Origin of the sequence: Photobacterium carnosum (assembly GCF_002849605.1) — a bacterium.
Lineage (GTDB): Bacteria > Pseudomonadota > Gammaproteobacteria > Enterobacterales > Vibrionaceae > Photobacterium > Photobacterium carnosum.
In genome coordinates this window covers 1-88,049 of the sequence record NZ_NPIB01000019.1, presented here as the reverse complement: position 1 = coordinate 88,049, position 88,049 = coordinate 1, and the positions used below count along the sequence as shown (strand labels likewise).

The following is an 88,049-nucleotide window of genomic DNA, read 5'->3' as shown; positions in this document are numbered from 1 at the left end:
ACCCGTCCGCCGCTCGTCAGCAAAGAAAGCAAGCTTTCTTTCTGTTACCGCTCGACTTGCATGTGTTAGGCCTGCCGCCAGCGTTCAATCTGAGCCATGATCAAACTCTTCAATTAAAGTTTTGTTGTTTCTTTCGAAACGGCTCAATAAATACTGACTTTAATACCAACTCTTTATAAATAAAGAGTGTAATTTTAAAGCTTTTTATCATTTAAAAAATGATAATTAAATAACTGTGCCAAAATAATCTTCTCTATAAATAGATTGGGTCATTTTGTATTGGTCACTCAGTTTATTGATAAATCTTTCGACTTAACTATTCAGTGAGTGCCCACACAGATTGCATGGTCAAATTGTTAAAGAACATTTACTTTCAATACATTAGCGCTTCGCACTTCAGTACTAAAGTCAAAAAGAGATTTTATTTACTAAAACGTCTTGTTGACTTTCTTCTTGCTAAGAATATGCCAAAAGAAAAATATTTTATCTAAAGTTTGAACTCGATCAGTTGTTTAACCGTATTCTCTTTCGATGGAGCCGCATTATAGAGACTTTGATCACTCTGACAAGTCTTTTTAAAAAAAAAGAATGTAATTGCTGATTATTTCATCTAATGTGAACTATGTGTCTGTAAATAAGCTCATGCGAGTATATTTATACTCAATTATTATTAATTACAGACCATTAAAATTGGCATCATTATAGACTTGATGTTAAAACACCCATTAACGCATTCTTCTCTTTCCCTTTTGAGATGTACTTTAAATATGAAATCAAATAATCAAACCACAATAACAGTGATTGCCATCGCCATCATTGGCGCCTTAATCTTCAGTATGTTCAGCAGTACTCCACCAGCCATTAGTTTTGCGCTTGGTGCAATGCTAACAGGATTGGCGTTGCGATTTATGCAAGAAAACAAAAATCCCATCCTCGATGAATTAGATCCTTCTCAGAGTAGCAAAACCCTTTATGTTGGCAACCTTCCCTATCGTGCTAATGAGAGTGACGTAAAAAACCTTTTTGCAGAGCATGGTGATGTTTTTGCCGTGCGCCTAATGAAAGATAAACGCACAGGAAAACGCAGGGGCTTTGGTTTTGTTGTCATGAACAGTCAAGACGCAGAAAATGCAATTGATCAACTCAACAACCAAGAATATGGCCAACGTACATTAAAAGTCCGTGAAGCTAATGAACCTAAAAATGCGGATAGTTTAGATCTTGAATAATATCTAATTGCATTTCATTTAAGCTTTTATTCAGCGCCGCAGCATCATATGTTGCGGCGCTGCTGTATGTGACATTATGTATCGCATTAGGCGCCACGATAACATCATTCGATAATTCTAATAATGATACGACCCGTTTAGCAATTGCTTTACCTGAATCAACAATATTTACCTGATGCTTTAATGCCTGCTGAATTTCTTGCTTTATAAGTGGAAAATGTGTGCAGCCTAATACAATACTATCAACAACACCTTGCCATGGTTTTAGTATCTCAGTTAATTCCCCCATATCTACCGACTTACCGCGTAGCTTCTGCTCTGCCATTTCCACCAATCGAGTAGAACCAATCATTTTAACGTCACAACCATTCGCAAATTGCTGTACTAATTGATGAGTATAAGGACGGTTAACCGTTGCAGGCGTTGCCAGTAAACCAATCGATTTTGTTTGACTAGCCAGCGCTGCAGGTTTTATCGCTGGCACAACCCCGACCACAGGTATTGTTAACTGCTGACGTAACGAAGGTAAAACGATAGTACTGGCAGTATTACAGGCGATAACCACCAAATCAGCCTGATACTGATGAGCTAATAACGACACAATATGATTAGTACGCTTGATTAGCGTTGCATCATCCAATTCACCATAGGGAAAAGCGGCATTATCGAAAGCATAGATAAACTGCACTTGAGGTAACAAAGCGTAGATTTCTTGATATACAGATAAACCACCTACCCCTGAATCAAAAATGACAACTTTTTTCACTACCACTTACCTTATTACATTACGATATCGGGTCGTTATGATACTGCGATGAGTCAGTCTCTACCAGTGCATAGCGTTGATAGCAAAACCGTGAATCTGTTTCACACCCTAACCATATCAGGTTAAGTGGTTGCTGATAAAAAGGACCATCGACGACTAACGAATGAAATTCTCCATTCTCGCCACAGAGATCAATGGTCGGCGGTAATTCAGTTAATAATTCACGATCAAACCAACGCCCACAGAAACGCGTATCCAATTGAGTACTATCAACGGTAACCAATTTCGTTTTAATCCCGCATTCAATTATTTCATTGGCTAACTGATGGCTAGGCTGCCCAAGTAATGGAAAAACACACTCCCAACCTGCTGGCTTAATATACTGACGCCGATAATCAGCAATACCATTACAAAACAAATCACCAAAAGCGACAGCATCAAACGGTAACCCACAATTTTTTAGCCCATCAACAATCATCTGTTGATAAATATCATTGGCTGGAAATACTTCAGGTAATGCAATTAGCACTAATGGTAAACCAATTAACTGCGCTTGTTTTTTAACAACTGCAATAGGTGTTGCTTGAAAAGGGACATCGTTATCAACATGGGTTGTATAAAGCCCAACAACCTCATAGTTAGGATCATTCATTAACCGCCATAACGTTAAAGCTGAATCTTTACCTGATGACCAACTAATAATCACTTTTTGTTTCATATTTATCACCATCAAAAAAGCCGCACAATGGCGGCCTTGAACTATAAAAAATCACACCTTAGAACTGATAATTAATGCTGGTATAATAAGTTCGACCCGGCATCACATAGCCACCAGCCGTTTCGTAATCTTCATTTAGAAGGTTAGCTACTCGCCCTTTTAAAGCAAGTTTTGGCTGCAACCAATATGTTAATGCAATATCCCATGTATCATATGCAGGCAATTCAACATCTGAAATATCTGGACGCTTACCGTGATACTGGTAAGTCACTGCGGTATCAAGATCACCATAGCTTGCCGTACCCACCCATTTAAATGAGAACTTCTCACGACGTATAAGTCGTTGGCCTTCACTGTCACGAGGATCTTTAAAATCAAAGTTCAGCTGGTGAGTAATAATACCCGTATCAAAGTCAGCTTCGACTTCAACCCCTTTAATTTTACTTTCCCCGTTAACATTGTCATACGATGGCGTGCCACTAACATACTCAATTAAATCATCAATACGCATTTGGTAAGCGGTAACAGCAACGCTTGCAATATCGTAATCAGCATGGAGAGATACATCGATATTTTTTGATGTTTCAGGATTTAAATTAGGGTTACCCGTCGACCAAGCACTTTTAACGTAAAGTTGGTAAAGATTAGGGGCTTTAAATGCTGTGCCGTACGAACCACGAAGTTGAATGTTGTCAGTTAAAAACCAACCACCAGCAATATTGTACGTTGAATGAGTGCCATATTGCTGATTATCATCAAGACGAACACTGGTTTCGATGCTAACTGGAGAGTAATCCCATAAGCCAATCGCATAATAGCCAGTATTATCTCGTTCTTTATTGCCCGCAAAACCCGTTAAATCATTCCATTGCTCTTGGCGCCAATCAATACCACCACTCACTAATAATGTTGATAATAGTTGATATTGGTTATGCCATTGAACATTACGTTGGTGATATTGATCCTTGCGATTCACTGCATTAGTTTTATCGATCAAATCAAGATTGTCTTGTTTTTGATAATCAAGAATCAGTGATGACTTATAGCTATCCTGCGCATATTTTAAACCCGCAGAATAATCATTAAATTCAGTTTCCGATCTCACATACTGATGGCCAGAATACACACTAGAACCATCATATTGAGAGTGATTTTTATACCAACGAGTCGCAACAAAACCCGAGATTTCGTCACTAAACTGGTGATGGAGTGCTAACGATGCATTACGGCTATCAAAACCATGTTTATCACCATCATTCAATCCAGGTTGAGGATGAACGTTATAGCCTTTATCATTTTCATAACCAGCAGCAACTTGTAATACGCTGTTATCACCGATGTTATACGCACCAGAAACATTTGCTTCTTGATAATTATGACTACCAATACCCAAATCTAATTTCGTTTTTGATGGCGTATCTGTTCCTGTTAGGGTAATGATATTGATCACACCACCAATAGCTTCAGAGCCATAAATTGCCGCACGAGCACCACGAGTAAATTCAATCCGCTGCACTTGAGTTAATGGAATTTGATTAAAATCTACGTTACCCGCTACAGAGCGAGCCATACGAATACCATCAACCAAGACCAAAACTTGATCCGAGTTTGCACCTCGCACAAAAATACTAGAACTTTGTCCACGACCACCATTTTGAGTGATCTGTACTCCAGGTAATAAGCTCAACACTTCCGTTAGCGTTTTCGCTTGTACTTTATCGATGTCTTGACGAGTCACGACATTAAAAGGTGCCAGCACTGAGGTTACAGGTTGCTCAAAACGATTAGCAGTTACCACCATTACATCATCAGATGTTGTATCAGCCGCAAATGAAGCAAAAGAAGGGAGGCACAACGACGCTACCGTCGCGGCTAAAAGGGATTTTTTCATTACAATTTCCTAAGTCGCGTTTATAACAAAGCAATATTGCTTGTCTTGCTGGTTGGTATTCGGACTTAAGAGCATGACCATTAGGTCGCCTAGGCAACAACTTCCCATTGCCGCTATACTAAATAATGCAGTGATTATCAGTAGGGAACATCAACAGTGTTTGGATTACATCCATGTGCGTTCGTTCTCTATTACCGCTGCGCGTCAGTTACGGATTTACACCGTATTCCCGAGCCGTCTAAGGCTTAACCAGCACAGCGAGAATGCTAGTGTTGTATTGCTTTTATGTCTAGTTTTGTTTGGTATTAGTTATGAGTTTTTGGATACATAAATATTTTAATTTGGATCAACACTGGACATCAGTGTGCAATGCAATAAAATCTGCGGTCTTATTTTGAGCAGTCGAGGCACACACTATGACATCCACCGTCCTTAATATCGCTGATTACCAGCCCCAGTTGGATGAAAAAGCAGCGCGTATTCAAGATCTACTTAGCGATTTTGAAACGCCTGAATTGGAGGTGTTTGCCTCTCCTGCAGAGCATTACCGTATGCGTGCAGAATTTCGTGTTTGGCACGAAGGCGAAGAACTGTATTACATCATGTTCGATCAACACACTCGTGAAAAATACCGTGTTGATAAATTCCCAGCAGCAAGTCGTCTAATTAACGATGTAATGCCAATGCTACTTGAAGCAATTAAGCCAATAAAAACCCTGCGCCACAAACTGTTTCAGGTGGATTTTTTATCGACCCTAAGTGGTGAAATTCTGGTTTCTATGCTTTATCACCGTCAGCTTGATGATGAATGGACAGTAGCCGCAAAACAGCTAAAGCAACGTTTAAATGATGAAGGGTTTAAGTTAAATCTGATTGGTCGTGCACGTAAGATGAAAATCGTCTTAGACCAAGATTACGTTATTGAACAATTAAAGGTTCACGATAACGCACTGACTTACAAGCAAGTTGAAAATAGCTTTACCCAACCTAACGGTGAAGTCGCACAGAAAATGCTAGAATGGGCAGTTGATTGTACTCAAGACAGCGCAGGTGATTTACTGGAACTGTACTGTGGTAATGGTAATTTCTCATTAGCACTTGCGCCAAACTTTGAGCGTGTACTGGCAACAGAACTGGCAAAACCATCGGTTGATTCTGCACAATACAATATTGCGATAAACAATATTGAAAACGTACAAATTATTCGTATGTCTGCGGAAGATTTTACTGATGCAATGGCGGGTAAACGTGAATTCCGTCGTCTAAAAGACCAGAATGTTGATTTGCAAAGTTATAACTGCAACACCATTTTTGTCGATCCACCACGTTCAGGTATGGATGACGGTACTTGTCGCATGGTACAAGGCTACGACAACATCATGTATATCTCATGTAATCCTGAGACATTACGTGACAATTTAGCCATCTTAACTGAAACCCACAACATTACTCGATTTGCCTTATTTGACCAATTCCCTTACACCCATCATATGGAAGCGGGCATATTACTAGAGCGTAAATAAGCTGTAGTCCTCAAAGGTAAAAATAAAAAAGGCGCTATCAGCGCCTTTTTCAAATCACAGCGAATATAACTTACGCTGCTTTTTTATCCATGACACCCATTTTGTATGACACCCAAAATAGTAATACCAATGTAATTATTAGCGGAATGAAATTTGAGCCCATATCAGGGTATTCTGCGCGAAGTAATGCCGCATAACCAAATATACCAACGAAGAAACATGCACTCGCAACGGCAGTAATACCTTCCGCCATAGGTTTACGCATATATTCTTGATATAAACAATACACTGCCATGGCAAATGCCAAGACAGGAAAAATAGAGAATGTTACATAACTTGAAAACAATACTGCCAGAGTACCGTAACCACATACACCTGCGATTATAGATAAAACTAATGTTTTACGCTCTGCTTTAAGTTTTTGCTTTTCCATATATAATTCACCAAAATCAATATAAGATTATAGTTTCTGCCTGAGCTCTCGACGCTCACGCTCTTTGCGGTACCAATAAGCACCTTTTGCAATCATTCTAAGTTGCATAATCAATCTTTCAGCATGCTCAATACGAGCATGACAATCAAGATCCAACGCCTCAGCACCGGAACTAAAGACCAATGTCACTGACGCTTCAGCTTGCGTATAAGCTTCTTCATGGGTTACCCCCGTTTTAGCTTCAAGATACTCAGCCAGTTCAGCCACAAAATGTTGTATTTCTCGCACAACTGCAGCACGAAAAGCTGTTGATGTACCAGAACGCTCACGAAGCAGCAAGCGGAATACGTTAGGACTACTTTCAATAAATTCCATAAAAGTCTCTACTGAAATACGGATAACACTGCCTTCAGTAGCAATACGCTGTCGAGCTTGACGCATTAATTGACGAAGAATTAAACCGCCCTCATCAACCATGGTTAACCCCAATTCATCCATGTCTTTAAAATGACGGTAGAATGATGTTGGAGCAATACCCGCTTCACGCGCAACTTCACGTAAACTTAAATTAGAAAAACTTCGCTCGGCACTTAATTGGCTAAAAGCGGCATCAATCAACGAACGCCGAGTTTTTTCTTTTTGCTGAGCCCTAATTCCCATCAATTATCTGCTTCTCTGTGATTTTATTACAATGATGCTCTGCTTACACAGTAACATCTGCGTCATTGCAACGACGCTATACATCCATATAGTAAAGGTAGAGCGCGACCGACGCAAAGCCAGATTGATATCATTGTACATTTTACATCACAAAACGTGGCGCTGATTTAACAACCAATAACACACAATTAAAAACGAAGCCCATTAGGCTCCGTTACTGACTTTATTGCTTATTTTAGCTCTTTATTCCGCAACCATTAAGCGATCATCTGCCGTTAAAATCGATGTCCACGGTAGTTGTTCATCACCCAGCACAATAAAGTTTGGATTCTCTAAAGTCTGACGCTGGTTATAAGATAATGGCGTTATATGGGTATTAAAAATACGGCCACCCGCTTCTTCAACAATACATTGGGTAGCGGCAGTATCCCACTCACCTGTTGGCCCTAATCGTAGATAGCAATCAGCGCCCCCTTCTGCGACCAAACATGCTTTTAGAGAAGCAGAACCTAATGCAACGAGATCATAGTGATATTGGTTATCAAACCGTGCCTTGGTGGTATCAATATCCTGCCGACGGCTAATGGCGATGGTTAACCCACGTAATGGCAACTGATGTTTAGTCGTTGAGATCGTACTGGTTTCACCTGCTGCGGTTATTTTATATGCCCCTTGACCTTGTGCCGCATAATACGTCACGCCAGATACAGGTGCATACACCACTCCCATAACGGGCTTATTATTATCAATTAACGCAATCACTGTCGCAAAATCACCACTACCCGCAATAAACTCTTGAGTACCATCTAAAGGATCGATTAACCAATAACGTGGCCACTGACTACGTTCGGCTAATGATATTACGGTGTCTTCCTCTGACAATACTGGAATATCAGGGGTTAATTGTGACAACCGCTCAATCACTAATTTATTAGCCGCTAAATCAGCGCTGGTAACTGGCGTGTTATCTGATTTAATTTGCTGCTCAAACTGCCCTTGTTGATAAATATCTAAGATCAACCGACCTGATTCTTGGGCAATATCGATAACATCATTAATAAGATGATTTAATGTCATTGGTTATTCCTCGCAAGCTAAATACTTCAGCGCTAAAAATAACGCACTGATACTACGCGCTTCGGCGAAATCTAGATGATTAAGTAACTCTTCTGCTTGGGCTAGCGGCCACCGCACAATATCTAATGGCTCGGGCTCATCACCTTCTAAACGCTCGGGATATAAATCTTGCCCCACAAACAATGTCATTCGGCTAGAAAAATACGAGGGCGCTAAAATCACTTCTTTTAAGGGATGTAATCGCTGCGCACCAAAACCGATTTCTTCTTTTAATTCACGGTTTGCTGCTGCTAATGGACTTTCACCAGCATCAATTAATCCTTTAGGAAAACCTAACTCATAACGCTCAGTGCCAGCAGAATACTCACGAATTAATAATAAATCACCATCAGCCGTGACAGGTACGATTAATACCGCATGACGTCCGCTTGGCTGCATACGTTCATAAGTACGCTCTACACCATTAGAAAAACGTAAATCCAATGATTCAATTTTAAAAAGTCGTGATTGTGCTACAACCTCGGTTGCTAAGATTTGGGGTTTATCTTTGCTGAACGCCATTTATAAGGCCCTGTTTAATGAAAAGCATTACCAGAATAAGAAAAGCTTACTCGAATTAAAAGCAAATAATCATCAGAAATAAATAGGCAGCCGTAATCGACTGCCTATTGTGAATAAATTCATAATTGAAATGATAACGAGCGTTACAATTGTCCCGAATAATTAACCTTATACTGTCCCTTGGTATTAGGATCACCTAACCATTTTAATTGCGCGGCTAATTTATCAGGGAACGTTGCCCCAGGCTTAAACCCGCCATTAAGTTTATAGTGGCGGTTAGTGGCTAAATTAGCATGCCAGTCACTACTGACATCCGTTGAGGTTTGCTTGACTTTAGCGACAATCGCACCTTTTTCACAGCTAAGATCAGCAAAAACAGGCCCCAGTTTAATCGTCCCCATTGGCGTTTCTGCTGCACCTTGTACCCAAGCTAATGTCGCATTCAGCGTTTTACAATAAGGGGCAGCATAATGATAATTCCTAACCGTCAGTTCTAAATTACCATCAATAGAGACCGGAACAGGAAGCTGTGCTTGTGATACGGCTTGCGCCGCAGGCATCGATAACAACAGTTTTTCAGCAAATGGACCAGACAAGCTGTAACCCACTAAACCTTGCCCTTTTAGTTGCCATTCACTGCCTTTGCCAAAGCGGACATTAAACGCCAATTCACCTTTCAACAATCGCCCAAGTTGCATATCCCATTGCAGCTGACCAAAAGGTTGATTTTGCCAACGCACATTGGTCGCCGAGCCTTGCCATGGTGTACCTGAGATCCCTTCTAAAGCGAGACCTTGTATTTTAGGCGCATACTGCCACAACCAACTCGCTGGAATATGAGTGACTAAACTTGCTATAAATACCGCACCAAAACTGGCACCAACTGCTAATTTAAATTTCACGCTTATCCTCGCCCTAACTGCAAACGGTTTACTTCAACCATACCGTTTTTATCGGTTTTTGAGAGATCAATAAACTGCGTGTTAATGCCAAAACTCTGCTGCAAATACACTAACCAATTAACGAGCGTATCAAACGGTAATGGTTGCACCCACACTTGTAGCGCATCATTACGTGGCTGCATTCGAATCAAATCAATTTTAAATCGGGTCGTGGTTTCATTAATGACTTGATTAAGTCCTTCATCACTAACATTTACCGTTCCACCAGCACGTTTAAGTGCCGTAATTTGATTGGCTTTATGTTCAACCCAGGTTAATAGCTGTCGCTGTTGATTAATTTTATTTTGAGCATCTATTGCACGTTGATTCAACGGTTGCCACACTCCCCAGTAAAGAATGGCAATCACCAATGCACTGCTCGCGCCAAGTAGCAAATACTGTTCCCGTTGGCTGAGAGCTTTCCACCATGCCTTAATCTCTGCCATTAGGCTTTTCTCCTCAACACCACAGCACCACTGACTAAATTATCTTCTTTGGTTAACTGGCCCTGATCAACTACAAACTGAGTTGCTAATGCACTGCGTAATTGCTCGAAATCTTGAAAACCTGCCGCTGTTGCTTGCAAACGTAATTCGCCTCGAGTTTGATCATATTTAAGGTTTACAATCTTAATCGTTGGCACTTTAGTTAATGCTGGCTTTAATTCGCTTAACCACATTAGCATGCCATTTTGTTCACCATGACCACCTAAACTTTTCAACGCTGCATTCATTTGATTTTTCAAATAACTCTGCGAAGGAATACGTTTAAATTGAGGCAGAACTTGACGAAAAATACGATCACTTTCAGCTCGGTATACATTAGCTTGTTGTTCTAAACGCTGCGTAGTTAGTACTTGCTCACCGACAAGCGCAATTAATACTACCGCTGCGGTGATTGCTACTTTGCGCCATGGTTGTAAATGCTTACGCCATGCCGCTTGTGGCTTATAAGGCCCTGACAGTAAAGTTGCTTTAGAGTCAGCAGCGCCAATAGCTAACAACTGCATCACTAATTCCGGCGTTTGAGGTTGCCAATGGCCCGGCGTATTTACTGGTGCTGGCGTATAGTGATGAATTGTGACTTGCGCCAAACTCTCCGTCGCCGCAACAATCGATTCCACCTCTTCAGCTAACCGCTCAGCTTCAACCGCTGATGCAGTGTCATCACTGTCGGCGGCGGTGTCTGCTGGTGTTTCAATCACTATTGGGGCTTTTTGAGCCGTGATCCATGATCCTAACCAACTTGAATCGGCACATACACCCATTGCTTCTGATTGTCGTATAAGCCACTGCCCATCAATTTCAGCGGCACTATAGCCCTCACTAAACAGTGGCAAACATAAACAATCTGGAATCAGTTTTTTAAGCTCAATGCCACATTCGCTAAATGCAGCTAACCATGCCACTACTTTTTGGTGTTCAATAATTGCAACTGTCGCAATATCATTCTCACGTTTAAGTAATTGCACATGCAAACTATCGACATCTTGAGCCAGCTCTTCTTCAAGCAGATACGGTAATACCGCCGCTAATTGACGGCTACTGCCGATAGGGATCGCTACTTGCGTTAGCAGCATCTCACTGGTTGGTACTAAACCATAAACAGGACGAGTGACAGCATATTCAGTTAATTCACTTAGCTGGTTAATATCAGCCAATTGACCCGAGGCTATCACTTCATTTTGTAGTGGCGACCAGACTAGCCATTGCACCGGCATTCCCGGCCGGCTACTTAGCCTTATCGTCAGAAATTCGCTCACGGATTCCTCCATACTGGCGACGAACGACCGTCACCTTGTTCTTATCATCACGATTAAATAATGCCACGGCTCGCACTCGGGCACGGTCTACTTTTATTTCAGCATCTAACGAAAAATAATGACTGGTAACAGTTAAATATTTTTCCATTGTATTTGTCGTCTTATCTTTTCCTGAATCAGCATCTTGCGTTGGCGGTTGTGGTACTAACTTCATAAAATCAGCCACACTGTCCCACACGGTATGCTTCTTATCACGCTCAATAATGATTTTTTGCGCATCTTGTAATGATAACGATGGCGCAAATAAGGCTGATAACAACACCGCATTTTTTTCAGTAATGGTATTAACATTAATCAACATGTCATCGGTCGGTAACGCACAAATTAAACCTTTAACCTGCTGATAAATTTTATCGGACACCCCATTAATGGCTCTAAATTCACTGCCATCCGCCAACCAATCATTGGCCGTTACATAAGGGGGCTGAAAGCTTTCATAGGTACTATCTTCCGCACCGTACGCTGACTCCACGGTAGTGTTATCATCCACAAACTCCCAACTTGAATCAGCGATCACTTCCGCTTCATAGTCATCAACACCTGATTCTGTGAGAATGTTTTGTAAATAGGTCACTAAAAAAGGCTGCTTACTACTACCTGCGCCAGCTTTAATATTTTTAAAAGCATTCAAATTAAAACAAGTTTGTTTATCCGTTAAATTACCACTAATTACCGCATTACTGTCTAAAGGGTAACTTTGCTCACCCACAGCCCAGGCTTGGGTTAAGTTTACGGTTTTGCTGTCTTTAAGGCTTTGTTTTAATGCTTGTGATGCTAATGCTTCTATTCCTAAGCTGTACCAATAACTTTGTTGATGCTCAACTTGGTTTTGAACGCGATGAAAATTGAGTTGCAACCGCTCCGTCATTTGTACGGCTAATAAACTCATCAAGGCAACAAGCAATAACACCACGATCAGTGCGACCCCACGTTGCTTTATCATCCTTCTTGCTCCTGCTTATTACTCGTCAACGAAGAAGTGGGTAATAAATAAATACGTTCAATCTTACCCAATTTTTTTAAGGTCATGATCACTTTGATACCCGCAGGCAAGCTCTTGGCTTTATCCCATTTCTTGTGCCATTGCTTATCATAATAAAATTCAAACTTTAAATCGGTGACGCCCGTTAATAACACGCGCACCAACGGCTTAGCCCCCGTCACAGCATCAGGGTAACGAAACCATACCCGCTCTAAGTTATCGTCGATAATACGATAACCAACACGCGTAACATCACCACGAGGAAACATTGATTGCGGATTTTGCCAACCACCACGAACAAAAGTGATCCCTTCACTGCTTGAATCTAATAAATACTCACTCGCCTGTAGAATATTATCCGTTGGTTTTTCAGCATCAGATCTAAATTTACGCGCTACAATCTGCCGAAAATCATTATCCATCATGATCATGGTGCGTTGAATGGCTTGTAAGCGTTGATTGTGATCTTTAGATTGTGCATCACTGCGTAATACATTGGTTAACACTTGATTGGCAGATAAACTCAACATCGCAAATACTGCAATCGCCACCAGAACTTCCAATAACGTAAAACCTTGTTGGTGACGATGATTAATTGCTGACATAGGTCTTTACCGTAATAACTGAATGTTTACGCTGCGAATCGGTAGCCACCGATATTTCAATTTGGCGTAATAGTTTTTGTTGGGTTTTGGTGCTGGTGACCGTCCAATACCACTCTTGATCAGCTAAGCTTGATTTACCCCGTTTTACTGAACTTGGGTACTCACCACTTAAATGCAGCTGCGCTAATTCATTATCTGCCACCATCGACGCGAGAGTTTTCTGTTCTAAATAACCTAAGCTATTTAAGTTTTGACTGACTGCCCGCACCACACTTAATGCCGCGACAGCAAAAATAGCCAACGCCACTAACACTTCTAATAATGTGAACCCTTGTGAGCGTTTCATTACGATCGTTCCTGCGTTGATAACGCTTGTTCGGAGAGATATTGATCCAATGTTTGCCCTGGGGTTAATAACACTAAATTCCCCACTTCATCCGCAACAACTTGCCAAAACTGATGTTGTTTATCAACTTCAAAACTAACTGTAAATGGGGTGTATTCACCACTCGCCATCACCACAATTTGTGGCGGTAATTGTTTCTGTTCCTGATCAGACTTTTTAAATATGTCGTCATTTTTAAACATTGAATCAGATTTAAAAAGTCGGTCTTTATCTTTCCATGCTCCACCAATAGTCACCGTCGTCGTAATACCCGTCTCAAGTTTGACATTGGTAAAAAATTTAACGCCTTCTAACGGTTGCCAACCATTTTGAGTCAGCTTTAAAAAATGGTATTGGTGGGGTTCAATACGAATACCGTAATCAACCCCATTTAACATTGCATCTTCACCCAAAAGTTGGGCTAAATGATGAAAGCGTAGCGCCTGTTCTTTGACCTCATCACGTTTATTATTGGGTAACGTCGACACCACAGCAACAGCACTGGTGGCTAATAACACCAACACCAACATAATTTCAATTAGAGTAAAACCTGCATTACGTTTCATCATCATTTTTAACTTTATTTGTTGTAGTTCAACATATTCCAGTTGCCGATATCAGTATTAATACCGTCACCGCCTTCTTGACCATCAGCGCCAAGACTGAAGATATCAACCGCACCATGCTCACCCGGTGCTACATATTGATAATCGTAACCCCATGGGTCTTGTGGTAAACGTTTAATATAGCCACCATCACGGTAATTACGCGGTTCTGGTGAAGATGAAGGTTTGGTTACTAATGCTTCTAACCCTTGATCAGTGGTTGGGAACACACTGTTATCAAGCTTGTACATTTCCAATGATTGCTCTAACGAACTAATATCGGTTACGGCTTTTTGTTGATCCGCTTTTTCTTTATTACCTAATAGGTTTGGCACCACTAAACTTGCCAACACCCCTAGAATTACAATAACGACCATTACTTCTAACAGCGTAAAACCACGTTGTTTTTGTTGCATTATTTACCCTCCAAAAGAAAATCTACATTCCGACCATATTATTTAATTCAATAATCGGCATTAAGGTTGCGATCACGATAAACATTACCACTCCCGCCATAGCTACAATCAATAACGGTTCAAACACCCCTAACGCCATATTGACTAAAGACTCAAAATCGCGATCTTGGTTATCCGCTGCACGGGTGAGCATTTGTTCAAGCTCACCGCTGCGTTCACCACTGGCGATCATGTGTAGCATCATCGGTGGAAACAGCGCTGTTTTTTCTAAAGAAATACGTAAACTTGAGCCTTCACGCACTCTATCTGCGGCTTCAAGGATCTTCTTATTAACGTAAGTATTAGTCATGACATCAGACGCGACTTTCATACCATCTAACAGTGGTATTGCACTGGAAGTACAAATAGACAATGTCCGTGCAAAACGCGAGGTGTTTAACCCTCTTGCGACTTTACCTATTACAGGTAATCGTAAAATAGTTCGATCCCATTTCATTCGAAAGACGGGCTTTTTAAGGGCGCTTTTAATGAAAGCAATGAATGCCACAATAACAATCACTACCAGCAATCCCCAATGTTGAACAAAATTACTGGCAGCCAATAACACTTCAGTAATTGCTGGCAAACCTTGTTTCATTTGCACAAATTGATCGACAATTTTTGGTACAACCGTCGCCAACAAGAATGCCACCACCGATACCGCAACCAACGTTAGCATTAACGGATAAATCATCGCTTGCTGTAACTTACTGCGCATCTGCTGGCGGTTTTCACTGTAATCAGCCAAGCGATTTAAAATCGTATCTAAATGCCCTGATTTCTCACCCGCAGCGACCATGGCGCGAAACAATTGATCAAACACATGTGGGTATTCCGCCATACTGTCAGCCAAGGTATAGCCTTCAAGCACTCGTGAGCGCACCGCGAGTAAAATATTTTTCAAACGCGGCTTTTCATTTTGTTCCGCTACCGCCTTGATGCACTCTTCTAGAGGCATCGAAGCTTGCACCAAAGTGGCTAACTGACGGGTAATAAGCGCTAACTCATTGGTACTAATACCCCGTCGAAATGTGAATTTACTCGGTGCTGCCGCGGTTTTTTTACCTTGGCCTGAGGTTTGGTTAACCTCTATCGGCACTAACCCTTTTTCGCGCAACTGCTGTCGAACCTGACGCGAAGTGTCACCTTCTAGCACACCTTTTTTGTGGCGGCCTTTGGCATCTAACGCTTTATATTCAAATGCCGCCATTAGCTTTCCTTCGTCACGCGCATCACTTCTTCAAGGGTGGTGATCCCTTGGCGCACTTTATCTAAGCCGTCATCACGAATACTTGGTGTTGTTTGACGGACATATTTTTCAAGGGCTAGTTCACCCGCTTCCGCATGAATCAACTCTTGTATACGTTCATCTACCTGTAAAAGCTCGTGAATACCCGTACGACCACGATAGCCTTTAAAATTACATTTATCACACCCGCAAGGGCGATACAGAGTCAGGCTATCTGTTGCAGTTAACTTAAACAGTTTCTTCTGTTCGGTATCTGCATCATAAGGTTGGCGACATTCAGCACATAAGGTACGTACTAAACGTTGCGCCAACACACCCAGCAATGATGATGACACCAAGAAAGGTTCGATTCCCATATCTCGCAAACGGGTGATCGCACCAACAGCGGTATTAGTATGGAGGGTTGATAACACCATATGACCTGTTAATGACGCTTGAACTGCAATCGCTGCGGTTTCTAAATCACGGATCTCACCAATCATTACCACATCAGGATCTTGACGTAGAATGGCTCGCAAACCACGTGCAAAGGTCATATCAACTTTACTGTTTACTTGAGTTTGGCCGATACCATCGATATCAAATTCAATCGGATCTTCAACGGTTAAAATATTACGTTCAACACTATTTAGCTCTTGTAAGCCAGCATACAACGTGGTTGATTTACCTGAACCCGTAGGGCCCGTTACCAGAATAATCCCATGAGGACGATCAATGATCTTGCGGAATAACTGATGGTTAGTCGCTGTCATACCTAAACTGTGTAAATCGAGGCGAGTGGCATTTTTATCTAATAAACGCAGAACCACCCGTTCGCCATGTGATGATGGCATAGTTGAAACCCGCACATCTACCGCACGGCCACCGATACGTAATGAAATACGGCCATCTTGTGGGATCCGTTTTTCAGCAATATCCAACTTCGCCATTACTTTAATACGCGACACTAACAACGGCGCTAACTTACGGCTGGGTTGTAATACTTCACGCAACATACCGTCGACACGAAAACGAATCGATAATATTTTCTCAAAGGTTTCGATATGAATATCAGACGCCCCTTCTTTGATCGCTTCTGCAAGCATCGCATTGATCAATTTAATGATTGGCGCATCATCTTCCGACTCAAGCAAATCTTCCGTTTCAGGCAGATCTTCCGCTAACGAGAAAAAGTCATCGCTGTCAGAACCTAAGTCTTCCATTAACTGGCGCGCTTCTGACGAATCACGTTGATAAGCATCAGTCAGCTTTTGCTCAAATTGCGACTCTGATAGCGCAACTGGGTAAAAGCCCTCACCAACAACCCGCCGTACTTCTGCTAACACGATTGCTGATAATTGACCGCAATAATATAACTGCCATCCTTGTTGATTGGCTTCAATCACCACATGATGGCGCTTAGCAAAAGAAAACGGCAATCGGAATAAGACTGCGGTTTCTAACGCCAAAGACGCATCTGCCATTAGTGTTTCTCCAACTGCGATACAAATGCACGTACTTCTGCTGGTAGCGCCATATCATCACCATATTTTGGAATAACAGGCATTTCAACATCCATTAAACGCATGCCTTTATCTGCTTGGTACAACTGTTGAGCACGAATATAGTTATATTTACGCTGCGTCATACCATCGGCACTCATTCCATCACGTAAAATCGTTGGACGAATGAAGATCATCAAGTTCGTTTTTTCAGTTTGGTTATTGGTCGAACGGAATAGCGCTCCCAATACTGGAATATCACCTAAGATCGGCACTTTTTGCTCAGACTCAAGCGTTTTCTCTTGCATCAAACCACCAAGTGCAATCATGTTACCGTCTTTAACTATCACTGACGTCGTTAGCTCTCGCTTATCAAACCGAATATCAACCGCGCCATTAGCATCAGCAACTTGCGAGACGACTTGCTCGATTTTCATTTGTACTGAGTCACCTTCGTTAATTTGTGGCGTGACTTTTAGTTGAATACCGACATCTTTACGTTCAACGGTAGTAAACGGGTTATCGTTATTTGAACCCGTTTGCGAGCCAGTAGTAACAGGGACTTCTTGACCAACAGACAAGTTAGCTTCTTGATTATCAAGCACGGTAATGTTCGGAGTTGAAAGCACGTTAACATTACGGTTCGATTGCACCGCCGTCACCAATGCCGTCCAATCCCCTAACGCAATTGCAGCCGCTGCGCCTTTAACACCACCAAGGAAGGTAGCCATTGGTGCTAAATCACCACTTTCAGTCGTTTGATACGTATAAGGTTTGCCGTCAGAATCGTAACGCGTTTCCGTTGTGGTGGTATCTTTACCTGCTTCTTGTGCAGATAATAATCCACCAATCGGTGCACTACTGTTACCAAACTGAACCACACCGCCATCTTCAGAGCCCCACTGAACACCAAAGTCGACCCCTTCGCCTTCTTGAACTTCAACAATCATCGCTTCAATGTGAACTTGCGCACGACGAATATCGAGCTGAGCAATAATCGATTCTAAGCGTTTCATTACATCAGCAGGTGCTGAGATAATTAATGAGTTTGTTGGTGCATGCGCGGAGATCATGACATCGTCTTTAGTTGCGCTCTGACCTTGACCTGAATTGCCTTTGGTCGAGGCTTGAACATTTTCAGAGACCCCTTTTAGGACATCGACTAAATCTTCTGCTTTGGCATATTTAAGATAAAATACACGGCTATTACCACTAACAGCCATCTCTTTATCCAAACGATGAATCAGGTTTTTTAAGCGCTCACGGACTTTAGGATCGCCAGAAATTAATACAGCGTTAGTGCGTTCATCGGCAACCGCTTTAGGAATAAGAAAGCCTGGGGTTGATGATGCTTCAGCACTTTTATTCAATGAATCAATAATACGTACCATTTCTGATGCCGACGCATTATTAAGCGACACCACGGTCACATCTTTATTTCCTGCGCGGTCAACACGTTCAATGATTTCTGCTAATCGGTTTACTACCGCAGCACGGCCGGTGATCATAATGATATTGGCGGGATCATAATGAACAACATTACCTGCACCTGCGTTATCATTAAGCTGGCGTAATAAGGGTGATAACTCACGCACTGAAACATTTTTAACAGCAATGACGCGAGTAACAACCGCATCACCAGGAATGTTTTTGTCATTAGCATCAACTACAGGAATCGCCGCTGTTTTGGCATCTTTGTCACGAATAACTTTCATGATGCCATCTTCCATCGTCACAACAGCATAACCATAGACATCAAGCACATTCAGGAAGAAACGGTAATATTGCTCTTCGTTCAATAAATCATAACTACGCACATTCACTTGCCCGCGCACAGCAGGATCGATAATGATCGTTTTATGTAGCGTGCGACCGACAATATTAATGAACTCTTGAATATCAGTCCCTTTAAAGTTGGCACTTAATTCATCAGCCATTGCTTGACTACAGAACAAGCTACTGGCTAACAATAGGGCACTTTTACCCATCCATTTTTTCACAAAAAACTCCTGCTTTATTGCATATTCATTTCAAGCTAAGCACTAAGGTGTTATTGCAGCTCAATGTGGATATCATGTAACTGACCGTTACGCTCAACCGTCAGTGTAAAATCAGTGGCTGAAGACAACTCACCCCAAAGTTTGGCCATAATTGCAGGATTGGTAAGGCTATTACCATTAATACTCACTGCAAGATCATTGGCTTTAAGACCAACCTGATCAAATAAAATTCTATTTTTACCCGGATTGACACGATAGCCTTCAATTTGGCCATCTTTTTTTACCTGAGATAAACGGATATAGCTAAATAAGGTTTGTGGCTCTGATAAAATTTCTTGTTTAATTTTGGCAAGTTCAGCCGTATTACTATTAGTTTGAACAGTATTACGTTGAGATTCAGCCGCCGTTACTGATGGTTTAGTAAATTTTAAGCCTTCAAGCATTAAGGTTTCATCACGACCATTATTACGAATAATAACCCGATCGTTATACACCGCGATTAAGGTGGCGCGGGTATTATCAATAACTTCGTTAATACCGTAAGTATTTTGTTTACCGTTATTAGTCACCACAGCTAATGCTTTTGATGGCGTTGAATTAGCCACCACACCCACTAACGTTAATCGTAATTGAGTTTGCGGTGCGTCTTGTTTAACGGGCTTAGTCAAAATAGGGGCAGAATTTTCCTGATAACGACCAAATAAATTCAGGCTTAATAATTCATTAACGGGTAATTGTTGCTGAGAGGTATTCACGGTTACTGCAAGAGGTTGCCAGCGAGCAACAGCAGGGGTGGGTTCAACAATAGACCACACTAAACGTCCCACAACCCAAGCTAATATCACCACAAAAAAACAAGTCAAAATACGTGTAACTGATTGTAATGATAACGGACATTTGGTTGCTGCAATAGCAAACCACTTTGAAGCAAGCATAGTGAAATCCATTGTTAAAATACCAAGAACCATTAAACAAATAAGTGCACTGCAATCGTACATAGAAATTAAACTGACTATGATCGCCTGTTCATCACTGAAATACTATTTAATAATCCACACAAAACACCATAGTATCTAAGAATTTAATGATTTTTTGTAATAAATTATGACACTGTGATTGAAATCCTCGGCTAATATCACCATTTATAATAAATAGTCACATTACTGATGTTATTCGTAAAATGTGATAATTTATCGTTTCAGCAAATAAAGGCACCGTGATGGGTCAAAACACCTCGAATATTAAACAGGTTCGTCTTGATAAATGGTTATGGGCTGCCCGCTTTTACAAAACACGTTCAATTGCTCGCGCGATGATTGACGGCGGTAAAGTGCAGTACAATGGTCAACGGTCAAAACCAAGTAAAATTATTGAGCTTGGCGCAACGGTTAAATTACGGCAGAGTAACGATGAGAAAATAATCATCATTGAACAAGTTTCTGACTGCCGCCGTGGCGCACCAGAAGCACAACTGCTCTATCGAGAAACGGCTGAAAGTATTACAGCCCGCGAACAGACAGCAAAAATGCGCAAACTCAATGCTTATGACAATCCAAGTCCAGAAAAACGACCGGATAAAAAGCAACGCCGCGACATTATGCGATTCAAAAATATTAACGCATCTGAATAAATAACTCAGTGCTAACCTAGTAAATTATAATTTCAACAGTGAGTGCTTTATTGCAACGGTTTAACCCGCCTTGGTTGCGGCGTTGACCATAAAGTAATTACAGTCCATTTTATCCCTTTACTGGGTTGGCTCTATAGCTGGAGAATACATACTCATGACAAACGATAGTTTAAACCGTTACCTTTTTGACGGCGCAGCAGTTCGCGGTGAATTAGTACAGGTAGGTCAAACTTACCAACAAATTATTGCGGATAAAAACTACCCAGCACCAGTAGTAACATTACTAGGTGAATTATTAGTAGCAACCAGCCTATTAACTGCAACCTTAAAATTTGAAGGTTCTATTACTGTTCAAGTCCAAGGTGATGGTCCGGTAAGCTTAGCGGTTATCAATGGCGATCATAACCAACAATTACGTGGCGTTGCACGTTGGAACGGTGATATCGAAGCCGGTAGCATTCATGACTTAATGGGCAAAGGTCACATGGTGATCACCATTACGCCAATCAAAGGTGAGCGCTACCAAGGTGTTGTTGGTCTTGATGGCGATACATTGGCTGAATGTCTTGAAAGTTATTTTAAAAATTCAGAGCAATTAAAAACCCGCATCTGGTTACGTACTGGTGAAATTGACGGCCAAGTAAAAGCTGCGGGAATGTTATTACAAATCATGCCTGATGGTACAGGTACGGAAGGCGATTTTGAGCATTTAGAAGCGCTAACTGAAACCGTTAAAGATGAAGAGCTATTTACGCTAGAAGCACAAGATGTGCTGTATCGTCTTTACCACCAAGAACAAGTACAGTTATTTGAAGCACAACCTGTTAGTTTTGAATGTGGTTGTTCTCGTGAGCGTAGTGCAGCTGCCATCATGAGTGTTCAACCTCAAGAAATTGATAATATGATTGCTGAAGATGGCAAAGTATCACTGCATTGTGATTACTGTGGTACTAGTTACGATTTTGATAGTATTGACGTTGCAGCGCTACGTGACAATAATGCGAATCCTGCTGATAGCGATCAAATTCACTAACATCTATTCCACTCTTTTTAAAACCGGCAAATTAATGTCGGTTTTTTTTTGCTTAATTTTCACGTTTTATATCATTCACCATCGCCACAACGTATATGCGTTTATATTTCAACTTTAATTGTGTGTTTTTTGCAACCTTGCCGAGTAAATATCGACCACTATCACAACAAATAAAAATTAACATTTACGCAAAATAAAACCACTCGCGATTTCGATATTTTTACCTAAAATTAACATACTGATGGTTGGTTTTTTGATGACCGTCCCTGATTTAGCAATTTAGGGTTGTTAGCATGATTGGTAGTTATACAACATCTTACCCTAGGAGCACCAATGATCACTACACGTGTCGATAATAAGGTTGCAAACAACATGGATTTATCCCTATACGGTATTACCAATGTTACAGATGTTATTCGTAACCCATCTTACGAAGTTCTTTTTAATGAAGAAACTAAACCAGAACTTGAGGGTTACGAGCGCGGTATAGTTACTGAGCTAGGTGCCGTATCTGTTGATACCGGTATTTTTACGGGTCGTTCACCACAAGATAAATTTATTGTGCGTGACAACACTACCAAAGATACGTTGTGGTGGTCAGATCAAGGTAAGAATGACAATAAAGCCCTAACACAAACAGCATGGTTAGAGCTTAAAGAATTAGTCACTAACCAGCTATCAAACAAACGTCTTTTTATTGTTGATGGTTATTGTGGTGCTAACCCTGATACACGTCTTTGTATTCGTGTCATCACTGAAGTTGCATGGCAAGCGCATTTTGTGAAAAACATGTTCATTCGCCCAACAGAAGCAGAGCTTGAAAATTTTGAACCTGATTTTGTGATCATGAATGGTTCAAAGTGCACTAACCCTAAGTGGCAAGAGCACGGCATGAATTCTGAAAACTTCACTGTTTTCAATCTTAGCGAAAAAATGCAACTCATTGGTGGTACATGGTACGGCGGTGAAATGAAGAAAGGTATGTTCGCAATGATGAACTACTTCTTACCACTGCAAGGCATTGCATCAATGCACTGTTCAGCCAATATGAGTAAAGACGGAGATGTTGCAGTATTCTTTGGCCTTTCTGGTACAGGTAAAACAACTTTATCAACAGATCCTAAGCGCGCATTAATTGGTGATGATGAGCACGGTTGGGATGACAATGGCGTGTTTAACTTTGAAGGTGGTTGCTATGCAAAAACCATCAACCTATCAAAAGAAGCTGAACCTGATATCTACAATGCTATTCGTCGTGATGCACTATTAGAAAACGTGACAGTACGCAATAATGGTGCCATTGATTTTGATGATAATTCAAAAACTGAAAACACCCGTGTTTCTTACCCTATTTATCATATCGAAAACATTGTTAAGCCAGTATCAAAAGGCGGCCATGCCAATAAAGTGATCTTCTTATCAGCAGATGCTTTTGGCGTATTACCGCCAGTTTCAAAATTAACCCCAGAGCAAACAAAGTACCATTTCCTTTCTGGCTTTACGGCTAAGTTAGCCGGTACTGAGCGTGGTATTACTGAACCGACACCAACGTTCTCAGCCTGTTTTGGTAATGCATTCTTAACCTTACACCCAACTCAATATGCAGAAGTGTTAGTTAAGCGTATGGAAGCCGCAGGCGCTGAAGCTTACTTGGTAAACACAGGTTGGAACGGCACAGGTAAGCGTATTTCAATTCAAGATACACGTGCAATCATTGATGCAATCCTTGATGGCTCAATTGATAAAGCAAATACCAAACAAATTCCAATCTTTAATCTAACGGTTCCAACATCATTAGCTGGTGTTGATCCAACAATTCTTGATCCACGTGACACTTACACTGATCCACTACAGTGGCAAAGCAAGGCTGAAGATTTGGCTCATCGCTTTATTACTAACTTTGATAAGTACACTGATACTCAAGAAGGCCAACAGTTAGTCACTGCAGGTCCACAACTCGGTTAATTTAACGCCTCATTGAATTATCCGTTAACAGCCTCTTTAATTAGGGGCTGTTTTTATTTTATATCAAGATTCCCCAATTAACGCACTAACCAAAAACCTTGCTAAAAATATGTTTTTATCTCACCCTCAATAAGCCATTATATTGATATTACGCTTTCAGCTTACGAGGAAATATTATGCGATTCTTTAGCAAGTCACTGCTCATTCTTGCCTTAATCGTCGTGATTAGCCTGGCAACGCTGATAGGGTTATTACATACACGTTATAATGAGCCTGTAATTAATTTTATTCTCGCCCAAGTATCGCCTTACCAAGTGTTTGCGAAAAAAATTGATTACGATATTCGAACACCTTATCAAATCAAATTCGAACATGCTGAAATCACACAACACCAACAAGTAATCGTTCGCGCTGACAGCATTCAATTATGGTTATCAAAGCCAAGCTTAACCACCCGAAAACTCATCTTTGACGGCGTTCAAATTAATAATATTACGCCCACTAAGATGCCATTATTTAGCCAATTACCATCCTTAACTATTAAGCGATTAGTACTCAATAATACCAATATTCATACGTCACAACTTGTGATTAAACACGGCATAATCCAAATGGATAATTGGCAAACACCAACAGACAATACACCATGGTGGCAAAGTTTTAATGGTAGCTTACAAATGAGTGCCACCAGCATTAAATGGCATCAACTACAATTACAACAACTGCTGATCAATGCTGATAAGCAAGCTCAACAATGGCAATTTAGTGGTATTTCTGCCAACTGGCACCACGCAACAATCACCGCCCAAGCACAGCTTAATAATAACAATTTAACTATCGATCAACTCACCGTCAGTCAATTTCAATTACAAGATCAACAGCTATTCAATATCTGGCGGCAGCAATTTACACAACGTATCGCCCCTTTAAAATCCATTATATTAAAACGCTTAGATGTGGTTAATAGCAGTATTGAATTACCACAATGGAGTGCTGATGGTATTAATTTATCATTAGAGAATTGGCAGTGGCCGCAAAACTATTGGCAGCAACAAAACAGTCACTTATCTTTCAGTGCCAGCCACGCAAAATGGCATCAAATCAATCTAGAACAACCTCAAGCAGAACTACAATTTATACCTCAACAAATTATTAATCATGGTATGTCTGCACATATTATGGATGGAATTGTTCGCGTTGATGGTTGGATGGATCCACAACAATTATTTATCAATGATTTAAAAGCCAGCGGTATTAAATTATTTTTAAATAAACATTGGCAACAAACGTGGCAACAATGGCAACAGCAATACGCCGATGTGGTAGTCAAAAAACTCAATATTAATAACAGCCAAATCACAGCATCAACCTCAGCAGTACCGTTTCAACTGACAGGGATTGATATTGATGCGCAAGATGCTGTACTTAAACAAAATAATCAATGGGGATTATGGCAAGGTAATATTGAAGCCAATTTGGGTTTTGGCAGTATCAATCAAATTGTGATGAACCAAGCCATCGCGACCATGCACAGTAATGCTGGCCAATGGCAACTGGATAAGTTAGTCCTGCCATTTAAGGATGGTATGTTAAAAGCACGCGCGCGGATTTCACTTGAGAATCCACAACGACCATGGCAATTAACCATCATGGGTGACACTATACCAACACAAATACTATACCGCTGGTTAGCATTGCCACTTCCCCTTACGGGAGCAATGGACACCCAAATAAAACTCAACGGTCATGCCAGCAATTGGGCAGATTTTAATACTCACTTAACAGGCAGTGCTAATATTGCATTCCGCCAATTAGCCTTAACAAACATCACTCCCCAGCAATTATTAATGCAATGGCAACAACCGCATTTTTCAGCAACACCCCTACCCGCCACATTAGAGACAACAGCATCATTACCACTAACGACCTCCCCGCTGACACTAACAGCACAAGATGGCATTATTCAATTACCACCATCGACCATCACTGGCAATAATTTTGGTCTAAACATAGACGGTCAATGGAATCTCGCTGATTCTAACCAACAACAATGTAAACTTACGCTCACAACTGACTGTCAAAATCTAACCCGTCAATGGTCTCAAGGCGTCTCAGTAACAACGGTTGACTCATCATGTACGGGTAACACTAAATAGGTCCCCGTAAACGTTGATGAAACCGTTTTACCGCATTGAACATTAACATCAACAGTGATCATCCCTTTTCGCTGTTGAGTAATACGATCAAAATCGCCCCGTAAATTTTCAAGAGTGGTGACGGCTATTGGGCGTTCAGTAACAGGGGCAGAATAACGAATGTGGCTATCAACTAAAATAATATTACCTTGTAAGCCGCGTTCTTTAAGTAACAGCCAAATAAAGCCCCAACCCGCCAAAGTTGCCATGGTAAAAATACTACCAGCAAACATAAATTCATTCGGATTAAGGTTAGCATTAAACAACGCACTGACTTCAAATCGATAGCCTGTGTATTGATTAATCTTGATCCCCATTTTATCACTGATCGGAATTTGGCTTTGCCATAACGTTTGTAATTCCTGACACCATTGCGGCTGACGAGCAACATCAGTTAACGGCGGTAATTGTTTAACCATTTGTTGATGCCGCATTGGACCATGCTCATCGCTTAGCTCACCTCGGCTCTCAAAATCATTTTTAATATAAAATGGAATCGCCGCTTCACGGGCATTACAAACTAAACGTTTCGCACCGTCATAACGAGCTAATGACTCAAGTGCCATTAAAATCATGCCACCTAAACCATGATGCTGCACCGCAGCATCAACCGCCATATAACGCACTTGACCTTCATTATCAGGGGTCACATACAAACGCCCAATTGCCACTACGTTATCATGGCTATCGACTAACATTCGATGGGCACTGACATCATCATAAGCATCTCGCTCTGATCCCAGCGGCATTTGCCATGGTTGACGTAGCATTCGCCACCGAAAATGATAATAACGTGCAAACTGCTGTTCTGTCTGCGGAGTGACTAATCGAAACATGCATTCCCTCTCTTCTCTTAATCGTCTATAGCTATTACATACTCAAGGCAACAATCCCAATTAGACCTGCAACCAAAATGTCACCGGACCATCATTAACCAATGCGACCTTCATGTCGGCACCAAACACGCCAGTTTCGGTTGTGATCGGCTGTGCCTTACATTGTTCGACAAAATATTGGTACAAGCGTTCAGCTTCAATCGGCGCCGCCCCAGTTGAAAATCCCGGACGCATGCCTTTTTTAGTATCCGCAGCCAACGTAAATTGTGATACCACCAGTACACTACCTTGTACCTGTTGAACATTCAGATTCATTTTGTCGTCAGTATCACTGAATATTCGATAGCCCAATACTTTATCTCGTAGCTTTCGTGCTTTAGCTTCATCATCGCCTTTTTCAACCCCTAATAATACCAACAAGCCATTGCCAATTGCCCCAGTTACTTTACCGTCGACGGTAACACTTGCTTCACTTACTCGCTGAATTAGCGCAATCATTGCTGTTCCTTATTCGTCATTAAATCATGGTCACGGTTCGTCACCATTGTTGTTATTTGTGATCGATATTGATTCACGTCCCAAAAACCACGCTCTCCTAAACTGGCGGTGATTTCAGCTCCCAGCAATACGATACACCAACATAAATACACCCATACAAACAAAATAGGGATCACTGACAATGCACCATAAATCATTTGATAGGAATGGAAATGGGCTAAGTAAATCACAAAGCCTTTTTTGCTCAATTCAAATAATATACTGCTACATAAAGCACCCAAAAGCGCATGTTTAAACAGTACCTTGCAATTAGGGACCACAGCATAGAGTAATAAAAAGGCCAAACCAGACATCATTGAAGGTAACCATTGCAATGATTGTTGAACTACACCGTGTAATATTTGATGTTCAAATAATACCAATGAGCCTAGATATGAACTCAATGCAAGACTTGAACCCAAAAGGATAGGGCCTAAAGTAAGAATCATCCAATACACAGCTAATGAAATTATCCAACGCCGTTTTTGCTTTACTCGCCAAATATAATTTAATGATTTATCAATTGAAGAAATAAGCATCATAGCAACCACAAATAATGCACCAATACCGACCACCGTCATTTTGCCAGCATTAGCAACAAACTCATTTAAGTACGTGGTTACCACCGCTCCAGCTGCTGGCACAAAATGTGTAATAACAAATTGTTGAACTTGAGTGCCAACTCCCGCAAAAGCAGGTACTACCGACAACGCAGAAACAATAACCGCTAATAACGGTACTAATGATAATAAAGTCACATAGGCCATTGAGCCTGCGGTTACGGTTAGGCGGTCATGGTTTATACGCTGGATTAAATAACCAAAATATTCCATTATTCGCAGTAACCGTAGCCACAATACAAATTTCACAGGTTGTTCTTTGTCGGCCATAATAGTGTGTTCTACCTATCTGTTATGGAATATAGCCATACTACCGTTACGTGTTGCCATTGATCTTTCTCTATCAATATCGTTACTTTAACCCGCAACAGCAATATCATTATTTGTTATTTTGCATGTCTCACCAAGGAGCAAAACATGCCGTATTTTATTGCACTTTTTCTAAGTGTTAGTTTACTTTCAGGTTGTCAAACCGCCTACTATTCAGCCATGGAAAAAGTAGGGGTCTATAAGCGCGATATTATGGTTGATCGGGTTGAAGACGCCAATCAAGCCCAACAAGATGCCCAAAAACAATTTACTAGCGCCCTTGAAGGATTAAAAGCACTCAATCAATTTAATGGCGGGAAGCTTGAATCAGCTTATCAGGACATTGACAGCCAATATCAAAACAGCGAAGCCGCAGTCAAAAATGTAAATGATCGTATTGCAGCAATTGAAGATGTCGCGAATGCAATGTTTGATGAATGGCAACAAGAACTGTCATTGTATAAAAGTGCCACTCTTAAGCGGGACAGCCAACGTAAATTACAAACTACAAAAGCATCGTACAATAAGATGCTAACAGCCATGAAACGCGCAGAGAAGAAGATGGAGCCTGTTTTAGATACTTTACGTGATAACACCCTTTATCTGAAGCATAACCTTAATGCCGCTGCTATTGGCTCACTTCAGGGGCAATTTAATTCATTACAAACTGAAATCTCTGGTGCTATTCGAGATATGAACCATGCGATTGCTGAATCAAATCGCTTTATTGGTCATTTGAAAAAGTAATCAGCGCTTATTTGGTATATATAAAAAAAGAGCTAACAGTGTTAGCTCTTTTTTTGTCTCAGGAATATTTTCACACTCCAGATACAACAATCCCCCGCTTGTTGCCAAACGAGGGATTGTATTAGTAAGCGTCAGCTAGGGGTAATTACTTACCGCCACGACCTGAACGTTTACGATCGTTTTCAGTAAGAAGTTTCTTACGGATACGAATGCTTTCTGGAGTTACTTCTACTAGCTCATCATCATCGATGAATTCTAGAGCTTGCTCAAGCGTGTACTTAACCGCAGGAGAAAGTGTTTGTGCTTCATCAGTACCAGATGCACGAACGTTTGTTAGCTGCTTACCACGTAGACAGTTGATAGTTAGATCGTTTGCACGGTTGTGCATACCAATGATCTGACCTTCATATACTTCATCACCGTGCTCTGCGAACAGACGGCCACGCTCTTGTAGGTTAAATAGTGAGTAAGTTACTGCTTTACCCATACCATTAGAGATCAATACGCCGTTAGCACGTTGACCGATAATACCGCCCTTGTGAGGACCGTAGTGATCAAACGTATGGTAGATAAGACCAGAACCAGACGTCATTGTTAGGAATTCTGTTTGGAAACCGATAAGACCACGAGAAGGCATCATAAAGTCCATACGAACACGGCCCTTACCATCTGGTGCCATATCTTTTAGCTCACCCTTACGGATACCGATTTTTTCCATCACACTACCTTGATGCTCTTCAACCACATCGATAGTTACGATTTCAAACGGTTCCATTAGCTTACCATCTTCTTCTTTGATGATAACTTCTGGACGAGATACTGCTAGCTCGAAACCTTCACGACGCATGTTTTCGATCAGGATAGATAGGTGAAGTTCACCACGGCCTGAAACACGGAAACGGTCTGGACTTTCAGTTTCTTCAACGCGCAATGCTACGTTGTGTACTAATTCTTTCTGTAGACGCTCAAGGATGTTACGTGAAGTAACAAACTTACCTTCTTTACCAGCAAACGGAGAAGTGTTTACTTGGAAAGTCATGGTTACAGTTGGTTCATCAACAGACAATGGAACCAATGCTTCAACAGTGTTTACGTCACAAATCGTATCAGAAATCTTCAGCTCGCCAAGACCTGTGATTGCAACGATATCGCCAGCTTTACCTTCACTAATTTCGTGACGTTCAAGACCTAGGTAACCAAGAACTGTACCTACTTTAGCGTTACGCTTAACACCGTTAGCACCAATGATAGTAACTTGTTGGTTTGGAGTAACAGTACCACGAGTGATACGAGCAACACCGATAACACCAACGTAAGAGCTGTAATCTAACTGAGAGATTTGCATCTGTAGTGGGCCATCAACGTCAACAAATGGTGCAGCAACGTTATCAACAACAGCTTGGAACAATGGTTCCATGTTCTCGCCAACTTCGCCTTCAGTCATTGTTGCCCAACCATTTAACGCTGATGCGTAAACAGTTGTGAAATCTAGTTGTTCGTCAGTTGCGCCAAGGTTGTCGAATAGGTCAAAGATTTGATCCATAACCCACTCAGGACGTGCACCTGGACGGTCAATCTTGTTGATTACAACGATTGGCTTAAGACCGTATGCAAACGCTTTTTGCGTTACGAAACGAGTTTGAGGCATTGGGCCGTCAACTGCGTCAACGATAAGCAATACGGAGTCAACCATAGACATGATACGTTCAACTTCACCACCGAAGTCTGCGTGTCCAGGGGTGTCTACGATATTGATGCGGTAGTCATTCCAGTTAATTGCTGTGTTCTTAGCAAGAATGGTAATGCCACGCTCTTTTTCGATATCATTAGAATCCATAACACGTTCTTCGGCTTCGCCGCGACCCTCTAACGTGCCAGATTGCTGTAGGAGTTTATCAACCAGGGTAGTTTTACCGTGGTCAACGTGAGCAATAATTGCGATATTTCTTAAGTTATCGATCGATTGATTAGACATTAGTTTCAGATTCACTCAGAACATGCAGCGTCTTAATAGAGGCTACTTGATTAAAAAAACGGCTCATAATTTAACAGATTTTACGCTAAAACCCACGAAATATGTGATTTATATCACCAGCTTTTTTATGATTCCTCTCTAGAGCCGCATTTTTACTCACTTTTTTGGCTATTTTTATTTTTTTTATACGCTTTATTCGTACGATAAATAAGTAATAATTCACCCAAAAGCATAATCAATGTCCTTTTTTACAACGTTTAGACAGCGCTCAATTAACAATAAAACCCAAAATTATCTACCTCACAGATTGACAATATTTAGCCTCATCACCATAGTAGTACGACTATTGAATGGATGAATGAATAAAGAGATATTGCACCTCTTTCAATACATTCTACCGCTGCACTAAATTGGTGCAGCGCTTCACCATAATAGTGCAAATAAGGATAGGGAAAAGTTCTCTAAATGCTATAAACACGCATTTTTAGGGGCTTTTAAAAGTTGGCATGGTTTTCGCTTTAATACTTTTAGATTTGCTCACCACAGTATGAGCACAAAGTTTGCGGCCATCGCCCAAAAAACACCGGAGGTTACTCAAGATGTCAGTTGAAAACGTACTAGCGCTGATCCAGGAAAATGAAGTTAAGTTTATTGACCTACGTTTTACCGATACCAAAGGTAAAGAGCAGCACATTTCTATTCCATCTCACCAAATCGATGCTGATTTTTTTGAAGACGGTAAAATGTTTGATGGCTCTTCTGTAGCTGGCTGGAAAGGCATTAATGAATCAGACATGGTGATGATGCCTGATGCTGCAAGTGCGGTACTTGACCCGTTTACTGAAGACGCAACTCTAAATATTCGTTGTGATATTCTTGAGCCTGCAACAATGCAAGGCTACGATCGTGACCCGCGCTCAATCGCTAAACGCGCAGAAGAATTTATGCGTTCAGCAGGTTTTGCTGACAATGTTTTAGTCGGTCCAGAGCCAGAATTCTTCCTCTTTGATGACGTTCGATTCAATACCGATATGTCGGGGTCATTCTTTAAGATTGATGACATTGAAGCAGCATGGAACAGCGGCACCAAAATTGAAGGTGGTAACAAAGGTCACCGTCCAGGCGTTAAAGGCGGTTACTTCCCGGTTGCCCCTGTTGATTCATCACAAGACATTCGCTCTGCAATGTGTTTGATCATGGAAGAAATGGGGCTGGTTGTTGAAGCTCACCACCATGAAGTCGCGACCGCAGGTCAAAATGAAATCGCAACCCGTTTCAACACCTTAACCAATAAAGCTGATGAAATTCAGATTTATAAGTATGTGGTTCATAACGTTGCGCACGCATTTGGTAAAACAGCAACCTTTATGCCTAAACCACTGGTTGGTGATAATGGCTCAGGTATGCACGTTCACATGTCACTGGCTAAAGACGGTGTTAACCTATTTGCTGGTGATAAGTACGGCGGCCTATCAGAAATGGCATTGTTCTACATCGGCGGTATCATTAAGCACGCACGTGCAATCAACGCCTTTGCTAACCCTGCCACGAACTCGTACAAGCGTCTAGTCCCTGGCTACGAAGCACCTGTTATGTTGGCTTACTCAGCGCGTAACCGTTCTGCATCAATCCGTATTCCAGTCGTACCAAGTCCAAAAGCACGTCGTATCGAAGTACGCTTTGGTGATCCAGCAGCAAACCCATACCTAGCCTTTGCAGCAATGCTAATGGCTGGCCTTGATGGTATCGCTAACAAGATCCACCCAGGCGAAGCAATGGATAAAGATCTGTACGACCTACCAGCAGAAGAAGCTGCAGAAATTCCAAAAGTTGCGGAGTCACTACAAATTGCTCTACAAGCGCTTGACGATGATCGTGAATTCTTAACTTCTGGTGGCGTATTCTCTAATGACTTTATTGATTCTTACATCACGCTAAAAGAGCAAGATGTAGAGAAAATCAATATGGCAGTACACCCATTAGAGTTTGAACTTTACTACTCAGTTTAAGTAATAGATTCATGACTTAACAACTAAGATTTAGGCCTGCCTCACACGCAGGTCTTTTTGATCTTGCTACCACAATAAAAGCAGTAACAATACAGGCCTTATTGACCATGAAGGTCTTGCTGGAGAGTTAACGGATGAAACTCATTAATCTAGTATCAATGCTGTTATTGACAACAGCAGCGAGCGCCGCAGTAGCAACAACAACGATCTACTCTTGGACTGATGATAATGGTGTGGTCCATTTTAGTGATACTCCGGGTACCCAACAAGCTAACACGGTTGAACTTTCCGTTACTGAAGTGCAGCAAAATATCCAAACAACCGTAATCGATAGCTATCAAGCTGACAATATCGAACTTATATCAATCACTACCGATACTGAACCCCCTCTTCCTGCTGCCACCGTTAGTCTACTCGCACCAGTGCACCAGCAAACCATTCGCAGTAATGATGGTGATATCAAAGTGCGTGCCGTCAGTAACCGTAAACTCAATAAAAAGCTTCAAGCGCAATTAGTCATCGATGGCAAAATTAACGGCACGCCTCAAACCGATCTAACGTGGCAACTGACTAATATCGATCGTGGTAGTCACCAAATTCAAATCCAATTACTTAACAATGGCAAGATCCTTGCTTCATCTGAAAGTATTACGGTTTATTTACACCGCGTATCACAGGCTCGCCCTAAAAATAGTCCCATTCAACCCCGTTAACACCTATTTACAATAAACCCTGCCTGTTCGCTATTAAACCGAGTACACTTTAATGCACCAATTTGGTGCGTTACTTAGCAGCGAAAGGTGAATGCCAATATCAATCGTCTTTTGCTTAGTTACCGATAAGGATGATGATTGTGAATGCTAGCTTTACGCCCATAATTCTCGACAATTTAGTCACTGCCATTGTATTACTCGATGAAGCCTTAGTGATCCGCTACGTCAATCCAGCCGCAGAGCAATTATTATCATCAAGTAAACGTCGTTTACTCGGTAGCCAACTGCCACAATTATTACAACACAGCTCACTCGACTTTAACCATGTCAAAGCAACACTCCACAGCGGTCAAGGTTTAGCCGACAGCGATGTAACATTTGTAATTGATGGTCAACAACATTTACTTGGTGTAAGTGCCAGCCCCATTTCATGGCAAAAACAATTACTGATCTTATTAGAATTAAAGCCTATCGATCATCAGCGCCGTATTAGCCAAGAACTGAATCAACATGCACAACAACAAGCGGCCAAAGAATTAGTGCGTGGTTTAGCCCATGAAATAAAAAACCCACTCGGTGGTTTACGTGGTGCCGCACAATTATTAGAAAAAGTATTACCCGATAAAAGCTACCACGAATATACCCAAATGATCATTGAACAAGCTGACCGATTACGTAATTTAGTCGATCGATTATTAGGCCCACAACGACCAGGGGTTCGTAAAACAGATAATATTCATTTGGTGTTAGAAAAAGTGCGTCAGTTAGTCAACATTGAAACAGACGACACGATTAACATTGAACGCGATTACGATCCGAGTTTACCCGATATAAATATGGATGCTGAACAACTGGAACAGGCATTATTAAATATTGTCAGTAACGCGGCATTAGCATTGAAAGGTCAAGGGGGGGGCACAATTAAATTAAAAACCCGTACCGCCCACCAAAGCTTAATTCAAGGGGTACGACACCGTGTTACCGCTACCATCGAAATCATCGATGATGGTCCTGGCATTCCCTCAGATATTCAAGATACATTGTTCTACCCAATGGTCACTGGTCGTGAAGGTGGCACTGGATTAGGGCTATCAATTGCGCGTAATTTAATCGATCAGCATCAAGGGAAAATTGAAGTCTTTAGTTGGCCTGGGCACACTAATTTCACCATTCATTTACCGATTAAGTCATAACACTGACAACCATAGGAATTTTATTATGAGCAAAGGATTAATCTGGGTTGTTGATGATGACAACTCGATTCGCTGGGTATTAGAACGAACACTCGTTAATGCAGGAATGAAATGCAAAACGTTTGCTGACGCGGATAGTGTACTGGCTGCATTAGAACGCAGTGTACCTGATGTGCTCGTATCTGATATCAAAATGCCCGGGACTGATGGTTTTACGCTGCTCAAGGCACTACAACAAGATTATGCAACGTTACCCGTTATCATAATGACAGCTCACTCTGATCTTGATTCAGCGGTTAACGCTTATCAACGAGGGGCGTTTGAGTATCTTCCCAAGCCATTTGATATCGATGAAGCCGTCACCTTAGTTGAACGTGCGCTTAGCCATAGCCAAGAACAAAAACGTCAACAACAGCCCGCTATCGAGCCTAAACACGCACCAGAGATCATTGGTGAAGCACCAGCAATGCAAGAAGTGTTTCGCGCTATTGGACGCCTATCACGGTCGTCAATTTCAGTACTCATCAATGGTGAATCAGGTACGGGTAAAGAGTTAGTCGCCCATGCACTACATCGCCATAGTCCGCGTAGCAGTAACGCTTTTATTGCACTTAATATGGCGGCGATTCCCAAAGATTTAATCGAATCAGAACTATTTGGCCATGAGAAAGGCGCCTTTACTGGTGCCAATAGTGTTCGCCAAGGGCGGTTTGAACAAGCCAATGGAGGCACTTTATTTCTCGATGAAATTGGTGATATGCCATTAGATATTCAAACCCGATTATTACGAGTATTAGCTGATGGGCAATTTTACCGCGTTGGTGGTCATGCTCCCGTCAATGTTGATGTACGAATTATTGCCGCTACTCACCAACACCTTGAACGTCTGGTTACTGCGGGGGATTTTCGTGAAGACTTATTCCATCGCCTTAATGTAATTCGCGTTCATTTGCCATCACTCAAAGATCGTCGCCAAGATATTCCTCAACTCGCGCACCACTTTTTACAACGTGCCGCAGATGAACTCAGTGTCGATGTTAAATCACTCCATCCACAAACAGCAGAGAAACTGACACAATTGCCGTGGCCGGGTAATGTGCGCCAATTAGAAAACATTTGTCGCTGGTTAACCGTAATGGCGAGCGGTAATGAAATATTACCATCAGATTTACCGCCAGAAATTACCGATACAGTCACACCCCATACGACTCGCGAATCTCAACACTGGCATCAAGGCTTACAACAATGGGCACAACAAGCACTACAACAAGGTGAAACTGAATTGTTGGCTGAAGCATTACCCCAGTTTGAAAAAATTCTCCTTGAAACTGCATTACAGCATACGCATGGCCATAAACAAGAAGCGGCGAAATTACTCGGCTGGGGAAGAAACACCCTCACTCGTAAGCTCAAAGAATTACATATTCATGATTAATGTCCATGATTAAAGCTTAATCGTAATATGGTTACAGACTTGCACCAGTGCACATTTATCTGCAACAGTAATGAATGTCATTTAGTGATTGCGTATACTGAGTCTATATTTAACTTCGGGAAGCATAATAATCATGATAAACAAAGATCTTCCACTAACGGATATTCACCGCCATCTTGATGGTAATATTCGTCCACAAACGATCTTAGAATTAGGTCAGCAATTTAATATTGCCTTACCAGCAACAGAAATTGAAGCATTGCGTCCACACGTACAAATTGTTGAAGCCGAACCAAGTCTCGTCGCTTTCCTGAATAAATTGGATTGGGGTGTAGCAGTACTCGGTGATTTAGATGCGTGTCGTCGCGTTGCTTATGAAAACGTTGAAGATGCCCTTAATGCTCAAATTGATTATGCTGAGCTGCGTTTTTCACCATACTACATGGCGATGAAACACAATCTTCCCGTAGCCGATGTCGTTGCAGCGGTTGCTGATGGTGTAGCAGCAGGTTGTCGTGATTTTGGTATTAAAGCGAACCTGATTGGTATTATGAGCCGTACGTTTGGTACCCAAGCATGTCAACAAGAGCTGGATGCACTGCTAAGCCATAAAGACCAATTAGTCGCAATTGATCTTGCTGGTGATGAACTTGGTCAACCTGGCACCCAGTTTATCTCACACTTTAAACAAGTCCGTGATGCTGGCTTACAGATCACCGTTCATGCGGGTGAAGCTGCGGGACCAGAGAGTATGTGGCAAGCAATTAATGAACTTGGTGCAGTCCGTATTGGTCACGGTGTAAAAGCGGTTAACGATCCTAAACTAATGGATTACTTAGCTGAGCACCGCATTGGTATTGAATCTTGTATTACTTCAAATATTCAAACCAGTACTGTCGCAGATATTACTAAACACCCAGTAAAAACCTTTCTTGAACACGGTATTCTTGCTTGTTTAAATACTGATGATCCAGCAGTTGAAGGAATTGAGCTACCTTACGAATATGAAGTTGCCGCACCAAAAGTAGGTTTAAGCATCGCTCAAATTCGTCAAGCACAAATCAATGGGCTTGAGTTGGCGTTCTTGTCAGCGGCAGAAAAGCAGGCATTACGTGATATTGCCAGCAAACGTGGTTAATCACAACAAGTCATAATAACGTCGCGCTAACGACCAATAATGCACATAACAAAACGCCTCGGTTTCACGTGAAACCGAGGCGTTTTTTATAACAATATTACTAAGAATTAACTAAGGGTTAGATAACCCGTGAGAACTGCTGCTGGCGAGCACGATTACGTAAATATTTATCAAAACACATACAAATATTACGAATCAATAACCGACCTTTCAGTTCTACATAGATAATATTTTCACCCACAGTCACTAACTCATCGTTAATAAATGTCTGTAATAACTGTAAGTCTTCACTAAAGTAACTATCAAAATCAATATTAAACTCAGCTTCAATCGCACGCTTATCTAATTGAAAATTACAAATTAGTGCCTTGATCACTTCACGGCGTAACAAATCATCAGCGTCTAAGGTCACCCCTTTCCACAATGCCGTTTGTTGCTCAGCCATCTGACCGTAGTATAGTTTTAGCTCTTTTTGATTTTGTGCATAACAGTCGCCAATCATCGAGATCGCCGAAACCCCCATACCTAACAAGTCACAATCACCTTGAGTGGTATAACCTTGGAAATTACGGTGCAAAATACCATCGCGTTGGGCTACTGCTAATTCATCATCCGGTAACGCAAAGTGATCCATACCAATAAACTGATAACCGGCCCCAGTTAACGTCGCAATCGTATCTTGTAAAATCGCTAATTTTTCTTGAGCACTCGGCAGTTGATCTTCATGAATTTTACGCTGAGCAGCAAACAAGGTTGGCATATGAGCATAGTTAAATACTGATAATCTGCCCGGCTTCATAGTCAATACTTGCTGTAATGTTTCAGCAAACAGTGCCTTAGTTTGTAATGGCAACCCATAAATTAAATCAAGATTAGTTGAGCGATAACCTAACTCACGAGCACGTTCCACCATCGCAAAAATAAAATCTTCATCTTGCTCACGGTTAACTAATTTCTGCACGTCTTTATTAAAATCTTGTACCCCAATACTTAAGCGGTTAAAGCCTTCACTGCGTAAATGGTCAAGAATATCCAATTCAATTTTACGAGGATCAACTTCAATACTAATTTCAGCATCCGCGTCAAAATTAAACGCACCCCGTAACGCGGTCATTAAACGACTAATTTGTGCCGCCGTTAAAAACGTTGGTGTACCACCGCCCCAATGCAATTGGCTGACTTGACGATCTCCCAATAACGTTGCACGTTGCTTAATTTCTTGTTCAAGTACATCTAAATATTGATCTGCTTTATCTTGATGGCGAGTAATAATTTTATTACAGCCACAGTAGTAACAAAGCTTGTGACAGAATGGGATATGGATATAAAGCGATAACTTACGATCAGGGTATTGCTGACATGCCATCTCAAATTCAGCAGAAGTAAATGCTTGATTAAATTCTAGTGCGGTCGGGTAAGAAGTATAACGCGGGCCTGAATAATTATATTTTTCAATTAAGGCCTGATCCCAAATAATCTGCTCATTTGACATGACATTGTTCCAACTTGGTAAATATATAATACATAGAGTGTGTCACCATTTTACAAAAAGTAAAACCTATCCCTGTTGTTCAATTTACACTCTGTACAAAAACAAACACCGCCAATAAATGGCGGTGTTAATAATAACGATGACGAGTTAAACCTTAGTTGACAGGATTGCATCCAATTCAAGTTTAATCTCAGCTTGTAGACGAGACTCAGCTTTCATACGTTCAAGATCAAATCGCATACGGCTTTGTTTTTCTATTAGCTGGCGAGCATCGCCTCGCGGCATATCTTTAACGACTTGATATAAGTCAGTTAATGCCGGATACGTTGCTGCAAAATCAACTTGTTTATCTGCTTGCAACACTTCCATTAATTTATATAACCGAATCGCGGCTTCTGACATATCACATTGATCTTGCTTACATGCCATTGCAATAATAAAGACGCTTTCTAATATATTGTCATTTCTAGTTTTAATTGCTTCAACTTGTTGCTTTGCAGCTCGAGCTAAAAATAGCTTATGCCGCTGTTGTTGCTTATAAAGCTTAGCCAATAACAATCCAGCGTATAATGCTAATCCAACCACAATTACGCTACCAATAACAAACAGAAGTGTTATTCCCTGCAACGGTTACTCCTTATCGAAATTATCAAAATCCATATTTTCAAATTGCGCTAATAAATCATCATCTGAACGAGGCTTTGACTTAGCTTTAGCGCTTTCTTTCACTGGCGCAGCAACTTCTTCAACAACATCTAATAAACCAAGTTGTTTCATTAAGCGCTCAATACGGTCTAACTTCAGGTCAACTTGTTTTTGTAAACCAGCACCCAGTTTTTCACCAGCATCAATACGATCTAATAGCACCATTAATTGCGCATCATTTTCAAGCATTGCAAGTTCTTGCTCTGCTGATAAACGGCGTTGTTGCTTATTTTGTGGCTTTTTAGGCTCAATAATTAGTGGTACTAATTTTTTGCTACCTAAACGTGGATCTTTTTTCTGGCCACCATTACGCTGCTTATTTTCTTCAACAGCAGAATGACGACTACCTGATTTTAAACCTTTACGCTTCTTCGCTTTTTGGCGTTCACGTGTCTCAACATCAACTTTAGTATTTGTTTTTTCGCGGTATACAGCAGGACCTTCTGATCCTACAGCACGAGCTCTTTTCTTACGGGTCATTACTGGGGTTTCCTCAGCAAAATCACATCATTTCCAACAAACTCAACTTCAAGGCCATCTCGTTGTGCTAAAAAACAAAACGTATTACGGCTAAAAAAGCTGACATGGGTTGGGTCGTTCTTATAGTACCAATGCCCAAAGGCATCAGTGTCAGTTACTAGTTTGGTCATAATCCCAAGCCAACCGCCGGGTTTGACTAAACGTAGCAACAGCCCCCATTCCTTCGCAGGCTGATAAAAATGCTCGATTGCTTCTGTGCAAGTAACAAAATCATACTGCCCATTCAATACTGCAGATTGTACTGCAAAATAAGGGTCATAGATTGTCATAGTATACCCCATTTCAGCCAACATCACTGACAAGGTCGGCCCAGGGCCGCTACCAAAATCCAATCCAAATAATGGAGGTGATGGTAATCGTGTCACAAGTGGAGTTGCTAATCGTCCTAAAAATTGTCGATAACAATCATCATCAGGATTATTCTGATGTTGATCATAAACATATTTTTCTTGGAACGACGTTAAATGAGTTGTCGGATCGGCATAAATTAATGCACATTGTAAACAACGAAAATAATCACGTTTAGTGTCTGCCACCAACCATTGATTATCTTTACTCTTACAAAGTGGACATCTATCCATTATCTTCTCCACAACGACTGAATGTTTACGAACAGCAGCAGCGGTGTAAAATCGAGCGGGCTATTCTATACCCAATTGCAGTTAAGATGTAGTTCTGCTGACAAATTGTTCAATTTATTCAGCTATTATATCGGGATGAGAAGTAAAATATCACATGTAAATCATGAAAATAACCTTCACTCACACCAAAATTTAGACGAAAAAAAAAGCAATAGGTCTGCACCTATCGCTCTATGGGGTAAGCTATGAGCTTATAATTCTGTCTAGTCTTTCCGTAACCAGCAAGCAACATCCCGGTTTAACAAATATCCATTTATTATAATTGCGATCCATGCCAATATCGTTCGTCACTATCCTAGTGAATTTTCGCGTCCATTTTCACCCATCCATGGCGTCACAACTCATCCTAAGTTGGCGATCCCTATCGCAATGTTACGCTCCAATAACTATACCACCATCCTTATGCGATACATCGTCCTGATGTATCTGAGCCATATTGCTATAGCTACTCTCTTTCCATGAGTGTCAACCCTGACAATCCTTATGCATCCCGCGTCTACCCTAGTCTCCTGACCAGACTTCCTGTGGTTCCTTTAAGCGTCACTGCTTAAGCTATCCTAGCGCTTCCTATCCTGTGTCGCACTCCTTGTCGACAGGGAATAATTTACCTGAAGCTATATCTAAAACAATGTATCAAGATCACACTTTTGAATACGTAAATATCAGCAATAAACAAGTCTTTGTTCTATAAAACAAAAAATAATCGACTACACCTAAAATTACCATAATAACAGTTATTAATAGTCAATCTCTTACAACACGACAGGCGAATCCACCGTTACTAAAATATTAAAAAAGAGTAATTCTAAGCAACAAGGTTAATTATGCTGATAATTCCAGTCTTAATGTAACCCTCCAATATAAGCAGAGAGTGCACTAATTTCATCATTACTGAGCTTAGCTGCCGCCGAGCGCATCATGGCATTAAGATCGTTATTACGAGTTCCTGCACGGAATGCCTGTAGTTGTAATTGAATATATTCCGCATTCTGTCCTGAAATTTTAGGAAAACCCGATAAGCTGGTACCATTACCTCGTGGACCATGACAGGCAATACAAGCCGCAATGCCCCGCTCGGAATCACCAAAACGGTATAATGGCTCCGCAATCGCAATCACATTTTCAGGGGTGGTATTGCCAGAAATAGGCAGAGAGGAAAAATACGCACCAAGATCGGCCATATCGGTGGCTGATAATGCCGCAGCCATACCCGCCATAATCGCATTACTACGACCTAGAGCACCGCTACTGGTCACGGCTAATTTATAATCAGCAAGTTGTTTTGCTAAATAATCAGCATGTTGGCCTGCTAACTTAGGATATTGTCCTATTATTGCATTACCATCACTGCCATGACATGCAACACAAGTAGTGGCCTTTAATTTACCCGCATCGATATCACCTTGAGCAGCAACCGAATAACTTGCCATCAGAGTAAATATTAAAACTAATTTTTTCATGACATTCCATTTATAATTATAGAGCTTCCGTACCACAAGTAATGCTCAGTGACATGGTATACAATACGACCATAAACCAAACACGGTTTAATATATCTTAGACAATTTCACAAAAAAGCGCTTTTTTTACAACATCAGCGCTTGACGGAGTTAACAGTGAATCAACCTCTCAACTATAGAAATACCAGTTTTATCACAAGTGCACCGGACATTCGTCACTTGCCACAAGATGCCGGCGTTGAGATCGCATTTGCTGGTCGCTCCAATGCGGGTAAATCAAGTGCACTAAATCGCCTAACCGATCAGAAAGGTTTGGCTCGTACTTCTAAAACCCCTGGCCGTACGCAATTAATCAACATGTTTGAAATCATTAATGGTTGTAACTTAATTGACTTACCTGGCTATGGTTTTGCTCAAGTACCGCTTGAACTCAAACTAAAATGGCAAAAAGCATTAGGTGAATACCTACAACGCCGTGAATGTTTGCAAGGTTTAGTAGTACTGATGGATATTCGCCATCCAATGAAAGACCTTGATCAGCAAATGATTAATTGGGCAATTGAAAGTAGCTTGCCAGTATTAGTCCTATTGACTAAAGCAGACAAATTAAAAAGCGGTGCGCGTAAAGCACAAGTATTAAAAATCCGTGAAATGTCGAAAGAATTTGGCGGTAACGTTCAGGTTGAAGCTTTCTCTGCATTGAAAGGGATTGGCGTAGATCAAGTGCGTAGTAAACTTGATGAGTGGTATGCACCAGAATTAGAACGTCAACGTGTACTAGCCGCTGACGATAGTGAAGTTTTTAATCTGCCATCTGCAGAATAAAACCATCACGCAATGCAATAAATAACATCTAAAGCCCCATCATTATTGGTGGGGTTATTAATGACTAAAATCCCCATCCCCGATACTAAGGATCACCGCTTGCGGTGCATCATCTCAGAACACACCAGTCTTAATACTACTGCCGCTTCCCGATTAAATTCGGCTAACCCAATTGATGTCGATACATTATTTTAATCAAAAAACAAGTCAGCTAATTATTAATAATTTATGACTTTTATGAAATTAAATTACATCATAGCTTATTTAAAAAAACCAAAAAAAAAGCCATTCTCAATGCCGAGAATGGCTATTTCATGTCTTTATTTGCCCGCTAATCATTATGAACTAACCAACAAAATCAAATATGAACAAGAAGCTACAGCTATTATAGCCTGCCAATTTTAAATTTAAAGTATTTGCTCTAAAAAATACGGCAGCAAATAAAAACCAGCCACAAAAACAGCTCATAAAGCCAAAAACAAGTGACAACCATCATAAAAAAACAGCAACACAGCCACTTTTGTGTAAAAAACAAACACAAAAAAGCCAAGATCGGAATAAAATATAGAAAAGATAAAACAAAGAAATAATATTAGAGAGTTAGTATAACGCAGATAAATTTGATATTGGCGCCATAAAAAACGCCCCAGTCCAATAAATAGACTGGGGCAGCTGAATCAGCCAAATCCAATAACGTGAAACAAAAGGTCTGAAAGATAGAACATCTTACCTCTGTACCCTACGTCATCAACTGTATATCAATCGCTCAGTTTTTGGAAGTCTTTGTTGTAGTTTTTTTTCATAACATTGTAAGTAGTTTTTACATAATTGTTCTTATTTTTAACAAAAAAATAGCTAATCTTTCGATCAGCTATCATTTTATTATCAATACACAACAGTATTAATTAGTGGGCTTGATCCCAGTTATCACCACAACCAGTATCGGCAATTAATGGCACGGCTAACGTTGCCGCTTGCTCCATTAACTCTCGTACTTTAGCGGTAACACTGTCTAATACTGATGCTTCTACTTCAAACACCAATTCATCGTGTACTTGCATTAACAAACTAACTTGCCCTTGTGGTTGCTGTTGTACCCATTCATCAACGGCAATCATGGCAAATTTAATAATATCAGCAGCAGTACCTTGCATTGGAGCATTGATTGCTGCTCGTTCAGCCGCTTTGCGACGTAAACCATTACGCGCTTTAATATCAGGAAGATACAAACGACGACCAAATAAGGTTTCAACATAACCGAGTTCGGCAGCACTATTACGAGTACTTTCCATGTATTCTAAAACGCCAGGGTAACGTTCAAAATACACATTCATATAGTCTTGTGCTTCATTACGACCCATATCAAGTTGCTTGGCTAAACCAAATGCACTCATGCCGTAAATTAAACCAAAGTTAATGGCTTTCGCGCGTCGACGTTGTTCAGTACTCACTTCATCAATCGCTAACCCTAAAATTTCAGCGGCAGTTGCGGCGTGAATATCTTTACCCTCTCGGAATGCATCCAGCAGCGCTTGGTCACCCGAAAGGTGCGCCATAATACGCAATTCAATTTGAGAATAATCGACTGCCAGAATTTTATACCCAGCTTTAGCAACAAATGCTTGACGAATACGACGCCCTTCTTGATTACGAACTGGAATATTTTGTAGGTTAGGCTCACTTGATGATAGACGCCCAGTCACTGTTCCAGATTGATGATAAGAAGTATGAACACGGCCGGTTACTGCATTAACCATTCTAGGTAACTTATCAGTATAAGTGGATTTTAATTTCGCTAAGCCACGGTATTCTAATAATAATTTCGGTAATGGATAATCTAATGCCAGCTCTTGCAGTACTTCTTCATTCGTTGACGGTGTGCCTGAAGGGGTTTTTTTAAGAACCGGTAATCCCATTTTTTCAAATAGAATCGCTTGTAATTGCTTCGGTGAACTTAAATTGAATTCTTCACCCGCTAATTCATAAGCCAGTTTTTCTATTTCATCTAATCGCTGTGCTAATTCGATCGATTGCGCCCCTAACAAGGCAGAATCAATGTAAACACCGGTACGTTCCATACGAGATAAAACTGGCACTAACGGCATTTCAATCGTTTCAAATACTTTATTCAGCTTTTCATCAGCGGTAACTTTTGGATATAACGCATTATGGAGGCGCAGAGTAATATCAGCATCTTCAGCAGCATATGGCCCTGCCTGCTCAAGATCGATTTGATTAAAGGTTAATTGTTTCTTACCTTTACCCGCAATATCTTCAAAACTGATATTTTTATGCTCAAGATAACGTAATGCAAGGCTATCCATATCATGGCGACCTACCACACTGTTATAGATATAAGATTCAAGCATGGTATCAAATTTAATACCCAGCATATCAATGCCATAACGCGCAACAATACTGGTATCAAATTTTAAATTTTGACCCACTTTAGCTAAATTTTTATCTTCTAATAATGGTTTTAATTGTGATAAAACCCAATCACGATCAAGTTGTACTGGCGCATCAAGATAATCATGAGCAACAGGTACATAGGCAGCTTTGCCTTCTTCAACCGCAAATGAAACCCCAATTAAATTAGCGGTCATGTAATCAAGACCATCGGTCTCAGTATCAAACGCAAATACATCGGCATTTTTTAACTGAGTTAACCAATTGTTAAAACTTACTTCATCAAGGACGGTTTCATAGCCACTACGATCAATGGTTGGCGCAATGATTTTAGGTTCAGTTGGCGCAGTTGCTGCACTTTCATCAGCAACAATGCGGCCATCACTGCCATCTAACATTTCGGTTAGCCAGCGACGGAACTGTAATTTACCAAACAATTCAGTTAGTGCGTCAGTATCAGGTACACCTTTGCATAATTGTTCAGGGGCAAGTTCTAATTCAACATCAAGCTTGATCGTCGCTAGCTTATAAGACATATAAGCCACTTCTTTATTATCAATCAGCTTTTTAGCCATGGTTTTTGAGCCACGAAAGCCTAGCGCTGCAATATCATCAAGATTGGCATACAAAGTATCTAAGCCACCAAGACCTTGCAATAACGCTGTCGCCGTTTTTTCACCGACACCAGGAACGCCAGGAATATTATCAGCCTGATCCCCCATTAACGCTAAGTAATCGATAATCAACTCAGGACCAACACCAAACTTATCCACAACCCCTGCAGAATCCATGACTACATCTGTCATGGTATTGATCAAAGTAACATGTTGATCAACTAGTTGAGCCATATCTTTATCGCCAGTACTGATCAATACAGGCATCCCCTGCAGTGAAGCTTGAGTGGCTAGCGTACCGATCACATCATCCGCTTCAACCCCAGAGATCGCGATCAACGGTAATCCCATTGCCTTGATCACTGCATGTAATGGTTCAATCTGTCCGCGAAGATCCTCCGGCATCGGTGGACGGTTTGCTTTATATTCAGAGTATATGTCATTACGGAATGTCTTACCTTTAGCATCAAAGATAACCGCAATACGATCCGTCGAAAACTGACGTAACATACTGCGTAACATGTTAACCACACCATAAATTGCACCCGTTGGTTCACCATCAGAATTAGTGAAGTTAGGTGCGGCATGGTAAGCGCGATAAAGATAAGAGGATCCATCGATAAGGATCAATGGATTTTCAGGAATCGTAGCCATAAGGTTATTCTTATATCCGAGCGAAAGTAGTTCAGGTTAGGTCTATTATCGACCAAATTTACCCCTACACCACAGGAAAAATGCAATATTGACTAGAATGCCATGCCAAACCGCAACTGTTAACTGATGTTTTGTGTTATTCATCCATTTTCTGTGGATAACTTTGTTAGTATTTAATTTACGCCAGTTGATCATTTTTTATATAAAAATAAAATTTACTCATGATTGTATTTACTTTCATATACTTAATAATAAACTTCAATTTAGATCCTCGATCCCATATTGATCATTGATTGTGGACAACCTTAACTAGATAATCTTAATCAAGCCAATAATCACAACAATATAACTATATTTGATTAGTTAGGATGCCATTATGAAGAAAATTGCAGTAATTTTAAGCGGTTCAGGTGTATTTGATGGAACCGAAATCCATGAAGCAGTATTAGCGTTATTAGCCATAGAACAACAAGGGGCAAGTTGGTACTGTTTTGCTCCCAACATCGATCAATATCAGGTCATTAATCACCTCAATGGTGAAGTCAGTCATGAAATCCGTAATGTTTTAGTCGAATCAGCACGAATTGCACGCGGCAATATTTTTGATGTCGCCACCTTGAATATTAATGACTATGACGCCTTGTTAGTTCCCGGTGGATTTGGTGCCGCCAACAATTTATCTGATTTTGCACTCCATGGCAGTGCATGCCAGATCAACGAAGACGTTAAACAAGCCTGCCAAGCGTTTGCTCAAGCCAATAAACCTGCGGGTTATTTATGTATTGCACCAACCTTGATCCCGCAGATCTATGGTCCCGGCGCAAAAGCCACGATCGGTAATGATCCTGACACTGCTGCTGCATTTAATGCCATGGGAGGTGAGCATATTCAGTGCCCTGTTGATGATTTTGTGTTGGATCAGAAACGACGTCTATTAACCACACCAGCTTATATGTTGGCAACCAACATCAGTGAAGCAGCAACAGGGATCAATAAACTGGTACGAGAATTAATAAAATTAGCATAAGCGGCATAATAAAAATTAAACGCTTAAAAAAGAAAAAGCGACGCACTGTGTGATGCGTCGCTCAGCAGAAGTAGTAATCAGTTTTTAGCCCTACACTAAACACCATTACCAAGCTGAAGTACACTGGAAGCAATGTGAGCAATGTCGTGCCTCAAGCATCAGAAGAAGGGGGTTCTCTGTTGATTGAAAGCCTGTTAATAATAACTATTCTCAACTAGAATGCAATATCTAATTGAGATTAATTCCCACTTAGAGCCATTTTATAACCTACCTCAACAAAAAAGCATCATCTCTTATTTAATCACGCTTGCCGTGTCAGAAAGTGATGATTGTTTTAATGTGGTTAGCTTATTAATTAAATAGTTAAGTAACACCCCATACAAAGGTACAAACAAACCCAAACTAATAATTAATTTAAAGCTGTAATCCACCAGCGCTATTTCAGTCCAATTTTGTGCCATAAAAACGTCAGGGCTGTGATAAAACGCAATACTAAAAAAAGCAGTAGTATCAAGTGCATTACCAATAATGGTCGATGCTATTGGCGCAATCCACCATTGCCTCATTTGGCGTAGGCGATTAAACACCGACACATCCAATATTTGTCCCAATAGGTACGCCATAAAACTCGCGATCGCAATACGGGCAACAAAAAGATTGAATTGAGCCAAATGAGCAAAGCCTTGATATTGTCCTTGAAAGAATAGGACTGACAATACGTACGATACAATAAGAGCCGGAGCCATTACTCGCCAAATAATTTTGCGAGCCATTCCTGCACCAAAAATACGTACCGTCAGATCTGTTGCTAGAAAAATAAACGGAAAGGTAAATGCCCCCCAAGTGGTGTGATAACCAAAAATAGTAAACGGGAGTTGGACTAGATAATTACTTGAGGCGATCACTAATAAATGAAACGCGACCAAATATGATAAAGCCTTGTGCTGTTGAGCTGCCGAAAAAACAGTCGTTGTTACACTAGATGTTGTTGCGTTGGATTTGAATAAAGCAGTCATGAAAGACCTTTTTGTCATTGGGGGGAGGGAACCCAAACATTTTCATTGCCAGCTATAACCGCCAGCAACACCAGGGCGGCGATTATACAGCACAGCATTTATTTGCCTAGTAGTGAGACAATAACTGTTGAATAAAAATTAAAGACTCAATGTCATTTAAGGTCAATAACTCAAGCCACATCGATGCGGTGTAATATTCAGCTTTAAGTAATAACTGACAGCCTTCAAAATCAATTAGCCACTGTTGAAGGTCGGCACTTGGCTCTTGATCAATCAATGTCGCATCTAAACGCTGTAACAATACCTTAGCGACCACCGTAAAATTATCAAACTCAAACAAAGGTGGGGTGACCACTAATGTGCCTTGCTCAATATTTATTTCCGTTTGACTAAAATCATAATCCATTATTAGCTTCCATTAGTTATGTTCATCGACCGCCATTAAATGCTCCCCAATCAATTGCAGGAAGACCACTCCAAATTTTTCTAACTTGCGCTGCCCAACCCCATTTATCGCTAAAAATTCACCTTTTGAGCTTGGTAAGCGCTCTGCCATTTCCATTAAACTGGCATCATTAAAAACCACATACGGTGGAATATTTTCTTCATCGGCAATGGCTTTGCGTAGTTTACGTAACTTAGCAAATAATTTTTTGTCATACTGGCGATTAGCCATTCGATCCACTTTACTGCTGCGAGCAGCAGTATCAAGCCGAGGAACCGCTAATGATAACGCCATTTCCGCACGTAATAATGGGCGAGCTTGCTCAGTGAGTTGTAACACTGAATTACGGCTAATATTTTGGGTTAAGAATCCACGATGAATCAATTGGCGTAAAATACTGACCCAATATTCATGGCTATATTCACGCCCAATACCATAGGTGGTTAATTTATCATGGCCGTATTCACGAATACGTTGATTCTGCATTCCACGTAAAACATCAATAACATAAGTAAGACCAAAATTCTGATTCACGCGATATACACAGGATAAGGCTTTTTGAGCGGCTTCAACGGCATCAAATTGTTGCGGGGGATCAAGGCACACATCGCAGTTCCCACAAGGTTGACGTTGATCTTCACCAAAATAATGTAATAACACTTGGCGACGACAACTTTGAGCTTGAGCAAATGCGCCCATAGCATGCAGTTTATGCAATTCAACATCACGCTGTGCATCATGAGGTTTTTCATCAACACAACGGCGTAACCACGCTAAATCAGCTGGGTCATAAAGTAATAACGCTTCTGCGGGTAAACCATCTCGTCCAGCACGTCCGGTTTCTTGATAATAGGATTCAATATTACGTGGAATATCAAAATGAACCACAAACCGCACATTGGGTTTATTGATCCCCATTCCAAATGCCACCGTCGCGACGACCACATGAATATCATCCCGCTGAAAAGCCTCTTGAACAGCGCTGCGTTGTTGATACTCCATGCCAGCATGATACGCCGCCGCTCGAATACCACTTTCACACAATTTTTCGCTGATCTGTTCCACTTTCTTGCGGCTATTACAATAAATAATGCCGCACTGACCGCGCACCGTCGCCAAATAGCGGCTTAATTGCGTTAACGGTTTATGTTTTTCCCATAGGGTGTAGCGAATATTAGGTCGATCAAAACTGCCTAAATAACAATGAGGATCGGTTAATCCCAACCGACTAATAATGTCTTGTCGTGTTGCGTCATCAGCCGTCGCCGTTAACGCCATCACGGGCAACGGTGAAAATTGCTGTTTCAGTAGCCCTAATGCCGCATATTCTGGTCGAAAATCATGTCCCCATTGAGAAACACAGTGAGCCTCATCGACAGCAACCATCGCTAAATCAAGTTGCTGCAACCGTTCAATAAAATCACGCATTAGCACCCGTTCAGGCGAAGCATAAACTAACCGTAACTCGCCAGTTTGCATCGCATCAAACGTCGCTTGAATCTCTTCACGTGACATCGCTGAATGAATACAGCCAGCACTAACACCATTGGCATTTAATTGGTCGACTTGATCTTTCATTAGCGAAATTAACGGTGAGATAACCAATGTTAATCCTGACTGCATTAACGCTGGGATTTGATAACACAAAGATTTACCACCACCGGTTGGCATAATAACCAGACAATCTTTACCCGCCGTAATCGCATCAATCACGGCTTGTTGACCTTGCCTAAATTCTTGATAGCCAAATACATCCTGCAAAATTTCTTGGCTGGATAATAATGATGGCAACACGGACAAAGGAGCAACAGCTGACATGGTAAGACTCTTCGCTAAACAGGGCTGCCATTCTATACCTAAATCACCATTAGATGCGAATAAGCCCCCTATTGAACACCATATTCATTTGCTTTTTAAAAAAAGATAACTGCAATGATCATCATCGTTGTAACAACCTCGATTTCATTACACTAACCGTTATCAATCACCATTTCGGCATAAATCTCTATTTATTGTTTAATTTATCTTATTAAACTCAATATTTTTTATAAAAAAAACCACTGTTAGTTATTTACTATAATTTAACCAACTAATTAATAAGATAATAAAATTATTACTTATCAATAAACTTCATAATTCACTCTGGTTAGTTATTCAACAATCATTAAATTAACATTCATATTTAGCCGCAAAATACCGATGCAATTTGTGTTATTTATTAACTTAATATCATTGAAGCTACTCTAATTAATAAAAGTCACTATATAGCGCGAAAATCACAACCAATAATGCTTAAAAATAATGGGATATATGCCATTTTTCTGCCATCATTAATTACACTTAAGACAAACATACTATTCCCCACTGTTGTGTTATTGATAACAAGGATCTGTCATGCTAAAAATCACACCATCATGGTTACGTTTACTCACGATTGGTTGCTGTTCAGTCCCCTCTTTTACCGCAATCGCACAACAAATCAGTGATGCTATTGCACCTGAGACCAGTGTTTCTCACCAGCAATCTCAGTTAGTGAGCGGACAACAATGGATGATTGCTAGTGCCAATCATTATGCTAGTGAAGCGGGTGCGGCAATGTTACGTCAGGGAGGGAATGCTATTGATGCTATGGTCGCCACCCAATTAGTTTTAGGCTTGGTTGAACCGCAATCATCCGGCATTGGTGGCGGTGGCTTTTTAGTGTATTGGGATAGCGATAATCACCAAATGACGACCTTTGATGGGCGCGAAACAGCACCGTTTGCGGTAACACCACGCCTATTTCAGGATAAAAATGGGCAACCTTTAGCATTTTATGATGCCGTTGTCGGCGGCCGCTCTGTTGGTACACCCGGTACGATTAAATTATTGTGGAATAGCCACCAGCAATACGGGCAATTAGACTGGAAAAAACTGTTTCAACCTGCCATCAGACTGGCTAAAAATGGCTTTATTGTGAGCCCTCGTTTAGCCGCATTAGTCGCGAAAGATGCCACTCATTTACAACGCTGGCCTGTCACTAAAAATTATTTTTTTGATGCCCAAGGTCAGCCAATTCAAGCCGGCCAAAAATTAATTAATCAACCTTATGCCGATACCCTACGTAAAATTGCCGATTATGGTCAAAAAGCATTTTATCAAGGGGATATTGCACGAGAGATAGTTAATACCGTTCAAAATGCTATCGGTAATCCAGGGGTACTCAGCAGCATTGATTTAGCCAGTTATAAGGTTAAACAACGGGCTCCAATATGCGCCCCTTATCACCAATATCAAATTTGTGGCATGGGACCACCCAGCTCAGGCGCATTAACCCTCGGCCAAATTATGGGCATGCTTAGCCATTATCCTTTAGCGACAATGGGCGCTAATAATATTAATAGCTGGCGTTTAATTGGTGATGCATCTCGATTAGCGTTTGCTGATCGCGGCCGTTATATGGCAGACAGTGACTATGTACCGATGCCAACAAAAGGCCTACTTGATCCGGCTTACATTCATCAGCGGGCGCAATTATTAGCCACCAATAAAAAATTAATCAGCGTCGAAGCAGGATCGCCACCATGGGATTATGCCAATCTTCAAACGACTGATGAAGCCATCGAATTACCGTCTACTACCCATTTTGCGATTGTTGATCGCCAAGGTAACGTGGTCTCTATGACCTCAACCATTGAAAACAGTTTTGGTTCACGGTTAATGGTCGGTGGCTTCTTACTTAATAATGAATTAACCGATTTTTCATTTCGCAGCCACATTGATGGCAAACCCATTGCAAATCGAATTGAACCAGGAAAAAGACCGCGTTCATCAATGGCACCGACGATTGTCATGTACAATAATCAGCCCGTATTAGCGATTGGATCGCCTGGTGGCAGTCAAATTATTGGTTATATTGCCAAAACCTTAGTGGCTTACCTTGATTGGGGGATGGATTTACAGCAAGCCATTAACTTACCTAACATCAATAATCGCTTTGGTCCCTTTGAACTTGAGCAAAATACTTCAGCTACAGCGTGGGCACCTAAGTTTGAGCAATTAGGTTATAAAACCGCAGTCAAAGATCTTAACTCGGGTATTCAAGCGATCAGTATTGCGCCAAAGCAGTTAATTGGAGCAGCCGATCCGCGCCGCGAAGGTAAAGTCATCGCTCAATAAACACATAAAAAAGCCCGCCAATGATTAACCATAAAAGTCATCACTGGCGGGCTTATTTATTCAAAGGATATTATAGGGCGGTTAACTTAGCGTATTGGGTCACTAACCACTTAATACCCTCACCATTAAAGGCCACTTGCACACGGCTTTGCGCGCCACTGCCTTCAAAGTTAATGATCGTCCCTTCACCAAATTTAGGATGCTGTACTCGCTGCCCTAAACTAAAACCGGTTTCATTGAAGTTATTATTCACTTGGGTTTGGCTAAAACGGCCACTGCTCACAGGACGTGACACTTGTGCCTTCATTCGTACTTCCTCAACATATTGCTCAGGAATTTCACGAATAAAACGCGATGGCTTATGGAAATTATCTTTGCCATATAAACGTCGCATTTCTGCATAAGTGATATATAGCTTCTTCATTGCCCGTGTCATACCGACATAACACAAGCGACGCTCTTCTTCTAACCGATCGGCTTCTTCAAGAGTCCGTGAACTTGGGAACATTCCCTCTTCAACGCCAACCATAAACACCACGGGGAATTCTAAGCCTTTGGCACTGTGCATTGTCATTAATTGCACCGCATCTTCAAAGGCATCCGCTTGACCATCACCGGCTTCTAACGCCGCATGGGCTAAAAAGGCTGATAACGGGCTCATTTCTGCCGCTTCTTCTGGAATTTCAAACTGACGGGTTGCGGTCACTAATTCTTCTAAGTTTTCGATTCGCGCTTGGGCTTTTTCGCCTTTTTCTTGTTCATACATTGCCCGTAAACCAGAGTGACGAATAACATCATCCGTCTGTTGGTACATTGGCAATTCAGCGGTGTCATCTTCTAACGCATTAATCAATTCAATAAAACGCTGTAATGCATTTGCCGCACGTCCCGCCAGTACTTTCTCATCTAATAACATTAGACTTGATTGCCACATGGTTAAGCCACGATCGCGCGCAGTTAAGCGAATCGTTTCTAAGGTACGCTCACCTAAACCACGTGTTGGCGTATTGACGACGCGTTCAAATGAAGCATCATCATTACGATTACCCATAAGACGCAAATAAGCCAACGCATCTTTAATTTCTTGGCGCTCGAAGAAACGCATACCGCCATAAATACGATACGGCATTCCTGCCTGAATCAATGCTTCTTCTAATACTCGCGATTGGGCATTACTGCGGTATAAGAAGGCAGTATCACTAAGGCTTCCACCTTGTTCACGCCACTCTTTGATTTTACCTACAGCGAACCGTGCTTCATCGAGTTCATTAAAGGCAGAATACAAAGAAATCAGCTCGCCATCGCCATCTTCAGTCCACAAATTTTTACCCATACGGGCAGTATTATTAGCAATTAATTCATTAGCAGCATTAAGAATATTGGCCGTCGAACGGTAATTCTGCTCTAAAAATATCGATGATGCATTGCTGAAATCATTTAGAAAACGTTGAATATTTTCAACTTGTGCGCCACGCCAACCATAAATAGATTGGTCATCATCACCGACAATCATCACATGACAATCAGGACCCGCCATTAACCGTAGCCACGCAAATTGAATATTGTTGGTATCTTGAAACTCATCCACCAAAATATGTTTAAAACGCGCTTGGTAATGTTCACGAATATGTTTGTTATCACGTAATAACTCAAACGAACGCAATAATAATTCTGCAAAATCAACCAGACCCGCACGATCACACGCTTCTTGATAAGCGGTATAAATGCGTAACCATGTTTTTTCAACCGGATCGTTATAGGTTTCAACGTGCTGTGGACGTAAGCCTTCATCTTTCTTGGCATTGATATACCAAGCACCTTGACGGGCAGGCCAATGTTTTTCATCTAAATTCTGCGCTTTAATCAAACGGCGTAATAACCGCATCTGATCATCAGAATCTAAAATGTTAAAATCGTCAGGCAGACGTGCATCTAAATAATGCGCGCGAAGCATACGGTGACATAAGCCGTGGAAAGTACCATTCCACATGCCGGCACTTGAACCATGCATTAATTCATTAATACGCCCCCGCATTTCTGCCGCCGCTTTATTGGTAAACGTTACCGACATAATCGAGTATGGGGAAGCTTGTTCAACTGCCAACAACCAAGCAATACGATGCACGAGCACACGGGTTTTACCGCTGCCTGCTCCCGCCAATACTAAGTGATTACCCAACGGCGCAGCCACCGCCTCGCGTTGTTTATCATTGAGTCCATCTAATAGAAGTGAAACGTCCATCGCTATCTACTGGTTATTTATACAATGCTGGTGATTATACCAGCCCCAATAAAGATTGCTTCGGTATCTTTATTGCGATTTTCGCAAAATTCAGAAACACAAAAGCAACATATCAATTAAAATAATTAACATCTCAGTGTAATAAATTATGCAGTTGTCCTGTCTATTATTCTGAGAGCGTATTAACGCTATTAAAAAAACACCACATCACAGCAAACCAACACTTAATCATAATCAAGGAATTATCATGAAAAAGACCAATATTGCCTTAGCCTCAGTAATGACTGGATTAATTGCATTAGCGGGAACACTCGCGTCAACAGCAGCCGTTGCTGACGGAATGGACAAAAAAATGGCCAAAGAAAAATGTTATGGCGTTAGTAAAGCTGGCAAAAATGATTGCGCCACTAAAACCAGTTCTTGCGCAGGTTCAGCCAAAGAAGATGCTCAAAAAGATGCGTTTGTAGTTGTACCCAAAGGACTCTGTGATCGCCTCCATGGTGGTTCAACTAAGGAGGCGTAACTTAGTGAATTTTTCATCTCAGCAATCTATTGGGGTGGGCTTACGCTCGCCTCATATTATTGAAATAATCACTCAACGGCCACAACTTGGGTGGTTAGAAATTCATAGCGAAAATTATTTCAACCCCCATTCCTTAGCACGCCAACAACTACGTCAATTACAATCAAATTACCCCATTAGCTGTCATGGCATTGGGCTGTCATTAGGCTCGGACGATCCGCTTAATATTCAACATTTACAACAGCTCAAACAATTAATCACCGAAACAGAGCCATTTTTAATTTCAGATCACCTCAGTTGGAGTTCGGTTAATGGTCACTATTTTAATGACTTATTACCGCTGCCCTACACCGAAGAAGCCTTGAATAATTTTTGCGATAAAGTGATTCAAGTTCAAGACGTACTCCAACGGCAAATGTTAATTGAAAACCCATCGAGTTATTTGCAGTTTCAACACTCAACCATTCCTGAGTGGGAATTTTTAATGGCGGTACAACAACGAACGGACTGCGGGTTGTTATTAGATTTAAACAATATTCATGTCAGTAGTTTTAACCATGGTTTTGATTGCCAAACGTATTTAGCCGCGATCAATCCAGCTGTAGTACAAGAAATACACCTTGCTGGCTTTATTCGTAAACAGCTACCTCACGGTGAGATCTGGATTGATACGCATAGCCAACCTGTCAGTGATGAAGTATGGCAATTGTATCAACAGTGGATCCGTAATCATGGTAGCGAGACGCCAACCTTAATTGAATGGGATGCTGATATTCCCCCACTGGCAATCTTATTGGCTGAAGCAAATAAGGCTCAAGCAATTATCGAGAAGGAGTACGCCAATGCCACCATCAGCAACCACGCTTAATTTGCAGCAATTACAACATCAATTTGCGGCGGCATTGCATTATCAACCACATGATTTAGCCACTACCGTCGTCAATGATCATTTTAGTGCAGAGCAACGGCTACAACTGTACTGTAATAATTTTATTATTGGCTTAACCGACATTCTGGCAAGTGTCTATTCCACTGTGAGCGCCATGATTGGTGACGATTGTTTCAACCTCCTCGCGCGACAGCACATTCTTAATCATCCGCTACCACAAGGGGATGTCACCGTTTATGGCGCTCACTTTAACGATACCATCGCCGCTCAACCGACATTGGTTTCCACTCTGCCTTATTTGGTCGACTTGGCTCGGCTAGAATGGCAACGTGATTGTGTCAGCCGCTTAGCTTGTCACGCTGGCAACCTACCGTTAGCGAAATTACGTCAACTCGAACATCAAGCTAGTCACATTACTCCGCAGCAATATTATTTTCATATTCCAATCTCAACTGACACCTTTAGCAGCCAATATGCGGTGGTGTCACTGTGGGAAATCGTTAATCAAACCAATGATGACCACCAACAACAGCAATTAGCGACATTAAATATTAATCAACCGCAAACAGCCCTGATGCAACATTACCAATGGCAAATTTGGCAGCAACATGTCACGCCAGAATTAGTCACTTTAGTAACGGACTGTCAGCAGCAATGCCCAATTGCAGCCTTAACACCGACGCAATTAAATCTGCTACCACAGTTATTACACCACCACTTAATTGACGATATTCGTAAGGTGAATAATGATGCTTAAATTTATTCGCACCATCGACGTTTTTTTTCAGCAGCTCGTACAACCGCTACAACCACTATTATTACTTTTTTGCCGAGTATGGGTTGCCAGTGCGTTCTTTAAATCCGGACTGATTAAATATGGCAGTTGGGATAGCACGCTCTATTTGTTTGAGTACGAATATCAGGTACCAATCTTACCTTGGCAATGGGCCGCCTATACTGGAACCGCGACTGAATTAATCGTGCCGATTTTTTTAGTGCTCGGGCTATTTACACGGCCGATGGCAATATTATTATTTGGCTTTAATGTTATTGCAGTAGTGTCATACCCCGCGTTATGGGCGCAAGGATTTTATGATCACCAATTATGGGGAATGATGTTATTAGTTACCGTATTTTGGGGCGCAGGAAAACTCTCAGTCGATCACTGGATAAATCAGCATTATCGTAATAGCAATATAATACCGTAAACGGCTGAGCACCCAACAAGGCTAATCGCGATGGGTGCTAAATCGTGGACATTTACTCTGCGGTTAAGCCGACCAATGGTAATAATTCAGCAAGCGCACTAATTTCAATATCAGGTAAACAATTACCCGTTGTCGACGTTAATACTCGCTGCTGATCGTTATACCAACAAGCTTGTAAACCATGTAGTTTGGCGCCAAAAACATCCGTATGCAGATGATCACCCACGTGCAAAATTTGTTCAGCCGGAATATTTAAATGATCAATGGCACAGGTAAATAAATCCGCTTTCGGCTTGGCTAATCCATCACGTCCGGCTTGGTAAATGGCACTAAAATAATCGGCCAAACCAATCTTTTGCGGATCGACATTACCATTAGTGATCCCCACCAAGGGTAATTTCGCGCTCAGTAACGCTAACACGCGATGTGTTTCAGCGGGAACATCAACTTTATTGCGCTCAACCAATACTAACTCTAGCCCTTGGCGCGCAGCTAATTCAGCGTCTTTAAGTCGCCATCCTAACTGCATAAAGTTAATTTTTAACGCTTCATACCGCCATGCACTAACATCATGGATCAAACTAGAATCAACCGCGGCAAGTTGCTGCTTTAATCGCTGCCAATCATCACGCCTGATCACCATTGAAGCGGGTAATAGCTGAGCTAACCAGTCAAACATCGCTTGTTCTGCACGTACAATCACCGGATGGTTATCATATAGCGTGTCATCAAGATCAAACGTAAGGGCATTAATCTGGCCTAATTGACGATAAAATTGCATGGTTGTTCCTAAACGTGATAAAGCATTAACGGCGTTTGGCGCGAGGATGAGCAGCATCGTAAACTTTCGCTAAATGCTGAAAATCAAGATGGGTATAAATTTGAGTGGTGGTTAAATTCGCATGGCCCAATAATTCTTGTACTGCACGTAAATCACCACTGGATTCCAACATATGTGTCGCAAAACTATGGCGTAATTTATGCGGATTAATATGGCTTGATACGGCCTGCTTCTGGCCCCATTCAGCCATTCTTTTTTGAACATTGCGGTTTGAAATGCGATGTCCAAGTTTAGACACAAACAATCCTGTTTCATCGGCATGAGCAATATTGCCACGTAATTTAAGCCAATTAGCAACCCATTCACGAGCTAAACCTGCAAATGGCACAATCCGTTCTTTATCACCTTTACCAATGACCCGTAAATCGCCTTTGGTTAAACTAATATCACGCACATTCAAATTAACTAATTCAGATAGACGTAAGCCAGCGCCATACATCAATTCCATTATCGCCCGATCACGAATGGCTAATGGATCGTCATCCTTAACATCAAGTAATTGATTCATTTCATCAACATCAAGATTTTTAGGTAATGGTCGCGCTTTACGTGGTGCAGATACCCCTTTGGCGGGATTGGCGGGCAATATTTGTTGACGCACTAAATAATCAAAAAAACTACGTAATGCAGATAACCGCATCGCCAAACTACTGGCTTTAAGACCACTACGCATCCCTTTACTGGCAATTTGCCGTACCCAACCTGCATCGACTTGTTGCCAGTTTTCAACCCCAAGTTCTAACAATTGTTCGGCTATACAGGTTAATTGGCGTTTATAATTTTGCTGAGTATGAATGCTAAATTCACGCTCACTACGCAGATATTCATAAAAAAGCGCTAAAGGTTGTTCAAAACTTGGGGGAAGCGTAGTCACAGAAACCTCGGTCATTCGTGGCATTAATAATAATAACCACGATTAAATACTACTATTGAATAAATTGACCATCAAACACATGGGCAACAGGACCTGTCATAAATAACGGTTTGCCTTCACCCGCCCAGCGAATATATAAATTACCACCCGGTAAGCAGACTTTAACATTTTCATCGAGTAAGCCTTGGCTCTGACCAATCGCAACCGCTGCACAAGCACCACTACCACAAGCTTGAGTTTCACCTGCACCGCGCTCATACACCCGTAATTTAACCGTACCGCGATCAATCACTTCCATGAAACCAGCATTAACACGATCAGGAAAACGTTCGTGTGACTCAAGTAATGGTCCTAATGTTTCAACAGCCGCAGTGTCAACATCATCAACAATAGTGACACAATGTGGATTGCCCATACTAACCGCACCACAAAATAGTGTTTGCTCACCCACACGTAACAAATACGTTTTTTCTGCCTGCTTCGCTCGCATCGGAATTTTAGCAGGTTCAAAATTGGGCACACCCATATTGACCGTAACTTGGCCATCACTTTCGAGCTTTAACACCATTTTCCCCGCTTTAGTACTCACGGAAATATGATATTTATTAGTTAGTCCTTTCATTGAGACAAAGCGCGCAAAACAACGTGCACCATTACCGCATTGTTCAACTTCACTACCATCTGCATTAAAAATACGGTAGTGAAAATCCGTTTCAGGATCATACGGCGGCTCAACCACCAATAATTGGTCAAAACCAATACCACGATGACGATCGGCTAAACGGCGAATCGCATCGGGAGAAAAAAATACATTTTGCGTAACACAATCTACAACAACAAAATCATTGCCGAGCCCATGCATTTTGGAAAAGTTAATCTGCATGATGTTCCTTAATTATTAAGCTTCAGTTGCGACGACAATCATTCAACAAGATATTCATGCTGCCAAAGTTGCTCTAACGTTTCACGCGCACGCACTAAATGTACTTGTCGACCATCAACCATTACTTCAGCAACACGAGGACGAGAATTATAATTAGAGGCCATTACGAAACCATAAGCACCCGCAGACCTTACAGCAAGTAAGTCATTCGGTGCTAAACATAAATGGCGATCTTTACCAATAAAGTCACCTGTTTCACAAATAGGCCCCACTAAATCATAACACTGATGTTCACCCTGACGAGGGATCACAGGCACAATATCTTGCCATGCTGAATACAATGTCGGTCGAATCAAATCATTCATCGCCGCATCAATAATGGCAAAATTTTTATATTGAGTATGCTTTAAAAATTCAACTTTGGTCAGCAATACTCCAGCATTAGCAGCAATCGCACGCCCAGGCTCAAAAATTAATTCCAGCTCTGGATAAATGGCTAAACGAGACAATAAAGCGGTCGCATACTCAGCAGGTAATGGCGGTTGCTCATCGTTATACGTCACCCCTAAGCCACCACCGAGATCTAAATGTTTAATCTCAATCCCAACCGATTTCAATTCATCAACTAATGCTAACAAACGTTCAGTTGCATCAATAAAAGGTTTTACTTCCGTCAACTGTGAACCAATATGGCAATCCATTCCAACCACGTTAAGGTGCGGTAATTGCTGTGCTAATTGATATACTTCAAGCGCACGTTCACGCGCAATACCAAATTTATTATCGCGTAGCCCCGTTGAAATATAAGGGTGAGTATTGGCATCAACATCAGGGTTAATACGTAGTGAAATTGGGGCAATTTTCCCTAATTGACCCGCAACATAATTCAAGCGTTCTAATTCAGGCTCAGATTCAACATTAAAACATTTAATTCCCAGCTCAAGTGCGCGTTCCATTTCTGCTATTGTTTTACCTACACCAGAAAAAACCACTTTAGCCGGATCGCCACCAGCAGCTAATACGCGCTCTAACTCGCCCAAAGACACAATATCAAACCCTGAACCTAAACGTGCGAGGATATTCAACACCCCAAGGTTAGAGTTCGCTTTTACCGCATAACAAATCAAATGCGGGTGAGTGGCGACCGCTTGATCAAAAGCATGCCAATGACGTTCTAACGTTGCACGAGAGTAAACATAAAGCGGTGTGCCATATTGTGTCGCTAACTCGGCCAATGCGACGTCTTCCGCCCATAGTTGTCCATCTTGCTGGTAATTAAAGTAATCCAATGCTTTCATTCCCTGTCTTGTTGACTATTGAACTGCGACTAAATCATCATCGCAACAATATTATTGTGGTTGATGTTGTTGTGGTGCATCTTTTGGCATGTACAGTGGGCCACTTTGACCACAGCCAGTTAAAATTAACGATCCTAAGACCAAAATTGCTAATAAACCTTTGTGCATAATTCAAAGCCAGTGATAATCATTTCAATGACCTCTATAATCGCACCAAGAATAAGAAATGCAATAGGACGTAATAGTATGAATGATACTGAATTTCACCAACTGGCTGATCTGGCACTGATGCAAATCGAAGAAGGCATTGATGAATCAGGTGTAGATATTGAACCTGAAACTACAGGTAACGTACTAACATTAGAATTTGCCAACCGTAGCCAAATTGTCATTAATCGCCAAGAACCATTACATGAACTATGGTTAGCTTCAAAATCAGGTGGTTACCATTTTAAATACACCGGTAATGAGTGGCGTTGTACCCGTAGCGATAAAGAATTATTTGCGCTACTTAAACAAGAGTGCAGCATACATGCAGGTGAGACTGTCGCTTGGTAATGCGTTTTTCTCTAATAACTGCCATAAAAAAAGCCTTCAATAATAATGAAGGCTTTTTTTAAAATACATCATTATCAATATCGTTAATTTAAGCGAATACCATTATTTGTTGATTCACTATTATCTTGACGACGAGGAACTTGACCACTCTTAAACGGCAATACTTGTAACTCACCTTTATCATTATGAGCAATATTGTAAAACTGCGGCAAATTAAAATTGATAAAATTAGCACTGTAACTAAAACGATCTTGTGATGAAGTATAGAAACGATTCACACCATGGACCATTTCATCTTTATTACCATTACACTGACGATACACTTCCATTTGATTGGTTTCATCTAGAATATAGATATTGAAACCTTGGTCACAATCTTCAAAAAAGAATTGAATCAAACCTTCACTGGCATAAGCATCAACAATTTCAGGCGGATGTGGTTCATCGGTTTTACCCATCACTACTTTCGGAATATCACTGACTTTATTTGATGAAATACAGCTATAAAAATCGACTGAATTTTCAAGTCGCTGCACTGAAACGCCACGACGTTCAAAGAATAAACCATACGTTTCATCAGCCATATGTACGGCTTTAAAACGACGGCGCTTTTCCTCTTCAACGGGTTTTAAGCGCATTTCAATACACTCAGCCACCAATTGATAAACCACATTACGAATTAAACCACGCATATGTTTGCTATAACAGAACACATCAATCGCTTCTGGAGGAATAGCATCGTGGTGCATTTTACCTAACATGGTTTTTAAAGCATCCAACATCGCATTTTTGCCACTGAAGTTTAGCGTTCGTACTTCATTCCACGAATTACGGTAAACCAAATCCACACTACCCACTAAGCATTTTTGCTCAGGGCCATAACTGAATATATCGGTGGTTTTAAAATCAAACCGTACTGAGCGATTTTTAAGCTCTGTGGTTGGATCGTTTTCTAAATTAACAAACAAACCTAATTGGCGAATCTCACACGGGCTTGATAATGCTTGTAGACCAGGGTGTGGACGACGAATTGGAAAGGTATTACGAATATCACTGACCAACTGATATAACTTATCCAAATCCATATCAGCATTACGTGCCACCGTATGCAAATGGGTCGATTCTGTTAGCAAACCATTAAAATAACTCCACGCAACTAATTTAGATAAGTAGCGGTTATGCTCTAATGATGGTTGACCTAAAATATATTTCGCCTCTATCGGCTGCTTATATAAATACCAACCTGCAGTATTAGTTCGCCCCTCAGGTACCTGAATAAAGCTTAAATCAGGTTCATGTAAATCTGGCGATATTTGCGGATTTAATAACGTTACCTTACCTGGCAATACCTCAAACGCAGCATATAATTTACGCGCAAGAATACTGATATCTTCAGGACTAATAGCTGAAGTAATATCATTACGACGAGCAAAGCGAATAAGATTTCGATAACTAAGCATCAACGCATCAAGCAGCTCATTATGGGCCTGCTTAACCAGAGAGACCTTCCAATTACGGCGATTATCAAGTGCTGCGACAACATCCGTTGACCATTGCCATTGCTCAGTTAAATGTTGCAACGCCTGTCGACGCCACACTACCGAACCAGATGCGGGCTTGCGAGTTAATTTCTCATGGGTTTTAAGATAAAAACAACGACGCACCAAATCGAGACGACGATGATCATCAATGCGTTCTAAATAACGGGTTACTTTTTCAAGCATTAAATAGTAAGCATCCATACAGTATTCACTGCGATCTTCAGCAAAGAAACGACGCTTACCATCAAGGCTTAATAATTGTGTATGCGGGTATTCCCATGAATAAGCTTCAAGCAAAATAGCTTTTAATACCGATTTATACGGAGAATCGATACTTTTATATAACTGCCACAAACTGGAACCAAAATATTCTTCGGCAGGAATACGCATCAAGCCACCAAAATCAATCCATTGGTCGCGCTGAATATGCCCTTTCGCAACCAGATCATCGATATATTGGTCATAGCACTCTTCCATCTCTGGCGGCACCATAAACCATAATAGCGGTAATCCAGCCAAACACACGGCTGAACGATAAAATTCATCTAACAATAATAAATGCTGACTTGAGCCACAGTTTTCACCGGTCATGGCTTCAGAAAAATTTTCACGGAAACGGTTTTCGTCGATCAAAAAGAAGTTAGCTTCAACCCCTTGTTCCATCGCCCATTGAGAAACCAAGCTACATTTATTATCGAGAATTTCTCGGCTTTGACAGTTTAATGAAGTGGGGATGCACACCCAAATATCGAGATCGCTGGTGAGACTTTGTCCCATAGAAGAAGTACTACCCATGGCGTAAAGGCCAGTAATTGGGCAGTCGGTATCAGCAACCAAGATCGGGTCAATCGGCATTTTTGCTGTACGCGCACAATTATTAACAAATTGCTGTTGCACGTCAGTCACGACAAAATGCGCAATTCCCTGCGGCACTTGTTGATCAAGATACCCGGGCAAGGCTGGGTGGTTATAATGTAATAAGACAGGTAACAGATCAAAAATCTGTACCGACAGCTCACTCATTGCTAAACGCGCTCGTTCAATACGAAGCTCAGTCAATGAATCCAGTCTACCTTTTAGCGTCTTGATATAATTTTGCAAATTACTCTTCCAAGAGCTAGCAGTATTAGTGCGGCCCGCAGTTTTGCCATTAATAGCGTAAATTTTATTCGAAATGAGAAAAAAACGTGATCAATGTATCATTTTTAATGCCGACGGTAAAGATAATGCCAAGCATGCCCAATAACAACTGCCTATGATTCATCCATAATCGTCAGACCCTACATCGTCGTAATAACTAACAATCAACAATATTGTTGTAATAAGAAATCAATCAACGGCTTATTGCGATAAATATCACATTTTTTAGGAATATTAGCTACACAATAACGCTTGGAATCAGGAACCGCAATACACGAATTATCATCCATGCTTAGGTAGTGGTACGATACTAAGCAGAAAAAATAATAACCTAGGTTAACGGACCCTATTTACTATGATAACAACTCAACCGATTCGCATTGCTACACGCAAAAGCCCATTAGCTATGTGGCAAGCAGAATTTGTCAAAGCTGAACTTGAACAAGCTCATCCAGGTCTCGTTGTTGAGCTCTTACCTATGGTAACAAAAGGCGATATTATTTTAGATACGCCTTTAGCAAAAGTGGGCGGAAAAGGCCTCTTTGTTAAAGAACTCGAAATCGCAATGCTTGAAGGTCGCGCAGATATTGCGGTGCACTCAATGAAAGACGTGCCCGTTGAATTTCCTGAAGGACTTGGCTTAGTCACAATTTGTGAACGTGACGATCCACGCGATGCGTTTGTTTCTAATAAGTACGACTCAATCGATGATTTGCCTCAAGGTGCAATTGTCGGCACATCAAGCTTACGTCGTCAGTGCCAATTACGATCTCAACGTCCCGATCTGATCGTTAATGACCTTCGAGGCAATGTGAATACCCGTCTACGTAAGCTCGATGAAGGCCAATATGATGCCATCATTTTAGCAGCGGCGGGCCTAAAACGCCTTAAAATGAATGACCGTATTCGCTGTGAAATTGCCCCAGAAACTAGCCTACCCGCAGTGGGTCAAGGTGCTGTTGGCATTGAATGTCGTTTGGATGATCAACACGTACGTCAATTGCTAACACCGCTTAATCACCAACCAACAGCGACGCGTGTTCTGTGTGAGCGTGCGATGAATAATCGCCTTCAAGGTGGTTGCCAAGTGCCGATTGGTAGCTATTCAGAACTGCAGGGCGATATGATTTGGTTACGTGCGTTAGTGGGTGAACCTGATGGCAGTATCATTGTTCGCGCTGAAATTAGTGGCCCAATTGCGAATGCTGAACAGTTAGGTGAAACCTTAGCGGATGAATTATTAGCCAAGGGCGCTAAAGAGATCCTTGACCGTTTATACGGTAACGCCTAATGACCGTGCTGATCACCCGTCCTGCACCAGAATGCGATCAATTAGTCGCACGACTTAATCAAGTGGCGATCAGCGCTATTGCTCAACCTTTACTCGAGGTGAAGCAAGGCAAATATATAAATAAATTAATAGAACAAATTCAACAACTGCAACAGGGTGATTATGTCATTGCAGTTAGTTATCATGCAGTACGTTTTGCAGCTGATTACTTGATTTCACAAGGTGCAGAATGGCCAAAAAACATGCATTATATAGCCGTTGGCGATAAGACAGCAGCTGCTTTAGCACATGCCTGTCAACAACCAGTGAGTTTACCTAAAGGTAGTCATGATAGCGAAGCACTATTAGCCCTACCTGAACTGGCTAATATTCACCAACGTAGAGTATTAATCTTACGAGGTAATGGTGGACGCGAATTAATCTATCAAGCATTAACCGCTCGCCAAGCTCAAGTCAGCTATTGTGAAACTTATCAACGATGCTGGCTTGCTCTCGATGCAACACGATTAGTCCAACAATGGCAACAACAGCAAATTCACGCTCTAGTTGTCACAAGCAATGAACAATTAATATACTTAACGGGATTGATCCCAATTGAGGATTTGACTTGGCTTTATAATTGCCATCTTTTCGTACCAAGTCAACGAATCGCAGACCAAGCATCGACACTTGGCTACAGACATATTTCCACCGTGGGAAGCGCCGCTAATCAGGCCTTATTCACGTTCCTAAAAAGCAACGTAAGCTAACGGAATAATTAGGATGACAGACAAAACAACCAACACAAACTCAACTGCAGCGCCATCATCGAAAGAAAAGCCTGCTGTTAGTGCCTCAAAAAATAGTACTTCAAACACAACCAAAACAGCACCTGCTGCTAAACAAAAAAAAGCAGGTAGCAAAACCGGTTGGGTTGCGATTGCGCTGGTATTAGCACTGGGTGGTGGCCTTTACTATCACGGTCATCAGCAAGGTCTACAGCAACAACAGCAAGTTGCCGCTTTACAGCAACAAATTGTGACCATGAAAGCCGCCATGCAAGCTGACCAACAGCAAACTATTTCAATGATGAATGACGAACTTAGCACTGCCCAGCAGAAAGTTGAGCAAGGCATTAGCCAACAGCAAAAATCCATTGATTCAATTCAAACGGCGATTGCTGATTTAAAAGGCCAAGAGCCTAACGATTGGTTATTAGCAGAAGCTGATTACTTGGTTAAAATGGCTGGCCGTAAACTATGGTTAGAACATGACGTTACCAGTGCAACGTTATTATTAGAAGCGGCAGATCATCGTATTGCAGAGCTTAACGACCCAAGCCTTAAAGGTCTTCGTCAAGCAATGAGCAATGACATTACGGCATTAAAATCAGTCACAGTGGTTGATCGTGATGGTATCGTATTGCGTCTTAATAGCCTAGAAAACAGTATTGATAGCTTACCATTAGCCAATGCGATTTTAGCTAAAGCTGAGCCACAACAAAATCCAACCGTTAGCCAATCGGTTAATGATTGGAAAAATAATTTAATGACGTCACTTAAAAACTTTGGTGAAAATTTCATTACTTACCGCAAGCGTGATGGCAGTGTTGTACCGTTACTATCACCGCAGCAAGATTTCTATCTTCAGCAAAATATCACCAACAAACTTGAGACAGCTATCGCCGCTGTATACCGCGATCAAGGTCAAGTCTACCGTGATTCAATCGCCACAGCGATCAAGTGGTCACAACAATACTACGACTTATCATCACCAAAAACTCAAAGCTTTATTGCTGGCCTACAACAACTAGAACAACAAAATGTTGCGGTTGATTATCCCGCTAAGTTGCAATCACAAGCATTGATCACTCAACTAGTGAATCAAGTGTTACGTAATAAAATGACTACTCTTAGCGAACCGGTTGCAGTGAAAGCAACCCAACCTGCACCTAAAAATGCAGAGCCTGCAGTAAAAAAAATAGTTAAAAAACACATCAAACAAGCAACAATTGCAGAAAACACACCAGCCGATAATAAAGCAGTCGTGACTTACACCACTAAAGAGGAAACCAAATAATGATTAAATTGTTGTTATTGGTCATCGCTCTGATTGCCGGTATCATTGTCAGCCCTGATCTTGCTGGCCATCAAGGCTATGTATTGATCTCGTTTGCCAATCAAACCATTGAAATGAGTTTAACCACACTTATTATTGTGGCGATAGCTATCGTCGCGATCTTCTTCGTGCTTGAATTTATTTTACGTCGCTTGTTTTCTTTTGGTAGCTCAACCCGTGGTTGGTTTAGTGGCCGTCAAGTTCGCAATGCGCGCCGTAATACCGCTGAAGGACTATTGAAGGTTGCTGAAGGTGATTGGAAAATAGCTGAAAAAATGCTGTTTAAATCGGCTAAATATAGTGATGCACCGATTCTAAATTACTTAGCTGCCGCAGAAGCCGCGCAAGGACTGGGTAAAACCCAACAACGCGATCAATATTTGCAACTAGCAGCAGAGCAAGACACGGAAAGCCTTGCAGTAGCATTGACTCGCGCTAAGCTTCAAATTCGTCAACAACAATTTGAACAAGCACTCGCGACCTTACAAGATGTGCAGCCAACCAGCCCGCATAACCCAATGATACTGAGCCTATTAAAGCAGTGTTACTTACAATTAGAAGATTGGAAAGCACTGCAAGTATTGCTACCCCAATTAACCAAAGCGGATGTAATCACTGCCGCAGAAGCCACCCAACTGCATCTTCAAGCACAATGTGGTCAACTGCACCATCTTAGCCAACAAAACGGCAGTGATGGATTAATGGGTTACTGGAACAGTCTCAATCGTAAAGATAAACATAATCCAGCTCTCGTAGCGTGTTTTGTTAAAGAGATGATAGTTCGCCATGCTGATTCCGATGCATTTCCTATCTTGCGCGATACCGTTAAGAAAAACCCTGAGCCAGCGTTAATTAGCTTAATGCCACAATTAACGCTGCCAGATCGTCATCCGGCCATTGTGAGCCTACAAGATTTATTAGCCAACAACGGTAATAATCCAGCCTTACAAAGTGCATTAGGGCAGATGTTAATGGCAGATCAACAATGGCAACCTGCTAAAGAGCACCTAGAAAAAGCGATCGCATTACGTCCTGACGTTACCGATTATGCTCACCTTGTTGCAACGCTTGAACAACTTGGCGACACACAAGCCGCAGCTGAAGTTTCTCGTCAAGCGCTACAATTAGCAAAACCCGATCAAGCTTAAATTTCAAGCCTGAAAAAGCGCCTTAATGGCGCTTTTTTTTCGTCTAAATAACAACTTTAACATTTACTTGTTTCTATATGTAAACAGCCATTACAAGGTATATCCACCCCATTGCTCTTAACCAACAAACACTATTCAATAGCAGCTTACCCCTTTTTATTTAACATTTGGATAACTGTTATGGATATGCTTCCTTGGATCATTGTTTCAGGTATTGTAGTATCTGTGATTGTTGGCGTAATGATGGCTGTATTAATTAAACACGCTGATTAATAAACAAACACTAATAAAAAAGCCTCCCAGTGGGAGGCTTTTTTACACATAACCATTAAAACATTCATTCTAAATCATGATATTAATTCGAGCGTTTGTTTCGTCTTACGTAATTGCTTATCAAATTTCTTTACTACTTTAGCCGCTTTTTTTAAGAGCTTATTTTTTTTCTTAGCTAACTTTTTCAGTTTATCTGTCTGCTCTAACAACCTCTCTGACTGTTCAAGCTCATCTGTCTGCTCAGCAATTATTACTCTTTCAATTCGACGTTGCTCAACCGCGGTTGGCATTGGTAAGTAGTGAACATTAATCATATCAGGAGCAGGGGCTGCTGAAGCTACCAACGTCACTATAGATGGTACTATTGGTGTTAATGTCGCGGCCGTTGATGACGCAGTATTAGTTAAGCGGCTTGGTTTACACAAGTAGTCTTTATCACTTGCAACCCGCGTACAGGTTGCACAAATAAATTTAGGCTCACTGACAATCTTAATGATCGTCGCAAATTGATCTGCAATTTCAGCACGACGATATTTACACAACGACTTTACCATCAATATACCCTCACTACAGCTCACCAAAACCACGACATTAAACGATAATGATTCGTAATTCCAGCGATGTATGCTATACCGATTTCAATGGGGGCATTATTATTTTAGATCGTCATTATTTTTCATGCCGGCTTTAACATAAATATCAAACCGATTTTTCTTAGTCTCAATCGCCATCGAAGGCTTCGCATTTGCTAAAAATTCAGCATAATCCGGACGCTTAACCACAATTCGTTTAGTGGCCAATGCATACGCTGGCGCAAACAATTCATCGGCATCTAAATCAGCACCAACCAGTGTTTGGAATACGCGCATTTCTTTTTTCACTAATGCCGATTTCTTTTTATGTGGATACATCGGATCTAAATAAATCACTTCAGGAGCAACAAAATCTTTATCAGCGGCTAACTGCAATAAAGCATCTTGGCTAGATGCATGTAATAACTGCATCCGCTCACTGACCCAATGACCAATTTCAGGATCAGCTTTAGCGCGAGCTAAACCATCATCAAGTAACGCTGCCACCACCGGATGACGCTCAACCAATTGTACCTTACAGCCCAATGATGCTAATACAAACGCATCGCGGCCTAAACCGGCGGTTGCATCTAATACCGTTGGGGTTAACCCATTTTTTAGCCCTACCGCTTTAGCAATCGCTTGACCACGACCACCACCAAATTTACGACGGTGTGCCACTGCACCGCTGGCTAAATCAACAAATACAGCACCAAGTTTAGGCTCATCTAACTTACGCAGCTCTAATTGGTTAGCGGTTAACACTAACGCAAAGCAGCTGTGTTCATCATGCGTCAATCCCCAGCGGGCGGCAAGTTGATCTAATTCAGGCTGACGTTGAGGAACTTCACAAAGTAAGGCTAGTTGCACTGCATTCTCCGATATCAAACAATATCTATCTCACTCATTATTGGAGATAGAAGCTATAGGCGGCGAATTATAGCACTACAAATCAAGCTTGGCTCTGGTATCACAACCTAACATAAGGATAAGATAGACCATGCTATTAGCCAGTGAATAACTTACCTCGCTAGAAAGGAATTGTGATGAATATAGCTGTTCGCATCGATGATTTAGATCGCGACATTCTTAATGCGTTAATGACAGATGCACGAGTGCCCTACGCTGAAATGGCGAAACGCTTCAATGTCAGCCCAGCCACGGTGCATGTTCGTGTTGAAAAAATGCGAGCCTCTCAAATTATTACTGGCACCGAAGTAATCGTTAACCCGAAATTATTAGGCTATGACGTGTGCTGTTTTATTGGCATCAACCTTTATGCTGCACGTGATTACCACTCTGCGCTTGAAAAGCTTAATCAACTCGATGAAGTTGTCGAAGCATATTACACCACGGGAGCTTACAATATTTTCGTTAAATTAATGTGCCATTCCATCGAAGAATTACAGCACGTACTGATTAATAAACTGCAAGTGATTGAAGAAGTACAATCAACTGAAACCTTAATTTCACTGCAAAACCCGATCAATCGAAACGTGAAACCGTAGCGATAATTTTCCATAAAAAAAGCGAGCCAAAGCTCGCTTCTTATTACTCTAAAAATAAAGACTATTTTTTCAAGTTTAATCCACGCTCAGCGCCTTCTGCCGCCAACCACTCTGCCACTGTTTTCGCAAAATAGGTCAACACACCATCAGCTCCAGCACGCTTAAAGCACATTAATGATTCCATCACGGTTTCACGCTCTTTAAGCCAACCATTTTGAAAAGCCGCCATATGCATCGCATATTCACCAGACACTTGGTAAGCATAGGTAGGTACTTGTAGCTCAGATTTTACACGACGTACCACATCTAAATATGGCATCCCCGGCTTCACCATCACCATATCAGCACCTTCGCTGATATCCATTGCCACTTCATGCAACGCTTCATCACTATTGGCCGGATCCATCTGGTAAGTTTTTTTATCACCACCTTTAAGATTAGCCGTAGAACCAACTGCATCACGAAACGGGCCATAGTAATTCGACGCATATTTAGCTGAGTAAGCCATAATTTGCGTATTAATATGACCCGCTTGCTCTAGTGCTTCACGGATTGCGCCAATGCGACCATCCATCATGTCAGAAGGAGCAATAACATCAGCACCCGCATCAGCATGAGATAACGCTTGTTTGATCAAAATATCCGTGGTGATGTCATTAAGTACATAACCTTCATCATCAATAATACCGTCTTGACCATGAACCGTGAACGGATCTAAAGCCACATCGGTGATCACACCTAACTCAGGCACATGCGCTTTTAAAGCACGTACTGCAGTTTGCACTAAACCATCAACGTTATACGCTTCTTCTGCTAATTCAGATTTAAACGGCTGTGATACAACGGGAAATAACGCAATTGCAGGCACACCAAGACTGGCGATATACGCGGCTTCTTCTAACAATAAATCAATTGATAAACGCTCAATACCCGGCATTGAAGCCACACTTTCGCGACGATTAGTGCCTTCAAGGACAAACATCGGATAAATAAGATCATTAACTGATAACTGGTTTTCCGCCATCAAACGACGACTAAAATCATGCTTACGAACTCGACGCATACGACGTCCAGGAAACGCACCTTGAATAGATACTGACACGGTAAACTCCTTACAGATTAATGAATATTGATAGTATCACTCACACCACAAAGGTGGGATCAAATTACAAAAAAAGCTTGGCTAACTTGGTAAGAATTATTAACAACGTCGGCTGTTGATTCACCACGACACTCAGCAATGACGGCTGCAATATGCGGTAAATACAAGGGTTCATTACGACTTGATTTTGGCTTGGGGCGATAATCACGTGGTAATAAATAAGGACCATCGGTTTCAATCATTAACCGTTGGCTTGGAATATCTCTCACTATTTGACGCAACTCAGTACCACGGCGCTCATCACAGATCCAACCAGTAATGCCAATATGTAAATCAAGTGCCAAACAATCATGTAACTCTTGTTGTGAGCCAGTAAAACAGTGCACAACCGCAGCTGGTAATTTATCACGCCATGGTTTTAGAATGGCTAAAAAGCGTTCATGCGCATCACGGCAATGCATAAATACTGGCATGTTTAACTCTGCAGCTAACGCCAATTGGGCTTCAAACACCGCTTCTTGTTGCGAACGCGGTGAAAAATCCCGATTAAAATCCAACCCACACTCACCAATGGCAACTACTTGTGGCAATTGCGCTAAAGCACGAATTTGTGGCAAGGCGAAATCTGTCACCGATGTTGCATCATGTGGGTGAACACCAGCAGTGCTATAACAATAATTAGGCCATTGTTGTGCCAGTTGCTGAGCGGCAATACTTTCTTCGATACTGGTGCCGGTAATGACCAGTCCTGTCACCCCAACCGTTTTGGCGCGAGCAATAACATCGGCGCGATCTTTATCAAAGCGACTATTGGTAAGGTTAATGCCAATATCTATCATTTCTTTTCTATCCTTTGATGAACACGTATTCACTGCAGTATATCGAGCTCGGTATTGACTGACTATGCGATAATTACACCAATATGCAGACACAAAAAAACCGACACTAAGGTCGGTTTTGTTCATCATCACAGGGTATAAACCCTATTCTTTGCTGATGCTCTTTACGTCTTGCTGTTCATCTTCATCGTCATATTCGTCTTCATCATCTTTACGAATGTAAAAACGTGAGAAGAATAAACCGACTTCAAAGAGCAAGCACATCGGAATAGCTAACAAAGTCTGAGATAAAATATCAGGCGGTGTTAACAACATACCGACCACAAACGCGGCCACGACAATGTATGGGCGTTTACTGCGTAACGTTTCAGGATCGGTAGCACCGGTCCAACACAACAGAATAATCGCTACAGGGATCTCAAATGCAATACCGAACGCCATAAATAACGACAATACGAAATCGAGATAACTAGAAATATCTGTTGCAACTTCAACCCCTTGCGGAGCGACGCTGGTAAAGAACTTAAACACCAATGGAAACACAACAAAATAAGCAAACGCAACACCGGCATAGAACAGCAATGAGCTGGAAACCAGTAATGGCATAATAAGCTTACGTTCATGCTTGTATAAACCTGGCGCTACAAAAGCCCACAGTTGATACAAAATCATTGGTACAGCAATAAAAACAGCGGTAACTAAAGTGAGTTTTATCGGTGTAAAGAACGGTGACGCAACATCCGTTGCAATCATAGTCGCACCAATTGGCATACGTTCAACCAAAGGTGCAGCTACAAACGCGTAAATGTCTTTCGAAAACCAAACAATACAGACAAAAACCACCAGCACGCTGATGAGAGAGCGCAGAATCCGTGTACGCAGCTCAAGTAAATGGCTGAATAACGGCTGCGAATCTTCGACAGTCGACATAGTGATGTAATTTATTCCTGCTTATTAGAAGTCGTTGCTGAGGGTTGCTCGCTTTTATCAGCATAGGGACGTTGCACATCAGAAGCGACTTTTTTAAGTTCATCAACCGACTCTTGCAATTCAGGCGCAATGTCCTTCATTCCCATTTGCTCAGCTTTTTTTAAATTGGCTTGCAGTTCCTGAATTTTCAGTTCCTGAGTCAATTCATCTTTGACTGAGTTTGCCATATTACGGGCAGCACCTATCCACTGCGATACAGTACGTATCGCAACGGGTAGACGTTCCGGCCCCAGTACTACTAATCCCACCACGGAGATCAGCACTAACTCCCAGAACCCGATATCAAACACGTCTTAAACCTGCTCTTTGTCTTTTTGACTCGTTTTGGTCTGATCAGCGGCTTGCTGCTCATCCGTAATTTTCTTTTGCTCAAAATCTGCATCAGTGGTTTCTTTTTTAGCTGCTGATGCTGAATCTTCATCACCAATCGCTTTTTTGAAACCCTTAACAGCAGAACCTAAGTCGCCACCCAATGTGCGTAACTTCTTAGTGCCGAACAACAGAACAATGATCAGTGCAATAATTAACAATTGCCAGATACTGATACCACCCATGCTTACTTTACCTCAGCTTTATGTGGTTAATAACGGAGTGCGTTGTTACACGCAACTATAAGTATAGGCGAAACCTGCGGCAACTATTGTCGACAGGCTCGCCATCCCAGTAACCAAAATACCGTGCCTGATCCCGCTGCAATAGCAGGATAGGTGGTAACATGATCACCGAAAAGTATGGCAGCACACACCATCATGGTGGCACCAATACCAAAATAAAATCTTGCCTTACCTTGGTTACGCCGACTATCCATGAAATTATCATAGAGTGTATCGAGTCGTTGATTCATAACCTTGCCTTGGCGCAAACTGTCGTAAAGTAATTCAGGTAACTCTGGTAACTTTTCAGCCCAAAATGGCGCTTTATTCTTTACTGCATCAATAATGGCTTGTGGGCCAACTTGACGAGACATCCAGTCTTCTAAAAACGGTTTAGCTGTCGCCCATAAATCAAGTTGTGGGTACAACTGTCTACCAAGACCTTCGACATAAAGTAAGGTCTTTTGTAATAGCATTAACTGCGGTTGTACTTCCATATTAAATCGCCGAGCAGTATTGAATAAATTCAACAACACATGGCCAAATGATATTTCACACAACGGCTTTTGAAAAATAGGGTCGCACACCGAACGAATCGCCACTTCGAATGCATCAACATTGGTATCTGCGGGCACCCAACCTGAATCAACATGTAATTCGGCAACTTTACGGTAATCTCGATTAAAGAAAGCCAATAAGTTTTCAGCCAAATAACGCTTGTCATCACGATTAAGTGTACCGACGATACCACAATCCAACGCTATCCATTGTGGATCATGTGGGTGCTCATAGGAAACAAAAATATTCCCTGGGTGCATATCTGCGTGAAAGAAACTATCACGGAACACCTGAGTAAAAAATATATTTACTGCATTTTCTGATAATAATTTTAAATTAGTACCATTGGCTTTTAATGCTTCTAGGTTAGAAACCTGAATCCCGTAGATCCGTTCCATTACTAACAAATTAACACTGCTGTAATCAGTGAAAACTTCCGGTACATAGAGGCTATCATCACCTTCAAAATTACGTCGAAGTTGGATCCCATTCGCCGCTTCTCGCATTAAATCCAATTCATCGAGTAAGGTTTTTTCATATTCCCTTACCACTTCAACCGGACGTAATCGACGCGCTTCTGGTTGCAGTCGAGAAACTATCTCGGCCATCCTGTACATCAACTTAATATCGGCTTCAATAATCGGACGAATATCAGGACGAATGACTTTAAAGACAATTTCACGTCCATTTTCTTTCATCGTCGCGGTATGCACTTGTGCAATCGAAGCTGATGCTAACGCGACTTCATCAAAATCATCAAACCATTGCTCTACCGGACCACCCAATGATGCTTCAATAGTACGTTTTGCCAACTGACCATCAAACGGGGCCACCTGATCTTGCAGTAATGCCAGTTGATCTGCAATATGTGGAGGAAACAAGTCACGCCGAGTCGACATCATTTGACCAAACTTGATCCATACTGGCCCAAGTTCTTGTAATGCTAACCGTAGTCGCTCCCCTAAAGGTTTATCTGGATACTGGTTTTTAATCCAAAATAACGACTTTCGTAATTTTTTTGGTAATTCTGAACGTGGATCTTGTGGAATAAAATCATCCAAACCATAACGTAATTGTACTTCAATGATACGGTAAAGACGTTTGAATTCACGAATAGTCATCATGGCTATTATCGCTCAAGTAACTGATTTAATCGGGCCTCAAAACAGGCCACATCTGATCTCAAGTCATCAACTTGATCAGCAAAGTAAGCTATTTCTAATGGTTGTGGAAATAACTTCCACTCTTCCGTTAGTGTTTGAGCTAAATTTCGCTGGCGCTTAAGTAACCGCTGCTGAATAAACTGACCACTCGATTTCACTCCACTAACAACAGTATGAGCAATAACATCACCACTATAGTGCGACAATTTTTCTTCAATATCGGGTTTTAAGCCGCTCAACAAACTCGAAAAATGTTGCGCTAATTGTAGATCACCTTCAAGGGATAACTTATCGGCTTTAATTAGCTGGGTCACATTAGCTTGTTGACGTAATTCAGGTAATGCCGTTAAATTTAGCGCCAATTGACAATCAACATCCCCTTCATAAACCGCTAGTACATCAATTTGCTGACTAAAAATAAAATATAACGTTTTGCCAAATTCATTCAGAATCACGCTAATCACTTTGCCGCGTAAGCGTGATAAACGACGCTGACTATCAACATCATCTTTTACTAACTGATTAAGCGCCGTTTCTACTGCGCCAGTAACAAATGCATCTATTGGCATAGGGAACCTCAGAACTTATAACCACGGTGCAAAGCAACAATACCGCCAGTTAAATTGTAATAAGTAGTCTGATCAAACCCAGCGTCGTCCATCATACCTTTCAACGTTTCTTGATCAGGGTGCATACGAATAGATTCAGCTAAATAGCGATAACTTTCGCTATCATGTGCAATGATTTCACCGATTTTAGGCAATAAATGAAATGAGTAAGCATCATATATTTTTGATAAAGGCTCTAAAATTGGCTTAGAAAACTCGAGTACTAACAATCGACCACCGGGTTTTAATACGCGGTACATCGAACGTAAAGCTTGTTCTTTATCCGTAACATTACGTAAGCAGAAACTGATCGTAATACAATCAAAATAATTATCAGGAAAAGGTAACTCTTCTGCATTTGCTTGCACGTAACCAACATTACCCACAATGCCACTATCACGCAGTTTACTACGCCCAACCTTTAACATTGAATTGTTAATATCCGCTAGAATCACCTGACCACTATCACCGACCATACGCGAAAATTTAGCGGTTAAATCACCGGTACCACCGCCTAAATCAAGTACTCGTTGGCCACGGCGCACACCACTACAGTCAATCGTAAAACGCTTCCAAACGCGATGAATACCCATCGACATTAAATCATTCATAATGTCGTACTTTGCCGCTACTGAATGGAATACTTCAGCAACCATGGTTGCTTTTTCCTCTTTGGCTACGGTACGAAAGCCAAAGTGGGTGGTGTCTTGTGTGGTGTCCGTCATGCTCAATCCATTATGTGTCCTCGCGCTCATTCTATTATCACAATAAAATAGCTACTGAGGATTAAATTCATTTATTCAACTGGCTTAGTGTACTTGATGGTTGTCGTTTGCTCAAAGTGGTTTACTCTTTAAGCACTACAAATCAGATTCCGTTGTTGAGGTTATATGTGAAAATCCTCTCGCATCATGCAGTTGTGACTGTGATTTTTCAACTAATTGCGGGCTAATATCACGCTTCACTTCTACCCCTAATAACTTGAAGCTTTCAGCTTGGCGAATAATATTCCCCCGTCCACTAACTAACTTATTCATGGCGCTATGATAACTTTGGCTAGCTTTATCTAATGACGAACCTAATCCTTCCATATCAGTCACAAACAAGCGTAATTTGTCGTATAACTTACTCGCTCGATCAGCAATTTCTTTAGCGTTTTGATTTTGATTTTCGTTACGCCATAAATTATTAATGGTTCTCAGTGCCACCAACAAAGTAGTTGGACTGACTAGCATAATATTGAGATCCATCGCATCACGAATCAACTTAGGATCAGCAGCAATCCCAGCTTGAAAAGCAGGTTCAACCGGAATAAACATCAATACATAATCGAGACTTTGGACGCCATGCAGCTGATGATAATCTTTGCGGCTTAAACCTCGCATGTGCGCTCGCATTGAAGCAATATGCTCACTCATTGCCAGTTCCCGCTCTACCACGGTGTCAGCATTAAAGAACCGTTCATAAGCAACCAATGACATTTTAGCATCCACTACGACATCTTTTTGCTGAGGTAAATGCACCACTACATCAGGCTGATAACGTTTGCCATCTTCATTTTCAAGGCTCACTTGGGTTTGATATTCATGCCCTTCACGTAAACCCGATTCGGTTAATACCCGCGCTAATACCACTTCACCCCAATTACCTTGCGCTTTGTTATCACCTTTAAGGGCTTGAGTCAGATTAACCGCTTCCTGCGCCATCTGTTCATTAAGCTGTTTAAGATGATTAATTTGATGCACTAGAGTATGACGTTCGCGGGATTCTTGAGTGAAATTATCGTTAACTTGTTTTTTAAAACTTTCTAATTGCTCTTTCAATGGCATTAATAAGCTTTGAAGGCTGATTTTATTCTGCTCATCGACGCTACGAGTTTTATGTTCAAACAATTTATTAGCAAGGCTTTCAAATTGCACCCGTAATCGTTCTTCGGCATTTTCTAGTAGCTGAATTTTTTCTTCGGCTGATTTTTGTTCTTCAAAATGACGCGCATCTTGCTCGCGTAAATCGGCTTCAAGACGAGCATTAATGACACGAGCATTATCTAACTGTGTAGATAAATACTGTTTTTCATTTTGAAGGGCTTCAAAATGGCGCATTTTTTCAACCGCAGCCGATAAATTACCATGCAGTTGTCGAATTTCATGGGTCAAGCGATCACGTTCATCATCCATCTGTTCGAGTTCTTGATTACGTTCGTTTAACTGCTGTTGTAATTGCTGCTCACGTAATTGCAATAACCGTATATCAGCCTCTGCTTGCTGTTGGTGCAATTGCAATGTTTGTTCAAAACGTCCTTTTAACCATAGCATGGTAATAACACTAGCAACTGTCGCGCCAGAGATTGCCGCCAATAGGGAAATCACACCGCCACTCAACCATTCCGTCATATCAAATACTCTACAAAAACCACAAATCCATTTCTGTGGTAAGGCTAAGTCGATACTGGATAAATGTCCAGTTCAGCGGTTTTCATTGGTGATACTAACCTAGCGTTCTTTCTAATTGTTACATTCAAACCTAACTTTAATTGCCATCACCACATAAAAATAAAGCCTGTCAGTTTATCACTAACAGGCTCAATAACTGTTGATTCTCTATCTCAAAACAGCAATAACGTTATTCGTTAGTCACTGGAGCTTGATACCAGCTTTTCCCCCATTTTGACCATAAAACAAATAGCCCAGGGATCAATAACCACATTTGTAATGTCATCAACATTGGTGTCGCGAGATCAAGACGTTGAGTCAAACTCACCATCACTCCAGCACCACTCATCTGAAATAAACCTAATAGTGCTGCCGCAGTACCGGCACGATCACCAAACGGTGCTAATGCTTTACCTGCAGATGATCCCAATACAAACGCAAATCCAAATGAACAGATAAAAATAGGCACCATAAAGGCCCATGCCTGATTAATCGAGCTTAGTACCAACATTAATCCACCAGCAACCGCTAAAATAATCAGTCCAGCTTGTAATGTGCCACGAGTGCCAAAACGATCCATAAATTTCGGAGCCACCATACAAGCAATGATATTCAACGCCGCATTAATGCCAAACCATAGTGTAAATTGGTTCATATCGGCCCCAAGATGACTCATCAACCATACAGGTGCGGAAGTCACATACGCTAAAATGACTGCCATCGCTAACATACATAAACTCGCATGGTATAAAAATGTCGGCTCACGCAAAACTGACCAATAACGACTTAAACTCAACGTTGAACCACTAACATGGGTATTCGCCGGACGAGTCTCTTTAAACATCGTCATAATGAACAGCCCTGCCACTAATGCAAATCCCGCCATAAAACTAAAGTTCGAACGCCAACCAAACTCGTGGGTTAACCAAGTACCTAATAAGGGTGCTAAAGCGGGAATAAAACAGATTGCACCATTTAAATAACTGATCATACGACCACTTTTTTCTGCACCAAAGCTATCACGCACCCCAGAAAAAGCGGCTACCGACGTTGCACAAGCACCAAAACCTTGTAATAAACGCGCCGTTAATAGCATATCTAAGCTGGTCGCTAAATACGCCATTAAAGCACTAAAGCCATAAATCACAATACCAGCTAATGCAATCGGTCTACGTCCAAAGCGATCCGCTAATGGTCCGGCTAATAATTGCCCTAAACCAAGGCTAAACATAAACAATGTCACTGTATCTTGGACACGTACAGCACTCACCCCAAAACTATCAGCAATAGCAGGAAAAGCAGGTAAATAAATATCAATAGCCAACGGGCTAAATAACACCAAAACCACCATTAAAGTGACTAATTTGGTATCTGTAGAAGGGGTTGTTAACGAAGTCATATGACGTTCCTAAAAGATGATCGCGCCAAGTTTACGATTTTAGAGATATGAATAGAAATGGTATATATTCAATAGCACTTTTCCTTTTTGGAATATCAGTAATGATCGCTATTTAACCCAAATAACGCGATCACTTCAAAAATATAATAAATCCTAACCAATTGACCGTTAGCTAATTGATGCCAATCAACAAACACGCTAACGTAACCGCATCGACTTCATAACTAAATGCCTTCAATGAGCGTTTGTTATTTAAGTTCACAATTTACGCCATCGTTCAGATGACGATCTAATTAAAGGACGAAAACATGCAAGCAGCTATTTCTCAACGTATTGAACAAATCCGCCACTGGCTCGCTGAAAATCAATTAGATGCATTATTGATCCCTCACGAAGATGAATTTCTAGGTGAATACATTCCCGATCATAATGAGCGTCTACATTGGTTAACCGGATTTACTGGCTCTGCAGGCGCTGCCATTATTACCCGTGATAATGCTGCTGTTTTTGTCGATGGTCGTTATGTGGTGCAAGTGCGTAAACAAGTCCCTGCCGATGTATTTCAATACTGCCATCTAATTGAACAACCACCTATACAATGGGCACTTGAAAATTTAGCCGCTGGTAGCAAGGTAGCTATTGATGCTCGTCTTCATAGCGCGGCATGGTTAAACAATGCCATCACTGCAATCGATGGCGAATTAGCCTTGGTGTGTGTTGATGAAAATCCGATTGATCAACTATGGTTAGATCGCCCAGCACCTGTATTGTCTGACGCTCAATTAATGGGACTCGAATTTGTTGGTCAAGCAAGTGCTGATAAACGCCAACAAATTGCGGCATTACTAACAACACAAAAAGCCAGTGCGGCCTTTTTAAGTCAGCTCGATAGCATCGCATGGTTACTCAATATTCGTGGGGATGATGTTCATTGTCTGCCAGTATTATTATCAGCTGCCGTTATTCATGATGATGCTTCGGTTGATTTTTATATTGATCACCACCGCTTACCAGCAGACTTTGCCGCCCATGTCGGCGATGGCGTAACTATCTGTGAACCTGAGCAACTGGCTACAGGTTTAGCTTCTTTAGCGGGTAAGCGAGTACTGTTTGATTCAACAAATAGCAACGCATGGGCAGCGCAACAATTAAAAGATACCGGTGCACTATTAATTGAAGCAGCAAACCCAACCTTACTGCCAAAATCAACTAAAAATGCTACCGAAATGGCGGGCATGAAAGCGTGTCATATTCGAGATGGCGTCGCGATCAGTAAATTCTTAGCCTGGATTGATGCGCAAGTTGCGGCAGGTCATTTACTGGATGAAGCCCAATTATCAGATCAACTATGGCAATTCCGTCAGTTAGATCCAAGTTGCAGTGATGTGAGCTTTGATACCATTTCAGCGGCAGCAGGCAATGCGGCAATGTGCCACTACAATCACCTTAACCAACCGCAGCCAAGTAAACTGCAAATGGATACGGTGTACTTAGTCGATTCAGGCGGTCAATACCCAGATGGTACTACCGATATTACTCGTACCATTGCCATTGGTCAGCCGGGTGAAGAGGTTAAGCAAGCCTTTACTTTAGTCTTAAAAGGTCATATTGCTTTGGCATCTGCACGCTTCCCTAAAGGAACAACAGGTAGCCAACTTGATACGTTAGCGCGTCAACATTTATGGGCGTATGGATTTGATTATGATCATGGCACAGGTCACGGTGTTGGTCACTTTCTAAGTGTTCATGAAGGGCCACAACGGATATCTAAAGCTTATAATCCAGTCGCATTACAGCCCGGAATGGTGCTGTCGAATGAACCTGGATACTACCGCGCTGATGCATTTGGTATTCGCATTGAAAACCTTGAAGCAGTAGTAGAAATGGCAACCCAAGGCGATATGTCGGTAATGGGGTTTGAATCGCTAACTCGCGCACCGATTGATAAGCGTTTAATTGATTTAAGCTTATTAACAGATATCGAACTTACATGGCTTAACCATTACCATCACACCGTGTTTGAGGTTATTAGCCCAGCATTAAGCGGTGATGATTTAGCATGGTTAACTCAAGCAACAGCGCCATTACAACGCTAATTATAACGGCGTATTAATAACAATAAAAAAAGCCAGTGCACCTTCTGCACTGGCTTTTTATTAACCAGAATAAACCGCGTCCCAGTCTTTCCACACCACATCAACAAAATTCATTCTCGATCTTTAGCCTTCACTACCAATAAAGCTGTTAATGGACTGGATACTTGAGCATAACTCGTCTTACCTACCGACCCACTTCATACGCTATACGACCACTGATCACCGTCAGTCTAAACGTTTATCCCATCGCAACAGGATCAGTTGCTGTTGCCCTAATTCTGCAATATCAGCCACTCATTCGGCCATATTTTAAAAATTGGGAACCACTATATTGCGCAATTCAGTTATCGCTATTGCAGGATCGACGGCTTGGGTAATCGCGCTCACAACAGCCACGCCAGTAACCCCTGTACGCCTCACTTTTGCTGCACGCTCAATAGTGATCCCCCCTATCGCCACCGTTGGTACACGATCACCAATCAGTTTTTGATAAAGTGCTAATCGACTCACTCCTTGAGGTAATGACGACATGGCGTTAGTTGATGTCGTAAAGATATGACCCAAAGTGATATAACTGGGTTGGTATTCAAGCGCACGTAAAATCTCATAATAACCATGGGTAGAGATTCCAAGCCGCAATCCCGCTTGCTGAATCGCAGCTAAATGAGCACTATCAAGATCGTCTTGGCCAAGATGGACCCCATAAGCATGGTATTTAATTGCCAGCGACCAATAGTCATTAATGAATACTTGTGCTGAGGCTGATTCTCCAGCAGCAACGGCAGATTGAATTTGATTTTCAAGATCAGATACTTGTGGGTTATTGATTCGTAATTGAGCCGAGTTAACACCAAATTGTAAAACTCTCTCAATCCAATCACTGCTATCAACTAGTGCATATAAATCAAGCTGACTCGCATCTAAAGCGGCAAAGGGTGCCACCGCCTGACTATCTGTTAACCAGCCAATTTGTTTTATTTGAGGATGATTTACCGTTAAAGCACGAGGAAATACCTTAGCCTTTGAGGGCCAAATCAGTTCGCCCTGAGCATGCTGATTATGATCTTGATAACTCCGAGCATGGGCACGTGCCAATACCAACGCGTCCTCTAATGGATAATCAAGCGCAAGAGCCACCAATAACATGGCTCGTTGTGCCTCACTCGCGCCACTATGATGACAAGACACTGCTCGAGCCTGTCCTTGATGGTGCCAAATATCAATACAACCATCACTCGCAGGGAATCCACATAGCACCAAGCTAGGATCTGCGGCGACTTTTTGTTGCAACTCGGCTAATTCAGAAAAAGGGGCGAGCCACTGATCCCAGATTTGATAAGTTGGGGATGCACAATGTTCATCTGCAGCGACAAAATTAAACGCTAATGAACATTCCTTAGTCATTGTCTTAATATGAATTAACGGCTCACTGTTATTAACCGTTACTGTCACCGTTTCACCTAGTTGATATAACTCAGCAGGTATTAATAATGGCTCGATATGCATCAATAATGGCATTAAATGAAGGGGTAGCGATAAAGTGCTAATTGGTTAATCCTCTTTTAGCAGGGTGATAAAACTCACTGCCACGAGCACGAAATTTAACCGATTTTTGTTCCATGCCTACACGAGGATTATCACTAACCGTAATATCTACCGATGATAGCGTTTTCGTATAATCTCGAACTTCTTGAGAGATTTTCATTGAGCAAAATTGGGGTCTACACATTAAACAAAAATGGGTCACTTTCCCAGATTCCTGCGGTAAGGTTTGATCGTGATAGTCTCGAACAGCTTGTGGGTCAAAGCCTAAATTGATCTTCCCAAAGAAACCCAAACCGACCTTTTAGTACGAACTTGTGATCCTTGGTGGCCTTTTACTAAGTCTGCCGCATACGTGCACTGCTTGTACGTGATCAAACCGACTTTTACATCATCTTTATTTGATAATACGTCAAACACCACTTTGCCATAATTGAACCACCATGAGAAATAATCCCAAGTCGTCATTTGGTACATAACGTAATAAAGTCGCATCATTAATGGTAAAAGAATCACACTCAGTAATAGATGATAAAAAGCCGTGTAATTACACGGCTTTTTATGGCAGATAATCACAACACGGATTATTGCGAGATAAGCACATCACATTTGAGATTTTTTGCCAATGTCTCACTAACATCACCAAAAATATGAATACTAGACTTGTGATAACCAGTGATGACTAAATTAGCTTCAACTTTTTCAGCAAGCTCTTCTAAATGTTTCGCAATATCACCATTAGCAATATGTAATCCTGCGACAGGGTAAGATGAAACAGCGGCTAGATCTGATAATTGTGTCATCCGTTGTTTTGCAATCGCATCGTGCTCTTCTTGCAATTCAATTTCAACATCAATAAAACTAACATTTCCAACACCAGGTTCAACATAAGCAATATGTAATTCAGCATTATTTTGCTCAGCAATAACTCCGGCCTTCACCATTAATTTATGAGCATATTTATCTTCAGGGTTAACAGCAAGTAAGATTGTTTGATATAGCGACATAGCTTATCTCCGTGAGCCAATGCTCAATAGTGAATTTCTTAGTTATGATTATGATGCTATAAATGTAGCTATACAACCAACTATATGCCGACATTTTAATATAAGCTTAAATCAATGATTGCAGTTATCGAGAGTATTAACCAACTCAACAAGCGATTATTATGACGGTTTTTAATCATTACCTTTAACTGAAACGAGATACCAATGAGCCAATATTTATTACTAGGATTCATCGCAATCGGTGGTGCATTCGGCGCCTGCTCACGATACTTAATTTCTGAGTTTTGCGTTATTTTATTTGGCCGTGGCTTCCCATACGGAACATTAACCGTCAATATTATTGGCTCGCTAATTATGGGGCTATTAATGTCAGGGCTAAATCAAGGAATGATAGAAGCGGCACCATGGCGTCCAATGATAGGCTTAGGCTTTCTTGGCGCATTAACCACTTTCTCTACCTTTTCAATGGATAACATTGTAATGATGCAACAAGGTGAGTTTATCAAAGCAGGCTTAAACATCGTGCTTAACGTAACCGTCAGTCTGTTTGCTTGTTATATTGGCTATCAACTAATGATGAAAAGCTAATAAACATTCAAATATATAACCGCCGCAAGGCGGTTTTTTTTCATCAAAACGCAGGAAACGCAGGAAACGCAGGAAACGCAGGAAACGCAGGAAACGCAGGAAACGCAGGAAACGCAGGAAACAATATATCAAACTCAATATATATCATTATTTTTTTCGTTATAAACGAAAAAAGGCCATCCGTAAGGATGGCCTTTTAAAATTTGAAGCCTGGCGATGTCCTACTCTCACATGGGGAGACCCCACACTACCATCGGCGCTATTACGTTTCACTACTGAGTTCGGCATGGGATCAGGTGGGTCCATAACGCTATGGTCGCCAAGCAAATTCTGTTTTATTTATCGCCTTATGGCAATAAATAGCAATCTGGGAAAAATCTGACTAGTTTGTTCTCACACTCATTCAAGCGTTTGTAGAGTCCGTCTCTTCTCTTTAGAGAAGAAAAACCCCTTGGGTGTTGTATGGTTAAGCCTCACGGGCAATTAGTATCAGTTAGCTCAATGCCTCGCAGCACTTACACACCTGACCTATCAACGTTGTA

82 protein-coding genes, 3 rRNA genes, 1 pseudogene and 1 riboswitch are annotated in these 88,049 nt (G+C 41.3%); of the genes and pseudogenes, 28 read left to right on the top strand and 58 right to left on the bottom strand.

Annotated features, from left to right (window positions below; translation table 11 throughout):
- Positions 1 to 116, bottom strand: a 16S ribosomal RNA gene (locus tag CIK00_RS14755); the annotation flags it as partial.
- Between the two features lie 651 nt (positions 117 to 767).
- Here CIK00_RS14755 and CIK00_RS14750 point away from each other — a divergent pair.
- A complete protein-coding gene (locus tag CIK00_RS14750; RefSeq protein ID WP_101769587.1) occupies positions 768 to 1,229 on the top strand; it encodes an RNA recognition motif domain-containing protein in 462 nt (153 codons plus the stop codon).
- On the opposite strand, the gene murI is transcribed toward CIK00_RS14750, so the two are convergent.
- The 3 genes from murI to btuB are packed head-to-tail and all read right to left on the bottom strand — an operon-like array spanning position 1,198 to position 4,604.
- Positions 1,198 to 1,995 (bottom strand): glutamate racemase, encoded by a 798-nt coding sequence (gene murI, locus CIK00_RS14745; protein ID WP_101769586.1) that lies wholly within the window; start codon positions 1,993 to 1,995, stop codon positions 1,198 to 1,200. The two genes, CIK00_RS14750 and murI, sit on opposite strands and share 32 nt — an antisense overlap.
- Before the next feature lie 19 nt (positions 1,996 to 2,014).
- The gene (locus CIK00_RS14740) at positions 2,015 to 2,713 is read right to left on the bottom strand and encodes a Dph6-related ATP pyrophosphatase (protein ID WP_101769585.1); all 699 of its coding nucleotides are present in this window, start codon (positions 2,711 to 2,713) and stop codon (positions 2,015 to 2,017) included.
- 58 nt (positions 2,714 to 2,771) lie between these two features.
- A complete protein-coding gene (gene btuB / locus CIK00_RS14735; RefSeq protein ID WP_101769584.1) occupies positions 2,772 to 4,604 on the bottom strand; it encodes a TonB-dependent vitamin B12 receptor in 1,833 nt (610 codons plus the stop codon).
- A 33-nt stretch (positions 4,605 to 4,637) separates the two neighbouring features.
- Positions 4,638 to 4,873, bottom strand: a riboswitch (cobalamin riboswitch).
- 147 nt (positions 4,874 to 5,020) lie between these two features.
- On the opposite strand from btuB, the gene trmA reads away from it, so the two are divergent.
- Positions 5,021 to 6,127 carry a tRNA (uridine(54)-C5)-methyltransferase TrmA gene (trmA, locus tag CIK00_RS14730; protein ID WP_101769583.1) on the top strand — a complete coding sequence of 369 codons (1,107 nt, stop codon included), beginning with the start codon at positions 5,021 to 5,023 and terminating at the stop codon, positions 6,125 to 6,127.
- A gap of 70 nt (positions 6,128 to 6,197) precedes the next feature.
- Here the strand turns inward: trmA and CIK00_RS14725 are convergent, their stop codons facing one another.
- The 16 genes from CIK00_RS14725 to gspC form a co-directional block, all read right to left on the bottom strand.
- A complete protein-coding gene (locus CIK00_RS14725) occupies positions 6,198 to 6,560 on the bottom strand; it encodes a YijD family membrane protein (protein ID WP_101769582.1) in 363 nt (120 codons plus the stop codon).
- A 27-nt stretch (positions 6,561 to 6,587) separates the two neighbouring features.
- Positions 6,588 to 7,220 (bottom strand): HTH-type transcriptional repressor FabR, encoded by a 633-nt coding sequence (fabR, locus tag CIK00_RS14720; RefSeq protein WP_101769581.1) that lies wholly within the window; start codon positions 7,218 to 7,220, stop codon positions 6,588 to 6,590.
- A gap of 243 nt (positions 7,221 to 7,463) precedes the next feature.
- Positions 7,464 to 8,297 carry a 3'(2'),5'-bisphosphate nucleotidase CysQ gene (cysQ, locus tag CIK00_RS14715; RefSeq protein ID WP_101769580.1) on the bottom strand — a complete coding sequence of 278 codons (834 nt, stop codon included), beginning with the start codon at positions 8,295 to 8,297 and terminating at the stop codon, positions 7,464 to 7,466.
- A 3-nt stretch (positions 8,298 to 8,300) separates the two neighbouring features.
- Entirely contained in the window at positions 8,301 to 8,858 is a 558-nt protein-coding gene (gene nudE, locus CIK00_RS14710) for an ADP compounds hydrolase NudE (RefSeq protein ID WP_101769579.1), read from the bottom strand.
- A 143-nt stretch (positions 8,859 to 9,001) separates the two neighbouring features.
- On the bottom strand, positions 9,002 to 9,760 hold the full coding sequence (locus tag CIK00_RS14705) for a type II secretion system protein N (RefSeq protein WP_101769578.1): 759 nt from the start codon (positions 9,758 to 9,760) through the stop codon (positions 9,002 to 9,004).
- A gap of 2 nt (positions 9,761 to 9,762) precedes the next feature.
- Entirely contained in the window at positions 9,763 to 10,245 is a 483-nt protein-coding gene (locus tag CIK00_RS14700) for a type II secretion system protein M (protein ID WP_101769577.1), read from the bottom strand.
- Complete coding sequence (gspL, locus tag CIK00_RS14695) at positions 10,245 to 11,561, bottom strand: type II secretion system protein GspL (protein WP_232584104.1); 1,317 nt, start codon at positions 11,559 to 11,561, stop codon at positions 10,245 to 10,247. The genes CIK00_RS14700 and gspL overlap by 1 nt, the downstream gene beginning before the upstream one ends.
- Positions 11,530 to 12,564, bottom strand: coding sequence for a type II secretion system minor pseudopilin GspK (gene gspK / locus CIK00_RS14690; protein WP_101769575.1), 1,035 nt, complete (start codon positions 12,562 to 12,564; stop codon positions 11,530 to 11,532). The genes gspL and gspK overlap by 32 nt, the downstream gene beginning before the upstream one ends.
- A complete protein-coding gene (gene gspJ, locus CIK00_RS14685; protein ID WP_101769574.1) occupies positions 12,561 to 13,208 on the bottom strand; it encodes a type II secretion system minor pseudopilin GspJ in 648 nt (215 codons plus the stop codon). The genes gspK and gspJ overlap by 4 nt, the downstream gene beginning before the upstream one ends.
- The gene (gspI, locus tag CIK00_RS14680; protein WP_045036825.1) at positions 13,195 to 13,554 is read right to left on the bottom strand and encodes a type II secretion system minor pseudopilin GspI; all 360 of its coding nucleotides are present in this window, start codon (positions 13,552 to 13,554) and stop codon (positions 13,195 to 13,197) included. Before gspI ends, gspJ begins: the two co-directional genes overlap by 14 nt.
- A complete protein-coding gene (gspH, locus tag CIK00_RS14675; RefSeq protein WP_101769592.1) occupies positions 13,554 to 14,162 on the bottom strand; it encodes a type II secretion system minor pseudopilin GspH in 609 nt (202 codons plus the stop codon). Before gspH ends, gspI begins: the two co-directional genes overlap by 1 nt.
- A gap of 11 nt (positions 14,163 to 14,173) precedes the next feature.
- Positions 14,174 to 14,614: a type II secretion system major pseudopilin GspG gene (gene gspG / locus CIK00_RS14670; RefSeq protein WP_101769573.1), complete on the bottom strand. Its 441-nt coding sequence runs from the start codon at positions 14,612 to 14,614 to the stop codon at positions 14,174 to 14,176.
- A gap of 22 nt (positions 14,615 to 14,636) precedes the next feature.
- Positions 14,637 to 15,863, bottom strand: a complete 1,227-nt coding sequence (gene gspF / locus CIK00_RS14665) for a type II secretion system inner membrane protein GspF (RefSeq protein WP_101769572.1) — start codon at positions 15,861 to 15,863, stop codon at positions 14,637 to 14,639.
- Positions 15,863 to 17,365, bottom strand: a complete 1,503-nt coding sequence (gene gspE, locus CIK00_RS14660) for a type II secretion system ATPase GspE (protein WP_101769571.1) — start codon at positions 17,363 to 17,365, stop codon at positions 15,863 to 15,865. Before gspE ends, gspF begins: the two co-directional genes overlap by 1 nt.
- A complete protein-coding gene (gene gspD / locus CIK00_RS14655) occupies positions 17,365 to 19,383 on the bottom strand; it encodes a type II secretion system secretin GspD (protein ID WP_101769570.1) in 2,019 nt (672 codons plus the stop codon). Before gspD ends, gspE begins: the two co-directional genes overlap by 1 nt.
- 50 nt (positions 19,384 to 19,433) lie before the next feature.
- Positions 19,434 to 20,318 carry a type II secretion system protein GspC gene (gene gspC / locus CIK00_RS14650; RefSeq protein ID WP_101769569.1) on the bottom strand — a complete coding sequence of 295 codons (885 nt, stop codon included), beginning with the start codon at positions 20,316 to 20,318 and terminating at the stop codon, positions 19,434 to 19,436.
- A 284-nt stretch (positions 20,319 to 20,602) separates the two neighbouring features.
- On the opposite strand from gspC, the gene hslR reads away from it, so the two are divergent.
- From hslR to CIK00_RS14630, 4 genes are all read left to right on the top strand, one after another.
- Positions 20,603 to 21,013: a ribosome-associated heat shock protein Hsp15 gene (gene hslR / locus CIK00_RS14645; protein ID WP_101769568.1), complete on the top strand. Its 411-nt coding sequence runs from the start codon at positions 20,603 to 20,605 to the stop codon at positions 21,011 to 21,013.
- A gap of 154 nt (positions 21,014 to 21,167) precedes the next feature.
- Positions 21,168 to 22,046: an Hsp33 family molecular chaperone HslO gene (gene hslO / locus CIK00_RS14640; RefSeq protein ID WP_101769567.1), complete on the top strand. Its 879-nt coding sequence runs from the start codon at positions 21,168 to 21,170 to the stop codon at positions 22,044 to 22,046.
- 333 nt (positions 22,047 to 22,379) lie between these two features.
- Entirely contained in the window at positions 22,380 to 24,011 is a 1,632-nt protein-coding gene (pckA, locus tag CIK00_RS14635) for a phosphoenolpyruvate carboxykinase (ATP) (RefSeq protein WP_101769566.1), read from the top strand.
- Positions 24,012 to 24,187: 176 nt separating this feature from the next.
- On the top strand, positions 24,188 to 26,167 hold the full coding sequence (locus CIK00_RS14630; protein ID WP_101769565.1) for an AsmA family protein: 1,980 nt from the start codon (positions 24,188 to 24,190) through the stop codon (positions 26,165 to 26,167).
- Here CIK00_RS14630 and CIK00_RS14625 read toward each other — a convergent pair.
- From CIK00_RS14625 to CIK00_RS14615, 3 genes are read right to left on the bottom strand one after another with little or no spacing between them, the layout of a single operon-like run.
- Entirely contained in the window at positions 26,113 to 27,042 is a 930-nt protein-coding gene (locus CIK00_RS14625; protein ID WP_101769564.1) for a bifunctional GNAT family N-acetyltransferase/hotdog fold thioesterase, read from the bottom strand. The genes CIK00_RS14630 and CIK00_RS14625 overlap by 55 nt on opposite strands.
- 60 nt (positions 27,043 to 27,102) lie before the next feature.
- Positions 27,103 to 27,540: a D-aminoacyl-tRNA deacylase gene (gene dtd, locus CIK00_RS14620; protein WP_101769563.1), complete on the bottom strand. Its 438-nt coding sequence runs from the start codon at positions 27,538 to 27,540 to the stop codon at positions 27,103 to 27,105.
- Positions 27,537 to 28,469 carry a virulence factor BrkB family protein gene (locus tag CIK00_RS14615; protein WP_101769562.1) on the bottom strand — a complete coding sequence of 311 codons (933 nt, stop codon included), beginning with the start codon at positions 28,467 to 28,469 and terminating at the stop codon, positions 27,537 to 27,539. The genes dtd and CIK00_RS14615 overlap by 4 nt, the downstream gene beginning before the upstream one ends.
- A gap of 147 nt (positions 28,470 to 28,616) precedes the next feature.
- Between CIK00_RS14615 and CIK00_RS14610 the strand changes: the two genes are divergently transcribed.
- Positions 28,617 to 29,255, top strand: a complete 639-nt coding sequence (locus CIK00_RS14610; RefSeq protein ID WP_101769561.1) for a DUF2959 domain-containing protein — start codon at positions 28,617 to 28,619, stop codon at positions 29,253 to 29,255.
- 145 nt (positions 29,256 to 29,400) lie between these two features.
- Here the strand turns inward: CIK00_RS14610 and typA are convergent, their stop codons facing one another.
- Positions 29,401 to 31,230 (bottom strand): translational GTPase TypA, encoded by a 1,830-nt coding sequence (gene typA, locus CIK00_RS14605; protein WP_101769560.1) that lies wholly within the window; start codon positions 31,228 to 31,230, stop codon positions 29,401 to 29,403.
- A 599-nt stretch (positions 31,231 to 31,829) separates the two neighbouring features.
- On the opposite strand from typA, the gene glnA reads away from it, so the two are divergent.
- The 5 genes from glnA to add all read left to right on the top strand — a co-directional run bounded on the left by glnA (position 31,830) and on the right by add (position 37,718).
- Positions 31,830 to 33,239, top strand: a complete 1,410-nt coding sequence (gene glnA, locus CIK00_RS14600) for a glutamate--ammonia ligase (RefSeq protein ID WP_101769559.1) — start codon at positions 31,830 to 31,832, stop codon at positions 33,237 to 33,239.
- Positions 33,240 to 33,373: 134 nt separating this feature from the next.
- Positions 33,374 to 33,952, top strand: a complete 579-nt coding sequence (locus CIK00_RS14595; protein WP_101769558.1) for a DUF4124 domain-containing protein — start codon at positions 33,374 to 33,376, stop codon at positions 33,950 to 33,952.
- Between the two features lie 140 nt (positions 33,953 to 34,092).
- On the top strand, positions 34,093 to 35,145 hold the full coding sequence (glnL, locus tag CIK00_RS14590) for a nitrogen regulation protein NR(II) (RefSeq protein ID WP_101769591.1): 1,053 nt from the start codon (positions 34,093 to 34,095) through the stop codon (positions 35,143 to 35,145).
- A gap of 25 nt (positions 35,146 to 35,170) precedes the next feature.
- Positions 35,171 to 36,580, top strand: a complete 1,410-nt coding sequence (glnG, locus tag CIK00_RS14585) for a nitrogen regulation protein NR(I) (protein WP_101769557.1) — start codon at positions 35,171 to 35,173, stop codon at positions 36,578 to 36,580.
- 133 nt (positions 36,581 to 36,713) lie between these two features.
- On the top strand, positions 36,714 to 37,718 hold the full coding sequence (gene add / locus CIK00_RS14580; RefSeq protein ID WP_101769556.1) for an adenosine deaminase: 1,005 nt from the start codon (positions 36,714 to 36,716) through the stop codon (positions 37,716 to 37,718).
- Between the two features lie 118 nt (positions 37,719 to 37,836).
- On the opposite strand, the gene hemN is transcribed toward add, so the two are convergent.
- From hemN to CIK00_RS14555, 5 genes are all read right to left on the bottom strand, one after another.
- Positions 37,837 to 39,210 (bottom strand): oxygen-independent coproporphyrinogen III oxidase, encoded by a 1,374-nt coding sequence (hemN, locus tag CIK00_RS14575; protein WP_101769555.1) that lies wholly within the window; start codon positions 39,208 to 39,210, stop codon positions 37,837 to 37,839.
- 147 nt (positions 39,211 to 39,357) lie between these two features.
- The gene (locus CIK00_RS14570) at positions 39,358 to 39,837 is read right to left on the bottom strand and encodes a DUF2489 domain-containing protein (protein ID WP_101769554.1); all 480 of its coding nucleotides are present in this window, start codon (positions 39,835 to 39,837) and stop codon (positions 39,358 to 39,360) included.
- 3 nt (positions 39,838 to 39,840) lie between these two features.
- Positions 39,841 to 40,395 (bottom strand): Der GTPase-activating protein YihI, encoded by a 555-nt coding sequence (gene yihI, locus CIK00_RS14565; protein ID WP_101769553.1) that lies wholly within the window; start codon positions 40,393 to 40,395, stop codon positions 39,841 to 39,843.
- Positions 40,395 to 41,036: a class I SAM-dependent methyltransferase gene (locus CIK00_RS14560; RefSeq protein ID WP_101769552.1), complete on the bottom strand. Its 642-nt coding sequence runs from the start codon at positions 41,034 to 41,036 to the stop codon at positions 40,395 to 40,397. The genes yihI and CIK00_RS14560 overlap by 1 nt, the downstream gene beginning before the upstream one ends.
- A 902-nt stretch (positions 41,037 to 41,938) precedes the next feature.
- Positions 41,939 to 42,556, bottom strand: a complete 618-nt coding sequence (locus CIK00_RS14555) for a c-type cytochrome (protein ID WP_101769551.1) — start codon at positions 42,554 to 42,556, stop codon at positions 41,939 to 41,941.
- Between the two features lie 156 nt (positions 42,557 to 42,712).
- Between CIK00_RS14555 and yihA the strand changes: the two genes are divergently transcribed.
- Both yihA and CIK00_RS21630 read left to right on the top strand, forming a co-directional pair.
- A complete protein-coding gene (gene yihA, locus CIK00_RS14550) occupies positions 42,713 to 43,381 on the top strand; it encodes a ribosome biogenesis GTP-binding protein YihA/YsxC (RefSeq protein WP_101769550.1) in 669 nt (222 codons plus the stop codon).
- A gap of 60 nt (positions 43,382 to 43,441) precedes the next feature.
- Positions 43,442 to 43,576 (top strand): hypothetical protein, encoded by a 135-nt coding sequence (locus CIK00_RS21630; RefSeq protein WP_267893089.1) that lies wholly within the window; start codon positions 43,442 to 43,444, stop codon positions 43,574 to 43,576.
- 482 nt (positions 43,577 to 44,058) lie between these two features.
- Here CIK00_RS21630 and CIK00_RS21760 read toward each other — a convergent pair whose 3' ends face one another.
- Positions 44,059 to 44,106, bottom strand: coding sequence for a hypothetical protein (locus CIK00_RS21760; RefSeq protein ID WP_438616993.1), 48 nt, complete (start codon positions 44,104 to 44,106; stop codon positions 44,059 to 44,061).
- A gap of 180 nt (positions 44,107 to 44,286) precedes the next feature.
- On the bottom strand, positions 44,287 to 47,058 hold the full coding sequence (gene polA, locus CIK00_RS14545) for a DNA polymerase I (protein ID WP_101769549.1): 2,772 nt from the start codon (positions 47,056 to 47,058) through the stop codon (positions 44,287 to 44,289).
- Between the two features lie 376 nt (positions 47,059 to 47,434).
- Here polA and elbB point away from each other — a divergent pair, with 376 nt between their 5' ends.
- Entirely contained in the window at positions 47,435 to 48,085 is a 651-nt protein-coding gene (elbB, locus tag CIK00_RS14540; RefSeq protein ID WP_101769548.1) for an isoprenoid biosynthesis glyoxalase ElbB, read from the top strand.
- A 293-nt stretch (positions 48,086 to 48,378) separates the two neighbouring features.
- Here elbB and CIK00_RS14535 read toward each other — a convergent pair whose 3' ends face one another.
- From CIK00_RS14535 to recQ, 3 genes are all read right to left on the bottom strand, one after another.
- Complete coding sequence (locus CIK00_RS14535; RefSeq protein WP_101769547.1) at positions 48,379 to 49,101, bottom strand: 7-cyano-7-deazaguanine/7-aminomethyl-7-deazaguanine transporter; 723 nt, start codon at positions 49,099 to 49,101, stop codon at positions 48,379 to 48,381.
- 106 nt (positions 49,102 to 49,207) lie between these two features.
- Positions 49,208 to 49,507 carry a DUF3630 family protein gene (locus CIK00_RS14530; RefSeq protein WP_101769546.1) on the bottom strand — a complete coding sequence of 100 codons (300 nt, stop codon included), beginning with the start codon at positions 49,505 to 49,507 and terminating at the stop codon, positions 49,208 to 49,210.
- A 12-nt stretch (positions 49,508 to 49,519) separates the two neighbouring features.
- Positions 49,520 to 51,364 (bottom strand): ATP-dependent DNA helicase RecQ, encoded by a 1,845-nt coding sequence (gene recQ, locus CIK00_RS14525; RefSeq protein WP_101769545.1) that lies wholly within the window; start codon positions 51,362 to 51,364, stop codon positions 49,520 to 49,522.
- Positions 51,365 to 51,940: 576 nt separating this feature from the next.
- Between recQ and ggt the strand changes: the two genes are divergently transcribed.
- On the top strand, positions 51,941 to 53,704 hold the full coding sequence (gene ggt, locus CIK00_RS14520) for a gamma-glutamyltransferase (protein WP_101769544.1): 1,764 nt from the start codon (positions 51,941 to 51,943) through the stop codon (positions 53,702 to 53,704).
- Between the two features lie 70 nt (positions 53,705 to 53,774).
- On the opposite strand, the gene uvrD is transcribed toward ggt, so the two are convergent.
- Complete coding sequence (uvrD, locus tag CIK00_RS14515; RefSeq protein WP_101769543.1) at positions 53,775 to 55,946, bottom strand: DNA helicase II; 2,172 nt, start codon at positions 55,944 to 55,946, stop codon at positions 53,775 to 53,777.
- Between the two features lie 247 nt (positions 55,947 to 56,193).
- Here uvrD and CIK00_RS14510 point away from each other — a divergent pair, with 247 nt between their 5' ends.
- The 4 genes from CIK00_RS14510 to CIK00_RS14495 are packed head-to-tail and all read left to right on the top strand — an operon-like array spanning position 56,194 to position 58,566.
- Positions 56,194 to 56,469, top strand: coding sequence for a BufA1 family periplasmic bufferin-type metallophore (locus CIK00_RS14510; protein WP_101769542.1), 276 nt, complete (start codon positions 56,194 to 56,196; stop codon positions 56,467 to 56,469).
- A gap of 4 nt (positions 56,470 to 56,473) precedes the next feature.
- Positions 56,474 to 57,337: an MNIO family bufferin maturase gene (gene bufB / locus CIK00_RS14505; protein ID WP_373322876.1), complete on the top strand. Its 864-nt coding sequence runs from the start codon at positions 56,474 to 56,476 to the stop codon at positions 57,335 to 57,337.
- Positions 57,312 to 58,115 carry an HvfC/BufC N-terminal domain-containing protein gene (locus tag CIK00_RS14500; RefSeq protein WP_167388567.1) on the top strand — a complete coding sequence of 268 codons (804 nt, stop codon included), beginning with the start codon at positions 57,312 to 57,314 and terminating at the stop codon, positions 58,113 to 58,115. The genes bufB and CIK00_RS14500 overlap by 26 nt, the downstream gene beginning before the upstream one ends.
- A complete protein-coding gene (locus tag CIK00_RS14495) occupies positions 58,108 to 58,566 on the top strand; it encodes a DoxX family protein (RefSeq protein WP_101769539.1) in 459 nt (152 codons plus the stop codon). Before CIK00_RS14500 ends, CIK00_RS14495 begins: the two co-directional genes overlap by 8 nt.
- Before the next feature lie 52 nt (positions 58,567 to 58,618).
- Here the strand turns inward: CIK00_RS14495 and yigB are convergent, their stop codons facing one another.
- From yigB to lptM, 5 genes are read right to left on the bottom strand one after another with little or no spacing between them, the layout of a single operon-like run.
- Complete coding sequence (gene yigB, locus CIK00_RS14490) at positions 58,619 to 59,347, bottom strand: 5-amino-6-(5-phospho-D-ribitylamino)uracil phosphatase YigB (protein ID WP_101769538.1); 729 nt, start codon at positions 59,345 to 59,347, stop codon at positions 58,619 to 58,621.
- A gap of 25 nt (positions 59,348 to 59,372) precedes the next feature.
- Positions 59,373 to 60,296, bottom strand: a complete 924-nt coding sequence (xerC, locus tag CIK00_RS14485; protein WP_101769590.1) for a tyrosine recombinase XerC — start codon at positions 60,294 to 60,296, stop codon at positions 59,373 to 59,375.
- Between the two features lie 37 nt (positions 60,297 to 60,333).
- Positions 60,334 to 61,164 (bottom strand): diaminopimelate epimerase, encoded by an 831-nt coding sequence (gene dapF, locus CIK00_RS14480; protein ID WP_101769537.1) that lies wholly within the window; start codon positions 61,162 to 61,164, stop codon positions 60,334 to 60,336.
- 38 nt (positions 61,165 to 61,202) lie between these two features.
- Positions 61,203 to 62,453: a diaminopimelate decarboxylase gene (gene lysA, locus CIK00_RS14475; RefSeq protein WP_101769589.1), complete on the bottom strand. Its 1,251-nt coding sequence runs from the start codon at positions 62,451 to 62,453 to the stop codon at positions 61,203 to 61,205.
- Positions 62,454 to 62,513: 60 nt separating this feature from the next.
- Entirely contained in the window at positions 62,514 to 62,630 is a 117-nt protein-coding gene (gene lptM / locus CIK00_RS14470) for an LPS translocon maturation chaperone LptM (protein WP_080175487.1), read from the bottom strand.
- A 78-nt stretch (positions 62,631 to 62,708) separates the two neighbouring features.
- Between lptM and cyaY the strand changes: the two genes are divergently transcribed.
- Positions 62,709 to 63,020: an iron donor protein CyaY gene (cyaY, locus tag CIK00_RS14465; protein ID WP_101769536.1), complete on the top strand. Its 312-nt coding sequence runs from the start codon at positions 62,709 to 62,711 to the stop codon at positions 63,018 to 63,020.
- A gap of 83 nt (positions 63,021 to 63,103) precedes the next feature.
- Here the strand turns inward: cyaY and CIK00_RS14460 are convergent, their stop codons facing one another.
- Complete coding sequence (locus CIK00_RS14460) at positions 63,104 to 65,662, bottom strand: class I adenylate cyclase (RefSeq protein WP_101769535.1); 2,559 nt, start codon at positions 65,660 to 65,662, stop codon at positions 63,104 to 63,106.
- A 394-nt stretch (positions 65,663 to 66,056) separates the two neighbouring features.
- Here CIK00_RS14460 and hemC point away from each other — a divergent pair, with 394 nt between their 5' ends.
- The 4 genes from hemC to CIK00_RS14440 are packed head-to-tail and all read left to right on the top strand — an operon-like array spanning position 66,057 to position 70,237.
- Positions 66,057 to 66,992, top strand: coding sequence for a hydroxymethylbilane synthase (gene hemC, locus CIK00_RS14455; protein WP_101769534.1), 936 nt, complete (start codon positions 66,057 to 66,059; stop codon positions 66,990 to 66,992).
- A complete protein-coding gene (locus tag CIK00_RS14450) occupies positions 66,992 to 67,741 on the top strand; it encodes a uroporphyrinogen-III synthase (RefSeq protein WP_101769533.1) in 750 nt (249 codons plus the stop codon). The genes hemC and CIK00_RS14450 overlap by 1 nt, the downstream gene beginning before the upstream one ends.
- A 13-nt stretch (positions 67,742 to 67,754) precedes the next feature.
- Entirely contained in the window at positions 67,755 to 69,050 is a 1,296-nt protein-coding gene (gene hemX, locus CIK00_RS14445; RefSeq protein ID WP_101769532.1) for a uroporphyrinogen-III C-methyltransferase, read from the top strand.
- The gene (locus tag CIK00_RS14440; protein ID WP_101769531.1) at positions 69,050 to 70,237 is read left to right on the top strand and encodes a heme biosynthesis HemY N-terminal domain-containing protein; all 1,188 of its coding nucleotides are present in this window, start codon (positions 69,050 to 69,052) and stop codon (positions 70,235 to 70,237) included. The genes hemX and CIK00_RS14440 overlap by 1 nt, the downstream gene beginning before the upstream one ends.
- Positions 70,238 to 70,584: 347 nt before the next feature.
- On the opposite strand, the gene CIK00_RS14435 is transcribed toward CIK00_RS14440, so the two are convergent.
- Together CIK00_RS14435 and CIK00_RS14430 are read right to left on the bottom strand one after the other, a co-directional pair.
- Positions 70,585 to 71,064 (bottom strand): hypothetical protein, encoded by a 480-nt coding sequence (locus tag CIK00_RS14435; RefSeq protein ID WP_101769530.1) that lies wholly within the window; start codon positions 71,062 to 71,064, stop codon positions 70,585 to 70,587.
- 99 nt (positions 71,065 to 71,163) lie between these two features.
- Positions 71,164 to 71,952: a class I SAM-dependent methyltransferase gene (locus CIK00_RS14430; RefSeq protein ID WP_101769529.1), complete on the bottom strand. Its 789-nt coding sequence runs from the start codon at positions 71,950 to 71,952 to the stop codon at positions 71,164 to 71,166.
- A gap of 176 nt (positions 71,953 to 72,128) precedes the next feature.
- Here CIK00_RS14430 and asnC point away from each other — a divergent pair, with 176 nt between their 5' ends.
- Complete coding sequence (asnC, locus tag CIK00_RS14425) at positions 72,129 to 72,590, top strand: transcriptional regulator AsnC (protein WP_101769528.1); 462 nt, start codon at positions 72,129 to 72,131, stop codon at positions 72,588 to 72,590.
- A 61-nt stretch (positions 72,591 to 72,651) separates the two neighbouring features.
- Here asnC and hemB read toward each other — a convergent pair whose 3' ends face one another.
- The 10 genes from hemB to CIK00_RS14375 all read right to left on the bottom strand — a co-directional run bounded on the left by hemB (position 72,652) and on the right by CIK00_RS14375 (position 82,274).
- Positions 72,652 to 73,692, bottom strand: coding sequence for a porphobilinogen synthase (gene hemB, locus CIK00_RS14420; protein WP_101769527.1), 1,041 nt, complete (start codon positions 73,690 to 73,692; stop codon positions 72,652 to 72,654).
- A 59-nt stretch (positions 73,693 to 73,751) separates the two neighbouring features.
- Positions 73,752 to 74,531 (bottom strand): TatD family hydrolase, encoded by a 780-nt coding sequence (locus CIK00_RS14415; protein ID WP_101769526.1) that lies wholly within the window; start codon positions 74,529 to 74,531, stop codon positions 73,752 to 73,754.
- Positions 74,532 to 74,675: 144 nt separating this feature from the next.
- A complete protein-coding gene (tatC, locus tag CIK00_RS14410) occupies positions 74,676 to 75,461 on the bottom strand; it encodes a Sec-independent protein translocase subunit TatC (protein WP_101769525.1) in 786 nt (261 codons plus the stop codon).
- Positions 75,462 to 75,472: 11 nt separating this feature from the next.
- Entirely contained in the window at positions 75,473 to 75,811 is a 339-nt protein-coding gene (tatB, locus tag CIK00_RS14405) for a Sec-independent protein translocase protein TatB (protein WP_045036876.1), read from the bottom strand.
- A gap of 3 nt (positions 75,812 to 75,814) precedes the next feature.
- Positions 75,815 to 76,075 carry a Sec-independent protein translocase subunit TatA gene (gene tatA / locus CIK00_RS14400; protein ID WP_101769524.1) on the bottom strand — a complete coding sequence of 87 codons (261 nt, stop codon included), beginning with the start codon at positions 76,073 to 76,075 and terminating at the stop codon, positions 75,815 to 75,817.
- 83 nt (positions 76,076 to 76,158) lie between these two features.
- Positions 76,159 to 77,796, bottom strand: a complete 1,638-nt coding sequence (ubiB, locus tag CIK00_RS14395) for a ubiquinone biosynthesis regulatory protein kinase UbiB (protein ID WP_193435477.1) — start codon at positions 77,794 to 77,796, stop codon at positions 76,159 to 76,161.
- A 5-nt stretch (positions 77,797 to 77,801) separates the two neighbouring features.
- Positions 77,802 to 78,404: a ubiquinone biosynthesis accessory factor UbiJ gene (locus tag CIK00_RS14390; RefSeq protein ID WP_101769523.1), complete on the bottom strand. Its 603-nt coding sequence runs from the start codon at positions 78,402 to 78,404 to the stop codon at positions 77,802 to 77,804.
- An 8-nt stretch (positions 78,405 to 78,412) separates the two neighbouring features.
- A complete protein-coding gene (gene ubiE / locus CIK00_RS14385; protein ID WP_101769522.1) occupies positions 78,413 to 79,168 on the bottom strand; it encodes a bifunctional demethylmenaquinone methyltransferase/2-methoxy-6-polyprenyl-1,4-benzoquinol methylase UbiE in 756 nt (251 codons plus the stop codon).
- A gap of 135 nt (positions 79,169 to 79,303) precedes the next feature.
- Positions 79,304 to 80,836 carry a DNA recombination protein RmuC gene (rmuC, locus tag CIK00_RS14380; protein ID WP_101769521.1) on the bottom strand — a complete coding sequence of 511 codons (1,533 nt, stop codon included), beginning with the start codon at positions 80,834 to 80,836 and terminating at the stop codon, positions 79,304 to 79,306.
- Between the two features lie 229 nt (positions 80,837 to 81,065).
- Positions 81,066 to 82,274, bottom strand: coding sequence for a multidrug effflux MFS transporter (locus CIK00_RS14375; protein ID WP_101769520.1), 1,209 nt, complete (start codon positions 82,272 to 82,274; stop codon positions 81,066 to 81,068).
- Positions 82,275 to 82,582: 308 nt separating this feature from the next.
- Here CIK00_RS14375 and CIK00_RS14370 point away from each other — a divergent pair, with 308 nt between their 5' ends.
- Complete coding sequence (locus tag CIK00_RS14370) at positions 82,583 to 84,370, top strand: aminopeptidase P family protein (protein WP_101769519.1); 1,788 nt, start codon at positions 82,583 to 82,585, stop codon at positions 84,368 to 84,370.
- Between the two features lie 309 nt (positions 84,371 to 84,679).
- Here CIK00_RS14370 and thiE read toward each other — a convergent pair whose 3' ends face one another.
- From thiE to CIK00_RS14355, 3 genes and pseudogenes are all read right to left on the bottom strand, one after another.
- Positions 84,680 to 85,876, bottom strand: a complete 1,197-nt coding sequence (gene thiE, locus CIK00_RS14365; protein WP_233426570.1) for a thiamine phosphate synthase — start codon at positions 85,874 to 85,876, stop codon at positions 84,680 to 84,682.
- A 37-nt stretch (positions 85,877 to 85,913) separates the two neighbouring features.
- Positions 85,914 to 86,320: pseudogene (locus CIK00_RS21445) on the bottom strand (phosphomethylpyrimidine synthase ThiC); the annotation flags it as partial.
- Positions 86,321 to 86,496: 176 nt separating this feature from the next.
- Complete coding sequence (locus tag CIK00_RS14355; RefSeq protein ID WP_101769516.1) at positions 86,497 to 86,919, bottom strand: universal stress protein; 423 nt, start codon at positions 86,917 to 86,919, stop codon at positions 86,497 to 86,499.
- A 204-nt stretch (positions 86,920 to 87,123) separates the two neighbouring features.
- Here CIK00_RS14355 and crcB point away from each other — a divergent pair, with 204 nt between their 5' ends.
- Positions 87,124 to 87,507, top strand: a complete 384-nt coding sequence (gene crcB, locus CIK00_RS14350) for a fluoride efflux transporter CrcB (protein WP_101769515.1) — start codon at positions 87,124 to 87,126, stop codon at positions 87,505 to 87,507.
- A 208-nt stretch (positions 87,508 to 87,715) separates the two neighbouring features.
- Here crcB and rrf read toward each other — a convergent pair.
- Positions 87,716 to 87,831: ribosomal RNA gene (gene rrf / locus CIK00_RS14345) — 5S ribosomal RNA — on the bottom strand.
- A gap of 138 nt (positions 87,832 to 87,969) precedes the next feature.
- Positions 87,970 to 88,049 (bottom strand): 23S ribosomal RNA (locus CIK00_RS14340); the annotation flags it as partial.

Excerpts from the sequence above, each read along its gene's own strand:
- CIK00_RS14750 (WP_101769587.1), top strand. The coding sequence starts at position 768 with ATGAAATCAAATAATCAAACCACAATAACAGTGATTGCCATCGCCATC.
- CIK00_RS14740 (WP_101769585.1), bottom strand. The coding sequence starts at position 2,713 with ATGAAACAAAAAGTGATTATTAGTTGGTCATCAGGTAAAGATTCAGCT.
- btuB (WP_101769584.1), bottom strand. The coding sequence starts at position 4,604 with ATGAAAAAATCCCTTTTAGCCGCGACGGTAGCGTCGTTGTGCCTCCCT.
- trmA (WP_101769583.1), top strand. The coding sequence starts at position 5,021 with ATGACATCCACCGTCCTTAATATCGCTGATTACCAGCCCCAGTTGGAT.
- CIK00_RS14725 (WP_101769582.1), bottom strand. The coding sequence starts at position 6,560 with ATGGAAAAGCAAAAACTTAAAGCAGAGCGTAAAACATTAGTTTTATCT.
- fabR (WP_101769581.1), bottom strand. The coding sequence starts at position 7,220 with ATGGGAATTAGGGCTCAGCAAAAAGAAAAAACTCGGCGTTCGTTGATT.
- cysQ (WP_101769580.1), bottom strand. The coding sequence starts at position 8,297 with ATGACATTAAATCATCTTATTAATGATGTTATCGATATTGCCCAAGAA.
- nudE (WP_101769579.1), bottom strand. The coding sequence starts at position 8,858 with ATGGCGTTCAGCAAAGATAAACCCCAAATCTTAGCAACCGAGGTTGTA.
- CIK00_RS14700 (WP_101769577.1), bottom strand. The coding sequence starts at position 10,245 with ATGGCAGAGATTAAGGCATGGTGGAAAGCTCTCAGCCAACGGGAACAG.
- gspK (WP_101769575.1), bottom strand. The coding sequence starts at position 12,564 with ATGATAAAGCAACGTGGGGTCGCACTGATCGTGGTGTTATTGCTTGTT.
- gspJ (WP_101769574.1), bottom strand. The coding sequence starts at position 13,208 with ATGTCAGCAATTAATCATCGTCACCAACAAGGTTTTACGTTATTGGAA.
- gspI (WP_045036825.1), bottom strand. The coding sequence starts at position 13,554 with ATGAAACGCTCACAAGGGTTCACATTATTAGAAGTGTTAGTGGCGTTG.
- gspH (WP_101769592.1), bottom strand. The coding sequence starts at position 14,162 with ATGATGAAACGTAATGCAGGTTTTACTCTAATTGAAATTATGTTGGTG.
- gspG (WP_101769573.1), bottom strand. The coding sequence starts at position 14,614 with ATGCAACAAAAACAACGTGGTTTTACGCTGTTAGAAGTAATGGTCGTT.
- gspF (WP_101769572.1), bottom strand. The coding sequence starts at position 15,863 with ATGGCGGCATTTGAATATAAAGCGTTAGATGCCAAAGGCCGCCACAAA.
- gspE (WP_101769571.1), bottom strand. The coding sequence starts at position 17,365 with ATGGCAGATGCGTCTTTGGCGTTAGAAACCGCAGTCTTATTCCGATTG.
- gspC (WP_101769569.1), bottom strand. The coding sequence starts at position 20,318 with ATGCTTGCTTCAAAGTGGTTTGCTATTGCAGCAACCAAATGTCCGTTA.
- hslR (WP_101769568.1), top strand. The coding sequence starts at position 20,603 with ATGGGTCAAAACACCTCGAATATTAAACAGGTTCGTCTTGATAAATGG.
- hslO (WP_101769567.1), top strand. The coding sequence starts at position 21,168 with ATGACAAACGATAGTTTAAACCGTTACCTTTTTGACGGCGCAGCAGTT.
- pckA (WP_101769566.1), top strand. The coding sequence starts at position 22,380 with ATGATCACTACACGTGTCGATAATAAGGTTGCAAACAACATGGATTTA.
- CIK00_RS14630 (WP_101769565.1), top strand. The coding sequence starts at position 24,188 with ATGCGATTCTTTAGCAAGTCACTGCTCATTCTTGCCTTAATCGTCGTG.
- CIK00_RS14625 (WP_101769564.1), bottom strand. The coding sequence starts at position 27,042 with ATGTTTCGATTAGTCACTCCGCAGACAGAACAGCAGTTTGCACGTTAT.
- dtd (WP_101769563.1), bottom strand. The coding sequence starts at position 27,540 with ATGATTGCGCTAATTCAGCGAGTAAGTGAAGCAAGTGTTACCGTCGAC.
- CIK00_RS14615 (WP_101769562.1), bottom strand. The coding sequence starts at position 28,469 with ATGGCCGACAAAGAACAACCTGTGAAATTTGTATTGTGGCTACGGTTA.
- CIK00_RS14610 (WP_101769561.1), top strand. The coding sequence starts at position 28,617 with ATGCCGTATTTTATTGCACTTTTTCTAAGTGTTAGTTTACTTTCAGGT.
- typA (WP_101769560.1), bottom strand. The coding sequence starts at position 31,230 with ATGTCTAATCAATCGATCGATAACTTAAGAAATATCGCAATTATTGCT.
- glnA (WP_101769559.1), top strand. The coding sequence starts at position 31,830 with ATGTCAGTTGAAAACGTACTAGCGCTGATCCAGGAAAATGAAGTTAAG.
- CIK00_RS14595 (WP_101769558.1), top strand. The coding sequence starts at position 33,374 with ATGAAACTCATTAATCTAGTATCAATGCTGTTATTGACAACAGCAGCG.
- glnG (WP_101769557.1), top strand. The coding sequence starts at position 35,171 with ATGAGCAAAGGATTAATCTGGGTTGTTGATGATGACAACTCGATTCGC.
- add (WP_101769556.1), top strand. The coding sequence starts at position 36,714 with ATGATAAACAAAGATCTTCCACTAACGGATATTCACCGCCATCTTGAT.
- hemN (WP_101769555.1), bottom strand. The coding sequence starts at position 39,210 with ATGTCAAATGAGCAGATTATTTGGGATCAGGCCTTAATTGAAAAATAT.
- yihI (WP_101769553.1), bottom strand. The coding sequence starts at position 40,395 with ATGACCCGTAAGAAAAGAGCTCGTGCTGTAGGATCAGAAGGTCCTGCT.
- CIK00_RS14560 (WP_101769552.1), bottom strand. The coding sequence starts at position 41,036 with ATGGATAGATGTCCACTTTGTAAGAGTAAAGATAATCAATGGTTGGTG.
- CIK00_RS14555 (WP_101769551.1), bottom strand. The coding sequence starts at position 42,556 with ATGAAAAAATTAGTTTTAATATTTACTCTGATGGCAAGTTATTCGGTT.
- CIK00_RS21630 (WP_267893089.1), top strand. The coding sequence starts at position 43,442 with ATGACTAAAATCCCCATCCCCGATACTAAGGATCACCGCTTGCGGTGC.
- polA (WP_101769549.1), bottom strand. The coding sequence starts at position 47,058 with ATGGCTACGATTCCTGAAAATCCATTGATCCTTATCGATGGATCCTCT.
- elbB (WP_101769548.1), top strand. The coding sequence starts at position 47,435 with ATGAAGAAAATTGCAGTAATTTTAAGCGGTTCAGGTGTATTTGATGGA.
- CIK00_RS14535 (WP_101769547.1), bottom strand. The coding sequence starts at position 49,101 with ATGACTGCTTTATTCAAATCCAACGCAACAACATCTAGTGTAACAACG.
- CIK00_RS14530 (WP_101769546.1), bottom strand. The coding sequence starts at position 49,507 with ATGGATTATGATTTTAGTCAAACGGAAATAAATATTGAGCAAGGCACA.
- recQ (WP_101769545.1), bottom strand. The coding sequence starts at position 51,364 with ATGTCAGCTGTTGCTCCTTTGTCCGTGTTGCCATCATTATTATCCAGC.
- ggt (WP_101769544.1), top strand. The coding sequence starts at position 51,941 with ATGCTAAAAATCACACCATCATGGTTACGTTTACTCACGATTGGTTGC.
- uvrD (WP_101769543.1), bottom strand. The coding sequence starts at position 55,946 with ATGGACGTTTCACTTCTATTAGATGGACTCAATGATAAACAACGCGAG.
- CIK00_RS14510 (WP_101769542.1), top strand. The coding sequence starts at position 56,194 with ATGAAAAAGACCAATATTGCCTTAGCCTCAGTAATGACTGGATTAATT.
- CIK00_RS14500 (WP_167388567.1), top strand. The coding sequence starts at position 57,312 with ATGCCACCATCAGCAACCACGCTTAATTTGCAGCAATTACAACATCAA.
- CIK00_RS14495 (WP_101769539.1), top strand. The coding sequence starts at position 58,108 with ATGCTTAAATTTATTCGCACCATCGACGTTTTTTTTCAGCAGCTCGTA.
- yigB (WP_101769538.1), bottom strand. The coding sequence starts at position 59,347 with ATGCAATTTTATCGTCAATTAGGCCAGATTAATGCCCTTACGTTTGAT.
- xerC (WP_101769590.1), bottom strand. The coding sequence starts at position 60,296 with ATGACCGAGGTTTCTGTGACTACGCTTCCCCCAAGTTTTGAACAACCT.
- dapF (WP_101769537.1), bottom strand. The coding sequence starts at position 61,164 with ATGCAGATTAACTTTTCCAAAATGCATGGGCTCGGCAATGATTTTGTT.
- lptM (WP_080175487.1), bottom strand. The coding sequence starts at position 62,630 with ATGCACAAAGGTTTATTAGCAATTTTGGTCTTAGGATCGTTAATTTTA.
- cyaY (WP_101769536.1), top strand. The coding sequence starts at position 62,709 with ATGAATGATACTGAATTTCACCAACTGGCTGATCTGGCACTGATGCAA.
- hemC (WP_101769534.1), top strand. The coding sequence starts at position 66,057 with ATGATAACAACTCAACCGATTCGCATTGCTACACGCAAAAGCCCATTA.
- CIK00_RS14450 (WP_101769533.1), top strand. The coding sequence starts at position 66,992 with ATGACCGTGCTGATCACCCGTCCTGCACCAGAATGCGATCAATTAGTC.
- hemX (WP_101769532.1), top strand. The coding sequence starts at position 67,755 with ATGACAGACAAAACAACCAACACAAACTCAACTGCAGCGCCATCATCG.
- CIK00_RS14440 (WP_101769531.1), top strand. The coding sequence starts at position 69,050 with ATGATTAAATTGTTGTTATTGGTCATCGCTCTGATTGCCGGTATCATT.
- CIK00_RS14435 (WP_101769530.1), bottom strand. The coding sequence starts at position 71,064 with ATGGTAAAGTCGTTGTGTAAATATCGTCGTGCTGAAATTGCAGATCAA.
- asnC (WP_101769528.1), top strand. The coding sequence starts at position 72,129 with ATGAATATAGCTGTTCGCATCGATGATTTAGATCGCGACATTCTTAAT.
- CIK00_RS14415 (WP_101769526.1), bottom strand. The coding sequence starts at position 74,531 with ATGATAGATATTGGCATTAACCTTACCAATAGTCGCTTTGATAAAGAT.
- tatC (WP_101769525.1), bottom strand. The coding sequence starts at position 75,461 with ATGTCGACTGTCGAAGATTCGCAGCCGTTATTCAGCCATTTACTTGAG.
- tatA (WP_101769524.1), bottom strand. The coding sequence starts at position 76,075 with ATGGGTGGTATCAGTATCTGGCAATTGTTAATTATTGCACTGATCATT.
- ubiB (WP_193435477.1), bottom strand. The coding sequence starts at position 77,796 with ATGATGACTATTCGTGAATTCAAACGTCTTTACCGTATCATTGAAGTA.
- CIK00_RS14390 (WP_101769523.1), bottom strand. The coding sequence starts at position 78,404 with ATGCCAATAGATGCATTTGTTACTGGCGCAGTAGAAACGGCGCTTAAT.
- ubiE (WP_101769522.1), bottom strand. The coding sequence starts at position 79,168 with ATGACGGACACCACACAAGACACCACCCACTTTGGCTTTCGTACCGTA.
- rmuC (WP_101769521.1), bottom strand. The coding sequence starts at position 80,836 with ATGACGGAATGGTTGAGTGGCGGTGTGATTTCCCTATTGGCGGCAATC.
- CIK00_RS14375 (WP_101769520.1), bottom strand. The coding sequence starts at position 82,274 with ATGACTTCGTTAACAACCCCTTCTACAGATACCAAATTAGTCACTTTA.
- CIK00_RS14370 (WP_101769519.1), top strand. The coding sequence starts at position 82,583 with ATGCAAGCAGCTATTTCTCAACGTATTGAACAAATCCGCCACTGGCTC.
- thiE (WP_233426570.1), bottom strand. The coding sequence starts at position 85,876 with ATGCATATCGAGCCATTATTAATACCTGCTGAGTTATATCAACTAGGT.
- CIK00_RS14355 (WP_101769516.1), bottom strand. The coding sequence starts at position 86,919 with ATGTCGCTATATCAAACAATCTTACTTGCTGTTAACCCTGAAGATAAA.
- crcB (WP_101769515.1), top strand. The coding sequence starts at position 87,124 with ATGAGCCAATATTTATTACTAGGATTCATCGCAATCGGTGGTGCATTC.